Annotated in this window: 102 protein-coding genes and 2 pseudogenes (1 of these 104 only partly in view); 23 read left to right on the top strand and 81 right to left on the bottom strand. The window is 39.6% G+C overall.

Features of this window, described 5'->3' with window-relative positions:
* Window positions 1–246: 246 nt before the first annotated feature.
* The 11 genes and pseudogenes from PTQ27_RS07920 to PTQ27_RS07870 all read right to left on the bottom strand — a co-directional run bounded on the left by PTQ27_RS07920 (window position 247) and on the right by PTQ27_RS07870 (window position 11,065).
* Entirely contained in the window at window positions 247–723 is a 477-nt protein-coding gene (locus tag PTQ27_RS07920) for an enoyl-CoA hydratase (RefSeq protein WP_273749867.1), read from the bottom strand.
* Window positions 716–1,348, bottom strand: a complete 633-nt coding sequence (locus PTQ27_RS07915) for a DUF4376 domain-containing protein (RefSeq protein WP_273749868.1) — start codon at window positions 1,346–1,348, stop codon at window positions 716–718. The genes PTQ27_RS07920 and PTQ27_RS07915 overlap by 8 nt, the downstream gene beginning before the upstream one ends.
* Window positions 1,349–1,365: 17 nt before the next feature.
* Entirely contained in the window at window positions 1,366–3,429 is a 2,064-nt protein-coding gene (locus PTQ27_RS07910; RefSeq protein WP_273749869.1) for a tail fiber protein, read from the bottom strand.
* 9 nt (window positions 3,430–3,438) lie between these two features.
* On the bottom strand, window positions 3,439–4,005 hold the full coding sequence (locus tag PTQ27_RS07905) for a phage tail protein (RefSeq protein ID WP_273749870.1): 567 nt from the start codon (window positions 4,003–4,005) through the stop codon (window positions 3,439–3,441).
* A pseudogene (locus PTQ27_RS07900) lies at window positions 3,998–5,100 on the bottom strand (baseplate assembly protein). The gene PTQ27_RS07905 and the pseudogene PTQ27_RS07900 overlap by 8 nt, the downstream one beginning before the upstream one ends.
* Before the next feature lie 5 nt (window positions 5,101–5,105).
* Window positions 5,106–5,471: a GPW/gp25 family protein gene (locus PTQ27_RS07895; RefSeq protein WP_273749871.1), complete on the bottom strand. Its 366-nt coding sequence runs from the start codon at window positions 5,469–5,471 to the stop codon at window positions 5,106–5,108.
* A 57-nt stretch (window positions 5,472–5,528) separates the two neighbouring features.
* Window positions 5,529–6,083 carry a phage baseplate assembly protein V gene (locus tag PTQ27_RS07890; protein WP_273749872.1) on the bottom strand — a complete coding sequence of 185 codons (555 nt, stop codon included), beginning with the start codon at window positions 6,081–6,083 and terminating at the stop codon, window positions 5,529–5,531.
* Complete coding sequence (locus tag PTQ27_RS07885; RefSeq protein ID WP_273749873.1) at window positions 6,070–7,134, bottom strand: phage late control D family protein; 1,065 nt, start codon at window positions 7,132–7,134, stop codon at window positions 6,070–6,072. The genes PTQ27_RS07890 and PTQ27_RS07885 overlap by 14 nt, the downstream gene beginning before the upstream one ends.
* Window positions 7,127–7,357, bottom strand: a complete 231-nt coding sequence (locus PTQ27_RS07880; RefSeq protein WP_273749874.1) for a tail protein X — start codon at window positions 7,355–7,357, stop codon at window positions 7,127–7,129. Before PTQ27_RS07880 ends, PTQ27_RS07885 begins: the two co-directional genes overlap by 8 nt.
* Window positions 7,350–8,273 (bottom strand): phage tail protein, encoded by a 924-nt coding sequence (locus PTQ27_RS07875; RefSeq protein ID WP_273771124.1) that lies wholly within the window; start codon window positions 8,271–8,273, stop codon window positions 7,350–7,352. Before PTQ27_RS07875 ends, PTQ27_RS07880 begins: the two co-directional genes overlap by 8 nt.
* Entirely contained in the window at window positions 8,273–11,065 is a 2,793-nt protein-coding gene (locus tag PTQ27_RS07870; RefSeq protein WP_273749055.1) for a phage tail tape measure protein, read from the bottom strand. The genes PTQ27_RS07875 and PTQ27_RS07870 overlap by 1 nt, the downstream gene beginning before the upstream one ends.
* A 37-nt stretch (window positions 11,066–11,102) precedes the next feature.
* On the opposite strand from PTQ27_RS07870, the gene PTQ27_RS07865 reads away from it, so the two are divergent.
* A complete protein-coding gene (locus tag PTQ27_RS07865) occupies window positions 11,103–11,399 on the top strand; it encodes a hypothetical protein (RefSeq protein WP_273749056.1) in 297 nt (98 codons plus the stop codon).
* On the opposite strand, the gene PTQ27_RS07860 is transcribed toward PTQ27_RS07865, so the two are convergent.
* The 29 genes from PTQ27_RS07860 to PTQ27_RS07720 form a co-directional block, all read right to left on the bottom strand.
* Window positions 11,396–11,515, bottom strand: a complete 120-nt coding sequence (locus PTQ27_RS07860) for a GpE family phage tail protein (RefSeq protein ID WP_273749057.1) — start codon at window positions 11,513–11,515, stop codon at window positions 11,396–11,398. The genes PTQ27_RS07865 and PTQ27_RS07860 overlap by 4 nt on opposite strands.
* Before the next feature lie 29 nt (window positions 11,516–11,544).
* The gene (locus tag PTQ27_RS07855; RefSeq protein WP_273749058.1) at window positions 11,545–11,826 is read right to left on the bottom strand and encodes a phage tail assembly protein; all 282 of its coding nucleotides are present in this window, start codon (window positions 11,824–11,826) and stop codon (window positions 11,545–11,547) included.
* 91 nt (window positions 11,827–11,917) lie between these two features.
* The gene (locus tag PTQ27_RS07850) at window positions 11,918–12,436 is read right to left on the bottom strand and encodes a phage major tail tube protein (protein ID WP_273749059.1); all 519 of its coding nucleotides are present in this window, start codon (window positions 12,434–12,436) and stop codon (window positions 11,918–11,920) included.
* A gap of 12 nt (window positions 12,437–12,448) precedes the next feature.
* Window positions 12,449–13,840, bottom strand: a complete 1,392-nt coding sequence (locus tag PTQ27_RS07845; RefSeq protein WP_273749060.1) for a phage tail sheath family protein — start codon at window positions 13,838–13,840, stop codon at window positions 12,449–12,451.
* A 10-nt stretch (window positions 13,841–13,850) separates the two neighbouring features.
* Window positions 13,851–14,354 carry a Gp37 family protein gene (locus tag PTQ27_RS07840; RefSeq protein ID WP_273749061.1) on the bottom strand — a complete coding sequence of 168 codons (504 nt, stop codon included), beginning with the start codon at window positions 14,352–14,354 and terminating at the stop codon, window positions 13,851–13,853.
* Window positions 14,355–14,789 carry a gp436 family protein gene (locus PTQ27_RS07835; RefSeq protein ID WP_273749062.1) on the bottom strand — a complete coding sequence of 145 codons (435 nt, stop codon included), beginning with the start codon at window positions 14,787–14,789 and terminating at the stop codon, window positions 14,355–14,357. It lies immediately after the preceding gene.
* A complete protein-coding gene (locus PTQ27_RS07830; protein ID WP_273749063.1) occupies window positions 14,789–15,106 on the bottom strand; it encodes a hypothetical protein in 318 nt (105 codons plus the stop codon). Before PTQ27_RS07830 ends, PTQ27_RS07835 begins: the two co-directional genes overlap by 1 nt.
* A gap of 64 nt (window positions 15,107–15,170) precedes the next feature.
* Window positions 15,171–16,109 carry a hypothetical protein gene (locus PTQ27_RS07825; RefSeq protein ID WP_273749064.1) on the bottom strand — a complete coding sequence of 313 codons (939 nt, stop codon included), beginning with the start codon at window positions 16,107–16,109 and terminating at the stop codon, window positions 15,171–15,173.
* Window positions 16,110–16,118: 9 nt separating this feature from the next.
* Window positions 16,119–17,234 (bottom strand): peptidase, encoded by a 1,116-nt coding sequence (locus PTQ27_RS07820; protein WP_273749065.1) that lies wholly within the window; start codon window positions 17,232–17,234, stop codon window positions 16,119–16,121.
* Between the two features lie 225 nt (window positions 17,235–17,459).
* Window positions 17,460–17,924 (bottom strand): phage virion morphogenesis protein, encoded by a 465-nt coding sequence (locus PTQ27_RS07815; RefSeq protein ID WP_273749066.1) that lies wholly within the window; start codon window positions 17,922–17,924, stop codon window positions 17,460–17,462.
* A gap of 144 nt (window positions 17,925–18,068) precedes the next feature.
* The gene (locus PTQ27_RS07810) at window positions 18,069–19,346 is read right to left on the bottom strand and encodes a phage minor head protein (protein WP_273749067.1); all 1,278 of its coding nucleotides are present in this window, start codon (window positions 19,344–19,346) and stop codon (window positions 18,069–18,071) included.
* The gene (locus tag PTQ27_RS07805; RefSeq protein WP_273749068.1) at window positions 19,339–20,796 is read right to left on the bottom strand and encodes a DUF935 domain-containing protein; all 1,458 of its coding nucleotides are present in this window, start codon (window positions 20,794–20,796) and stop codon (window positions 19,339–19,341) included. The genes PTQ27_RS07810 and PTQ27_RS07805 overlap by 8 nt, the downstream gene beginning before the upstream one ends.
* 2 nt (window positions 20,797–20,798) lie before the next feature.
* Complete coding sequence (locus tag PTQ27_RS07800) at window positions 20,799–22,301, bottom strand: terminase large subunit domain-containing protein (protein WP_273749069.1); 1,503 nt, start codon at window positions 22,299–22,301, stop codon at window positions 20,799–20,801.
* The gene (locus PTQ27_RS07795) at window positions 22,301–22,873 is read right to left on the bottom strand and encodes a DUF3486 family protein (protein WP_273749070.1); all 573 of its coding nucleotides are present in this window, start codon (window positions 22,871–22,873) and stop codon (window positions 22,301–22,303) included. Before PTQ27_RS07795 ends, PTQ27_RS07800 begins: the two co-directional genes overlap by 1 nt.
* A 33-nt stretch (window positions 22,874–22,906) precedes the next feature.
* Window positions 22,907–23,203: a VpaChn25_0724 family phage protein gene (locus PTQ27_RS07790; RefSeq protein WP_273749071.1), complete on the bottom strand. Its 297-nt coding sequence runs from the start codon at window positions 23,201–23,203 to the stop codon at window positions 22,907–22,909.
* Between the two features lie 4 nt (window positions 23,204–23,207).
* Window positions 23,208–23,543, bottom strand: a complete 336-nt coding sequence (locus tag PTQ27_RS07785; protein ID WP_273749072.1) for a DUF2730 domain-containing protein — start codon at window positions 23,541–23,543, stop codon at window positions 23,208–23,210.
* Window positions 23,543–23,695, bottom strand: a complete 153-nt coding sequence (locus PTQ27_RS07780; RefSeq protein ID WP_273749073.1) for a hypothetical protein — start codon at window positions 23,693–23,695, stop codon at window positions 23,543–23,545. The genes PTQ27_RS07785 and PTQ27_RS07780 overlap by 1 nt, the downstream gene beginning before the upstream one ends.
* Before the next feature lie 39 nt (window positions 23,696–23,734).
* Window positions 23,735–24,007, bottom strand: coding sequence for a DUF2644 domain-containing protein (locus PTQ27_RS07775; protein WP_273749074.1), 273 nt, complete (start codon window positions 24,005–24,007; stop codon window positions 23,735–23,737).
* 2 nt (window positions 24,008–24,009) lie between these two features.
* On the bottom strand, window positions 24,010–24,519 hold the full coding sequence (locus PTQ27_RS07770) for a glycoside hydrolase family 108 protein (RefSeq protein ID WP_273749075.1): 510 nt from the start codon (window positions 24,517–24,519) through the stop codon (window positions 24,010–24,012).
* Window positions 24,520–24,615: 96 nt separating this feature from the next.
* Window positions 24,616–25,254, bottom strand: a complete 639-nt coding sequence (locus PTQ27_RS07765; RefSeq protein ID WP_273749076.1) for a hypothetical protein — start codon at window positions 25,252–25,254, stop codon at window positions 24,616–24,618.
* A gap of 76 nt (window positions 25,255–25,330) precedes the next feature.
* Complete coding sequence (locus PTQ27_RS07760; RefSeq protein ID WP_273749077.1) at window positions 25,331–25,690, bottom strand: Mor transcription activator family protein; 360 nt, start codon at window positions 25,688–25,690, stop codon at window positions 25,331–25,333.
* A 165-nt stretch (window positions 25,691–25,855) separates the two neighbouring features.
* Entirely contained in the window at window positions 25,856–26,398 is a 543-nt protein-coding gene (locus PTQ27_RS07755; RefSeq protein ID WP_273749078.1) for an HI_1489 N-terminal domain-containing protein, read from the bottom strand.
* Window positions 26,385–26,927 (bottom strand): gp16 family protein, encoded by a 543-nt coding sequence (locus PTQ27_RS07750; RefSeq protein ID WP_273749079.1) that lies wholly within the window; start codon window positions 26,925–26,927, stop codon window positions 26,385–26,387. Before PTQ27_RS07750 ends, PTQ27_RS07755 begins: the two co-directional genes overlap by 14 nt.
* A gap of 102 nt (window positions 26,928–27,029) precedes the next feature.
* On the bottom strand, window positions 27,030–27,974 hold the full coding sequence (locus tag PTQ27_RS07745; RefSeq protein ID WP_273749080.1) for a hypothetical protein: 945 nt from the start codon (window positions 27,972–27,974) through the stop codon (window positions 27,030–27,032).
* 21 nt (window positions 27,975–27,995) lie between these two features.
* Window positions 27,996–28,190: a hypothetical protein gene (locus PTQ27_RS07740; protein ID WP_273749081.1), complete on the bottom strand. Its 195-nt coding sequence runs from the start codon at window positions 28,188–28,190 to the stop codon at window positions 27,996–27,998.
* Window positions 28,187–28,402, bottom strand: coding sequence for an ANR family transcriptional regulator (locus tag PTQ27_RS07735; protein WP_273749082.1), 216 nt, complete (start codon window positions 28,400–28,402; stop codon window positions 28,187–28,189). Before PTQ27_RS07735 ends, PTQ27_RS07740 begins: the two co-directional genes overlap by 4 nt.
* Window positions 28,403–28,475: 73 nt before the next feature.
* The gene (locus PTQ27_RS07730) at window positions 28,476–29,000 is read right to left on the bottom strand and encodes a host-nuclease inhibitor Gam family protein (protein WP_273749083.1); all 525 of its coding nucleotides are present in this window, start codon (window positions 28,998–29,000) and stop codon (window positions 28,476–28,478) included.
* Window positions 29,001–29,013: 13 nt separating this feature from the next.
* Window positions 29,014–29,328, bottom strand: a complete 315-nt coding sequence (locus tag PTQ27_RS07725; RefSeq protein WP_273749084.1) for an HI_1482 family protein — start codon at window positions 29,326–29,328, stop codon at window positions 29,014–29,016.
* 2 nt (window positions 29,329–29,330) lie between these two features.
* Window positions 29,331–30,248 carry an AAA family ATPase gene (locus PTQ27_RS07720; protein WP_273749085.1) on the bottom strand — a complete coding sequence of 306 codons (918 nt, stop codon included), beginning with the start codon at window positions 30,246–30,248 and terminating at the stop codon, window positions 29,331–29,333.
* A 31-nt stretch (window positions 30,249–30,279) separates the two neighbouring features.
* Here PTQ27_RS07720 and PTQ27_RS07715 point away from each other — a divergent pair, with 31 nt between their 5' ends.
* Window positions 30,280–30,807, top strand: coding sequence for a hypothetical protein (locus PTQ27_RS07715; protein WP_273749086.1), 528 nt, complete (start codon window positions 30,280–30,282; stop codon window positions 30,805–30,807).
* Between the two features lie 60 nt (window positions 30,808–30,867).
* On the opposite strand, the gene PTQ27_RS07710 is transcribed toward PTQ27_RS07715, so the two are convergent.
* Complete coding sequence (locus tag PTQ27_RS07710) at window positions 30,868–32,919, bottom strand: transposase domain-containing protein (RefSeq protein WP_273749087.1); 2,052 nt, start codon at window positions 32,917–32,919, stop codon at window positions 30,868–30,870.
* A 33-nt stretch (window positions 32,920–32,952) separates the two neighbouring features.
* Window positions 32,953–33,231: a helix-turn-helix domain-containing protein gene (locus PTQ27_RS07705; RefSeq protein ID WP_273749088.1), complete on the bottom strand. Its 279-nt coding sequence runs from the start codon at window positions 33,229–33,231 to the stop codon at window positions 32,953–32,955.
* A gap of 176 nt (window positions 33,232–33,407) precedes the next feature.
* On the opposite strand from PTQ27_RS07705, the gene PTQ27_RS07700 reads away from it, so the two are divergent.
* Window positions 33,408–34,121, top strand: coding sequence for a LexA family transcriptional regulator (locus PTQ27_RS07700; RefSeq protein WP_273749089.1), 714 nt, complete (start codon window positions 33,408–33,410; stop codon window positions 34,119–34,121).
* 286 nt (window positions 34,122–34,407) lie between these two features.
* Here PTQ27_RS07700 and glyS read toward each other — a convergent pair whose 3' ends face one another.
* The 3 genes from glyS to glyQ all read right to left on the bottom strand — a co-directional run bounded on the left by glyS (window position 34,408) and on the right by glyQ (window position 38,094).
* Window positions 34,408–36,474: a glycine--tRNA ligase subunit beta gene (gene glyS, locus PTQ27_RS07695; protein ID WP_273749090.1), complete on the bottom strand. Its 2,067-nt coding sequence runs from the start codon at window positions 36,472–36,474 to the stop codon at window positions 34,408–34,410.
* 289 nt (window positions 36,475–36,763) lie between these two features.
* A complete protein-coding gene (locus tag PTQ27_RS07690) occupies window positions 36,764–37,153 on the bottom strand; it encodes an endonuclease domain-containing protein (RefSeq protein ID WP_273749091.1) in 390 nt (129 codons plus the stop codon).
* Between the two features lie 32 nt (window positions 37,154–37,185).
* The gene (gene glyQ / locus PTQ27_RS07685) at window positions 37,186–38,094 is read right to left on the bottom strand and encodes a glycine--tRNA ligase subunit alpha (protein WP_273749092.1); all 909 of its coding nucleotides are present in this window, start codon (window positions 38,092–38,094) and stop codon (window positions 37,186–37,188) included.
* A 205-nt stretch (window positions 38,095–38,299) separates the two neighbouring features.
* Here glyQ and PTQ27_RS07680 point away from each other — a divergent pair, with 205 nt between their 5' ends.
* Genes PTQ27_RS07680 through torD form a run of 3 tightly spaced genes read left to right on the top strand, consistent with a single transcriptional unit; the run spans window position 38,300 to window position 41,996 of the window.
* On the top strand, window positions 38,300–38,920 hold the full coding sequence (locus PTQ27_RS07680; protein ID WP_434802834.1) for a pentahemic C cytochrome: 621 nt from the start codon (window positions 38,300–38,302) through the stop codon (window positions 38,918–38,920).
* 11 nt (window positions 38,921–38,931) lie between these two features.
* Complete coding sequence (torA, locus tag PTQ27_RS07675; protein WP_273749093.1) at window positions 38,932–41,409, top strand: trimethylamine-N-oxide reductase TorA; 2,478 nt, start codon at window positions 38,932–38,934, stop codon at window positions 41,407–41,409.
* Window positions 41,406–41,996: a molecular chaperone TorD gene (torD, locus tag PTQ27_RS07670; RefSeq protein WP_273749094.1), complete on the top strand. Its 591-nt coding sequence runs from the start codon at window positions 41,406–41,408 to the stop codon at window positions 41,994–41,996. The genes torA and torD overlap by 4 nt, the downstream gene beginning before the upstream one ends.
* A gap of 95 nt (window positions 41,997–42,091) precedes the next feature.
* Here the strand turns inward: torD and rpoC are convergent, their stop codons facing one another.
* The 9 genes from rpoC to dprA form a co-directional block, all read right to left on the bottom strand.
* Window positions 42,092–46,375 (bottom strand): DNA-directed RNA polymerase subunit beta', encoded by a 4,284-nt coding sequence (gene rpoC, locus PTQ27_RS07665; protein ID WP_273749095.1) that lies wholly within the window; start codon window positions 46,373–46,375, stop codon window positions 42,092–42,094.
* Window positions 46,376–46,568: 193 nt separating this feature from the next.
* Window positions 46,569–50,594 (bottom strand): DNA-directed RNA polymerase subunit beta, encoded by a 4,026-nt coding sequence (rpoB, locus tag PTQ27_RS07660; RefSeq protein WP_273749096.1) that lies wholly within the window; start codon window positions 50,592–50,594, stop codon window positions 46,569–46,571.
* 376 nt (window positions 50,595–50,970) lie between these two features.
* Window positions 50,971–51,339: a 50S ribosomal protein L7/L12 gene (gene rplL, locus PTQ27_RS07655; protein WP_273749097.1), complete on the bottom strand. Its 369-nt coding sequence runs from the start codon at window positions 51,337–51,339 to the stop codon at window positions 50,971–50,973.
* A 58-nt stretch (window positions 51,340–51,397) separates the two neighbouring features.
* A complete protein-coding gene (gene rplJ / locus PTQ27_RS07650; RefSeq protein ID WP_273749098.1) occupies window positions 51,398–51,889 on the bottom strand; it encodes a 50S ribosomal protein L10 in 492 nt (163 codons plus the stop codon).
* Window positions 51,890–52,174: 285 nt separating this feature from the next.
* A complete protein-coding gene (gene rplA, locus PTQ27_RS07645; protein ID WP_273749099.1) occupies window positions 52,175–52,864 on the bottom strand; it encodes a 50S ribosomal protein L1 in 690 nt (229 codons plus the stop codon).
* A 4-nt stretch (window positions 52,865–52,868) separates the two neighbouring features.
* Entirely contained in the window at window positions 52,869–53,297 is a 429-nt protein-coding gene (rplK, locus tag PTQ27_RS07640; RefSeq protein ID WP_273749100.1) for a 50S ribosomal protein L11, read from the bottom strand.
* Between the two features lie 222 nt (window positions 53,298–53,519).
* Window positions 53,520–54,083, bottom strand: coding sequence for a transcription termination/antitermination protein NusG (nusG, locus tag PTQ27_RS07635; protein WP_273749101.1), 564 nt, complete (start codon window positions 54,081–54,083; stop codon window positions 53,520–53,522).
* Window position 54,084: 1 nt separating this feature from the next.
* Window positions 54,085–54,495 (bottom strand): preprotein translocase subunit SecE, encoded by a 411-nt coding sequence (gene secE, locus PTQ27_RS07630; RefSeq protein ID WP_273749102.1) that lies wholly within the window; start codon window positions 54,493–54,495, stop codon window positions 54,085–54,087.
* A gap of 122 nt (window positions 54,496–54,617) precedes the next feature.
* The gene (gene dprA, locus PTQ27_RS07625; protein ID WP_273749103.1) at window positions 54,618–55,757 is read right to left on the bottom strand and encodes a DNA-processing protein DprA; all 1,140 of its coding nucleotides are present in this window, start codon (window positions 55,755–55,757) and stop codon (window positions 54,618–54,620) included.
* Between the two features lie 87 nt (window positions 55,758–55,844).
* On the opposite strand from dprA, the gene def reads away from it, so the two are divergent.
* Together def and rfaD are read left to right on the top strand one after the other, a co-directional pair.
* Window positions 55,845–56,357, top strand: coding sequence for a peptide deformylase (gene def / locus PTQ27_RS07620; protein WP_273749104.1), 513 nt, complete (start codon window positions 55,845–55,847; stop codon window positions 56,355–56,357).
* Window positions 56,358–56,454: 97 nt separating this feature from the next.
* On the top strand, window positions 56,455–57,384 hold the full coding sequence (rfaD, locus tag PTQ27_RS07615) for an ADP-glyceromanno-heptose 6-epimerase (protein ID WP_273749105.1): 930 nt from the start codon (window positions 56,455–56,457) through the stop codon (window positions 57,382–57,384).
* A gap of 75 nt (window positions 57,385–57,459) precedes the next feature.
* Here the strand turns inward: rfaD and PTQ27_RS07610 are convergent, their stop codons facing one another.
* The 6 genes from PTQ27_RS07610 to xylF form a co-directional block, all read right to left on the bottom strand.
* On the bottom strand, window positions 57,460–58,620 hold the full coding sequence (locus tag PTQ27_RS07610) for a XylR family transcriptional regulator (RefSeq protein WP_273749106.1): 1,161 nt from the start codon (window positions 58,618–58,620) through the stop codon (window positions 57,460–57,462).
* A gap of 84 nt (window positions 58,621–58,704) precedes the next feature.
* Window positions 58,705–59,685, bottom strand: a complete 981-nt coding sequence (locus PTQ27_RS07605; protein ID WP_273749107.1) for an aldo/keto reductase — start codon at window positions 59,683–59,685, stop codon at window positions 58,705–58,707.
* A gap of 24 nt (window positions 59,686–59,709) precedes the next feature.
* Window positions 59,710–61,152 (bottom strand): D-xylose transporter XylE, encoded by a 1,443-nt coding sequence (gene xylE, locus PTQ27_RS07600; RefSeq protein WP_273749108.1) that lies wholly within the window; start codon window positions 61,150–61,152, stop codon window positions 59,710–59,712.
* Between the two features lie 254 nt (window positions 61,153–61,406).
* Window positions 61,407–62,534, bottom strand: a complete 1,128-nt coding sequence (locus PTQ27_RS07595) for a sugar ABC transporter permease (RefSeq protein ID WP_273749109.1) — start codon at window positions 62,532–62,534, stop codon at window positions 61,407–61,409.
* 3 nt (window positions 62,535–62,537) lie between these two features.
* Complete coding sequence (xylG, locus tag PTQ27_RS07590; RefSeq protein WP_273749110.1) at window positions 62,538–64,052, bottom strand: D-xylose ABC transporter ATP-binding protein; 1,515 nt, start codon at window positions 64,050–64,052, stop codon at window positions 62,538–62,540.
* Between the two features lie 72 nt (window positions 64,053–64,124).
* Window positions 64,125–65,126 (bottom strand): D-xylose ABC transporter substrate-binding protein, encoded by a 1,002-nt coding sequence (xylF, locus tag PTQ27_RS07585; RefSeq protein ID WP_273749111.1) that lies wholly within the window; start codon window positions 65,124–65,126, stop codon window positions 64,125–64,127.
* A gap of 248 nt (window positions 65,127–65,374) precedes the next feature.
* On the opposite strand from xylF, the gene xylA reads away from it, so the two are divergent.
* Window positions 65,375–66,694, top strand: a complete 1,320-nt coding sequence (gene xylA / locus PTQ27_RS07580) for a xylose isomerase (protein WP_273749112.1) — start codon at window positions 65,375–65,377, stop codon at window positions 66,692–66,694.
* Window positions 66,695–66,775: 81 nt separating this feature from the next.
* Window positions 66,776–68,221, top strand: a complete 1,446-nt coding sequence (gene xylB / locus PTQ27_RS07575) for a xylulokinase (protein WP_273749113.1) — start codon at window positions 66,776–66,778, stop codon at window positions 68,219–68,221.
* An 87-nt stretch (window positions 68,222–68,308) separates the two neighbouring features.
* Here xylB and PTQ27_RS07570 read toward each other — a convergent pair whose 3' ends face one another.
* Window positions 68,309–69,658 (bottom strand): GntP family permease, encoded by a 1,350-nt coding sequence (locus PTQ27_RS07570; RefSeq protein ID WP_273749114.1) that lies wholly within the window; start codon window positions 69,656–69,658, stop codon window positions 68,309–68,311.
* Between the two features lie 188 nt (window positions 69,659–69,846).
* Here PTQ27_RS07570 and PTQ27_RS07565 point away from each other — a divergent pair, with 188 nt between their 5' ends.
* Window positions 69,847–70,362, top strand: a complete 516-nt coding sequence (locus tag PTQ27_RS07565) for a gluconokinase (RefSeq protein ID WP_273749115.1) — start codon at window positions 69,847–69,849, stop codon at window positions 70,360–70,362.
* Window positions 70,363–70,393: 31 nt separating this feature from the next.
* Here the strand turns inward: PTQ27_RS07565 and gntR are convergent, their stop codons facing one another.
* The 11 genes from gntR to rsfS form a co-directional block, all read right to left on the bottom strand.
* Window positions 70,394–71,392, bottom strand: a complete 999-nt coding sequence (gntR, locus tag PTQ27_RS07560) for a gluconate operon transcriptional repressor GntR (protein WP_273749116.1) — start codon at window positions 71,390–71,392, stop codon at window positions 70,394–70,396.
* Window positions 71,393–71,484: 92 nt separating this feature from the next.
* A complete protein-coding gene (locus tag PTQ27_RS07555; RefSeq protein ID WP_273749117.1) occupies window positions 71,485–71,808 on the bottom strand; it encodes a DMT family transporter in 324 nt (107 codons plus the stop codon).
* A gap of 345 nt (window positions 71,809–72,153) precedes the next feature.
* Window positions 72,154–73,149, bottom strand: a complete 996-nt coding sequence (gene lipA / locus PTQ27_RS07550) for a lipoyl synthase (RefSeq protein WP_273749118.1) — start codon at window positions 73,147–73,149, stop codon at window positions 72,154–72,156.
* Between the two features lie 14 nt (window positions 73,150–73,163).
* Entirely contained in the window at window positions 73,164–73,817 is a 654-nt protein-coding gene (gene lipB / locus PTQ27_RS07545) for a lipoyl(octanoyl) transferase LipB (RefSeq protein WP_273749119.1), read from the bottom strand.
* A 55-nt stretch (window positions 73,818–73,872) separates the two neighbouring features.
* On the bottom strand, window positions 73,873–74,172 hold the full coding sequence (ybeD, locus tag PTQ27_RS07540; RefSeq protein WP_273749120.1) for a DUF493 family protein YbeD: 300 nt from the start codon (window positions 74,170–74,172) through the stop codon (window positions 73,873–73,875).
* Between the two features lie 113 nt (window positions 74,173–74,285).
* A complete protein-coding gene (locus tag PTQ27_RS07535) occupies window positions 74,286–75,464 on the bottom strand; it encodes a serine hydrolase (protein ID WP_273749121.1) in 1,179 nt (392 codons plus the stop codon).
* A gap of 22 nt (window positions 75,465–75,486) precedes the next feature.
* Window positions 75,487–76,068: a septal ring lytic transglycosylase RlpA family protein gene (locus PTQ27_RS07530; protein WP_273749122.1), complete on the bottom strand. Its 582-nt coding sequence runs from the start codon at window positions 76,066–76,068 to the stop codon at window positions 75,487–75,489.
* Window positions 76,069–76,157: 89 nt separating this feature from the next.
* Window positions 76,158–77,285 (bottom strand): rod shape-determining protein RodA, encoded by a 1,128-nt coding sequence (rodA, locus tag PTQ27_RS07525; protein WP_273749123.1) that lies wholly within the window; start codon window positions 77,283–77,285, stop codon window positions 76,158–76,160.
* Window positions 77,278–79,227 (bottom strand): penicillin-binding protein 2, encoded by a 1,950-nt coding sequence (gene mrdA / locus PTQ27_RS07520; RefSeq protein WP_273749124.1) that lies wholly within the window; start codon window positions 79,225–79,227, stop codon window positions 77,278–77,280. Before mrdA ends, rodA begins: the two co-directional genes overlap by 8 nt.
* 12 nt (window positions 79,228–79,239) lie before the next feature.
* Window positions 79,240–79,707: a 23S rRNA (pseudouridine(1915)-N(3))-methyltransferase RlmH gene (gene rlmH / locus PTQ27_RS07515; RefSeq protein WP_273749125.1), complete on the bottom strand. Its 468-nt coding sequence runs from the start codon at window positions 79,705–79,707 to the stop codon at window positions 79,240–79,242.
* Between the two features lie 92 nt (window positions 79,708–79,799).
* Complete coding sequence (rsfS, locus tag PTQ27_RS07510) at window positions 79,800–80,114, bottom strand: ribosome silencing factor (RefSeq protein ID WP_273749126.1); 315 nt, start codon at window positions 80,112–80,114, stop codon at window positions 79,800–79,802.
* 228 nt (window positions 80,115–80,342) lie between these two features.
* Between rsfS and PTQ27_RS07505 the strand changes: the two genes are divergently transcribed.
* Together PTQ27_RS07505 and PTQ27_RS07500 are read left to right on the top strand one after the other, a co-directional pair.
* Window positions 80,343–81,254, top strand: a complete 912-nt coding sequence (locus tag PTQ27_RS07505; RefSeq protein ID WP_273749127.1) for a transferrin-binding protein-like solute binding protein — start codon at window positions 80,343–80,345, stop codon at window positions 81,252–81,254.
* A gap of 73 nt (window positions 81,255–81,327) precedes the next feature.
* Window positions 81,328–82,779: a porin family protein gene (locus tag PTQ27_RS07500; RefSeq protein ID WP_273749128.1), complete on the top strand. Its 1,452-nt coding sequence runs from the start codon at window positions 81,328–81,330 to the stop codon at window positions 82,777–82,779.
* A gap of 53 nt (window positions 82,780–82,832) precedes the next feature.
* On the opposite strand, the gene mutS is transcribed toward PTQ27_RS07500, so the two are convergent.
* From mutS to PTQ27_RS07460, 8 genes are all read right to left on the bottom strand, one after another.
* A complete protein-coding gene (gene mutS / locus PTQ27_RS07495; RefSeq protein ID WP_273749129.1) occupies window positions 82,833–85,445 on the bottom strand; it encodes a DNA mismatch repair protein MutS in 2,613 nt (870 codons plus the stop codon).
* A 115-nt stretch (window positions 85,446–85,560) separates the two neighbouring features.
* Window positions 85,561–86,559, bottom strand: coding sequence for a YeiH family protein (locus PTQ27_RS07490; RefSeq protein ID WP_273749130.1), 999 nt, complete (start codon window positions 86,557–86,559; stop codon window positions 85,561–85,563).
* A gap of 107 nt (window positions 86,560–86,666) precedes the next feature.
* Complete coding sequence (locus PTQ27_RS07485) at window positions 86,667–87,710, bottom strand: Gfo/Idh/MocA family oxidoreductase (protein WP_273749131.1); 1,044 nt, start codon at window positions 87,708–87,710, stop codon at window positions 86,667–86,669.
* Between the two features lie 178 nt (window positions 87,711–87,888).
* Entirely contained in the window at window positions 87,889–88,899 is a 1,011-nt protein-coding gene (mglC, locus tag PTQ27_RS07480; protein ID WP_273749132.1) for a galactose/methyl galactoside ABC transporter permease MglC, read from the bottom strand.
* A gap of 14 nt (window positions 88,900–88,913) precedes the next feature.
* Window positions 88,914–90,413 (bottom strand): galactose/methyl galactoside ABC transporter ATP-binding protein MglA, encoded by a 1,500-nt coding sequence (gene mglA / locus PTQ27_RS07475; protein WP_273749133.1) that lies wholly within the window; start codon window positions 90,411–90,413, stop codon window positions 88,914–88,916.
* A 72-nt stretch (window positions 90,414–90,485) separates the two neighbouring features.
* Entirely contained in the window at window positions 90,486–91,475 is a 990-nt protein-coding gene (mglB, locus tag PTQ27_RS07470) for a galactose/glucose ABC transporter substrate-binding protein MglB (RefSeq protein ID WP_273749134.1), read from the bottom strand.
* A gap of 247 nt (window positions 91,476–91,722) precedes the next feature.
* Window positions 91,723–92,709: a substrate-binding domain-containing protein gene (locus PTQ27_RS07465; protein ID WP_273749135.1), complete on the bottom strand. Its 987-nt coding sequence runs from the start codon at window positions 92,707–92,709 to the stop codon at window positions 91,723–91,725.
* 123 nt (window positions 92,710–92,832) lie between these two features.
* Window positions 92,833–93,246: a PACE efflux transporter gene (locus PTQ27_RS07460; protein WP_273749136.1), complete on the bottom strand. Its 414-nt coding sequence runs from the start codon at window positions 93,244–93,246 to the stop codon at window positions 92,833–92,835.
* Window positions 93,247–93,382: 136 nt separating this feature from the next.
* On the opposite strand from PTQ27_RS07460, the gene PTQ27_RS07455 reads away from it, so the two are divergent.
* From PTQ27_RS07455 to menH, 3 genes are all read left to right on the top strand, one after another.
* Window positions 93,383–93,670: a YfcZ/YiiS family protein gene (locus PTQ27_RS07455; RefSeq protein WP_273749137.1), complete on the top strand. Its 288-nt coding sequence runs from the start codon at window positions 93,383–93,385 to the stop codon at window positions 93,668–93,670.
* Between the two features lie 311 nt (window positions 93,671–93,981).
* Window positions 93,982–95,688 carry a 2-succinyl-5-enolpyruvyl-6-hydroxy-3-cyclohexene-1-carboxylic-acid synthase gene (menD, locus tag PTQ27_RS07450; RefSeq protein WP_273749138.1) on the top strand — a complete coding sequence of 569 codons (1,707 nt, stop codon included), beginning with the start codon at window positions 93,982–93,984 and terminating at the stop codon, window positions 95,686–95,688.
* 52 nt (window positions 95,689–95,740) lie between these two features.
* Window positions 95,741–96,517 (top strand): 2-succinyl-6-hydroxy-2,4-cyclohexadiene-1-carboxylate synthase, encoded by a 777-nt coding sequence (menH, locus tag PTQ27_RS07445; RefSeq protein ID WP_273749248.1) that lies wholly within the window; start codon window positions 95,741–95,743, stop codon window positions 96,515–96,517.
* A gap of 124 nt (window positions 96,518–96,641) precedes the next feature.
* On the opposite strand, the pseudogene PTQ27_RS07440 reads toward menH, so the two are convergent.
* A pseudogene (locus PTQ27_RS07440) lies at window positions 96,642–97,325 on the bottom strand (ATP-binding protein); the annotation flags it as partial.
* 160 nt (window positions 97,326–97,485) lie between these two features.
* Between PTQ27_RS07440 and PTQ27_RS07435 the strand changes: the two are divergent.
* The 7 genes from PTQ27_RS07435 to PTQ27_RS07405 form a co-directional block, all read left to right on the top strand.
* Window positions 97,486–98,148, top strand: coding sequence for a TnsA endonuclease N-terminal domain-containing protein (locus PTQ27_RS07435; RefSeq protein ID WP_273749139.1), 663 nt, complete (start codon window positions 97,486–97,488; stop codon window positions 98,146–98,148).
* Entirely contained in the window at window positions 98,141–100,072 is a 1,932-nt protein-coding gene (locus tag PTQ27_RS07430) for a TnsB C-terminal domain-containing protein (protein WP_273749140.1), read from the top strand. Before PTQ27_RS07435 ends, PTQ27_RS07430 begins: the two co-directional genes overlap by 8 nt.
* Window positions 100,072–100,965, top strand: a complete 894-nt coding sequence (locus PTQ27_RS07425) for a TniB family NTP-binding protein (RefSeq protein ID WP_273749141.1) — start codon at window positions 100,072–100,074, stop codon at window positions 100,963–100,965. The genes PTQ27_RS07430 and PTQ27_RS07425 overlap by 1 nt, the downstream gene beginning before the upstream one ends.
* A complete protein-coding gene (locus tag PTQ27_RS07420; RefSeq protein ID WP_273749142.1) occupies window positions 100,923–102,041 on the top strand; it encodes a TniQ family protein in 1,119 nt (372 codons plus the stop codon). Before PTQ27_RS07425 ends, PTQ27_RS07420 begins: the two co-directional genes overlap by 43 nt.
* Entirely contained in the window at window positions 102,002–103,456 is a 1,455-nt protein-coding gene (locus tag PTQ27_RS07415; RefSeq protein WP_273749143.1) for a hypothetical protein, read from the top strand. Before PTQ27_RS07420 ends, PTQ27_RS07415 begins: the two co-directional genes overlap by 40 nt.
* A gap of 487 nt (window positions 103,457–103,943) precedes the next feature.
* The gene (locus PTQ27_RS07410; protein WP_273749144.1) at window positions 103,944–104,909 is read left to right on the top strand and encodes a carbamate kinase; all 966 of its coding nucleotides are present in this window, start codon (window positions 103,944–103,946) and stop codon (window positions 104,907–104,909) included.
* Between the two features lie 10 nt (window positions 104,910–104,919).
* Window positions 104,920–105,301: the 5' end (the start) of a LysR substrate-binding domain-containing protein gene (locus tag PTQ27_RS07405; RefSeq protein ID WP_273749145.1), read on the top strand. It continues 521 nt past the right edge of the window; only the first 382 of its 903 coding nucleotides appear in the window; its start codon is at window positions 104,920–104,922; the stop codon falls past the right edge of the window.

Below are 105,301 nucleotides of genomic sequence, written 5' to 3'. Positions count from 1 at the left end.
TGTAGCGAGCCAAAAAAACTACGAAATAAAACCACAAAAAAAGCGAAAGCTAAGCAGCATTATATTTTCTTAGTTTTTATGGTTAAACAAACGCCCTTTAAATCATCATTAAAGGGCGTTTAAATTTAGAACTTATAAACCATATTATCCTCATACTTGCCGTTATAGCTTGCAGAGGTTTGTACAACTATGCGTTGAGCCAACAGGTTGGGTGGCTCTAACACCCTCCCTGTCGCTATATTTTACCTATGTCATTGGCTTACCTCTCAATATTGCTGATAAGTCATTTGGGCTAAATCGCCAGCCCTCATTACTGTTTTTGATTAAGTTAAAACACCACTCAGAACAAAAATATTTATCCTGATTTTGTTTAATGCTTAGTACAATCCCCAGTACACCTCGCCAGTCGTAAGGCTTGCCATTTGTTGCAGAAAAATGGGCTTTAATTTGCTGCTCGTGGACATTTGGTAACTCAATTAAATCCCATTTGCCGTCATCAAGATTAATAACTGTTTGTCGCACACCACTATCACGAGGGCTTGAGGTATAGCACTCATACCATACCTCTCGGTGGTAATGGTCTTTAATCTCGCTTTTTTGTACAGCAATCTCGCAATGTGAGTATTTGCCTTTGGTCACTTTGCGGATAATCCAATCCGTTAGGCGGTCATACAGGCTACCACCGTAGCCCTTGTAGAGAGCAAGATAGACTTTATTACTCATTGCCTAGATCCTTGAGGTAGTCGTGATAACATTGTGTCCAACCTTTAGAGTAATCGTACTCTAAAGGGTTTGCCATTTGTTCAACCGCTGCCTTATGGCGTAATGCGTTAGCGTGATTGTCTGTCTTAGCTTGCATTAGGGCTTGCCAAATTACCATCAATTTAGCCTTGTCAATCATCAGGATTGAGTTATCTGCACAGGTCCACGCAATCTCCATATCGCCAAATAAATCATAGCTTGCTTTGACCGATAAGATATTACGTTCGGCGGTGGCATCGGTATCAATCCATTTACCCACTGCCTCAACATACACTCCACCATTGATTTTACTGTCACGCAAGGCGTTGATTGCCTCTCGAACCTTTGCAATATCTTCAGCTTTTTTGGCCGCTTGTAAAGTTGCTGATAATACCCATTGCCCATCTTGCCACTCATGATATGGGCTTGGAGCTTTGCCTGATGTTTTGATGCAGCCCCCCTCAACCCAAACCATACCACCACCAGTCACGCTCTCTGATATTGCATTAATCTCATCCTCGGAATTAATGGCATACCAACCATCAGGGGTAATACTATCACTTGGATGATCATCAAAAACCCCTTGCTCAATGTTGTACATTTTCATTTTTCACACCCTAAACTCTAAAAATCAACCCAGCCAATACATTGTATAGATGCTGTGGCATCTCTACCATCAACACCTATTACCGTAATCTGACTACCACTTGCTCTATTAGCGCTTAACACAATGCGCCCCCCACCAACATCATTAGCTACAACACTATAATTTGCAGCCTTAAACGACTCCGGCAGATTTAGCGTGGTACGCCCACAAACATCAGCTCTTAACGTTACAATCATTAACCCACCTGCATCAGACATAGGGATTTTGTACACCTCCGCGCCATGATAATGTCTTGGGTATGCGGTATATCTATATCTATTTTTATGATAGATATCCCCATCCAAGGCCATTGTCCCATTTTTGCGTGGGATATTTATTGCTGCCTCATTTTGATTGGTTGCTCCGCGGTAAACAATATTACCTATATTGGATGAGCTGTCAGGGGTTGCCTCAACAATTAATTGCTTGCCCGAGTTATTTAGCAATGCAATCTTTGACCAATCCCCGCTATTAACCACCAAATTGCCCAATAATGTACCACCTGTAATAGGCAGTTTATCCAACCCATCAATCCTTACCCAATCACTCCAACCCGACGTAGCTTGGTTACGCACAAACATATAGCGAGTATCATAAGTAATATAGGTCTGCATTACCCCATAAGCCGAGTTAATTACCTGCAATGCCCCCGCTTTGGTATCAGGATAATTACGTTGAGTTGTCGCATTTGCGTTTGCTCCTTGCCCATATAAACCCGGGGTGGTTATCAAATTAAGATTTTCGGTTGTTAATGCCTTGGTTAAAGCAGCATCAGTAATGCCGTAACCGGATAACGTCGTTGCCGGAGATTGCTTGGCATCAGCTGTGTGTTGAGCAGCGTCTGCTGCAGCTTTAGCCTCAGCACCTTTATCGTAAGCAGCTTTAACCGCAGCACTAGTCGCTACTGTATCTGTTCTAGTGCTATTCGTAGAGTTTGATCTTTTAGAGTTGAGAATGTAGTTACCAATAACACTATTCACCCAACTCTGATATGCTACAAACTCAGTAGTTCCAGATTTTGGAAAAAATGCACCATATTCCCGGTTGCCCGATGAATCGAAATAAGCAACCGCATAAAAATTCGTTGAGCCATCTGGAGAACCTTGTGTTAGAGTATATTTACCGGAGGTGTTGTAGTGCATAATACTATTGTAATCGCTACCACCTTGGATTGTTAGATTACCTAACAATGTCCCGCCTGTAATAGGCAATTTATCCAACCCATCAATCCTTACCCAATCACTCCAACCCGATGTAGCTTGGTTACGCACAAACATATAGCGAGTATCATAAGTAATATAGGTCTGCATTACCCCATAAGCCGAGTTAATTACCTGCAATGCCCCCGCTTTGGTATCAGGATAATTACGTTGAGTTGTCGCATTTGCGTTTGCTCCTTGCCCATATAAACCCGGGGTGGTTATCAAATTAAGATTTTCGGTTGTTAATGCCTTGGTTAAAGCAGCATCAGTAATACCATAACCTGATAACGTAGTTGCCGGTGATTGTTTAGCGTTAGCTGCACGTTGAGCTACGTCTGCTGCAGTCTTAGCCTCAACCCCTTTATCATATGCGGTTTTAACCGCTTGTGAGCTTGCTACAGTGGTTTGACTACTGGAGTTTACGGCATTACTAATATCTGTTTTATTGACCTTTTGATTCAGCCCACTTGTCATATCTAATCTTGTCTGAGCAAGAGATTGAGCAATTGCTTTACCAGCTTTAGCAGTAAGGGCAAGTGATTCGCTATCTAAACCAGTATCATTAGTCAGCTGTACTAAGCCCTTAGTCGTCAGGCTGGCAAGGTCAATCTCGTGGGTATGCCCGGTTAAATCATTACTATTACGAGTGGTTGCAGTGATCTTTTTCGGGTTAATGCGTTGCCCTGCCTCGGTGAGTAATTTACGCAAATAAAGCGTGCGGTTTGCCAAATGCTTAATCGGCTTATTGGTTACACCATTTTCTCCTCCGTGTACGGGGTCGTTTTCTTCAATTCGATAAACGTGGTTTTCCCACTGTGCGGTTTCTTGTACGCCTGCCATAATTTATCCTTAACTTGAGCCGTGGTTATATGTGCCGTTATAGGTTGCTTTGTTGTTGTATCGTATTGGTGCGGCTTTATAATCTAAAACGGCGAGAGAGCAACGTGCTGGAGCAAAATTGCGTAATACCTTACGGATATTACGAGCTTGTTCATTGGTAATCGGATTACTGAGTCGAATTGCATAATATGCCCAACGTTCATTTTGAGGGATAGCGGTTACTGTGGTATTTTCATACAGTCTGTTTTTCAGCCCTTCATCAATCTCAATTTCACCCAATCCTAACCGTCGTAATACCTCACGAATTGACCACGGAGTGCCTTTTAGTCGGTGTAGTTCGATCGCCCCTTTAATTAACGCCCGTTTCGAGTTTTCACTATCGGCAACCAACAAGCCATCGTAGCCGGTCACCGACCATTTTTCTGCCAATAGAGGGATACATTCATCGCCCAATAAATCCACCAGCGTGGTCATAATTTGCGAAGTATCCAGCAAATTTAACCTCTTGCTTAAGTCCGCTAATGCCTTATATTTAAGGTCTCGCACAATAATGTCAGCATATTGCAAATTAGCCATTACTGCGTTCCTCTTCAACTTCTACGCTGATTGCTGTACAGTTCGCCCATTCAGTTTCGTTGATAATGGTTTTGCCCGGCTGAATTAAATTCACATCGTAAACCCCTCGACTCTTAAGGCGGCAATGATGGCTGAAGGTACAATATCTAAGCCGAGTTTTTTGGTTTTATCAGATAAATAGAGTTGTAATGCCTCTCGGGCTTGGGTTTTCACCAAATCTTCGCGATACCCCTCTAACAATGTTAAACGAGCAGTAATTTGATAACGACGTTCTGTTGGCTTGATTACCTCAACCGTATCGCAAAGCGGACGTAACCGTTCGGCACTGACGTGTTTTTTTATATCCTCAAGCAATCGGGTATCGGGTAACCCGTTTTTAGCTAGCACCGCAATCCGCACTAATCCGCCACGAGGCGTAGAAATGTTCACATCAGCAATATCTTGCGAGACAGAGCGGACATGGTAATCATAAGCGGCAATAGAGCCACAGTTACTAAAGGCTTCCGGTGCAGCTAAAATTCGCTTACGGTAAGTTTCATCTTCTTCCCGCATTAACCCACCGCTTGGATGGTCTCGGTTTTCTACTATCACCTTGTAAATTGTTTCGAGAGGAGTTTTGAGCTTTTTGATTCGTCCAATCTCCCAGCCATTACCAACCGTGCCGATACGGTTACATTCCGCCTCAACTTCCACATAAGAGATAAGCGGTGTAATGACCTCATCATTTAAGGTACTGAAAAACAGCTCATCATCAACAGAGACTTGCGTGCCTTTCGGGATAACAATAGAGGTATGCTCGCCACTTACCGTAAACCGTAGTAACGTACGTGCAGGTTTAGCCTGTAACCGATAACAACCAAAAGTCTCACCACACAAATCCAAAGCAATCCCCGTTGCAAATTGCGGAAAAGTTTGTAAAAAGGCATGGTTAATACCTTTGCGTAATAACTGCTCACGGTAGGCATAAGTTTGAATAATGGAGCGTTCAATGTGTGCCGGTTGAAGCGTTTTGCCGGTGCGTTTTTCGTAATCGGCAATCGCTTCGGCAAGCACCGTTTTCACATCTTCGTCAATAATTTTGATTGGTTCGGTCATTATGTTTAGCCTACAGTTGTACGGTAGATTTCACGGTAAATATCATCGGTTAAGTGCCACATCACGGTAAAAGTAAAATGTGGAGCTTCTCCCTCTACAATCACCTCTTCAATCTCAATCCGCTTTTCCCATTTTTGCAGGGCGGTTGTGATTTCTCGCACAAAATTTGGTATAGCAACATCTTCCGGGTAGTCGATATATTGAAAATGGTCTGAGCCAAATTCAGGGCGTAAAATATCCGTGCCTTTTTGAATTGAAAGGATATTGGCAATACAGAGATGAATATCATCAATGCCTTGCACCACCTCAGCAGTATCGGTTGATGGGGCAAGTTGCCAGTGGGTTGATTGAATTGAGTGTTGTCTATTCATAGCCCTGATGATACAGGGCTATCTTTAAAATGGATTTTAAACAGGTTTAAAGATTATTTAACGAGGTGTGCCGGAGAATTTATTTCCACTTTCAACGCCACTGTGGGTATGTGTGCCGAGTTCAATGCTGCCTTGTTTTACTTTAGGAGCAGATACTTCAACATCTGAAGTGATTTTGCCCGTGGTGTGTAATGAGCCATTCACGGTTGTATCCGCATTAATCGTGGCTCCACCTTTGGCTGTTGCGGTTAAATGACCACTTGTACTCACCACCACATCGCCCGTCTTGCGATTGTGCGAAATTTCTGTACCATTGCTAAATTTCTTAACCCACAAATCACTATCAGCAACCGGTGTTGGGTCTTGCTCGTTGTAAATTGCCCCTAATACACAACCACCTTCGCCTTGATGGTCAAGTAATATTGCCACTAACTCGCCCTTATCCGGCAAGCAGTAAAACTGATTGCCACCGGCATTAGGGGTAAGGAACGAAAGCCAAGCGGTTTCCAAATCTTCAAGAGCAGGGATTTTACACCGTACCTTGTGAGTTTTCGGATCAACTGCTGACACAATCCCTTCCTGATAGGTCGCCCCGAAATTATGGGTCTGCATTGGTTGCCTCCATACCTAATGTGATTAAATCATCAGCGATAAATTCCAACATTCTGACCTCAATATGAGTAGTATAGCCACCATTACGGCTAATCGTATGGCGTGACGATTTAATCAGATACTTGCCACTAAACACGCCCAAGTTACGCAATAAAATCGTTGCTCCGGCAACTAATTTCGGGTTGCCGATTAACTCAATATCACCCGCAGACTGATCTTCATTTTGCTCGGCAAGAGCCGCTTCGCCCCGTGCTTCAATCTGTTCTTGGGACTCGCCTCGTGCTACGATTTTCAACGTATCTTCGCTTGCCGCTTTTGCTTGCTTGATATTCTCCCGCAACGCTTTTGCTTTTTTGCGTTTTTTCACTACTTTTTTACCGCTTGTATCATAGCCGCTGATTTCCACGGCTTTTGCGGTATCTTTGATACGGTCACGCAAACGCAGAGAGAGGGTATCTTGCTCTTCCAAAATCAACACCGGCTCACTTTGTCCCAATTCACTTTTATCAGTAAACACCAACTGATTACCGACAATTTTAAAGCTATGGTGATACTCCCGGGCAAGTCGTGCTAAAAATTCCACGTCTCGCTCTTGATATTGAGTAATGCGTTTAATTGGGATCGCTTTAATCTTACCGACTACCTTTAATTTCAGGTTATCAGCAACCTTTGCTACCACCTGAGCCAGAGTTGTGTTTTCATAGGCTTTGGGTTTTAAGGTGCGGTTAGCTTTGCTAATGCCGGTGCTAAGGGCTTTTAAGTTAATGGTTGAGGGTTTATAGCTATATTCCACCTCATCAATTTCAAATTCCCCAATATCCGTTAATACATTATCTTTATAGCCAATCGCTGCTCGTAATTTATCCCCTTGAGTGGGGAACCATTGACGAATCCATTTACCGCTAATATCTTCAAACTCCACCGTCAGCTCGTCTGATTGCCCTTCAAGATGGTCTGTGTAGATCAGCTGTACCAAATGCGGCTCAATATCAGCCGTAATGTTGGTTTTCTCATAAAACAGCGAGAAGTCGGGTTTTGGTACATTACTCATCAGCCCCCCTTAACCACGGTGGCATATTTTCATTATTGGTTGGCTTCACATTCAGCACAGGGATATAAATAACAGCTCCTGTCGGCAATACCTCACAAAAGCTAATATGCGGATTAGCATCTATAATACGTCCATATTCAAATGCATTACCGTAGTATTGATAACTCAAGTTATCCCAACGCTCACCTTGTTTCACAATGTGTTTAAGCAATGTTTCAGCCATTTTCCACCTCTGATGTTTCATCAGTTCGCAACACAATCCAAGCGGTCATTTCTGCTACCGGTTTTGCAAGGTTATCAAAACTCTCTGATACGCTTGATAAGGCATTATCTGCCGGTACAACCCAATTCGCCCAATCATTACCACTTTCGGCATTACTCAAACTATTTTTCATTGATTCAAGATCTGCATAAATCCCACCAACTTCTTGGCTAAATCTCACCGCAGCCGGTAACATTGCGTGCAAATCTCCCAACACGCTGGCAAACCCGGTAATCTCTCGAAAACTCCCTAACGCACCATCTAAATTACCCAATACACTGGGTAAATAAGCTAATGCTGTTGATGGGTCGTTTTTCAACTGACGAATTACTGCAACGGTGTTTTGTACTTCATCAATCAACCGCTTACCTCGGTTATAAAGCTCTACACCACGATTAATCGCCGTTTTTGCCTTAGAAAAGGCGGATACTGCACCGCTTGGCAAAATAGAGCCTAGTAATGAATTACTACCAAAATTTAATGCCTCTCCCAACAAACCACCGTCATTATCACAGACAAACTCTTTTAGGCTGATTTGCATCTCTCGGGCAAGGGCATTACCTTTACCATCGGTGAATAATGTGGTTGAGGAAATATCTACGATCACATAATTACCTTTATACTTACTGCCCCAAATTAAAGCCAACGCCTCCTGTTTAGCTTTTGCCGACAGCAAGGCTTGATAACGGCTTTCAACGCCCCCGATTTTATGATGCAGCCGAATAGCAAAACTCAACTCATTGAGTTTTTCGCCCATTGCCTGTAAACGAGGTTTACCTTTCAACACCGCGTGTTCGGCAAATTCAGCGGTATGTTGCTCGCTAAATTCGGTTAAATCCACCGGCTCAAAAGCAATATTCCCCAGCATAAAATACATCAGTAAGCCCTCCGTTGTCGTTGGTCAAGCACTCGGTCAAGCAAACGCTCGAATTCCACCAAACTCATATTTAATCCCTGCTGCACTTGCTCTGTTACGCTTTGAGCCGTGTTCCTCCCATTTACATTGATGGTCGGATTAAAGTTCACCACAATATGATGATTCTCTCTCGTGGCTTTGGCTTGCTGTTGCTCATAAACCTGTTGTAAAGAAACATATTCACTCGGTTGGCGTTTTGCATTGGGGTTAAAATCCGGTGTTTTTAGGCTTGGTTGATTTAAGCCAAGCAAATTACTAACAAAGTTCGCCCCAAATTTGACATCGTCCCAGAGTGAGCCTAACAAGCCTTTTTTCTCGTTTAATATTGGTTTAACGATAGTTTCAACCTTATTTAAAACAGGCTCAAATTTGACTGCATTCTGTAGCTTGTCTTGTGCCTGCATTCGAGCAATATATTTTAAGCGTTCATTTTTTGCTGACACTTGGTTTGGCACAGCTATTTGTGTTTTCGGTGTTAATATTTTCGATTCTTTATGGGGCGTTATTTTTGGTACTTTTGGCGCCTTGATTGGTTTTATTACAGGTGCATCAAGAGTTTTAGGTGCTGCTTTTTGCATTTGTTGCCCCATAGCCAATACAGAATTAGTTGCTTGCATAGCTGTTTGAGCAATACCAATCGCTAAGCCTTGACTTATATTATCGCCATACCCCATAAATACACGGCTCGGCGAGTGAATACCCAGCTTTTCGGCAAACCAATTTTTAATTCCAGAACCTAATTCAGTAACAACTTGTTTTGCACCCTCCCAAGCATTTCTAATACCATTTACCAAACCATCAATGATATTTTTACCAAAACCACTAAATGTAGTAGGTAAATCAATGCCGAACCAGTTCAGTACCGAATTAAAGGCTGTCATAAATAAGGCTAATGGGTTAAAACTAAGGATAATATTACCTAATGCAGAAATATTGCCACTAAATAAGCTCTTGAAACTATCCCATAAGCCAGAGAACCAGCCCTTAACACCTTCCCAAGCATCAGACCAAATACCTGTGATGTTATTCCAAAGCGTGCTGGCAAATTGATAAAAATTGTCAAAATAAGGTTTTATTGTTGCCCATAAGTTGAGAAAAAATCCCTTAATCGGCTCCCAATACTGGTACACTAATAGTGCAACAGTACCAATGGCAATTAATGCACCAATAGGACTCGCAAGCATTGCCCTCCCCAAAAATAGAAAGGCTTTACCAACTCCCACAATGGCTTTCAAAAATATGCCACCAAACATCTTTGCTAGGGAAAAAGCTGCTGCAAATGTTGCTTTGAGTATTACAACAAAACCTTTCATAATGCCAAGATTAATTTTGATAAATAGCTTGGCAAAAGATAAGCTCAGATCTAAAAATTTAAGGCTTAATAATCCTGCAACTCTCACTAATGCCCAGATGATATTGAAAAATCCAGTAAACCCTTTGTATACACCAAAAACGCCAAACGCAAGCCCAGATAACAAAGCCTTTAATGCAAAGAACCCTACTGAAACAGTTGCTAAACCAGCCCCAACTAATAAGAATTGATTAACCAGCTCTTGATTTTTCCCAATCCATTCAACTACGCCATATATAATAGGTTTAAGATCATTAACCACATTATTGATAAGTGGTAAGAATTTTGCCCCAATTGTTATACCAAGCTCGGAAAAACTGTTTTTTAATAGTTGTAAGTTATTTTCAGTCGTGGCACTACGGCTTTCAAACTCCCTTTGCATTGAACCTAAATACTTCAATTCTCCCTTTTCATCTGTTTCCTGAAGTAGCTGTAATTGTCGGTTATATTCGCCTGTGTTTTGTGCAAGTAACATCACATCATCAGCGTATTGTTTCCCAAACATTTTGGCTAATAATGGATATTGCTTATCTTTTGGTAGTTTTTTGACTTTCTCAATAAAGCTGGTAATCGCTCCTTGAGCGTCTTTATTCACTGCAGCAGCAAAGGATTTTGTGGTAAATCCAAGAGCTTTTAATTCCTCTTGATGTTTGCCCGCTTTAAGTTCAGCAAAAGCAGATGTCATACCTTTCATTGCTTGTGCAGCAAGTTCAGGGGCTTTACCCATTGATAAAAAAGTTGAACCCAATGCAGCCGCTTGATTTTCTGTTAAGCCTAGCATTCTGGTGTCTGAACCTGCCCGAGCAATTACATTGACAATATCAGAGGCTTTTGCATTGGCATTATCCGAAAGATAGTTAATAGCATCACCAAACTTAGCCATTTCTTGAATAGGTTTACCAAGGACATTCGCCATTGTTGCCATTGCAGTACCAGCATCGCCAGCAGCCATATCAAATGCCACGCCCATTTTTGCGGCATCTTCGGCATATCCCAATAGATTTTCACGAGCAATGCCAGCTTGCCCACCAGCTGCTACAATGGCTGCAATTTCTTCTCCTGCCATAGGGATAGTGCGAGTTAATTTAAGGATATCTTGTTCCATTTCCTTAAATTGCTCAGGTGTATCAAAATTCACCACCTTTTTAACATCAGCCATTGCACTTTCAAATTGCATTGCGGGCTGAGCAAGTCCAAAAATAGACGAGCCAATGGCTGTTGTTGTTGATATTGCACCACCAATACCTTTAATTACTCCTTTACCCAATGCGCCAAATTTGGCTTGAGTAGATAAGGAATTATCTCTTAATATGTTTAACTCATTCTTTAAACCTCTCAATGCACTTACTGCACCACCTACAGAGGCCCCAATAACTAAAGATATTGCTAAATTTGAAGACATAATTTATAGTTCCAGTAAATCGTTAAGAGGGAATGCTATGTTGAAATTTTTTGATACTGTTTTTCTGATTGTGGGAGCTATCGTTCTTGCATCATTAACGATGGGCTTAGCTTTTTATGGATTGATTGCATTTTCAAATATAGTTGGAATATTTATACTAGGTATAGTGATTACTATAAGCTTGTTATATCTAGTTAAACTGACCAAGAATTCTGCTCAATTCAATCAAACACCTTCAAAACTTTTACAAGCCAGCAACCCAACATTACGTAAAATGCAAAATAAGATTTGGGATAGTTTCCGTCTTGAATCTAATAAAGATAAAAGCCGCTAAACAGCGGCTTTTGTATATTGAGCATTAACTTGACGTTGAGCTTGTTTTAACCACCGTTCAATATCTTCTAAAGTCATTTCTTCAACTTCGCTTGGTTGCCAGCCATACCACCACATCAAATCTGCAAGTGCTTTATCTAGTTCCTCTAAGCTGACTTTCCCTTTTGCATCTCTTTCAATGCACTTTGGAGTTTATGATAATCAGCAATGTCTAGTTCGGCAATGTCTTCCATTACTAATCCTGTTAATATTGAGAGCAAATAAAACTCTTGGTCAGCCTCATTTTTCTGGTTTTGAGCATTACGTAAATCTTTCGCTTTAGCACGGCGTAATTTCAACTCTGTAATGGTCTTCCCATGACCATCTTGAATTGGATAATCTAATTCAATAGTTTTGAAAATTAATAGTTTATCTAATTTTTCAGACATAAAAAACTCCTTTGTGAGTGGTTGTTGTTTAACTTCACAAAGGAGTTTAATTAAATAGCGTTTAAATTGATTTTAAACTGCTTGAAAGAATTTACTGCCCGATATTGGTGCGGAATTTCTGCAATACATCCACACCATTTACACGGTAGATATTCGCCAACACATCAATAAATAATAGTTCACGTCCAGCCACTGTTTGTTTGATAGAGAATACATTTAAGGTGTCTGCAAATTCCGCATTTTCTTTATTTTTGTGTCCTGTACCACCAATTTTAGCGGCTGACACATTCATGATTGTAACCATTGGTTCTTCTGCAGCTAAGCCTTGAGAGTTAAACACTTGCAAGTTAGAGCGGATCATCAATTGAGTGTTTTTGTATGGATTAAGCAAGACAGCTCTGATTTCAGGATAAAAGCTATCCCAAGTAATTTCTGCTTCAATCGCATTCGTACCAGCAGGCAATTTAATCACACCATGTAATCCTAAGCCTTTGTGTTCAATTCCCTCAAACTCAATATCAGGGATTTTTACTTCGTTAGCTCGGCCCATTTGGCTGTTGCCATTGATATACACATTGGCGTTTACAATTTGGTTAATTGCAATACTCATTTATTTTTCTCCTTATCGTTGTGACACAAGGTTCGCCAAATATTTACGGGTCATTACCGATTTATTGCTGATTCGCTCACCCGGGATTTTCGGGGTATAGTCATAGACTAATGGGATTTGACCACGGCTAAAGGCATCAACCAAGTCATATTCGTAATCTAAGCCCACCGAATAACCAACCAACGATTTTTGCGTACGTAAGAAGGTATCAATGGTTTCAAGGAAGCTATCCAATAATGCATCATCAATCGGCAAATCAATGAATTGCAACTCGGCTTGACGAATAGACTCATCAATAATATCGCCAGTACGTGATGCAACTTCAAAATTGCTAATATGTGTATCAGTTGGGAAGTTTGATGAGCGGTTGCCCCATAAGCGGAAACCTGTACCGAAACTGTTAAAAATAGTCGTGATACCGACCGCATTTAAGCTATTCGTTTCCGATTGAATATCATCTACCCGAGCAGTAAGCGGCATTTCCATACCGATTACCCCTTTCAGCTCTTTGTTAGACGTACTGAACCAGTAACCCTTTTCCACATCAATCAACATACGCAAACCGGCGGCGTGGGTGGCAAGGCTTTCAAGCGAGTTACTAGACCCCAACGCATAAGGGAAAAAGTGGCGAACATTCTCGTTACTTGCTGAAGCATTGATAGTCCCCATTGGTCCACGCCCTTGAATGACTTTAGAAAGGCTTGTGCCTTTCGGCAGCTGAATATAGGCTTTAGCGTGCATTTGGTCGGCAAGGGTTGCCAACGCTGCTGCACAGCTCGCAGTTTTATCAAATTCAGGACAGATTAGAATTTTGGCATCTGCACCGTATAAGTTAAAGCCATCACGCAACAATTCAAAGCCTTTGCGTTTTCCGGTTAAGCTGTCCACGCCACCTTTAATATCGTCTTCGGTAACTTTAGTTGGGTCTGCGTAGATATAACTTGCGGTTAGTCCTTCTTCTCCAGCAAGAGTTGTTAAAGTAATAGTGCCATTTTGTAAATCAAGGCTGTATTCGCCCTCACTTAATGTTCGTCCACCGATTTTTACATCAATCAAGTTAATTAAACCTTTATGTTGCGTGGTCGCAATAAGCGTGTTAGAGTCTTGAGTTAAGACTTCATCGGTGATTTCTGTTCGGTGTTTTGCTGGGTCTAATACATTAACGACATACACCTTACCTGCCGCATAGCGGGCTAAAATATCAAAGGCATCCGGTAGGGTATAACCTTGTTCTAAAATAGTGCCGAATTTAGCAAAATCTTTTTTAGTTAAACAGACGGTCAATTCATTAACTGCACCGATTGGGGCTGTACCGACAATGCCGATAATAGCACTATCAACCACCGATACCGGCACAGAGCCACCGTTTACTCGTTCGGTTTCAGAACCGTGATGGAAAGTCATATTCTTTCTCCTATGATTTAAGTTTTAAGTCCGGACGAACCGGCTGGTCAGCTCGGCGAAGATGTGCCGTTGTAAATTTCGGCAGATTTTCGACCGCTTGGTGTTGTACTTGCTGGGTTTCAGTCTGCACAATCAACTGATATTGCCACACACCAGTTTCCTCGCTTGAGCCGTTAAAAAATTCATCAATCAGCCAGCACTCGCCGCAGTTTTGAGGCTTAAACCCCACCACAAATAACCGCAATTTATCCAATAAATCCAATGCTCCAACGTCATTGTGCAAATCACGGGTGAGTACCGTTAAAGCAATTTGCACGTGGCGAACCTGTAACACCGCTTGCGTGGTGCGAGGCTTCTCAAACTTACTGGCTAAATAGCTAATCAACACCGCACCGTTAATGTGCGAAAGGTGATAGGTGCTTGGGTCATTTGGGAAGAGTGCCACTTCCCATTCGGGTAAGGCTTGCCGTAAATGTTGGCAAATATCCTCTAAAATCGGTTGTGTGGCTGACATCTAGTAATGGCTCGTATCAATGCGTGCATTCGCACGGACTTCATATTCATTGTTATCAGGTAGCAAGTCGTCCGATTGTTCCGTCTTACTTTCGGCAATTCCCAAATGGAGTTTACCGTTTGCAATTTGTTCCAATTCTTTCACCGCTTGCTGATGGGTCTTTTCGACCGTATCTGGCATTTTAGTTTCGGGACGACGTGCATAAAGCCAATAGCGGGCAAGGGCTAATGCGTGCTGATTGATAAGCGTTGGCACTTCCGAAAGCGGTAAGGTGTAGCGAGAGCGTAACGCTGCATCGATACGTTCATTGGCAACTTTAACAGCCTTTTCAAGCACCTTTAAATTTGGCTCGGTTGCTGTCGGCTCATCATTACTGAGCTGCACAATAATCTTGCGACTAAAATCGGTCAGTAGCTCATCAATCCGGATATACATTATTTTTTCTTGCCTTTTGTTTTTTCTGCTTGTGCGATTTTTTCTTCAGCGAGTTTTACGTCATCTTCCGTTACCGCATCAGGCTCACTAGTTTCAGATTTATCATCTTCTTTAGGGGGTTCATCTGTAGTTGGTTCTGGCTCTTTAGGCGGTTCTGGCTCTTTAGGCGGTTCTGACTTTTTAGGTGCAGTTTCTACCGCTTTTAAGTTGATAGCATTGTTTTCGGCTTTCTCTGCTGTTAATTCAATTTCTGCACCAATTTCATAACGTTTGCAGTTGTGTAACATAGGGGTGTTAAGTACAGTATATTTAGGCATAGTATTTCCTTCTGTTTAGTTAGTTTTATAAGGGTGTAGCTATACACCCTTAAACATTACTTAATTAAGCAATACAATTTTTAATTAAATAACCAGCTGCTTTACCGACGATATAAGGCTTGTGAATATCGGTTGTACGCACAATTTCAACTTTTCCGCCATTTTCAGTATATAAATCAACATACAAACCTTTTTTACGGCGTACGGTATAACCGAAAGATGGTTCATAAATGTTTTGTTTTGATTCATTTGATGCTGGTGCTACATAAGCAAGTACAATTGCTTTTGACCAAATATCGGATAATTGCCCACCTGTTTCGTAAACAGCTTCACCCACAACTACTTTGTCAATCTTGATTAGTTTTGCAAAGTCTTCTGGCGCTAAAACCGCTGTGCTAACGTATTTAATTTTGTCTAATACTTTAGGGTGCTCGCTTAAAACTTCCCATACATCACCAGAAATAGCACAGACATTCGGCTTACGACCTGTAGAACGTTTCACGGCACGAATACCAGCTTTAATGGCTGCAATCGGGTCGCTTTCAGGGTCATTAAACTGAGATGTTCCAGATAATGTTACTTTATGATCTGTATCATAATTTGCTTCATTTAATGCAAGGTCGGCGCATTGTTTCTCACGGCCTAATGCAATAACGTCTTGAGTAACGTTCGTCGCATATTGACGTAATGGATAAACACCTTCAGCATCATTGATTTCACGTACATCAATCGGATATTCAATATCATTTTCTTCCAATACAACTGTTAATGAACCGATATCTTCAGGTGTTAAACGGTTTGATGCACCACGTAATTCGCGCTTAGTTGTTTGCAAACGGAATGCGAGGCGACCAAAAGTTGGGATTTTTCCACCTTCTTTTTCTGTTTCTGCTACCGGGAATAAAACTTCAGAAATCATATTAAGGTTGTAATAACCCTGTGCTAATTCAGTTAAAACAGGGTCAACAACACGATGTGCTTGTAATGTTGTTTGAGTTGTCATAAATATTCCTTATGAGTTGATTGCGTTAAATGCGGCAACATAGCCAACATTATGTTCTTTCATATAAGAGCGAATAGCTCTATCCATTTCAATCGCTTCTAGGGCAGTACCTTCAGCATATTGCACTACATCATTTTCTTGCGGATTAGCTTTATCAGCCGTTGCTTGCTCACCAAACTGAATAATCTGTGGCGATTGCGAAAGTGCAGACTTAAACTGTGAAAGTACATCTTCACCTTCGTTAAACTCAGGCTCACGGCCAGCTTTAAGTTCTGAAAGGTTATTTAAAGCCTGTACAAACGCCTCTTTTACCACTGGGGCGAGCTTGCCTTCTTTTACTAAGCCTTCGCAAAATTCAGCATTTTCAGCCTTTTCTTCAGCTAAATCTGCTTCTCGTTTTTCAGCTTCAGCTTGGGCTTTTTCGGCTTTTAACTTATCGTTTTCAGCTTTTAAACGTTCAAGCTCTGCTTTCTCTTCTGCACTCATTTCAGGTTCTCCTTCTGGTTGTGCGGGTTCGTTAAAAATCGGTTCAGGCGTTACCTGTTCGGCTTGCACCTGTTTAATAATTTGTTCACGCATTGCATCTTCTTTTAACCAGTCCACTTCGTGTGGCGGAAGGGCTTTATTTGCCTCATCAACACCAAATTTGCTGACTAGCCAATCACGCAAACGGCTAAATAGATTGGCTTGTCCCCATTCCGAAAACTCAACAAACTCATCGTCTTCGGCAAACTCCACCTGCTTTAAGCCTTTCACCGCCGGTGGCATCGCCCCTAGAAACCCAACGTGGCGAAGCGATAGCACGCCTTTATGTGGGTTATTAGGGCTATCAGGTAAATAAAACGCAGCCGACACTTTTTTGAATTTGCCAGTGGCGACCATTTCTGAAAATTCGGTGTCTAGTTGATCCACGTCAGCTTTCAACACATCGCCCTCAAGTGAGAGAGCTTTTACCCACCCCCAAGCAGGGTTGTTTGATTTCGGGTGTCCTATTACAAGCGGTGCTTCGTGAAATTCTGGATTATATGTAGCAACAGTCTGCTGTAACATTTCTGGGGTAATGTCCATTAAAACGCCATTGGCGTCATAACGTTTACCAGCTTTAAAAATTTCGATTTGGGTCATATTGCCTCCGTTATGGGGCAATAATAAGGAATGAACGGGGGAATAGCTTTTAAACTAATTTAAAGATTTTTTGAAAGGATTTTAAGAAAAGGAAATTTATCGCAATATGCAATACCGTTTAAATGCCGTTTAAATCGCTCTGCAAGCGTTTAAATTTTTCTAACCGAATAATCAGGCGAATAGAAAATAAAAACGCACAGAGGTATTTCTATGCGTTAAATTTGATTATTTCCCCATCCTACTAATAATTTGGCTCAAATGGTGTTCAGCTTTACGCAAAAGTAATTGTTCATCTTTGTTACCTGCACCCAACCATGGACGTTCCGGTATAGTCACCTTCTTACCTCGTCCTGCATTACCTCCGAATTGATGTAAACGGGCATAGATTTCAGCTGAACCAAATTCGATGCCATCATTTAACACATTGTAAGCGGTTTTATCAGCAAGATAGCCATCTTGTCGCAAAATCTTGGTAGATTTGCCCCGCTTGCGTTTTAAGGCAAGCGTGCTATCAGCTAACGGTTGCCAATGTTTTCCATCGGGTTCTTGTTCAGCCTTAAAGCGAGCAGTATGAATTTTCTTTAAGGTTTCCCCTAAAATCCCATACAGTCGCCGAGGTTGCTCAAGCTGACTGGCAATTTTTTGCAAAGCATTGACCACTTGTGTGTCATTAAGTGTGATTTTAATCATGGTTGCTAATTTATTTTGAATTTCTTATTGTTGATAAAAAAATAATTTAGGCGTATAGTAACTTTACTCACAGGGGGTTTCCTACTGGAAAGGTTACGCTGTAAAAGGGGTATTATCCTGTTCGAATCAGGCAAACCTGTGAGTTTAATCTAAACTTCCCCCTATCAATTCAAAATCGTACAACGCCGTTGTATCTTTAAATACACTGCCCGTTGCAATCATATTTAATTTATGGTTTGTTTTTTTACCACTAGCCATATCTTTTATCTTTACTTCGTAATCCATTTTTATAGCCACCTTACCTTTTTCAGTTTCATAGATAAACAATAAAGCATCAGAGGCATTTTTGTTTCGTTGTTGTTCTTTCGATTGCAACAGAATTGCCTGCGGGGTTCGTAGTTTTTCTGGCAGTTGCTCCCAGAACTCTACTGGCAAGCTAATTCCTTGATTCTGTTTGCTATCTCGTAAGGCGTGTAGAATATCGCTATCACGCACCGCAATTACTGCACTTTGGGGCGTTTTATCAAGGGCGGTTAATTTATCAATCACATCTTCCGATAGCACGCCCACATATTTCATTTGCCCACGGGCTATTTTTTCGCTTGCGACCGTATCCACCATTTCTTTCATTGCAGCATTTAACATTAGCACCGCTTGTGGCCGCTGTAGCACATTTTCCACTAATAAACTGGCAAATTTAGGTTCAGCACTGGCTAGCTTTTGCATTAACACACTATCAATGCTCGCATTTCGTCCAGCTTTAATATTATCAAAATTATGCGGAGTAAAGCCGACATCCACCCCTTTAGGGACAGTAACTACTCTTGGGTTGCCAGTTCGTACGCCTACCGTTTTTTGCTCAAATTCAATTTCCGGTGTCGGGCTGACTTTTTTGCCGTCGTGTTTAAGGTCAAAATCATCTAACGCTTGCACCGTGCAATGGCAACCGTAGGCTTTAATCGGGTAGTGATATTTCCAAAATGGGTTGTCATAACGCAACACTAAGCCGTCCCACGCAACGTGCTGTGGGCGTGGGTGGGCGTTGTCGTTGTGTTGATATTCCCAATAGGGCATATCTTCGGCAAGCTCTAAATGTTGTTGTAGTCGCCCACGGTTATAAGCACCATATACATTGGTATCGTAAATAATCCGTGTTCGCCAGTTTCGCCCACCGTTATATTCCCAACCTGTTTTCGCCACAATCTCATCAAAACGCTTGCGGAAATTTTCCAGTGTTTCGCCGTTGTGAATGGCATCATCAACCGCCTTACGGAATTCGCTCAATACTTCGTTACGATTAGCCCCAGCCACCACGAAAAAATAGTCGTGTTCTTCGCCTAAAATATCGAGATAGCTGTTGGTTTTAAGATTGAGTTTTTTCTCAAAATATTTGGCTTGTTCTTCAAAGCTAAATTTACTCATTGCGTTTAGCCTTTATTTCATCTTGCACGGATTGCTTACCTGCTAATTCAGAAACTGTTGATGCCATTGCCAATAAATCGGCATATTCAGCAAAACTTAACTCTGGGATAAGGCTGTCTAATTGGCTTTGAAAATCTTCAAGACTTTCAGCTTGAGCTAATTTATCTCGTACTGCTTGCAACCAATCGTCCACAATGCCTTCGCCTTCATTTTCCAGTTGTTCTAGAATCGATACCGGCATTGGCACTTTTACTCGCCTGTTTTGAGGCTCGCTGAATTGTGGCTCCCCTCTTTGAAAAAGAGGGGCGGGGGGAGATTCCATCTCAATATCGCCCTCTTCAAAGCCATATTCACGCTCAAAATACGCCTTAGAAAAACGCACTCCCATTTCATGCAGTTTTCTATCTCGTTCAACTTGTTCAGTATTGATTGCCTCTTGCTCGTAAAACTCAAAAGTCGGCAGCTGTTCCACGCTGAAATTGTATTTCACAATCCATTGCAAAAGCGTGTTAAAGGTTGCTTCAATAATGGCTTGGTCGTCCGAGCGAATATCTTCCATCACTTCCAATCCGGCTTGGGCAGATGCTCGGTTAGTTTCTTGCTCGGTGGTTTGGTTTTGTCCTAATAAGGCAATATTGATCTCCGCTTTGCAGAAATTCAGGAATTTTTCAAAGGCATCGGTGCTTGCCGATTTTCCGGCTGCCTCTTTAATATCGACCGTACTATCTTCCGGAATAACAGCGATTGCAGAGCCAATCATTGCCTCTAGGCTGTCAGCCAAGCGGTCTTTATCTGCTTGGTGTGCTTGGCGTGGATGTTTGCCAATCAGCCACGGCGAACCGTATTTTTCAGTAAATTCCAACCAGTATTTAAAACCGCCTTTTTTGAAAGTCGCCGCCCAAAAGCAGAGAGATAAATCGCCTAAACCGTAAGGATTATCCTGTGTTGCCTCTTGGGTGGTAATTAAGAACTTATCTTCCGGTAATAATTCTCCGTTTAACACATCCTCTTTGGTACGAAAGCGGAGTTGATTATCTTCATCAAACACAAACCATTCCGGCTTTTTGCCGATAATTTGGGTCGGCACAAATAAGCCGTCACGCTCGCCCCATACCACTTCACTGATTTGATAGCCGTACAAAGCCGCATTGAGCATTTCAGTGATGATATTATTCATCGGCAAGCACTCAAAAATGTGGTAAATCTGCTCGTCCACCTTTTCATTATTCGTGGTGGTAATTCGCCATTCTAAGCCCTTAATTGCAGCTTTACGACGGCGTACACCAGAGCGGACTTGCCCGTCTGAAAGCAATTCCCGATAAACTGAAATGTCTTTCCCCATTCGTTTTAAAATTGGGTCTGGGTTAGGCAGGTAATAGCCAAATGCCCAGTAATCAATACTTCTTGCTCGGGTGGCAATTTCCGTGATCAAGTTTTTCTTTTTCGCCATTGTTAATATCCTTCACTTAATTTTCGGCTACGTCGTGGTTTTCGGCTTACCGGTGCAACCGGCATTTGCACTAACTGACGGCTGGCGTAATGTGCCAACAGTAACGAGATTGCAGTATCGCCGTGGCGTTTGTTTTTGCCGTCTGCACTTTTGGTGCGTTTGTCCGGTATGCGTGGCACGCCTTTAACCACTTGAAATGATCGCAAATCAGCCAAAATATCCGCATCTTTCGGTATATCTTCCAACTCGCCGTCTTCCAATGCCGCCTTAAATGGTGCGGTGTGTTCCCGATACCATTTTTCGGAAAGCTGAACACAATCAATCAAGGTGCTAAATTCATCTCGTGCAGACTCGGCAAGGTAGCCGCCGTTCCCACGTGCATCAAATGCACCACCGGCAAAATGGGGCAAGCGTTTAAGAATAAACAGCACAATTTGCTCTTGTTGCTTGTAAGGCATATTGCCCAGCTCAACAATAAAAGCGACTTTTCGCACAAGGTTTTGTTGTTGAGCAAGCACCACAAGGGAGGTCATATCGCCACTTCGGGCAAAGTCTTCGCCCATAAAATGTAATAAATTCGGGTCAAGCCGGTTTAAAATCGGCTCAAGTTCTAATTCACACCATTCGGCGATTTCTGCATAACGGGTCGGTTCGGGGATTAGGCTAAATCCGTCTTTAGCGGTAAAACGGATAACAGGCGTATCTTCACTCATTTGTCGCTCAATCAAGGCACGAGAAAGCCATAAGCCTGAACCAAACTTCGGCACACAGAAGTATTCTTCCAAGGCATCTTCTTCGCTTGCGGTATCGTTGAGTAGGTTTTCAATCCATTCCTGTTCCTTTTCCGGTGACCACGATTGCTTGGAAACTTGGCAAATACGTTGATATAAGCCTTCAGCACAAGCATCATCAAGAGTAATAGTGTGGATTGAATACCGTTTTTTACCTGCTCGGCTATCCAAAATCAGCTCATTAAACAGGTTGTCCGAACCGTTATGGGTAGAGATAAGCCGTACTTTCGCCCCCCACATTGTGAGAGCTAACGCTGCTTTTAATACTTCGGCAAGATATTCGTGGAAAGCCGCCTCATCAATGACCACTACCCCCTGCATACCACGCAGATTTTTCGGGTTGCTGGAGAGAGCCTTGATTTTAAAACCGCTTGAGAAGTAGATCACATAGGTCAGAATATCTTTATCTTCATCATTGAAAATTTCTTCCTGAATTTGACCGCTTGCACGATTAAATTTACTTGCCCACATCGCACAGGCATCAATAAATTCCCGAGCCATCTCTTTATTTGAGCCAATATAAAACACATCAGAGCCACCGTCTGCTTTGGTGCGACTGGCAATCAACACATCATCTGCCGCTTCTGCCCACGTTAAACCGGTACGTCGGGATTTTTCCGCAATTTTGAGCTGACTGTTATCGGCAATCCAACGCTTTTGATAGCCAAGTAATAACTCATTCGGATCAAAGGGGATAAATTCAGGTAATGTCATTAGGCAATTCCCAGTATTTCAGCTTTCAGTTGTGCGACGGTACTTTGTGACAATCCGGCTTGCACCACCACTTTTTCAGCGGTTTCAGCCGCTTGTTGTGCCACCTCTTTGCGGATAGCCTGCTCACGTTTAAAACTCAAACTTTCCGCTTGTTCTAAACGTTGGATTGCCGACGAAAGCAAAGCAAGTTGTTTCGGCTCAATACCACCTTCTTGTTCGCCTAATTTCAACGAGGTTTCAAAGGCAATCTGCTTGACCATTTCCATCAAGGTTTTGCCAATATCCGTTTGTGGCATTTCGCCAAATTGTTTCGTCCAGATTTCAGCGACTTCACGGGCATTGCGGATTCTTGCACCCAGCGTTTCCATTCGGCTGGCATAGCGGTTTAAGCCTGTTTTGCTTAACAGCATTTCATCAGGTAAGCCACAATCACGGATTAGGTCATTGATTTCTTCCAGAATTTGCGATTGCGGGTACTGCTTATCACGCAACATCATTGCCAGTTGGGTTTTGATATTGGGTGGCAATAAATCCACTTTTGATGCTCGACCACGAGTATTTTTTTCGGTCATTTAAACGCTCCTTTTATATCGTTTAAACAGCGTTTAAATTTTAGGGCGTGGGCGTTTAACACCAGCTACCACAACACGTCCTTGAGCGACATCTAAGCCACGTTGGGTAATACTCGCCACCATATAACCATTACGCAAACGCTCTAAGGTAAGTAAACCTTGTTCTTCCAACCACGTTAAATGGGTGCGGATTAAATCACGGCTAATATCGTGCCCATACAAATCTAAACAATCACTAATAATGGATTCATTAGCGTCGTAACCGGCTTCAGCAAGGGAGCGTAAAATTACAAGCCGTTGGTCTTGGGTTAATAGCTCTTTTAATGCCATCTCATCATTCCTTTAATTTTGCTTCTAGCAGTAAACTCAACTGGTGGCTGATACTATCCACCTGTTTTGAGGTGGCTTTAGTATCGCCTTTTACATCAGTTACCAATGTTTTTATTCTTTCCACATCAACTGCACTAGGTAGATTTTCCACCTTGTTTTCTAGCATCGTAAGGCGGTTATCGTGGCTTTTTGCCACTTCCAGCAGTTGCCCTACATCGTTTTTCTTGGCGTATTTGCTATCCATTTTCAACCAGAACGCCCCGACAATAAGGGCGATAAAAGTCGAAATTACACCAAAGTTTGTGCGGATAAATTCCCAAAAAGAAGTCAGTAAATCCATTATGTTCGCCCCTTTCTTGCACGTCCGACTGGGTTTTCAATCCCTTGCTTAATTGCTTCTCTTAAAAGGTTATGCCGAGTTTTAAGTTCGGGTTGTTGGCGATAAAATTGCCATAACTGCCAACGTTTACGTACTTTCTTTAAATATTTCATTTACGTTTCCCTAATTTTCCTAACCACGCAAAAAAGCGTTTAATTAGCTTGACCAGTTTTAACAATGCCAGCAATGTGTTCATTTAAAGCCCCCTTAATTTTAGCTTGATAACTTGTTACCACTCCTTTAGCAGTAGTTGCACCGAAAAGATAAATTAAGACGTGATTTAATAGGCTCTCAGCGTAAGATTGTTGCGTTACTACGGCATAAATCATCAAACCAAACACGCATAATGTGCCGATAAACTGTACGGTGCTGGTGGTAGAAAGTGTGCCATTGGTTGAGAGTAGTTCTTTAAGTAGTTTTGTCATTTTTAAACCTCATTATCTTGTGCTGCATATTCCAAGTTGCCCGCTACACGATTTACCCAGCCTTTACCAAAGGTTGAGAAATTACGTAATTTCGTATAAAACTTCAGACGTTCGGCGTTAAACAACATTAAAAGATCACTTTCAGATTTGGAGTTAATAGCTTGTAGGGTAATGTTGCCGATAATGCCGTCATCAACCACACCTGCTGCACGCTGTAGCATACGACTAGCATTACCCAAGCCGTGATTAACCGCAGCATCAAAGAATTGATAGGCTAAAGATGGCGTAAATTGCTCACATTTATAGCGTTGCCAAAAGGCTTTTTGGTAGATATTGAAAGCCTGCTCACGGGTCATATTCTTCATTGCCGAAATGTAACCGTTAGCGACAGCAGTGCGTTTGGTAATCCCCCAGTTGGTTTCTCCACCCGGGTCTTGTGGGTGATTGACATAACCGCCCTCGTGTCCGATTAAGCGGTCAAAAATTTGGCGAAAGGTAAGATGTTGAGACATAAAAAACTCCGGTTATTAAGGATTACTTGATAACCGGAGTTTAGTAAAATAGGCGTTAAATTGATTTTAAACTGGTTTAAAGAATATGAAGTCTAGTTATTCATATTGTCTAAAATAGTCTAGATTAAATAATGGACACCAATCAACGTTATTTTCTACAGCAAGAGCCTGTATTTGTTCTTTCCAAGAACCAAAGTATTCTCCCCTCTCTATTGGATGGTTTTCGAGCTTTTTACACGGGATAACATAGCTTTTTTCTGGTTGCTCTTTAGGTCGATCGCTATCTGACAGCACTAAATAAATAGATTGAGTCCTATAATAGGCATCCTTAAATAATTTATTTGTTAAAGATAAGCAATGCGATTTTGCATTGAGGCATTGGCAAGCACTTTGATAGCACTCTAATATTGAACCTAAGCTATAATAACCTGAGCCTGTATATAATCGCCCAGCAATAAAAATTTGTTTAGTAGTCCATCCATCAACATAACGTAATAAAAGTAAGGCTCTTGCGGCTTGTTCAGGTGTTCTACCAAATACACTCGTATAAATAGTATCTTTATCTAACTCATATGATGAAAATTTTAGTGCTCCAGAAGCAATAGATAGTGCCATTTTAAAATAAGGGCTTTTTGTTTTTGCAAAAACAATAACCAGTAAATTTGACTTTGATAATTCAATAGGATCTTCATATTGGCTATTTTGATTGTTTAACTCAGTAATCTCTGCTTTCATAATCCCTTCCGACTATATTATTTGAGAGAATTATAAACAAAAAGCCCTGAAAAAGATCAGGGCGATGAAAAATAATTTACATTTCAAACATATTTATCTGCCTACGGGCAATTTCATCTTTATGGATACGTTTAACAATCTTATACACCCATTGCATTGACACGCTATACTTACGAGCCAGCTCTCTGTGGTTGTTGCCATTAAATTCATTATAAATTTTCATATCTCGCTCATTAAGAGCCATCAATAAATTGCGAGGGATATAAATTACCTCTCCACCCCAGTTTTGAGCAATCCGCTGTGCAATATCAATGCCTACCTGTTTTGCCTGTTCGGGGCTAAATTGATGTTTTTCTTCTAATTCCGTTTCAATATGCTTGGCTAAATCGGCTAACACTTCTGGGGCTTTTTCTTCAAAAATATCCACTAATTCCATTGTTTATTTCCTATCCAAAAACCATTTTCGATTATTGTATAAAAAACCATTTCTATTTTGTGAAATATTTTTTTAAACTCAATCTTAAAACCCGTTTAAAGCCTGTTTAAATCAGGTTTTATCGCACTTTCAAAAAGTTAAAAAGCCACCTTCCGGTGGCTTGTGTTATTTGGGGTTATGGGCTAACCAAATCTGATATTCAGGACTATCTTTTACAACTTCCTCTCGCCCTAAATCAATATACCGCTGCACATAAGCAATGGCGTTGCGGATTTTTTCTAATTTAGCTTGCTCGGCTTTTACGGTTTCATTTTCTGTTTTCCCTGTTCGCACGACGGCAAAATGCACTTTCTGAGTTTCATAAACCGATTTCAAATAGTTATGGCTATTAAGCGGTTCGATTTTTTGCCCTGTTTGCAAGGCTTGCTGCCGTTTTTTACGTATACTTGCAACAGTCTCCGATAAGGCTTGAGCCAATAATAGCGAGCAAGGGTATAGATCTAATACATCGTTTAAAATCTTCAACGCACGGGCGTTGTTAAGGTTGCTTTTTAGTGGCTTAAATAAGCCTAAGTAATTTACCAACGGTTGAGCTACACCGTGCGTTAATTGGCTGATTTTACCGAGTAATTCACGCCCTGCTTCATCTTCGACTAGAGATTCTAAATGTATATCACTATGGCAAACTGGGCATCTACATAGTTTCATTGTAAGCCACCACCATTAAATCGTAATCTTTTCCAACTGCCAGAAAACCTTTTTCTTCCAATGCCTTTTTCATCACCCGCATATGCCACTTTTTCAGAATTTCAAGTATTTTAACGGCATCATTACCGTCTAAAGCTCCTACATTTAGCACTAATATTGAGCGGTTTTTGTTAATTACTTTTCTTACATAAGCATTTAAGGCTTGCTCACTGCTATCACGTAAAAAGCCGTGTTTGCCCATCGTAATCCAAATAGCACGGATTTTATGCACGATCTCACTTTTCACTTTGGTTTCACCAGTGGCAGGGCTGTAAGCGGTCGGTTTTTTGCCACGTTTTACAAAATATTTTACTTTTGCTCCTTTACCCTGTAATTCGTGCAAAATCTTGTGTAATTCCACCACCGTGCATTTTGTTGAGCTGGTTTTATTTGTCAGCCGTTTGAGTAGCTCTCGGTAGCTCAAATCGTCCATTGCCAGCTGTGATTTGGCAATATGGATCAGCTGTATTAGTTTGGCTTTATCTGTCATTGTTTTCTCCTGTAAAACACATTATTCAACCCTTTCTTCTTCATTCCCCCTCTTTAATAAAGAGGGGGCTAGGGGGAGATTTAAAAGGGCTGTAAATGGGTTTTAAACAAAACTCTCCAATTTGGTTTCGTCCACAAATTCCAATACCGTATCACCTGCAATTTTTAACAATGCACTGAATTGGCTTTCCAAATACTCAGTAAAAGCAAGGGATTTACCGGCAAAATTTGGAGCGTTTAACTGTTTGCTTACATCACCATATTCAACAAAACGCATTGAACGGATTTTTAAATTACCGTCCAACTTAAAATGCACGGGAAAATTTCCTTCGTCATATCGCATTTTTGCGGATTGCACTCTAAAGCCGTTATTTAATGCTTCAAGTGCTTTATTTTTCCCTTTTTCGCTATCTAGGTGGCGACAAGTCAAAAATGTTTCATCACTTTCTTCACGATTACCTAACGTAGTCTCGTGTTCAAAATTTAAGAATTTAAACATCGGCTTACCTTCAGATAAGTAATCTTTTAGACGTGTGTTTAAACCGAGTTTTTCATCTGATACCACCACACTTCTAAATCCGGCTAAACCAAATAATTTAATCAAATGATGAAGTGCTAATTTGCTGTGTTTAGAGCGACTATTCGTTATCAATAGTTCTTTTTCGGGGCTATAAAAGATATTTACTAGCTCAGATGAAAACGGCACCATATGAAAGAGTTCCAATTCGGCTTGGATACGCCATTCTTTTTCATTGCTGGGTGGCACTAAATCAGGGCGAGCCTTGAACTCTTGTTTTAACTCATAAATTTTTGCGGTCAGCAACTCCTTGGTAACTTTCTTAAAAGTGGTTCTCATCGTAAAGAACAAGCCATTTTCAAGTTCTTGCACTTTATTACCGGTCATCGGATTTTTCACAATCTCCACTTGGGTATGGCTATCGCCCAAATCAATTTCTGCTTGTTCTAATACCTCTCTGATATTGTCAGTGGGGAACTTAATGCTGAAAATATGGCATTGGTTCATTTGGATAAAATCACTGTTTTTCATTTTTAACTCCTAGTTTGGTTGTTAATGTGTATGCAGTTTACGATTAGCCGTAAATAACTTTAAATGCACCTTTGGTAACATATCCTGCACTGTACTAAGATGCACACCGCTGCGAATAAAATCACGCTGGTTTAAATACTTTTGAGCCTGTATAAGTTGCATTACCGCCTCATTTAACTGACTGTTAAGCTCGCTTTTTTCTCTTTCGGTCATCATTTATCCTCCTCAAACGGTCTTTGGTGCATTCTTTTACAAAATTCAGCTCGTTGCTCCGCCCAATCACGGTTAGCGGTCTTTTTTGCTGATAGTTTTGCAACTTCCCAGTTGTCTTTTGCCTCCTCATAATTGCCCTTACGTTCAGCTTCTGCTGCTTTCTCGGCATAATGTTGATAGCGATTAAATTTCGCCTCTGTTGGTTTCAGTTTCATATTTTCTCCTGTCGGTTTAAAACACATTACTAAAGCCCCTCAAAGCGAGGTTTAAAGGGCTTTTAAATGGGCTTTAAATTTCCTGCTCAAACGGCTTGATAATAAATTCTTCTTCGCCAGATTTAATGTTAATGCCCTCAATCGCAGCTACCGCTTGTGGGTCGGTTAAAACTGCCTCTTTGTTTACCTCTTGCTTGGTGCGGATAAATTGGTGTAGTCCAAAGTTTTCTAATAATTCAATTACGCTTTCCGCATTTCGCACGCTTACTGACGGCGGTTTTACTCGCCATTGCACTTCGCCTGTAATAAATGAGCCTGTTTTGCATTTGCCGTTATCGGTTAATTCATTACGATGCACCTCACACCACATCTGTACACCTTTTTGCATTGGTTTTAGGTCATCTTTAATGGTTTCTAATAACGGGGCATAGCGTTCCGAAATAGCTGCCAGTTCATCATTCATTTCGGTGCTTAATCGCAATAGCTCTCGCTGTTTATCGCCGATTTCTTTAATTGCACTTTGCACTTCATCTCGGCTTTGATAAATCGCACTTTGCGTTGCTGATTTCATTCGGGTTTTAGTAGTTTGTTTTGCCATTGTTTTCTCCTAGTTAGTTAATTGCTGCTTGTCGCCACCACACCCTTATGCCTTCCAGCATTGTGTAATAGCCTTCCCATCTGCCTAAATCTTCGCTTTTGCCGAAGCTGTAGCGGTATGCTTTGCCTTCATAAATCAAGGTTTGTGCGATATGTTTGTTGTTACCGAGCTCAACCTCAATGCGTGGTTTAATGCGGGTAAAATCAATGTTTAGCACCGTAAAGCCAAGGCTATTTAGCTGAATAATCGCTTTTTGCGTCTGTTTTAAGAATTTGCACGCCACTTGGTTGGTGCGGTTAATGCTGTGTTTTGGTTTTAGGCGTTTCATTGTTACTCTCCTTTGCCAAGCAATTCTTGACGGGCTTTGATAATTAAATCAGCGGTAATTAGGGTTTCCGATCCTTTCGCCACCATTCCGGCAAGGCGTAGGGTTTGGGTTAAAATTCGCAAACCGCCACCAGTTTCGGTAATACTTTGCATTACTTTGAGTGCATCTTCGTCGCTATCTAATCCCCACGCTTTGGCAACCGCTTTGGTGTCTGCCTGTTTGGTTTTTTGGATACTGGTATTTTTTGCCACTCGGCTCCACAATCTGGCATATTCGTGGTGGGGGCTAATGCCGCCTTTCATTCGGGTGTACACTTTGTCGTTACCCACCAGCACTAAACCGATATTTGCTTCTTCTTGCATAATGCGGAGTTCTTCCAACGCCTCGTAAGGTAAGTGGTCGGCTTCATCAATAATCAGCAAGCCTTCTGTGCCTGTGATTTTGCGTGCAATTAAGCGTGATAATGTGCCTTTACGGCGTGGTGCATCAGATAAGCCAAGCTCTAGGGCAATTTCGTATAAAATCTCACTTAAACTTGCACGGCTTGGGCTTGCCGTAACCAGCCACACATTAGCCCGACCTTTTTTAAACTCCTGAATGGCTTTGGTTTTGCCTACGCCCGACATTCCATAAACGGTTGCCATACAGTTAGCGATTTGGGCAAATTCCAACGTTTTAAAAATTTGGCGAGCCGTTGCGGTTTCGATAAATGCCGGTGCTTCTACAAATTCACGAGCTTGCACTTCTTTTTTCTCAAAATAAGCGGTCAATTTTGCTTCTAAATTTGCAATATCGCCTTGGTAGTTACCGTTTAAATAGGCGGATAATGCCCCTGCGTTAATCCCACTTTCTTTGGCAAGTCTTGCCTGTGATATGCCGTTATCGGCGATATGTTGTTTGATTTGGTCGATTAGTGTCATAATAGTGTCCCGTCTTTTATTTGGAGGATGTATGTTTAACTTATTAAAATTGCCAACTGACTTTGATGCTCAAGAGTTAGAAGGTGCTGCTGAATATGCCTTTGATATTTGTTTTAAAGGCTGGCAGACCGAGGACTTTGAGAAACTTTCTGTTTTAATAAAATCAAAGATAGGCATTGATAAATATCTTGAACAGGAAGAAAGCACTTATCGCCCTTATTGGCTGTCTGTCTACGCTCTTCCAGAGAAAGAACGCAAAAAGATAAAAAGTGAGCTAAAAGATCATCGTTCATTGGTATTGGTTTACGCTTACTGGCGGTTGGTAACTGGCTCATTAGTGGTTCAAAATAGGCTACTAGAGCTTGAAACGCTTCGGACTTCGTCAGCTCAGAAAGTTGCTGATACTTCTCTGAGTTTTTTAAGTAATCTAAATCAGCTTTTAGACGATGTACCCGTTTGGTGCGATAAGATGCCTGTGCCTTCGCCATTTCTTGATGAGAATGGTAAAGAGATTCATCACATTTATGATTTACCTGAATATTCATTTGTAACTCCTTAAGAGGGGTTTAAACCCTGTTTAAATGTGGCTTTAAATGTTTAAATAACGTTTAAAGCCTCGTTATTTTGTCCGTTTTAGCATTGACACGCCTCGCATAAAGGCTTGGTCAAACTCGCTGATTTCTTCTGTTTCAACTACTGTTTCCGATTTACGGACGGCGTTGAAGTCGAATAAATGTTCTTCTACGATTTCCGCCTCGATTGGGGCTTTCGGCTCTTTGGCAAAATCATTTAGCACTTCCATAAACCGTTCTTCAAATTCCACATCAGGGTGGTAATTCGATAGCTCCATCTCTTCTGCTGCCATTCGGGCTTTAATCGCTTTCTCTTGATTGCGAACCCATTCACGCATTTTGCGGTTGTATTCACGCCCTGCTTGGCTATCGCCGAAACCAACTTTCTCCGTTGCCTGTGCCTCGCCTAGGTATTCGCCTGTCAGTGCATAAACCCACACTTTGTTATGGAGATCGGCTGGGTCATATCGCACCACCACTTTATGATGTTGCGAACCAATCAGCTCTACACACTCATAACGGTTTTTATTACTGCCAATCTTGCCGGCATTCAGTTTGAATGTGCCGTCTGGCTTTAATGTTGCCTCTTCGTGTAACGTGAGCAGAATACGCAGTTGTGATTGCGTAATAGGGCGTTTTTCAGCCTCTGCCCAATCTCGTTCAAAGGCTTGTTCATAGCTCATTTGCCCTGCACAGATTTCACTTAGGCGGTTTTCCACGTTGTTCCACTGTGCAATGCCTTGTTCTAACGCCATAATAAAAGTGGCATAATCGACAGGCTGCTCTGAACCGTTTTTGCCGTCATAATCAGGCTTTTCATAAGCATTTGCCCCAGCGTAAGCCCCTGCCAATAAAATATGCTTATCCACATAATCGCCTAAACCGCCGTGTGAAAAGGCACGCTCAACGGGCTTGGCTTGCCCTCGTCCTTTGCCAAATTGAATACTTGTCCAATGTAGCTGTATGCCGAGAGCTGGGATAATCCCTTGCACTTCATCTTCTTTAACGGTGTAGCGGTAACGGTTTTTAATGCCGCCTGTCATCTTCTTATTCGCTGCCGCACGAGTGTTATCAATGGTTAAATGTTTCGGTAAGCCGTAACGGCTGATAACATCTAACAAGGCAAGGCGAATAGTGTCGGTGTTCTCTGATTTATCCGTTCTTGCCGCCAAAATTTTACGGGTGCGGACATCTTGCCAGATCCAACTTTTTGGACGTTTGATTTCGCCGTCAGGAAAGCGTACCCATACATTGTGTTGATAGCCGTCGCCGTTAATCCATTCCATCGCTTGTAGCATTGCCACTGTTCGCACCTGTGATGGATAAAGTCGGCTCATTGCATAAGTGCCGCCTCTACGATAAGTTGCCTCAATTTGGCTGGCCTCTCGCTCCATTTTGCGTTTTAGGCTAGAGACGGCAGGAATAACCCAACCCTGTAAAGCAGCGGTTTCTTTTAAAATTTGATAGCAGTGGTTAAAGGTACGTTGCTCTCGGCTGTAGTAACTGTTTTTGAAAAACTTCCAAGCCTCTTCACTCATTTCCGCCACGTTTTTACTGGCTTTACCACTATTGCAGAGCATTAACGGCAACCAGTCTTGACGGGGAGCATCTTTCACCCGATACCACCAATTTTTTAAAGAGCCAACAGTCAGTGGTTTTTCGCCACGCTGTAATTCTGCATTTTGCTTACCTGCCACCATTTCAATCGCTTGCAGTAAGTTCGTGCCTGTTTCGACTAAACTCGCTATAGCAAACATTGCACCGAGCTTAGCTTTCGCTTTTTCTTGAGCCATTACTGAGGCTTCGTCCCACATCTGCCACAACTCATTGCTTGCAAGCGGTCGAATTTCTTCGATTTTTCGCACTTCCACTGCGGTTTGCTGTGGGGCAGTTTTCAGCAAAATTTCTTGTTGGATTTCTAGGGGGAGTGTGCTGAAAGCATACTCAACACCACCGCCACGTCCTTGCCGTTTTTGAGATTGCCAGTTTTCCCTAACGGCTTTTTCTAATACATTTTTATGAGCACTCGGCAAGCTAGATAACTTAAAACTTAATAATTCAGCCACCGAATAGTGCGTTTTTAAACTTAGTTTTTCCATAAATGTTCCTTTTTGTAACTTTTATGGGTAGAATTAAAACTTATTCGTTAAAGTTGGTCGTCGATTACGTTCAATTCGTTCTGCATTTCGCCTTGCCCAGATAATTTCTGGAGCAACGCCAATCGCATTAGCGATTAAACGTTCCATCTTTGGGTAAGGCTTATCTAAAGCCGATTTCAGCGTGTTATGACTAACATTGCCTGCTTTTGCCAAAGAACGAAGTGACCAACCTTTTTTACGAAGTTCCGCAAGAATATCGGCTCGATGCCAATCACTCTGTGCGGTTTTTTTAACGTCGCTAAATACACTCATTTGATACACTCCTTTTTATCTATTTGATGTGTGTATTAAAACGTAAAAGTTATTTAAAGTCAAACGTAAATGTTAAAAAATATTAAAATAATTGCGTAAATGTTTTTATTTTTAATTAAATCAAACAGTTACGTTTATGTTTTACAGGTAAAAGTTTTATAGAGGAAACGTAAAAGATGGCTAAACCAAACATTTACGATCAGGAATTCTCAAAAAGAATGCAAAGTTTGATTTCTCAATATGGGGGAAATGTATCGGCATTTGCTCAAAAACTTGAGGTTTCGCCACCAACAGTAACAAGATGGATAAAAGGAGAGGCTGATCCATCAAGAACCAACTTAATTAAAATTTCTGAAGTTTTAAATGTGAATTTAGAATGGCTTGCAACAGGAAAAGGAAATCAATCGAAAGCCACACAAAGCATTGCAGAAAAAGCATTTGAGAGAATGGAAAAGGCTGAAAACGAAATGATTTCAATGATTGATAGTTTTTTCTCTATCAATGTTTCAGCAGGTTTTGGTAGCTTTAACGAGGGCGTAACCCAACCGGACGGGCAAGAGCCTTACTCCAGCGAATTACTGCAAAAATTAGGCGTTCAGGCGGAATATTGCGGAGTATTCTGGGCTGGCGGGCGTTCAATGCACCCAACCATCGCAGATGGCGACCAGATGTTAGTTTCTTTTAAACATAAAGAAGTAAGAGGTAATAATATCTACCTTGTGCAGAATGGCGACAGCGTATGGGTGAAGCGTGTGAAAGTATTGTGGGATGGAGTAGAACTGATTTCAGATAACAAAGAAGAGTACGAGCCAATTAAAATCACAACAGACGAAGCCCAAAACCTACAAATCATCGGGCAAGTGGTACACAACGGGCATTCTTTAGTTTAAACGCCATTTAAACACTACTTAAAAAATAGTTTAAATTTCTTAGTTTTTATGGTTGATTTTGCAATTTCCCCACAATTCATTATTTTTTTCTTAGTTTTACTTTTCTTCAAATAAAACAAAGGGGCTTTCATTAAAAAGCCCCGTTTTTCAATACTTCCGCCCACTTACGTCCGCAAAATTCCGCCAAATTCCTATTATTCTTTTATTTCTTAGTTTTAATGGTTGTGTACACTTGATAAAAAATAGACCGCTTGCAAGCGGTCTATTTCTAAGCAAATTTTACAAATTATTGTAATAACGAAATATCCGCCACTTGTAGGAACAAGCCTTGTAGCGTATTTAAAATCGCTAAACGGTTTTGACGAAGTTTTTCATCTTCTGCGTTTACCATCACATTATCGAAGAAGTTATCCACAGGCTGACGCAGGCTTGCAAGCTCATCCAACACCACTGTGTATTCGCCTTTCTCAATAAATGGTTTCACTTTAGTTTGTAAGGCAATTACCGCCTCCGCCAATGCTTTTTCCGCAGGCTCAACACAAGCGGTCAAATTAACTTCACCGATTGCAATATCTGCTTTCGCTAAAATATTACTTACACGTTTATTCGCAGCGGCTAGTGCTTCAGCACTTTCAAGACTACGGAAGTGCGATACCGCACGCACACGAGCGTCAAAATCTGCTGGGCGAGTTGGACGACGTGCCAATACCGCTTGAATCACATCGACCGCAATTCCTTCATCTTGATACCACGCACGGAAACGACCGAGCATAAAGTCCACTACATCATCAACCACATTTGCGTTAGTTAATTTATCGCCAAACAATGCCGCGGATTTTTTCACTAAGTCAGCTAAATCTAATGACAGATTTTTCTCCACGATAATACGCAATGCCCCTAATGCCGCACGACGTAAAGCAAATGGATCGGCGCTGCCTTTCGGTGCTTGACCAATACCGAAAATACCAGTGAGCGTATCGAATTTATCTGCAAGTGCCACGCTACTGGCCACTAAGCTGTTCGGCAAATTATCGCCAGCAAAACGTGGCATATACTGCTCATTCAATGCGACTGCCACTTCTTCGTCTTCGCCATCGTGGCGGGCATAGTGCATACCCATTACGCCTTGGGTGTCGGTAAATTCGAATACCATATTGGTCATCAGGTCGCATTTCGATAATAAACCAGCACGCTCCGCCTTCGCTTTATCCGCCCCGATTTGGTCGGCAATTTCGCCTGCAAGGGATTGAATACGCTTGGTTTTATCCAATAATGTGCCTAATTGTTGCTGGAATAATACCGTTTCAAGGCGTGGTAATAGATCTTCTAAACGCTGTTTTTTATCGGTATTAAAGAAGAATTCCGCATCAGACAAACGTGGACGAACTACTTTTTCGTTACCTTCAATAATCGCTGTCGGGTCTTCTGGGTTGATATTAGACACGAAAATAAAGTGCGGTAACAATTTGCCGTCTTTATCGTAGATCGGGAAGTATTTTTGGTCGCCTTTCATCGTATACACCAAAGCCTCCGCCGGCACCGCCAAGAAACGCTCTTCAAATTTAGCGGTCAGCACATTTGGATATTCCACCAATGCAGTTACTTCGTCTAACAAGTCATCTTCGATATCCGCCACACCACCGAGAGCGGTCGCTTTTTCTTGCGATTTTGCAAGAATGGTCGCACGACGCTCGTTGAAGTCAGCAATTACCGAACCTTTTTCTTTTAACAGTTGCGGATATTGATCAGCGTGTTCGATTTGGAATTCCGGTTCGCCTAAGAAACGGTGCCCACGGATAGTACGACCGCTGGCAATGCCTAAAATCTCGCCTTCGATTAACTCGCCGCCTAATAGCAGGGTAACAGTATGCACCGGACGAACAAACTGCTCGGTTTTATCGCCCCAACGCATCGTTTTCGGAATTGGCAGACCTGCTAACGCTTTTGCCACCATTGGCACCAGCAGATTTTTTGTCGGCTGACCTTCAATCACTGCACGGTGCACCAACCATTCGCCTTTATCCGTTGCCAAACGCTCTGCTTGATCGACGCTGATTCCGCAACCACGAGCCCAGCCCTCGGCCGCTTTGGTCGGCTTACCTTCCGCATCAAACGCTGCCGACACCGCTGGCCCACGTTTTTCCACTTCTTTACTTGGCTGTGCCGTGGCTAAATCTAGCACTTTCACCGCCAAACGACGAGGGCTAGCAAACCATTCTACTTTCTCAAATGATAAACCTGCTTGGTTTAATTCATTTTCTACATTTTCTGCAAACGCAGTCGCTAATTTCTTGAGTGCCTTCGGCGGCAGCTCTTCTGTGCCGATCTCGGCAAGGAAGTTTTGTGTTGTCATTTCTAATTTCTCATTAAAATAATTATGTCTTTAAAATCTCTCATTTCATGTTTTACTTCTGCCAAATCTCCCCTAACCCCTCTTTGCTAAAGAGGGGAACCAGAACATCATAAATTTATCGTTCATCTTTCTTCTTCAAAATCGCAAATAGTCAGATGAATAAGAATTACTCACTGAACGATCACTCCTCTTTAGTAAAGAGGGAGACTTGATCATCATAAAATTTTTGTTCATCTTTCGTCTTCAAAATCGCAAATAGTCAGATGAACAAGAATTACTCACTGAATGATCACCCCTCTTTAGTAAAGAGGGGAGGGGGAGATTTGTCCGTCGATTGAAGATACAACCAAATTTCTTCTATCACGCTATCAATATCTGTCATCACTCGGTAGTTATCAAACCGTAAAACCGTTAATCCCAACGATGCCAGTTCAGCATCTCGAGTTTTATCATTAGCTTGATAGTCTGGCTCATAGTGTTGCCCGCCATCTAGTTCGATAACCAATTTTGCTTTTGCACAGTAGAAATCAACAATATAAGTTAGCAACGGTTTTTGTCGGTTAAATCTGAAGCCTAGCTGATCATTAGCAATTCTATACCAAAGTCGTTTTTCTGCCTCTGTTTGATTTTTTCGTAATTTCTGTGAGTTATCTTTAAGAGATTTCACATAAGGTTGCATTTTGCAAAATTCCCAGAAAATCTAACCGCTTGTTATTTCTTACACCCCGGGAACCCTAACGCTTCACGGCTTGCATAATAGGCATCGGCAACACCTTTGGTTAGGGTACGGATACGTAAAATATAGCGTTGGCGTTCCGTTACTGAAATCGCTTTGCGAGCATCTAGCATATTAAAGCTGTGAGCTGCTTTTAAAATGCGTTCGTATGCTGGTAATGGCAATGGTTTTTCAAGGTTTAATAATTCTTGAGCTTCTTTTTCGTGTTGTTCGAAGGCTTTGAATAAGAAATCTACATCAGCATATTCAAAATTATAGGTAGATTGTTCCACTTCGTTTTGGTGGAATACGTCGCCGTAGGTCGTTTTGCCGAGCGGGCCGTCAGACCATACTAAGTCGTACACGCTGTCCACACCTTGAATATACATCGCCAAACGCTCTAAGCCGTAGGTTACTTCACCGGTAACTGGTTTACATTCCAAACCGCCAACTTGTTGGAAATAGGTAAATTGAGTTACTTCCATACCGTTTAGCCACACTTCCCAACCTAAGCCCCAGGCACCGAGTGTCGGGTTTTCCCAGTTGTCTTCCACAAAACGGATATCGTGTTGAGTCGGATCAAAGCCTAGCATTTTCAGTGAACCTAAATAGAGTTCTTGAATATTATCCGGCGAAGGTTTGATCACCACTTGGAATTGATAATAGTGCTGTAAACGGTTTGGGTTTTCGCCATAGCGACCGTCGGTTGGGCGACGTGAAGGTTGCACATAAGCAAACGCCATCGGCTCTGGGCCTAATGCACGTAATGCGGTCATTGGGTGCGATGTGCCTGCACCAACTTCCACATCAAAAGGTTGAACAATCGCACAACCTTGTTGTGCCCAGTAATCTTGAAGTGCAAGGATCATTCCTTGGAAAGTTTTTACATCGAATTTCGCTGTCATTTTGCGTTCTCTTTAATTTATTACAAAAATATTCAAAAAATGCTGACTATTATAGCTTGTAAGCGGTCATTTTTTGGGATTTTTTTGCAAAAAATATATAAATAAGAATAAATCTTATTTTGTGATATAAATCAACGCACTTTTTAACAAATTTGTGTAAGATATAATCTATACTTGTTTATTTTTCTGTGGGGGATTTTTAAGAATGAAAAAGTTAGCACAAGCAATATTACTTCTGTTATCTGTTGGATTTTTATTTCCAAATATGAGCTTAGCACAGACTCGCTATACAGAGGAGATTATTCCTTTGTTTGCCGATGAAAATTTAAGCCAAGAAATCGGGCAATTAGAAGCTGGGGCAGAAATTAAATTAGTGCAAACCACCGTAAAAGCGGATCAAATTGAGCTGAATTTATGGCGAAAAACTAAAGGGTTCGGGCGAGTTTGGTATCATAGCTTTGCTAAAAATATTACCGATGCCGTTCTGAGCAGAGAATTTATGCAAAATAATCCACCTTTAGAAATTCTTGAACAAAAAGAAGATCCGAATACCGGCTTAATGTGGCAAAAAGTCAAAATGAATGTTTGGATCCAAAAATCTGATTTTAGCAATGATTTAACTGAGTTTTGGGCAAATGCTTCTGATACTTTTAAGAGTGAATGCAGTGTTTGCCATAAACAACGTGATCCAAAAATGCACGATGCCAATGAATGGGTTGCCGTGTTTAATGGAATGGTGGGCTTTACCGATATGGACAAAGAAACTCAAAAGCAGGTGCTTCGCTATCTTCAAATGAATGCCTCTGACGCAGACACTACCAAATAGAGGAAAGAATTATGCAACAATCTCGCCGTCAATTTTTAAAAAATATGTCTATTATGGCAAGCAGTTTTGCAATGCCAAGTTTCTTAATTCCTCGTGAAGCGAATGCTCAGCTCCCGACACCGGAATGGAAGGTAACAGGTTGCCAATGGGGAGCGGTACGAGCCAAGGTGGAAAATGGACGTGTAACTGAAATCAAGCCTTTTGAATTTGATAAACACCCAACCGAGATGATCAACGGCATTAAAGGTATTCTCTATGGCGAAGCTCGGGTGCGTTACCCAATGGTGCGGGTCGATTGGCTAAAGAATCGTCAAAATAGCGACCGTTCACGCCGTGGCGATAATCGTTTTGTGCGAGTTAGTTGGAAAGAAGCATTAGATATATTCTATGAAGAACTGGAGCGTATGCAGAAAGATTACGGCCCGTGGGCATTGCATACGGGTAACGTTGGCTGGCGTTCATCAGGGCAATTCCATAGTTGCGGTAATCATATGATTCGGGCAATTGCAATGCACGGAGCAAGTGTTGGCACGGTTGGAGATTATTCAACAGGTGCAGGGCAAACCATTATGCCTTATGTGTTGGGCAATACCGAAGTGTATTCGCAAGGGACTTCGTGGGAAATTATCTTAAAAGAAACGGAGAATTTAATTTTCTGGGCAAGCGATCCGGTTAAAAATCTGCAAGTCGGTTGGAACTGCGAAACGCACGAGGCTTACGCTTATTTAGAGCAATTAAAACAGAAGGTTGCAGAGAAAAAAATCAATGTGATTTCCGTTGATCCTGTTAAAAGCAAAACCCAGAATTTCTTAGGGTGCGAACAGCTTTATGTCAATCCGCAAGCGGATATGCCGTTTATGTTGGCGATTGCTCACACCCTATATAAAGAGAATTTATACGATAAAGACTTTCTTGATGTTTACACCCTTGGCTTTGAAAAATTTGTGCCATATTTGCTCGGGGAAACCGAAGACAAAATCGAAAAAACACCGGAATGGGCGGCACCAATTTGCGGTATTTCGGCGGAAAAAATTCGTGAATTTGCTCGTATGCTAGCAGGCAAACGTACTCAGTTAATTTTTGGTTGGGCAATTCAACGTCAGCAACACGGCGAACAGCCTTACTGGATGGGAGCGGTTCTGGCGGCAATGCTCGGGCAGATTGGTTTACCGGGCGGCGGCATTAGCTATGCTCATCATTATAGTTCTATCGGTGTGCCAACCTCTGGGGCGGCAACACCGGGATCATTCCCGTCAAATTTAGGCGAAGAACAAACTCCGAAATATACCAATAAAGATTATAAAGGTTATAGCGATGTGATTCCTGTTGCTCGTGTTACTGATTCACTTTTACAACCAGGGGAAAGCATTGATTACAACGGCAGAAAAATTGTCTATGCCCCTTATAAAATGGCGATCTTCACAGGTTGTAACCAATGGGGCAGACAGTCTGATCTGAATAAAATGAAAAAGGCATTCCAGCAGTTAGAAACTGTAGTAACGCTAAATTATAGCTGGACGGCAACCTGTCGTTTTGCCGATATTGTACTGCCTGCCTGCACTCCATTTGAACGCAATGATATTGATACCTACGGTTCTTACAGTAACCGTGGCGTACTAGCGATGCACAAGTTGGTTGAGCCAATGTATGAATCTCGTTCCGATTTTGAGATTTTCAAAGATTTATGCAGCCGTTATGGCGAAGGAAAAGCGGAAGAATATAGCCTAAACTTAGATGAAATGGGCTGGCTGAATCGATTATACACTGAATGTCGCCGTGCTAACCGTGGCAGATTTGAAATGCCGAGACAATTTGATGAGTTCTGGAAAACCGGCTATGTGCTATTCCCAGAAGGTAAACCTTGGGTTCGCCACGCAGATTTCCGTGAAGATCCGGAATTACACGCTTTAGGCACACCGTCTGGTTTTATCGAAATTTACAGCACCAAAATTGCGAACTATGGTTATGATAACTGCAAGGGTCATCCAATGTGGTTTGAAAAAGACGAACGCTCCCACGGCGGTCCAAAATCGGAGCAATTCCCGTTCTGGATGCAGTCGGTTCACCCTGACAAACGCTTGCATTCTCAACTTTGTGAGGCTAAAAACTTGCGTGAAACCTATAGTGTGCAAGGCAGAGAGCCGTTTTATATGAACCCGCAAGATGCGGAAAAACTGGGTATAAAAGACGGTGATTTAGTCCGAGTCTTTAATGATCGGGGGCAAGTGCTAGTCGGGGCGGTATTATCCGATGATTTCCCAAGCGGTGTAGTTCGCTTACAAGAAGGGGCGTGGTACTCGCCTGTTGATGAAAGCATTGGGGCATTAGATACCTACGGTTGCCCGAATACGCTAACCCTTGATATTGGGGCGTCAAAACTTTCACAAGCGACTTGTGTCAGTACCTGTTTAGTCAATGTTGAAAAATGGCAAGGCGATGCCCCAGCACCAAACGGCTTTAGCGGTCCTGTTGAGGTAGCTCGCCAATGATTGTGTTAGAAAAAGATGAAAAACTGCTTATTCTAAACTGGTTACGTAATCTGCTCGCTCGGGAACTCTCGGACGAGCAGTTACAAACCTTGCAAGCGGTCGAATTTTCTCAATTTTTTGCATTTTTAGTGGAAATCGGCTTTGAAAAGCAAAGTTCAGCTCTACAACAAGAACTCCAAAAAATCGCTTTATTCCAACACCCTCGCTTAGAATTGGCAGCCGATTTCACTCAATGTTTTCTGCTTGAGGGGAAGGTCAGTGCTTTACCTTATGCCTCCGCCTATTTAGATGAGCAAAGTCTCAAACAAAATCTGGCAAAAATGGATCATTACCTTGAACGTTTCCAACTGCAAATCAATCGCCAAACCAATGAGCCTAGTGATCATCTGGTTGTTTATTTAGAAGTTTTGATTAAGTTAATTGAACAAAACAATGCAACGGAAGCAAAAGCCTTTATTCAGCAGCAGCAGCTGCTCACGTGGCTTCCTCAATTTGCAAAGAAAACAGAAAAGACGAATATCCGCACACACTTCTATCCGATTTTAGTAAGGCTTCTTATCAGCGTGTTACAAAATAAATGTACTTAACTATCTACTTAAATGAATTATAACTAAAAACCCCTAGAACTTTCGCTCTAGGGGTTTATTTATTAAGTTGTATAAATCACTATACTTACAAGTGATTACTCTTCATCACCGGCATTTAACAATGCAGCTAAACTTTGAGTTGCGTCATCTGCAACAGTTTCAAATTCAGCTTCAATATCTGCATCCGTTACGAATGAATTCTCTTTCGCTGCTGGCACTTCAAACTCAGGAGCTACTGCAATACCTGCATCAAGCTGAGCACGTTTTTTCGCACGAGCTTGGTGGTAAGCAAAACCAGTACCTGCTGGGATTAAGCGACCAACAATTACGTTCTCTTTCAAGCCACGTAACTCATCTTGTTTACCTGCCACAGCGGCCTCAGTAAGCACACGAGTGGTTTCTTGGAACGATGCTGCTGAGATAAATGACTCAGTCGCCAATGATGCTTTGGTAATACCAAGCAATTCACGTTCAAATTCAACCAATGGTTTGCCTTCTTCCGCACGTTTACGGTTAGCAATTTTCACTCGAGCTACTTCAACCTGCTCTCCCTCAAGGAATTCAGAGTCATAAGCATTTGTGATGACTGCTTTACGCAACATTTGACGAACGATAACTTCGATGTGTTTATCGTTAATTTTTACCCCTTGTAAGCGGTAAACTTCTTGTACTTCATTAACGATATAGTCTGTTACTGCGTGAACACCACGTAAGCGTAAGATGTCGTGTGGTGTTTCTGCACCATCTGAGATCACATCGCCACGCTCTACCATCTCGCCTTCGAATACGTTTAATTGACGCCATTTCGGAATCATTTCTTCGTATGCTTCGCCTTCTGTCGGAGTAATTACCAAGCGACGTTTACCTTTGGTTTCTTTACCGAATGAAACGATACCTGAAATTTCTGCCAAGATTGCTGGCTCTTTTGGCTTACGCGCTTCAAATAAGTCTGCCACTCGTGGAAGACCACCGGTAATATCTTTTGTACCGACAGACTCTTGTGGAATACGAGCTAATGCTTCACCCACTGCAATTTCTGCACCAACATCAAGGGTTACAATCGCTTTACCTGGTAAGAAGTATTGTGCTGCAATATCTGTACCTGGAATTAAAATATCGTTACCATTGCTATCTACTAAACGTAATGCCGGACGTAGGTCTTTACCTGCAGTTGCGCGCTCACCCACATCTTGTACTACGATTGATGATAAACCTGTTAATTCATCCGTTTGACGAGTTACAGTTAAGCCATCAACGATATCGCTAAATTGGATACGACCTGATACTTCTGAGATAACCGGCATTGTATGCGGATCCCAGTTTGCAACGACTTCACCTACAGAAACTTCAGCACCATCATTTTTCGATAATACTGCACCGTAAGGTACTTTATAGTTTTCTTTAGTACGACCGAAAGTATCAACAACTGTTAATTCTGTATTACGAGAAGTTAAAACAATCTTACCGTCTTTATTAGTAACGAATTTTGCGTTAGCTAACTTAATCGTACCTGCATTTTTCACTTGAATGCTAGATTCTTTCGCTGCCGCAGATGCCGCACCACCAATATGGAACGTACGCATCGTTAACTGTGTACCAGGCTCACCGATTGATTGTGCTGCAATAACACCAACCGCTTCACCTTGATTGATTAAGTGACCACGTGCTAAATCACGGCCGTAACATTTCGCACACACACCGAAGTCAGTATCACAAGTTACCACAGAACGTACTTTGATTACATCGACAGATTCTTTATCAATCACATCACACCATTTTTCATCTAATAAGGTGTTACGTGGAATTAATACTTCGTCTGTACCTGGTTTTAACACATCTTCAGCCACCACACGACCTAATACACGATCACGTAATGCTTCTTTTACATCACCACCTTCGATTAACGGGGTCATAGTGTTCCCTTCGTGCGTACCACAGTCATCTTCAATGATAACTAAATCTTGTGCCACATCAACTAAACGACGAGTTAAGTAACCTGAGTTCGCTGTTTTTAATGCCGTATCCGCAAGACCTTTACGCGCACCGTGGGTTGAAATAAAGTACTGAAGAACGTTCAAGCCTTCACGGAAGTTTGCCGTGATTGGGGTTTCGATGATTGAGCCGTCCGGACGAGCCATTAGACCACGCATACCCGCTAACTGACGAATCTGTGCCGCAGAACCACGAGCACCAGAGTCAGCCATCATAAAGATGCTGTTAAATGAAGCTTGTTTTTCCGGATTACCTTCACGGTTTACTACTTCTTCCGTTGAAAGGTTTTCCATCATCGCTTTTGCAACACGTTCGTTTGCCGCCGCCCAAATATCGATTACTTTATTGTAACGCTCACCAGCTGTTACTAAACCGCCGTTGAACTGTTCTTGGATTTCTGCTACTTCAGCTTCAGCCGCTTCAATGATTGAGTATTTTTGTTCTGGAATAACCATATCATCAATACCCACCGATGCACCTGAACGAGCCGCATAAGCGAAACCTGTGTACATAATTTGGTCAGCTAATACTACTGATTCTTTCAAACCTAAACGACGGTAGCTCTCGTTAATCAATTTCGAGATCGCTTTTTTACCTAATGTTTGGTTGAAAAGTGAATATGGCATACCTTTTGGTGCGATCATCCATAAAATTGCACGACCGATTGTGGTATCCACTAATGAAGTTTTAGCGTCATATTCGCCTGCTTCATTTTTCTCATATTCAGTTACACGCACTTTTACACGAGAGTGTAATTCTACTTGACCGGTACGGTAAGCTTTTTCCGCTTCACGTGGGTCTAAGAAGTACATTCCTTCGCCTTTACCGTTTACTTTTTCACGAGTCATATAGTACAAGCCTAATACAACGTCTTGTGAAGGAACTATAATCGGATCACCACTTGCCGGTGAAAGTACGTTGTTGGTAGACATCATTAACGCACGTGCTTCTAATTGTGCTTCTAACGTTAATGGAACGTGTACCGCCATTTGGTCACCATCGAAGTCCGCGTTAAATGCCGCACAAACAAGCGGGTGTAACTGGATTGCTTTACCTTCGATTAGTAATGGTTCAAACGCTTGAATACCTAAACGGTGAAGCGTTGGTGCACGGTTAAGCAGAATCGGATGCTCACGGATAACTTCAGCAAGAATATCCCATACGATTGGCTCTTCACGCTCTACCATTTTCTTCGCGGCTTTGATTGTTGATGCAATGCCACGAGATTCTAATTTAGAGTAGATAAACGGACGGAATAATTCCAATGCCATTTTCTTCGGTAAACCACATTGGTGTAAGCGTAAGTATGGACCTACGGTAATTACCGAACGACCTGAATAGTCCACACGTTTACCTAATAGGTTCTGACGGAAACGACCTTGTTTACCTTTAATCATATCTGCTAAAGATTTTAATGGACGTTTGTTTGAACCTGTAATCGCACGACCACGACGACCGTTGTCTAATAACGCATCTACCGACTCTTGCAACATACGTTTTTCATTACGTACGATAATGTCTGGTGCAACTAAGTCTAATAAACGTTTTAAACGGTTGTTACGGTTGATCACACGACGATATAAATCATTCAGATCTGAAGTCGCAAAACGACCACCATCAAGTGGTACTAATGGACGTAAATCTGGTGGAAGCACTGGTAATACTGTCATTACCATCCACTCTGGTTTGTTGCCAGATTGTAAGAATGCTTCTAATGTTTTTAAACGCTTAGTGATTTTTTTACGTTTAGTTTCTGAGTTAGTTTCTTGTAACTCTTCACGCAATACTTCGCATTGGTGCTCTAGATCTAAATCACGAAGTAATGACTGGATACCTTCTGCACCCATTTTCGCTTCGAATTCATCGCCCCAACGCTCTTCTGCGTCCATAAATTGTTCTTCGGTTAATAACTGATTTTTCTCTAAATCAGTCATACCTGGTTCAGTAACGACATAGCTTTCAAAATAAAGCACACGTTCAATATCACGCAATGGCATATCTAAAATCAAACCGATACGGGACGGTAATGATTTTAAGAACCAAATATGTGCAACCGGGCAAGCTAATTCAATGTGACCCATACGCTCACGACGTACTTTAGTTTGCGTTACTTCAACGCCACATTTTTCACAAATTACACCACGGTGTTTTAAACGTTTATATTTACCACATAAACATTCGTAATCTTTTACTGGCCCGAAAATACGTGCACAGAATAAACCGTCTCGCTCTGGTTTGAAGGTACGGTAGTTAATCGTTTCAGGTTTTTTTACCTCACCGAATGACCAAGAACGGATCTTGTCTGGTGATGCTAAACCAATTTTAATCACATCGAAATCATCGCTTGATTTTGATTGTGCTTTTAAAAACTTCACTAAGTCTTTCACTTTTTTGCCCCTAGGGTGAGAAGTTTGATCCAACGTTTACACGCTGAACAGGAAATTCTTTCTTTGCAAGCGGTCGTTTTTTCTAAAAATCTTGCAAATTTTTTGGAAAATTTGACCGCTTGTTTGCGTTTGTTTTCTCCGAACTGTTCCCCTCTTTAGTAAAGAGGGGAGTTATTCGGAGGAAAATCAACTATTACGCTTCATCTAGCTCTAAATCGATCGCTAATGCACGGATCTCTTTCGTGATTACATTAAATGACTCTGGGATTCCCGGCTCCATATAATGTGTGCCATCGACGATGTTTTTATACATCTTCGTACGGCCATTCACGTCATCCGATTTCACAGTAAGCATTTCTTGAAGAGTATAAGCCGCACCGTATGCTTCTAATGCCCAAACCTCCATTTCACCGAAACGCTGACCACCGAACTGAGCTTTACCACCCAACGGCTGTTGAGTAACAAGGCTATAAGAACCTGTTGAACGAGCGTGCATTTTGTCATCAACTAAGTGGTTCAATTTGAGCATATACATATAACCTACGGTTACCGGACGCTCGAATTTCTCACCTGTACGACCGTCGAATAAGGTAATTTGACCAGAAGTCGGCAAACCGCCTAATTCTAATAAGCCTTTGATTTCAGTCTCGTGAGCACCGTCAAATACTGGTGTTGCAAGCGGTAAACCTTTACGTAAGTTTTGTGCTAAACGCATTACCTCTTCATCGGTAAACTTACTTAAATCAACCACTTGTGAACCGTGACCTAAATCGTATGCTTTTTGCATATATTCACGTAATTTAGCCACTTCTTGCTGTTCTTTGATCATCTTGTTGATTTGATCGCCGATACCGCGTGCCGCTAAACCTAAGTGCGTTTCTAAGATCTGACCGATGTTCATACGAGATGGTACGCCCAGCGGGTTTAACACGATCTCAACCGGCTGACCGTTTTCATCGTATGGCATATCTTCAACTGGGTTGATTTTCGAGATAACACCTTTGTTACCGTGACGACCAGCCATCTTATCACCCGGTTGGATTTGACGACGAACCGCAAGGTAAACTTTAACCACTTTTAATACGCCTGGTGCTAAATCGTCCCCTTGGATGATCTTATTGCGTTTGATTTCAAGTTTACGTTCAAACTCTTTGCGTAACTCTTCGTGTTGCTCCGCTAACTGCTCTAATTGATTTTGTTTTGCTTCGTCTTCAAGGGTTTGTTCTAACCATTTCTCACGAGCAACGCCATCTAATGCAGATTCGCTTACACCACCTTCAACTAAAAGATTGCGTACACGTGTGAATAAACCAGCTTCTAAGATTTCTAACTCTTCTGCTAAGTCTTTCTTCGCTTCACGAAGTTGCATTTCTTCGATTTCTTTCGCACGTTTATCTTTTTCTACACCATCACGGGTAAATACTTGAACGTCGATAACCGTACCTGATGTCCCGTTTGGTACACGTAATGATGAATCTTTAACGTCTGATGCTTTTTCACCGAAGATTGCACGTAATAGTTTTTCTTCCGGTGTTAATTGGGTTTCGCCTTTAGGGGTTACTTTACCCACTAAGATGTCGCCACCTTTTACTTCAGCACCGATGTAAACGATACCTGATTCATCTAATTTGCTTAATGCAGATTCACCTACGTTTGGAATATCTGCCGTGATCTCTTCCGAACCAAGTTTAGTATCACGAGCCACACAAGATAATTCTTGAATGTGAATAGTTGTGAAACGGTCTTCTTGTACAACACGCTCAGAAACTAACATTGAGTCTTCGAAGTTATAACCATTCCAAGGCATAAATGCCACTCGAATGTTTTGACCTAATGCTAATTCGCCTAAGTCTGTTGAAGGACCATCTGCTAAGATTTCGCCACGAGCAACTGGTTCGCCTAAATTCACACAAGGAATTTGGTTGATACAAGTATTTTGGTTTGAACGGGTATATTTGATTAAGTTATAAATATCAATACCTGCTTCGCCTGGGATTGTTTCATCTTCGTTTACTTTAACCACGATACGAGAAGCATCCACATACTGAATAGTACCACCACGTTTTGCTACAATCGCCACACCAGAGTCTAGTGCGATTGGTTTTTCCATACCTGTACCGACTAATGGTTTGTCTGCACGCAATGTTGGAACAGCCTGACGTTGCATGTTCGCACCCATTAACGCACGGTTCGCATCGTCGTGCTCAAGGAATGGAATTAACGCTGCCGCTACCGATACAACTTGTTGTGTTGAGATATCCATATACTGAACATCTTCTGGCTTAAATAAACCAGACTCGCCTTGCTGACGGCAAGTTACATAAGTATCAGTAAAGCGGAAGTTTTCATCTAAGTCTGAGTTTGCCTGTGCGATAATGTTGTTGCTTTCTTCAATCGCAGATAAGTACTCGATTTCTTCGGTTACTTGGCCATTTACTACTTTACGGAATGGCGTTTCTAAGAAACCGTAGTTATTAGTACGAGCATACACAGAAAGTGAGTTAATCAAACCGATGTTTGGACCTTCAGGGGTCTCGATTGGACATAAACGACCATAGTGCGTTGGGTGAACATCTCGAACCTCAAAGCCTGCACGTTCACGAGTTAAACCGCCCGGGCCTAATGCAGAAATACGACGTTTGTGCGTTACTTCTGAAAGCGGGTTGTTTTGGTCCATAAATTGCGAAAGTTGTGAAGAACCGAAGAACTCTTTCACTGCCGCAGAAATTGGTTTTGCATTGATTAAATCTTGTGGTGTTACACCATCTAAATCGCCTAATGATAAACGCTCACGTACTGCACGCTCAACACGCACTAAACCAATACGGAATTGGTTTTCTGCCATTTCGCCCACAGAACGGATACGACGGTTACCTAAGTGGTCAATGTCATCCACATCGCCACGGCCGTTACGAATATCAATAAGTTTTTTCATCACACCGATGATGTCATCGTTGCTTAAAATACCACTACCCACACCTTCAGCGATTTCTAAAGAGCGATTGAACTTCATACGACCAACAGCAGATAAATCATAACGCTCCGGCGAGAAGAACATATTGTCAAATAATGCTTCTGCCGCTTCTTTTGTTGGTGGCTCGCCCGGACGCATCATACGATAGATTTCCACTAACGCACTTAAACGGTCGTAAGTAGGATCCACTCGTAAAGTTTCAGAAATATATGAACCGTGATCTAAATCGTTAGTAAATAATACTTCGATCTCTTTGTAGCCCGCTTGTGATAGGTTCGCAAGCATCTCCATTGAGATTTCCATATTTGCAGGGCAAATTACTTCGCCTGAAGATAAATCAACATAATCTTGTGCCGCAACTTTACCTACGATGTACTCAACTGGTACTTCAATTTGGCTAATATTATCTTTTTCTAATGCACGGATGTGACGAGCAGTAATACGACGACCTACTTCCACATACACTTTGCCGTTTGCAGCAATATCAAATGCAGCTGTTTCGCCTCTTAAACGCTCAGGCACTAAAGTCATCAATAATTTGTTATCAATAACTTCAAATTTAATTTTTTCGAAGAATAGATTTAAGATTTCTTCCGTTGTATAACCTAATGCACGTAAGATAATAGTTGCCGGTAATTTACGACGGCGGTCGATACGGGCAAATAAGTTATCTTTCGGATCAAACTCGAAGTCTAACCAAGAACCACGGTAAGGAATAATACGTGCGTTATAAAGCACTTTGCCTGAAGAGTGGGTTTTACCTTTGTCAGAATCGAAGAACACACCCGGGCTACGATGTAATTGAGAAACAATAACACGCTCGGTACCGTTGATGACGAAAGTACCGTTATCGGTCATTAGTGGGATTTCGCCCATATACACGTTTTGCTCTTTAATATCTTTCACTGTGCCGGCAGCTGCTTCACGGTCATAAGATACTAAACGCAATTTCACACGTAATGGTGCAGCATAGGTTGTACCACGAATTTGGCATTCACGTACATCAAATGTCGGCTCGCCTAATTCGTAAGAAACGTATTGTAATTCAGTTGCACCATTGTTGCTCACAATAGGGAAAACTGAACGGAATGCCGCTTCTAAACCTTGTTGCCCTTCTGGATCTCTTTGGATAAATTTCTCGAAAGAATCAAGTTGGATAGTTAATAGATAAGGTACGTTCAGAACTTGAGCACGTTTGCCAAAGCTCTTACGGATACGCTTTTTCTCGGAATATGAATATGCCATTTTTTAAGATAGCCTCTGAAATATATTTTTGGTTGAGATTACACAATCCGACACGAAAGACTCGGTAGGAAGTGGCATTATAAAAAACTGTACGAGATGTCATTTTCCAATCGCCAATCAAGCAGTCAAAAATCACTACTGCAAGCGGTCAAATTGGGTAGGAAATTTGCAATTTTTGCTGATTAAAATGACAAAATCAGCCATTGCGTTCAAGCACAAAAGGCTGACCGGTCAAGCCGTCAGCCAACTTTTGCTAAAAATGGTTAGAAATTATAGCGATTTTTACCAAGTTTTACAACCTAAAAAATAAAACAAAACCCCGATATTTCCATCGGGGTCTGTTGAACTTGAAGTTCTAAAGAAGTTAAATCAAAAATTATTTGATTTCTACTTCTGCACCAGCTTCTGCTAATTCTTTTTGTAAAGCTTCAGCTTCTGCTTTAGAGATGCCTTCTTTTAAGTTAGCTGGAGCAGATTCAACTAAGTCTTTAGCTTCTTTTAAGCCTAAACCTGTTGCACCACGTACTGCTTTGATTACAGCTACTTTGTTAGCACCTGCTGATTTTAATACTACGTCAAATTCAGTTTTTTCTTCTGCTGCCGCTGCACCACCTGCTGGAGCTGCTGCTACTGCTGCCGCTGCTGAAACGCCGAATTTTTCTTCCATCGCTGCGATTAATTCAACGATTTCTGATACTGATTTAGAAGCAATCGCTTCAATGATTTGTTCGTTAGTTAATGACATAACAATCGATTCCTAAAGTAAAGTAAGTTGTTAAACGAATAAAGAAGAGTGCTTAAAATTAAGCTGCTGCTTCCATTTGGTCGCGTAATGCTGCAAGAGTGCGTACAAGTTTGCCTGCCGCAGCTTCTTTCATTGTGCCCATTAAACGTGCAATTGCTTCTTCGTAAGTTGGTAAGGTTGCTAAGAATGCAACATCTTGCGTTTTACCTTCAAAGGCTGCACCTTTAATTTCAAACTCTTTGTTTGCTTTCGCAAAATCTGTGAATAAACGTGCTGCTGCACCTGGGTGTTCATTCGAGAATGCGATAAGAGTTGGACCAGTAAACGTATCTGTTAAGCATTCGAACTCTGTGCCTTCTACTGCACGACGTAATAAAGTATTACGTACAACTTGCATAGTTACACCAGATTCACGAGCTGCTTTACGTAACTCAGTCATTTTATCAACTGTTACGCCACGAGAATCCGCAACTACAGCTGAAAGTGCACCTTTGGCAGCTTCGTTTACTTCAGCAACAATCGCTTGTTTGTCTTGAAGATTTAATGCCATTGGTTTTAGCTCCTGATACACTCTGCTCTTTCAAGCAGAATTTACAAAAAATCCCAAAAATATTACCGCTTGTTTTATGACAAACTGCAATCTTCTGAGCCTAAGGTGTCCAGAAGCAGAGAATTCTGTCTGTTCACCATCTATGTAGGATAATTAAGTTTTCACCCCTACAGTCTTAGACGGGGCTTAGATAGGCTAAGCACCATCAGCTTGCTCTCGCAAGTTAAGGTCGCAAATTATACAGATAACCTGCGACCCTGTAAAGTTTTAACTTCTATTTAGAAATTAAAGTGAAGCTTGATCAACAGCAACACCAGCACCCATTGTTGTAGAGATGCTTACTTTCTTAATGAAAACACCTTTTGCAGTTGTTGGTTTAGCTTTAGTTAAAGCTGCTAACAATGCTTGTAGGTTTTCTTTTAATTGCTCAGGTGCGAAGTCTGCTTTACCGATAGTTGTATGGATAATACCATTTTTGTCATTACGGTAGCGGATCTGACCTGATTTTGCATTTTTAACTGCTTCAGCAACGTTTGGTGTTACAGTACCAACTTTAGGGTTTGGCATTAAACCACGTGGGCCTAACACTTGGCCTAATTGACCAACAACACGCATTGCATCTGGAGAAGCGATAACAACATCAAAGTTCATTTCGCCTTTTTTGATTTGCTCTGCAAGATCTTCCATACCTACTAAATCAGCACCAGCTGCTTTAGCTGCTTCAGCGTTTGCACCTTGAGTAAACACAGCAACACGAGCTGTACGACCTGTACCGTGTGGTAATACTGTTGCACCACGTACGTTTTGGTCTGATTTACGAGGGTCGATACCTAAGTTTACTGCAACATCAACACTTTCAACGAATTTCGCTGTCGCAAATTGTTTTAACACTGCGATTGCTTCATTGATTTCATATGCTTTAGTAGAATCTACGCCAGCTTTGATTGCTTTCATTTTTTTAGTCAATTTAGCCATCGTATTATTCCTCCACCACTAAGCCCATTGAACGAGCAGTACCAGCGATTGATTTCATTTTATTTTCGATAGTTGAACCAGTCATATCTGCTGCTTTAGTTTCAGCGATTTGACGGATTTGATCTTGAGTTACTTTACCCACTTTATCTTTGTTTGGTTTACCAGAACCAGACTTGATACCTGCTGCTTTTTTCAATAATACTGCAGCTGGTGGAGTTTTAGTTACGAAAGTAAATGATTTATCTGCATATACAGTGATAACTACAGGAATTGGTAAGCCTTTTTCTAAGCTCTCAGTACGAGCGTTGAATGCTTTACAGAATTCCATAATATTAACACCTTGCTGACCTAATGCAGGACCAACTGGTGGTGATGGGTTAGCCATACCCGCTGCAACTTGCAGTTTAACGTAGGCTTGGACTTTTTTTGCCATTTTTAATTTCCTCTAAATGGGTAATAACGCTGAAAATCAGCTCCCCTGTTACATAAAAAATACGAGTCAGCAAACTGGCTCGTAATAGGTCGCAAATTCTAGCGAACCAACGACTATTTTTCAAGCAAAACTTAATGTTTTGTTGAATAAATTTAAAACAAGCGGGCTTTTTTATATTGATTTTTGCAAAAGATTCGTAAAAACACCCCGCTTGCTTAACAATTAACTCTGTTTTTCGACCTGACCAAATTCAAGCTCAACTGGCGTTGCACGACCAAAGATAGAAACAGATACTTTCAAACGACCTTTTTCGTAATCAACTTCTTCCACGGTTCCCGTAAAGTCAGCAAATGGACCTTCTGTAACACGTACGCTTTCGCCCGGTTGGAATTCTTTTCTATGACGAGGTTTCTCTGCCGTTTCTTGAACTCGGTTTAAGATACGATCTGCTTCACGTTTCGTGATTGGAGCAGGGCGATCCGCTGTGCCACCAATGAAACCCATTACACGAGGCACACTTTTTACTAAATGCCAAGTGTCATCGTTCATTTCCATTTCAACTAATACATAACCTGGGAAGAATTTACGTTCTGTTTTACGGCGTTTTCCGCCTACATTCTCTACAACTTCTTCAGTTGGTACTAATACTTCACCAAATTGATCTTCCATATTGTGAAGTTTGATGTATTCGCGTAACGTAACGGCTACACGATTTTCAAAACCTGAAAAAGCTTGTAATACATACCAACGTTTTGACGTGGTTTCTTTAACTTCTACTTCACTCATTTTAGAACCTTAAATTTGTTAAAAATGTAATTAGTGCCACAATAATTGAGTCGATACCCCATAACACTAATGCCACTACCACACACACCGCAAGCACAATCAATGTTGTTTGCGTTGCTTCTGGGCGAGTCGGCCAAATAATCTTACGCAACTCTGTACGAGAGTCTTTCATAAAATGAATTGCTTTTTGACCTTGGTTTGTCACAGCAGCCAATGCCACTGCACCAACGAGTAAAACCACTAATAAAAGCACTCGAACAATCAATGAAAAGTGTGATGAGAAATAAGCATTACCGACCGCAGCAACGGTTAATAATACAACAGCCATCACCCATAATGCTGTATTAACACCTTTACTTTTGCCCCCTTTTTCTACTTGCTCAAGGGTTTTTGTTTTAATCTCAGTAGCCATATATAACCTAAAAAATGAATAAAAAAATCGAACATTTATTTTTAAAGCGTTAAATTCTATCATTTTCTACAAAAGTTGCCACGATCTTTTGTCAATTTTCGCTAAATTTATTTTGTGGCACCTTAATTTAGCACATAACCACCACTGACTTGTTTAACAACGCCGGATAATTCCAAGCTAAGTAATTCGACTAAAAGCATCTCAACTGAAAGTTGGCTTGCCTTAGACAAATCATCTACCGAAATAGGTTCTAAACTGATTTTCTGATAAATTTGCAGCTGGCAAGCGGTTAAATTTGGCAAACTTTTTGCAACATTTTCTGTTTTTTTGGCCGCTTGTGTAGAATGGGGAATTTTCTCTTTCACATCATTAAACAATGCAATTTGCAGAGGCTGAGTTTGGTAGGCAATCGCCTCTAACATATCCTCCACTCGCTCAACCAATAAAGCCCCTTCTTTAATCAATTTATGGCAACCTTGAGCATAGGGGTTTTGTACCGCATTGGGTAATGCAAACACTTCTCGCCCTTGCTCTAACGCATAGCGAGCGGTAATAAGTGAGCCACTATTTACTGTCGCTTCAATGACTAAAGTGCCTAAAGACAAACCGCTAATAATACGGTTTCGGCGAGGGAAATTTTCAGCAACAGGCGGTTGGTTCGGCAAAAATTCAGACACCAACGCCCCACCGCAGGCAATAATTTGCTCAGCAAGTTTTTTATGTCGTGCAGGGTAAATTTGGTTTAGTCCACTGCCTAATACCGCAATAGTCTTTCCTTCCTCCGCAACAACTTTCTGATGAGCAAAACCGTCAATGCCTATCGCTAAACCACTGGTCACAGTGATATTGTGCCGAGTTAAATCGGCGGCAAACTGCCCCGCCCAATATTCGCCATAAGGGGAATAATCACGGCTCCCCACAATCGCAATTTGAGGTAACGACAGACTTTCTACGCTCCCTTTCACAAATAAAATAGGGGGAGCCGTTGAAATTTGGCGAAGTAAAAATGGATATTGCTCATCAAATAGACTCACAATCTGTTGATTAGGTTGCTCCGCCCAAGTGAGTGCCTGCTCAATCCATAATTTATTCGGACTAAACCAACGCTGAATCTGCTTTTCATTCCAGCCCATTTGCTTTAATTGCAATTTATCGTAATCACAAAACTGTGAAAAATCGACTTCCGATAATAATCGGCCAATACGTTGTGCCCCAAACTGTGGCACTTGCAATAGCCGTAATAAATTATAGTGATAATCCATTTTTTCCCCTCAACATTTCCCTAATAATAAGAAAACGTTTAGAATAGCCAAACGAATTTTTTAAACTTTTCGAGAGAGATCACAAAAATGGCAGTATTAGATGTTGTACTTTACCCAGATGAAGGGTTAGCAACAGTATGTTCGCCTGTTACGCAGGTTGATGAAGAATTAAATCGTTTTATCGATGATATGTTTGACACAATGTATGAACACGAAGGCATCGGGCTGGCTGCTCCTCAAGTGGCGGTGTTAAAACGTGTAATTACGATTGATATTGAGGGCGATAAAACCAACCAAGTAGTGTTAATTAACCCTGAAATTTTAGAAAGCAGTGGCGAAACTGGTATTGAAGAGGGTTGCTTATCTATTCCGGGGCATAGAGCATTAGTGCCACGCAAAGAGAAAGTGAAAGTCAAAGCCCTAAACCGCCAAGGCGAAGAGATTATTTTTGAAGCCGACGGCTTATTTGCAATCTGCATTCAACACGAAATTGACCACCTAAACGGTGTGCTTTTTGTGGATCATATTTCAGCTCTCAAACGCCAACGCATTAAAGAAAAAATGCAAAAGCTGAAAAAACAGATTGCGAGAGCAAAATAACATTTTAGTTGAGCCCCACTTTTCGTGGGGCTTTTTATTGCACTTCAAGCTATAAAAACCGATAATAAAGCTAATTTTTTTAAATGAGGAAACAGAGATGATTATCGTAACTGGCGGCGCTGGTATGATCGGAGCCAATATTGTAAAAGCATTAAATGAAATTGGCCGTAAAGATATTTTGGTGGTAGACAACCTAAAAAATGGGGAAAAATTCATCAACTTAGTGGATTTAGACATTGCAGATTACTGTGATAAAGAAGATTTCATCGCTTCTATTATTGCAGGCGATGATTTTGGCAAAATTGATGCCGTATTCCACGAAGGTGCTTGCTCTGCTACGACAGAATGGGATGGCAAATATTTAATGCAAAACAACTATGAATATTCAAAAGAGTTATTGCACTTCTGTTTAGATCGCCAAATTCCATTCTTCTATGCCTCAAGTGCTGCCACCTATGGCGGACGTTCTGACAACTTTATCGAAAAACGTGAATTTGAAGGCCCGCTTAATGCTTATGGTTATTCAAAATTCTTATTTGATGAATATGTGCGTCGTATTCTGCCAGAAGCAGATTCACCGGTATGTGGCTTTAAATATTTCAATGTTTACGGCCCACGTGAACAACACAAAGGCTCAATGGCAAGTGTGGCATTCCACCTAAACAATCAAATGTTAAAAGGCGAAAACCCAAAATTATTTGCAGGTTCAGAGCAATTCTTACGTGATTTTGTCTATGTGGAAGATGTGGCAAAAGTAAACTTATGGGCGTGGCAAAATGGGGTGTCAGGTATTTTCAATCTTGGAACAGGTAAAGCAGAATCGTTCCAAGAAGTGGCAAATGCGGTAATTAAATACCACGGAAGAGGTGAAATTGAAACGATTCCATTTCCAGATCATTTAAAATCTCGCTACCAAACCTTCACTCAAGCAGACTTAACTAACTTAAGAGCAGCTGGCTACACAGGCGAGTTTAAAACGGTAGCAGAAGGCACGGCGGAGTATATGGCGTGGTTAAATCGCAACTAAGACAATACGTTTCTTAATCAATACAAGCGGTCTAATTTTTGCAAAACTTTGCACGAAATAGACCGCTTGCTTTTACTACTCTTCCCTAAACTCTTTTGGTGTTTTACCAAACTCTTTTTTAAATACCGCATAGAAATATTGCAAAGAGGGATAACCACATACGCTTGCTATTTCTTGGGTTGGAATATCCGTAAATTTGAGCATATATTTTGCTCGAGCGAGTTTTTCTTCGTGGATGACCTGATGAATGGTTTTATTCATTTCATCTTTAAAACGTTGCTCTAAATTTGAGCGAGAAATGCGTAAATGGTCAAGCACTTGTTCTACCTTAATCCCTTGGCAGGCTCGGTGGCGAATAAAGTGCATCGCTTGAATAACGGCTGGGTCTTGTAGTGAACGGTAATCGGTTGATCGACGTTCTTCCACTTTGAGTGGTGGAATTAATATCGGCTTTTGCGAAACGGGCAAATTATTTAATTTACGATGTAGCAACTTGGCTGCGTGATAGCCGATTTGTGAGGTGCCTTGCGTTACAGAAGAAAGGGAAATTCGAGATAGATATTGAATAAGCTCTTCGTTATCAATACCAATCACGCAAAGTTGTTCAGGTACGGCAATTTTTAAATGCTCACAAGTTTGTAATAAATGTCTGGCTCGAGCATCGGTTACTGCAATTATCCCAGTATGAGGGGGTAATGTTTGTAGCCACTCACCTAATTTTGTTTGTAGTTCTACCCAGTTATCTGAATGAACTTTCTCACCAATATAGCAATTAGGTGTATGCTCATATTTTTCCATTAACTGAATAAAAGCGTTTTGCCGTTCTAGCGCCCAGTGCTTTTCTGTTTCAGCCGGGTAGCCATAAAATGCAAATTGATTAATGCCCTTTTTCTTTAGGTGTAAAAAGGCAGTTTCTACTAATGCGTAATTATCGGTAGCGACATAAGGAAGGTTTGGATAATAATCAGGATTTTGGTATGAACCACCGACAGCAACAGTAGGAACGTTAATATCTTTTAGCAATTCAACTGTTTCTGGATCATCAAAATCGGCAATCACACCATCAATAGAAAGGCTTTCAATCGTGTTTTTGTGATAGACGAAATCATCTTCAACAAAAATATCCCAAGAGCATTGAGAGGCTTGAATAAACTGCCCAATGCCTTGCATTACACCACGGTCATAAATTTTATTCGCATTAAAAAGTAGGGCGATTTTATAATATTGTTCTACCATTGCTCCCTCCATTGTTTGATACTATAAAACAAAACGAGAGAACAAGCAAAAGCCACGAAAACTCGTGGCTTTAAGATATTTACACTACCATAAATGGTGAACACTTGGGCGAATTAAGCGATTATAAATTTCTTCAACTTTCTGCATTTGTGCTTGCGTTAATTCAGGGAAAGTATCTACTGCAGCATTGCTCACCACTTGAGAAACTTTACTTGCCCCTGGAATCACTGTGCTGACAGCATCGTGCATCAACACCCAACGTAATGCATAAGGAATCAGATCTTCCGTACCAAACAGTGCTTTTAGCTCTTCTACAGCTTGAAGCCCAAGTTGGTAATCCACACCTGAGAAAGTTTCCCCTTTATCAAAAGCTTCGCCTTGGCGGTTAAAAGTACGATGATCATCTTTACCAAAAACAGTATTCGCATTGTATCTGCCCGTTAATAAACCACTTGCTAATGGCACTCGTGCGATAATGCCAACATCTTTTTGTTTAGCAGTTGGGAAAAGCTGATCTAAGGGTTTTAGGCGGAACATATTGAAGATAACTTCCATTGCAGCAATATCATATTCCATTGCCAAAAGCCCTTCCTCAACAGTTTCGATACTCACACCATAATCAATTAATTTGCCAGCCGTTTTGAGTTGCTCTAACTTGCTAAAAATTTCATCGTTACGATAAACGGAAGTTGGTGGGCAGTGTAATAAAATAAGATCTAGCTTTTCCGTATCAAGACGCTTTAAACTCCCTTCAACAAACTTCTCAATAGCCTGTGGCGTGTACATTTCCGCAGTATGAGGGTTTAATGCCCGCCCACATTTGGTTGTAACGTAAAAGAAGTCAGGGTATTTTTTCAAGATTTCGCCAATCGACTGCTCACTTTGACCATTGTTATAAACATCGGCAGTATCTAAAAAATTGATATCTTGCTCATATGCCATTTCTAAAATAGCCATTGCTTCTTGGTGATTAAATGGATCTCCCCATTTTGTACCAAGCTGCCAAGTGCCTAAACCTATTTCTGAAACCATTTTGTTGGTTTTACCAAATCGACGTTGTTTCATAGTTATCTCCGTTTAGAGTGAGGGTTATTTTTTCTTCCAAAGTAATTCAAGTTCTTCTAAAGATTTACCTTTAGTTTCTGGCACAAATTTCCACACAAATAGTGCTGCCAATACACTCATTATCCCATAAACCCAATAAGCAAAGCCGTGATTAAAATGTTCCAGTAAATAAGAGCTTTTATCCATCATTGGGAATGTCCAAGAAACAAGATAGTTTGCAATCCATTGTGCAGCAACTGCAATCGCTAATGCTTGGCTACGAATAGCATTTGGGAAGATTTCAGCTAATAATACCCAGCAGACTGGCCCCCAAGAAATAGCAAATGCAGCAATATAAAATAACATTCCTGTTAAGGCGATAGTACCAGAGAGCCTAGCATAAAATGCAGTACCTAGAATAAACATTCCGATAGCCATACCTAACGCGCCTAAGATTTGTAATGGTTTTCTGCCGTATTTATCTACAGTAAAAATCGCAATAGTGGTAAAAGAAAGATTAATCGCTCCCATAATAATGGTTTGTAATAATGCTGTTTCCGTGCTTGCACCTAATGATTTAAAAACTTCAGGTGCATAATAGAGTGCAACATTAATCCCAACAAACTGCTGGAAAACAGATAGCATTATCCCGATAACAATCACACCAACTCCAAAAGCAAATAGCGGTGCTTTAACTGTGCTTCTTTGGGCTAATGAAGATTTGATATTTTGTAATTCTAACTGACCTGATTCAGCCCCTAATAAGCGTTTTAATACGGCTTCTGCTTGTTGTAATTTATTTTTCAAGACTAACCAGCGAGGGCTTTCTGGAACAAATAAAAGTAAAACTAAAAATAGTGTAGCAGGTACTGTTTCTGACAAAAACATATAACGCCAACCGATTGTGTTTAGCCACGTATTATCACCACTTAATGCAATGAAATAGTTCACGAAATAAACTAATAATTGACCTGCAATAATTGCAAATTGGTTAAATGAAACCATTTTTCCACGTACATTTGCTGGTGCAATTTCAGCGATATACATTGGCGATACCATTGAGGCAATACCCACACCTATACCACCAATAATTCTATAAGTTACGAATTCAGTGATAAAGTTACTAAGGTAATATGGAATACTTTCTGAGTCTTCAACATCTTTTAAGCCCAATTCTGGGTAAGCAGAGCCAATAGCAGAAATTAAGAATAAAATAGCAGCAATAATAAGTGCATTTTTCCGTCCATAACGGCTACTTAGATAACCACCACAGAACCCACCGATAATACAACCAATTAATGCACTAGCGACAGTAAACCCGAGTAAAGAATTTGCCGAGATTTCTGGTAAACCTTTAGGTTGAATAAATACAACATCAAGAGAGGCAACTGTGCCAGAAATCACAGCCGTATCATATCCAAATAATAAACCACCTAATGTGGCTACTAATGTTACACAAATAACATATAAATTCATTTTTTGAGGCATCACAATTTCCTTTAATCATATAATTACAATGAAGTATTCTTCATAAAATGGAGTATTATTCAATTACCATAATTTTTTATGCTATTACGTTTTTTAGTTTTTGTGATCTATGCCACAAAATTATAAAAAAACAATAAAATCAAGTAGATAAAAAAAGCATACCTTTATAATTTAAAGGTATGCTTTCTATAAAAATAACAAGCGATCGTTTTTTGCAAAATTTTTACCAAAAACAACCGCTTGTAATTACCTAATTAAGCTTTCTTTTTACTGATAGTATCTACCCATACTGCTAGTAATAAAATGCTGCCTTTTACGATATATTGCCAGAATGTTGGTACATCTAGCATACTCATACCATTATCCAACAAGGCGATAATAAAGGCACCGATAACTACTCCATAGATACTACCGATACCGCCTGCTAAACTCGCACCGCCAATCACACAAGCTGCAATGGCATCTAATTCTGCGTTTTGCCCTGCTGATGGTGCACCTGCACCTAAACGAGAGCTTAGAATTAAGCCGGCTACCGCCACTAATAAACCGTTAATAGCAAAGATAGCTAATTTTACTTTTTCAACAGCAATACCCGATAAACGTGCTGCATCAATATTGCCACCGATTGCATAAATATGGCGACCAAAGGCAGTTTTTCTTGCAAGAAATGTACCTGCTACTGCTAATAGTGCAAGAATTAATACAGGAATCGGCACACCACGGTAGTCGTTAAGCAGATAAATTGCACCTAATACTAAGATTGCCACAATACCGTATTTGACTGTTTCTTTAGGAATTGCAGGAACTGTAAGATTAAGGTTTTGTCTTGCTTTGCGTTGGTAGCTACCCCACGCAATAAAACAGAATATGGCAATAGTACCTAAAATCATTCCAACAGTATCTGAAAGATAGCCTTGACCAATAACCGTCATATCATTACTGATAGGTGCAACAGTTGTACCATTTGTTAAGCCGATTAAAATTCCACGGAAGGCTAACATACCAGCAAGCGTTACAATAAAAGATGGCACTTTTTGGTAAGCAACCCACCAGCCACTCCAAGCACCAAGCATTAAGCCTAAAACAAGAGTAACCGCAATGGTTAAAGGCAGTGGCCAGCCCCACCAAACATTACTGATTGCTGCAAACCCGCCTAGTAATCCCATAAGCGATCCGACAGATAAATCAATTTCTGCAGAAATAATCACAAAAACCATACCAATGGCAAGAATACCGGTAATGGAAGTTTGGCGTAATAAATTAGAAATATTTCTTGCACTTAAATAGGCACCATCTGTTGCCAATGTGAAGAAGCTCATAATGACAACAATCGCAATAAGCATAATATAAACTTGTAAATTAATTGATTTTAACTTATTCATAGATTACTCCTTGAGTGCAGCTTCCATTACTTTTTCTTGTGTTAAACCATCGTTAATGAGGTCTGCTTTGATTTTACCTTGATGCATCACTAGCACTCGGTCACTAATACCTAAAACTTCGGGTAATTCTGAAGAAATAACAATAATCGCCATTCCTTCTTGAGCTAACTGGTTGATTAATTTATATATTTCATATTTTGCCCCCACATCAATACCACGTGTTGGCTCATCTAAAATCAGAATTTTAGGATTTAATAATAAACATTTAGCCAAAATAGCTTTTTGCTGATTACCACCACTTAACCGCCCAATAGCTAATTCTGGGGAAGAGGTTTTAACTTTAAGTTTAGCGATAGATTGATTAATAATGGTTTCTTCAAGTGGTTCATTAATCACTTTCTTACCAAAACAAAATTGCGGTAGTGAGGAAAGCGTAATATTTTTACCTACCCCCATAATTGGAATAATGCCGTGTTTTTTACGATCTTCCGGCACCATTACAATATTGTTATCAATCGCTTGGGCACAATTTTTGATTTTAATTTTTTGATTATTAAGAAAAATATCAGCCTGATATTTACCTTGATAAGATCCGAAAATACATTGTGCCATTTCAGTTCTACCCGAACCAACTAAGCCCGCAACCCCTAAAATTTCGCCTTTTCTTAACACGAAGTTAGCATTATCTACACGTTTAATATGGGTGTTGGTTGGGTGCCACGCAGTGATATTTTCTACTCGTAAAATCTCTTCGCCAATCTCGTGTGGTTCGTGTGGGTAAAGGGAGGTAATCTCACGCCCTACCATCATTGTGATAATATCGTCTTCGCTCATACCTTGGGCAGAACGAGTACCGATATGCTCGCCGTCTCGAATCACACAAATATTGTCAGAAATTGCTTTTACTTCGTTTAATTTATGAGAGATATAAACACAAGCAATATTGTGTGCCTGTAGGTCTTTAATTAACTCTAGCAAGATAGCGGTTTCTTTTTCCGTTAAAGATGCGGTTGGTTCATCTAAAATTAATAAACGAACTTGTTTATTTAAAGCTTTAGCAATTTCGACTAATTGTTGTTGCCCTAAGCCTAACTCGCCTACTTTTGTATTCGGATCGATATCTAACTGAACTTGTTCCAATAATGTTTTGCAACGGAGATACATTTCGTTGTCATCAGTAATTCCGCCACTTGTAATTTCATTACCTAAAAACATATTTTCTAAAACTGACATATTTTTTACTAATGTCAGCTCTTGGTGAATAATTGAAATACCTTTTTCTTCTGTATCTTTAATATTTTTAGCAATTAATTTCTCACCAGCAAAATAGATTTCCCCTTCATAATCGCCTGAAGGATAAATACCGCATAACACTTTCATTAATGTTGATTTGCCTGAGCCATTTTCGCCACATAGTGAAAGTATTTCGCCTGTTTCAAGGGAAATTGAAATATTATTCAATGCAACCACATCACCAAATTTTTTAGTGATATTTCTCATTTCTAATAATTTCGCCATAACCTAGACCCCTTATTTTCAAATATGGCAAGAGTGTAAAACTCTTGCCATTTTGAGAGATTGAATTAACTTTTATTTATAAACTGCATCTTTTGTATGGAAGCCGTCTTTGATTACTGTTTCATCAATATTGTCTTTTGTTACAACAACAGGCTCTAATAAGAATGATGGAACTTCTTTTAATCCATTATTTAACTGCGCATTCGGCTCTAATTTATCTTCTTTACCTAATGCAACCGCAATTTCAGCTGCTTTATCCGCTAAATTCGTAATTGGCTTATACACAGTCATTGTTTGTGTACCTTCAATAATACGTTTAATTGCCGCTAAGTCTGCATCTTGACCAGAAATTGCTACTTTGCCAGATAAACCTTGCGCACTTAATGCTTGAATTGCACCACCGGCTGTCGCATCATTTGAAGCCACCACCGCATCAATATTATTTTTATTTGCGGTTAAAGCATTTTCCATAATTTGTAATGCTTTTTCTGCTAACCAAGAATCAACCCATTGGTCACCCACCACTTTGATTTTTCCGCTATCAATTAAAGGTTGTAATACTTTCATTTGACCTTTACGGAATAGTTTTGCGTTGTTATCTACAGGTGAACCACCCATTAAGAAATAATTACCTTCAGGCTTTTGTTCAACAATGCTTTGAGCTTGCAGTTCACCTACTTTTTCATTATCGAATGAAACATAGAAATCTAGATCAGCATTATTAATTAGGCGGTCATAAGCTAATACTTTCACCCCTTCTTTTTTCGCTTCAGAAATTACATTAGAAAGCACTTCACCATTGAATGGAATAATCACCAACACATCAATGTCTTTATTTAACATATTTTCAATTTGCGAAATTTGTGCTGTTGCATCACCATTTGCAGATTGCACAAACACTTTTGCACCTAATGCTTCCGCTTTATTTACAAAAATATCTCTATCTTTTTGCCATCTTTCTAAACGTAAATCATCAATAGACATCCCAATTTTAAGATCTTTAGCTAAAGCAGAATGACTAAAAACCATTAATGTTGCCGCAGCAACTGCTAATAACTTCGATTTAAGTTTCATAAAACACCTCACGTGGTTAAGAAAATGATGTCGAGCAGTAATTGCTCTGGATGAAGTCTGCGGAGATTTTGAAATTAGTGCAATTATCAGATTTGGTAATGCCATTATGTTTTTTCACTTTTGTGATCTGCTCCACATTAACTAATAATCTAAATAAAAAAACGAAATATCGTAATTGCACCTATTTTTAAATTCCTTGATGATGAGCCTCGAACTTATTATTGTCTCAATTCATAGGAGAATTACGTATGTCTAACTATTTCGACAAAATTGCGAAAGTACAATATGAAGGTGCAAATTCAACTAACCCATTTGCATTTAAACACTATAATCCTAATGAAGTTATTTTAGGAAAAACAATGGCTGAGCATTTACGCTTAGCGGTATGTTACTGGCACACATTCTGCTGGACAGGGAATGATATGTTCGGTGTGGGATCGCTTGATAGAAGCTGGCAAAAAACAGGTGATTTACTACAAGGTGCAAAACAAAAAGCAGAGATTGCTTTTGAATTTTTCCAAAAACTAGGTGTGCCATATTACTGTTTCCACGATGTAGATATCGCACCTGAAGGCAACAATTTCAAAGAATATCTACATAACTTCCATACCATTGTAGATGTTTTAGAGCAAAAACAAGCAGAAACAGGCGTTAAATTATTATGGGGTACCGCAAACTGCTTTACTAACCCTCGTTATATGTCTGGTGCATCAACTAATCCAAACCCAGAAGTGTTTGCTTGGGCTGGAGCACAGGTGTTTAATGCAATGAATGCGACTAAACGCTTAGGGGGTGAAAACTACGTATTATGGGGCGGACGTGAAGGTTATGAAACCCTATTAAATACCGATTTAAAACGTGAGCGTGAGCAAATCGGTCGCTTTATGCAAATGGTTGTAGAACACAAATACAAAATTGGCTTTGAAGGTGCTCTACTTATTGAACCAAAACCACAAGAGCCGACAAAACACCAATATGACTATGATGTTGCAACGGTTTATGGCTTCTTAAAACAATTTGGTCTTGAAAAAGAGATTAAAATGAATATTGAAGCTAACCACGCAACACTTGCAGGCCATACGTTCCAACACGAAATTGCAACAGCAGCAGCATTAGATATCTTCGGTTCTATTGATGCTAACCGTGGCGACCCACAATTAGGTTGGGATACAGACCAATTCCCAAATAGTGTTGAAGAAAATACATTAGTAATGTACGAAATCTTAAAAGCGGGTGGCTTTACAACCGGTGGTTTCAACTTTGATGCGAAAATCCGCCGTCAAAGTACCGATCCTTACGATCTATTCCACGCTCATATCGGTGCGATGGATGTGTTAGCATTATCACTTAAACGTGCAGCGAAAATGATTGAAGATCAAACCTTACAAAATATTGTTGATACTCGCTATGCAGGTTGGAATGGCGAATTAGGCCAACAAATCTTAACAGGTAAGGCAAGCCTTGAAGATTTAGCGAAAGTGGTTGAAACTAAAGAGCTAGATCCAAAACCAGTATCAGGTCAGCAAGAATATTTAGAAAACTTGGTAAATAACTATATTTATCGCTAATTATAACAAGCGGTCGTTTTTTAGAAAGAATTTGCAAATTTCTCACTAAAAATGACCGCTTTTTTTCAATCAGGAGTATTTATGTATATAGGAATCGATCTTGGCACTTCTGGCGTGAAAGTGGTTCTACTTGATGAAAATCAACAGATTGTCGCCATCACACATAAATCAATCCCCATTTCTCGCCCTCAGCCACTATGGTCTGAACAAAATCCTCAGGATTGGTGGAATGCCACTAATGAAGCGATGTTAGAACTTGCTTCTCAACAAGATTTAACCACAGTTAAAGCCATCGGGCTTACTGGGCAAATGCACGGTGCAACCTTACTCGACAAAGCAGATAATATACTTTCCCCTGCCATTTTATGGAACGATGGACGCAGTTTTGCCGAATGTGAAGAACTCGAAAAATTAGTGCCGAACAGTCGTGAAATTACCGGTAACTTAATGATGCCAGGCTTTACCGCACCAAAACTTCGCTGGGTAGATAAACATCTTCCAAATATTGCCGAAAAAGTAAGTAAAGTTTTACTGCCAAAAGATTATTTACGTCTATTAATGACAGGCGAATATGCCTCTGATATGTCAGATGCCTCAGGCACAATGTGGCTAGATGTGGGCAAACGTGATTGGAATGCAAGCTTACTCAATGCTTGTGGATTAGATACTGAAAATATGCCAAAACTATTTGAAGGCAATCAAGTTACCGGCTATCTCCGTTCATCACTGGCTCAACAATGGAAGATGAAAGAAGTGCCTGTTATTGCCGGTGGTGGCGATAATGCTGCTGGGGCAATCGGCATCGGTTTATACCAACCAGGGCAAGCAATGTTATCGCTTGGTACATCGGGTGTTTATTTTGTGGTAAGCGATAAATTCCACGCTAATCCACAAAAAGCAGTACATAGTTTTTGCCACGCATTGCCCGACCGTTGGCATTTGATGTCGGTTATTTTAAGTGCGGCCTCTGCAGTTGATTGGGCAGCTAAATCATTAGGTTTTAAAGATGTACCAACACTATTCCAACAAGTAGAAGCAGATAAAACCGCCTCCGATGCAATATTCCTGCCCTATTTATCAGGCGAACGCACACCGCATAATGACCCTTATGCCAAAGGTGTATTTTGGGGCTTAGGTCATAATGATAATGCCGTAACAATGGCAAAAGCGGTGATTGAAGGGGTAAGTTTTGCGATGGCGCAGAGTATTGATGTATTGCACGAAACAGGTGTGAAAGCAGAAAATATCGCTTTAATTGGTGGCGGTGCGAAAAGTGCTTACTGGCGACAACTGCTTGCCAATATTAGCGGAAAAACCTTTGAATACCGCACAGGAGGCGATGTCGGCCCAGCTTTAGGGGCAGCCAAACTTGCTCAGATAGCACTTAACCCAGAGCAAGACATTGCTACTTTCTGCCAACCATTAGCATTGGAAGAAACCTATCAGCCAGACTCTGCTCGTTATGCTGAATATCAAGCAAAACGACAAAAATTCGATGAGCTTTATCAGCGATTAAAAGGGCTGTAAGGTTATTATCACGAAAACAAGCGGTCTAATTTTTGCAAAACTTTGCACAAAATAGACCGCTTGAATTTTTAATCGTTTTTTGTGAATTTAAAGTAGGATACTGCCGATTAATGCGAAGATAAAGCCCGTTACGCCAATCGAAGTTTCTAATAACGTCCAAGTTTTCAGAGTTGTTTTTTCATCCATTTCGAGGAAACGGCTGATTAACCAGAAACCTGAATCATTTACGTGAGAAAGCACAGTTGAACCAGATGCTATTGCAATTACAATAAAGCAAAGGTCAAATTGGCTTAGATCCGTTGCTGCTGCAACAGTCGGTGCTAGTAAAGCGGCGGTTGTTGTAAGAGCAACAGTTGCAGAACCTTGTGCAACACGGAATACGGCAGCAATCATAAAGGCAGCAACTACAATCGGCATTCCAGTATCTTGCATCATTTCTGAGAGTACATCACCAATACCACTAGCACGTAACACACCGCCGAACATTCCACCAGCCCCAGTTACTAAAACAATAGAACAAATTGGACCTAATGCGTTATTACAAATTTTTTCAATTTGATCCAAACTACGAGTATCTCGTAATAATAAGATAGCAACAATTAAGGTAATTAATAGTGCGACTGGTGTTTTACCAATTAAGCGTAAGCCTTCCACCCAAGGCTGTGATCCATCAATTACTTTAGCCACAGATAATGTGTTTAAGCCCGTATCAAATAAAATGAGTATAATTGGCAATACTAAAACAGTAAGTACTTTGCTAAAACTTGGTGGATTTTGTACTGCTGTTTCACTTGCTGGTTGAGCATTTAAAAACGTTTTTGGTAAATCTACGTGAATACGTTTGCTGATAAATTCACTAAATAAGTAAGTACCGATATACCAAGTTGGAATTGCACAAGCTAAACCAACTAAAACTAATAAACCAATATTTACTCCTAGTAAATCCCCAGAGGCAACAGGACCTGGGTGAGGAGGAAGAAATGCGTGCATTACCGCAAATGCCCCAGCTGAAGGGAAAGCATAACGTAATACCGAACCACCAAATTGTTTAGCGACACTAAAAATAATTGGTAGCATTACAACCAAACCGGCATCAAAGAAAATAGGGAAACCAAATAGCAATGAGGCTACTCCTAATGCTAGTGGTGCTTTTTCTTTACCAAACTTATTGATAAGCGTATCCGCTAATACCTTAGCTCCCCCTGTAATTTCTAGTAATCTGCCGATCATTGCTCCAAGACCAACTAATAATGCTACAGAAGCAAGAGTACCTCCAAAACCATTTAACATTGTTGGTAGAATTTTATCGACAGGAATACCTGCAGCAAGAGCTGTCAATAAACTAACAATAATCAGTGCCACAAAGGCGTGTACTTTGAATTTTATAATTAAGATCAACAACAATAAAATTGCTGCCCCCATAATAAACAGTAACATATGTATTCCTCTAATAGTTAATTGTTATCGGTAACATATCCATAAAAACCATCTTTGTAAATATTCAGTTAATTTTTATTTTAATTTTGTGATCAAGTTCAAATTTTATCGTTTTTCAACGTGATTTTTGTTCATAATATTGATAAATTCCTTTTATATTTAAGTTACCGATAACAAAAGGGAAAAATATGTCGCAAGGAAAAGCTTTTATCTTAATGGGTGTTTCCAGTACAGGGAAAACAACTGTTGGTACCGCTATTGCACAACAATTAGGATTAAAATTAATTGATGGGGATGATCTACACCCTCGAGCTAATATTATAAAAATGGGAAGTGGCACACCATTAAACGATGATGATCGTATGCCTTGGCTAGAACGTATTAACGATGCAGCATTTAGCCTTGAGCAAAAAAGTGAACAAGGAATTATTGTTTGCTCTGCTTTAAAGAAAAAATATCGAGATCAAATCCGCCAAGGTAATGCAGATGTACGATTTATTTTCTTACACGGTTCTTTTGAATTAGTTTTAGAACGAATGAAACAACGCAAAGGGCATTATATGAAAACCGAAATGCTTCAAAGCCAGTTCGATACATTAGAAATTCCGCAGGCAGATGAAGCCGATGTTATTTTTATTGATATTGATGGTAGTTTTAATGAAGTAGTAGATCGTTGCGTACAAGCAATTCAACCTTTACTCTAACAAGCGGTCAAAAAAGAGGGTATTTTGCAACTTAAACACTCTCGCCCAAATGAATTTTATAACCTAAATTGATAATTGGACTTTGTTGTGGCACGTCATTTAAACGATCTAACAATTCACTGGCGGCCACTCGTCCAATATCTAAACGAGGAGTAATAACACTTGCGAGTTGTGGAGTGAGCGATTGTCCAACATCGTGTCCGTGAAAACCTGCAATTTTAATCTGTTTGGGGACGGCAATACCTAAACGTTGGCATTCAAATAATGCTCCTATCGCCAAATCATCATTTGTACAAAAAATCCCATCAATTTGTGGAAATTTCACTAATGCTTGTTGTAATTGCTCTGCTCCAAGCGTAAATGAGGAATGTTTTTCCGTAGTAATACTATTCGGTGTTAAACCATTTTTCTGCATAGCATAGGTGTAACCTTGCATTTTGAGTTGCGAACGTTTATCCATTCTGGCTCCAAAATAAACAATGTGCTGACTACCACGAGCAATCATTGTTTCGACCATTGCTTGAGCTGCTGCGAAGTTATCAAAACCAATCGCTTGCTGAATACCAATTTCGCTGCTGTCCATAATTTCTATTACAGGAATATGAGCAACTTCTAGCATTTTGAGTGTACGGGGCGAATGATGATTCTCAGACAGAATAATGCCATCAATATGATAGGAAAGCAGCGACTCAATACGCTGCTCTTCTTTCTGCTCACTATAACCATAGTGGGCCAACATCGTCTGATAGCCTGCTTTATCGGTAACTTGTTCAATACCTTTAATCACATCTGCAAAAACTTGGTTAGTTAAAGAAGGGACTAAAACACCAATCGCTCGGCTTTTGGCATTAGACAAAATATCTGGTGTACGGTTAGGAATATACCCAAACTGCTCTATTGCTTGTGCGATTTTTGCACCAGTTTCTTTTGCCACTGAATCTGGGTTACGTAAGTAACGGCTTACCGTCATTTTAGTAATACCGAGATGGTTGGCTATATCTTGTAAGGTTGGGCGTTTATGTTTAATCATTGGAGTCGCTGGTTAATGAGTAAAAAAATTAATGTATCCGATTATATCTTAACTCAGAAAATGATGAACACTTTATTCATTATTAAAGCAAATCATACCTTTGAAAACAAATTAATAACCAGTACCCCAGCTAAAATTAACGCAATACCAATTAAACCAGCTAAATCTATTTTTTGCCCAAAAGCAAAGTAGGCAACAATCGCAGTAAGAACTATGCCAACACCAGACCAAATAGCATATACGATCCCAACAGGTAGGGTACGGAAAATAATTGATAGGAAGTAGAAAGAAAGAGCATATAGACATAGCGAGCTAACTGTAGGTGCCACCTTAGTAAAGCCATTACTTAATTTAAGTAAGTTAGTTGCTGCTATTTCTAAGCAAATGGAAATGGCAAGTAAGATCCAAATATTCATTTATTATCCTTTTTAATCTTTTTTATTACAGGCTTTAGCACCTAATACTTCTCCGCCTTTCTAGCTTATGTTGTCAGTGCCTTAGCCATTCATCTACAAACTGATTATATCCGCTTAAATCAAGATAGCGATTTTTAGATAGTGAAGGAATAACAGAATTAGGTAGTCTTAAAATTAGTAAAAAATTGTTATCGCTAGCGTATTTACCGAATACTTGAAGAGAAATATTGGAAACCTGAAACATCGCCCACATTTTTAGATTTATGCAAGCGGTTACTTTTTTCAAAAAATTGCAAATTATATCTGCAAAATAAAGGGCAAACCAATTTGGTTGCCCTCTTAAGATTACTTAACTAATTCACCTTTTGCTTGTAAATCAGCGTGGTAAGAAGAGCGGACAAATGGCCCGCAAGCTGCGTGTTCAAAGCCCATTTTCTCAGCTTCTTCACGGAACATATCAAATTCTGCAGGCGGTACATAACGTTCTACTTTTAGGTGATGACGGCTTGGTTGTAAGTATTGACCGATAGTCAGCATTGTTACACCGTGATCACGTAAATCTTGCATCACTTCTAAAATTTCTTCATTAGTTTCGCCAAGCCCTACCATTAAACCTGATTTGGTTGGAATATCTGGAAACTCTTGCTTAAAGATTTTAAGTAATTCTAAAGACCAGTTGTAATCGGCACCAGGACGAACCTCACGGTATAAACGTGGTACATTTTCAAGGTTGTGGTTAAACACATCTGGCGGATTTTCTCTTAAAATTGCAACCGCTTGTTCTACTCTTCCACGGAAATCTGGTACTAAAATTTCTACTTTGCAGTTTGGATTAAGTGCTTTAATTTCACGCACAGTTGCTGAGAAATGGGCTGCACCACGGTCTGGTAAATCATCACGATCGACAGAGGTAATAACCACATATTTTAACTTCATATCTTGCACGGTTTCCGCCACTTTACGTGGTTCATCTGGATCTAGTGGTAAAGGTTTACCGTGTGCGACATCACAGAATGGGCAACGGCGAGTACAAATTGCCCCCATAATCATAAAGGTTGCCGTACCGTGATTAAAACATTCGTGTAAATTAGGACACGAAGCTTCTTCACATACGGAATGCAATCCGTGACGACGCATTCCATTTTTAATACTATCGATTTTTGCCGAACTGGCTGGTAATTTAATTCGCATCCAGTCTGGTTTTTTTAATAACTCTTGGTCTGGATCAATGTTTCTTACTTGAATAATTGAGGTTTTAGCCGCATCACGATATTTCACCCCTTTTTCCATTTTAAAAGGAGCCATTTTTTTCGGATTTGACTGATTTGTAGCCGTAACCATTAAAATTTTGTATCCTATTTGTTAATAATTTGTTCGCTATTATAGCCTAAAATTGAGGTAAAGTGAGTGACTAATTTTGGGGAGATCTCATCACAACTTAGATCTTTTCGATGAATCAATTCACTGACTTGGCACATTTCAAGCCCCGCATAACCACAGGGGTTAATATATTTAAATGGGGTTAGATCCATATTTATATTAAGTGCTAAACCGTGGAAAGAACAACCTTTTCGAATACGTAGCCCAAGCGAGCAGATTTTCTTGCCTTCTACATAAACCCCTGGAGCATCTGCTTTTGGATATCCTTCAATGCCATATTCTGCAAGCGTTTTTACGACAGATTGCTCTAAGGCAGTTACTAGTTCTCGCACAGAGATCTCTTTTCCCTCAGCTTTTAAACGCTTAATATCAAGCAACACATACATAATTTGCTGCCCTTCTCCGTGATAGGTAATTTGTCCGCCACGATCACTTTGGACTACGGGAATATTTGTCGGATTAAGTAAATGCTCAGGCTTGCCTGCTGATCCTTGAGTAAAAACAGGTGAGTGTTGAACGAGCCAAATTTCATCATCTGTATGCTCATCACGTTTATCTGTAAAGGCTTGCATTTTATGCCAAATTTCTTCATAAGGCTGAATGCCGAGTTGGCGAATAATCAACTTCATTTCTCATACCTTCCGAAATAAGATTGCCCCGATTGGAGCAATAAATAATAAAAAATTATAACACCATTCTTACGCCTGAAATTTTTGCTAATTCGGTGTAAAGTGTTTCAACTTGATCGATATGCTCTGCAATAATATCGATAGAAACTGAATTATAAGTTCCTTTTGAACTACGTTGCTGGCGTGGGTTGTAGTCTCCTTTTGCATAAAGCTGGGTGACTGCTACAACATCATCAACTAAATCATCACGATGAGCACCAACCACTTTAAATGTGAAACTACACGGAAATGCTAATAAATCTTTTAATTTTGCTTGTGGTAAATCTTGTAAATTAACCGTTTTTGATTGAGACATTTTTAATCCTTATTTCTTAAATGGGGAAGCGGTGAAATTTTGCAAATTTTTTACAAAATCACACCGCTTGATCTTATCTACCCTAGATGGGGATAAAAAATTAAGTTGCAAGATTAATCAAATAAACCTTTTACTGTTAAAGCTATCCAATCCCAAGCTTTACCAAAAATACCCGCTTCTGGCACATCTTGTAAGGCTTGTAAATTAGTGCTAGCAATATCTTTGCCATCTAATTGGTAAATCATTTTTCCAACAACTTGACCTTTTACTAAAGGAGCTTCAAGATTTTTCTTTTCTAACTCATAACGTGCTTTTAGATCTGCAGCACGCCCTTTAGGAATAGTCACAAAACTATCGTTAATAGCACCTAATTGAACTTTATTGACTTCGCCATAATAAACACTTGGCTCTGCTACAGCTTGAGCCGCAGGAAGAGATTTGATTGTTTCAAAATTAGCAAAACCCCATTGAAGTAATTTTTTACTTTCAACTTCACGGCCTTTGTATGTTGGCACACCCATTACAACAGAAATTAAACGAGTATTGCTATTTGTTGCAGAGGCGACTAAGTTATAACCTGCTTTACTTGTATGACCGGTTTTGATTCCATCAACTTGCATTGTTTTATCCCACAATAAGCCATTACGGTTTGGTTGTGGTTTTTTAATGTTGTATTGGAACTCTTTTTCTGCATAAATATCATACTCTTCTGGCTGGTCACGAATAATATGTGCACCAATAATTGCCATATCACGAGCTGATGAATATTGTTCTGGATCGTCTAAACCGTGCACAGTGGTAAAATGGGTATTTCTTAAACCAAACTGTTGCACATATTTATTCATTTCATTAATAAAAGCAGCTTGAGAACCTGATACGTGCTCAGCCAATGCCACAGACGCATCATTTCCTGAAACAATGATTAAGCCTTTCATTAAATCAGCTACTGATACTTTTGAGTTAAGTTCTAAAAACATTAGTGAAGAACCCGGGAATTTTTGTGCCCACGAATTCTCAGTCACAGTAACCATATCTGTATTTTTAACTCTGCCTTCTTTTAAGGCCTCACCAACAACATAACCTGTCATCATTTTTGTTAATGATGCTGGGTATTGACGTTGATCAGCATTAAGGCTGGCTAATACTTCGCCAGAGTTATAATCCATTAAGATATAAGTCTGTGCATTTAATTGTGGGGCTTGTAAGTTAAAATTTGTATTTAAATCAGCATAAGCCATACTTGATATAGCGACGCTAATAAATCCCATTGCTTTCACAAATGTCTTTTTCATAAACTTGTTTCAATTCCTCTAATTAGTTTCGAGCATAAAGTTTTTTGGTTGAGCCAGCTTTTGCATTTTGATTTAAAATGTCAATTTTGACCCTTGCTATTCCTGAGTGGTGCATTCCAATTTTTTTAGCTGCAGCAGATGATAAATCTACCACTCGAGGGTGAATATAAGGCCCTCGGTCATTAATACGAACAATCACAGAACGACCATTACGTAAATTAGTTACTTCAATTAAAGTACCAAATGGTAATGTTCTGTGTGCAGCTGTCATTTTTGCATTACTAAAAATCTCACCATTTGCAGTACGACGACCGTTAAATTTATTTGCGTAATAACTCGCAATTCCTGTTTGAAAGTATTTACGAGTCGGGTTTTTATGCAGTTCTTTTGCCGATTTCTTCTTAACCGTCGAACTCTTTTTAACAACTTTTTTGGTTGCTTTTTTTGAGGTCTTAACTGCTTTTTTTGTTACTTTCGAAGTTGTTTGCTTCTTTGTTGAAATATTTGACTTCGTTTTTGCATCCTTTGTCGCCGCAAAGGAATTTAATGAACTAAAAGTCAGAAATCCAGCTAACAACAGGGTTACAATTTTACCTAATCTCATATAAGGTTTCCTCTATGTGGATGTCGTTATTGTTTGTAACGATGATAGTTTCACTGCTTTTTGATACCGCAAAAAAGCAAAAGTTTAATTTATTTCAGCTTATCGTAAGGATTATTACTACCTATTCGTTTACGATGCACATAAGTGGACATCATCAAACCAAATGCAGCCATAAGGGTAACATAAGATGTACCGCCATAGCTGAAAAGTGGCAATGGTACACCTACTACCGGCAAAATACCACTTACCATACCAATATTTACAAAAACATAAACAAAAAACAAAAGAGCCGTGCCACCAGATAAGATTCGACCAAAAGCAGAATCCGATTTAGTGCCAATCATCAGCCCTCGAGCAATAATAAATAGGTAAATTGCCAATAAAATCAAAACACCGATCATACCATGTTCTTCGCTTAAAACGGCAAAAATAAAGTCGGTATGCGGCTCCGGTAAGAACTCTAATTGTGATTGCGTGCCTTCCATCCAACCTTTACCATTCATTCCACCTGAACCAATCGCAATTTTAGATTGAATAATATGATAGCCTGCACCTAACGGATCTTTCTCAGGATTAAATAAGGTTAGTACTCGAGTTTTTTGGTAGTCGTGCATTAAAAAAAACCACATAATTGGAATAAATCCTGCCAAAAAAATAAAGCCTGCACTAATTAATTTCCAGCTTAACCCAGCTAAAAAGAGAACAAAAAGCCCTGCCGAGCAAACTAGAATAGATGTACCTAAATCGGGCTGAATAGCAACCAACAAGGTAGGCACTAAAATAATTGCAAGTGCAATAAAAGTATCCTTAAAGCTTGGTGGAAGAGCTCGTTTTCCTAAATAGGTTGCCACCATTAAAGGAACTGCAAGCTTGGCAATTTCTGAAGGCTGAAAACGGACAAAACCTAAATTCAACCAACGCTGAGCCCCTTTACTTGTCTCACCAATTAAATCAACTAAAATTAATAGTACTAAACAAAATACATATACATAAGGCGATATTTTTTGGTAAAAACGGGGAGGAATCATCGCCATAATAAGCATTAACCCAAACCCAAGTGATACCTGAATAATTCGGCTTGTAAACATTCGCTCATTTGCACCGCTCGCACTATATAAAACGAGTAATCCATAGCCTGTAATCGCTAATAATGCAACCAATAGGAAAATATCTAACGAAAAAATTTTCCAAAATAATTTTTTTATTCCATTATTCATTGTTTGCCTCTAAATCAAGCGGTCGATTTTGTTCTGCATTTTGCAAAGCAGGTTGCTCAGTTATTCCTTTTTTTAAAGCATAATCCATAATTTGACGAGCTACTGGAGCCGCTGCACTGCCGCCACCACCGGCATTTTCAAGAATTAATGCCACGACAACGCTCGGTTTTTCATAAGGTGCATAACCAATAAACCAAGCGTGATCGTGCAACTCTTTTCTAATTGCATTTTTATCGTAATTTCGACCATTTAAACTAAAAACTTGGGCGGTTCCTGTTTTGCCTGCAGAACGATAAGGGGCATTAGCAAATACCTTACGAGCTGTACCGTTTGAAGCGTGATTTACATTATACATTCCCAATTTTGCCAAATTCCAATAGGCTTCCGGCACCCCTTTAATATCTTCGTAAAGTAGTGGATCTTGATAAGGTGTAACCGAATTACTACTTTGCACTTCTAGCATCAAGTGAGGAGTATTCACTCTCCCGTTATTAATCAATATTGCTGTTGCCTTAGCTAGTTGCAATGGTGTTGAAATCCAATACCCCTGCCCAATACCAACGGGAATCGTATCGCCCTGCACCCACGGTTTTTTATGACGTCTTTGTTTCCATTCTCGAGTGGGCATTACACCAGCAGATTCTTCAAAAATATCAATTCCGGTTTTTACACCAAAACCAAATTTTTTCATCCATTCTGACATTTTATCAATCCCCATTTTATAGGCTAATTGATAAAAGAAGGTATCAGAAGACTCAGTAATCGCTTTATTCACATTGGTTGCCCCGTGTCCACTACGCTTCCAGTCACGGTAACGCTGAGTTGTGCCTGGCAATATCCAATATCCTGGGTCTGAAATTGTTGTACTTGCAGTAATAATTTGCTCTTCTAAGCCAGCTACTGCCATAAAAGGCTTAATTGTAGAAGCAGGGGGGTAAGTACCTTGTGTTGAACGGCTATAAAGCGGTCTATCAGGATCGTCTAATAAACCTTTATAGTCTTTACTTGAAATCCCTCCCACAAACAAATTGTTATCATAACTTGGGTTGGAAACCATTGCTAAAATGCTACTATCTCGAGGATCAAGCACAACAACTGCACCTTTATGCTTTGAAATCAAAGACATTACGTACTGTTGCAAGTCCACATCAATACTTAAGCGGATACTGCTACCAGCTACCCCTTCTTGATCTCGCAATTTACGAATCACTTTACCACGGTTGTTAATTTCAACTTCTTCAAAGCCCGTTTTACCGTGCAGCTGATCTTCATAAAATTTCTCGATACCGAGTTTCCCCATATCGTGAGAACCTGCATAATTCCCGAATTTTCCTTCCTCTTGTAGCTTTTTCTTATCACTTTCATTAATTTTAGCTACATAACCGATAATATGGGTTAATAACTCACCATAAGGATAATTACGTTTATAATAGGCTTGCACATCTAAACTCGGAAAACGGTATTGGTTCACTGCAAAACGAGCCATCTGCTCTTCTGTTAAATTACCCTTCAACATAATAGGAGTATAACGAGAGGTTCGCTTTTTCTCTTTATTATAATTCTCGATGTCTTCGTCGGTTAAACCAACCACCTCTTTTAATTCAAGTAAGGTTTGCTCTATGTTTTCCGTTTTTTCTGGCACAATAAATAAACCAAAAAAGGTTAAGTTTTCCGCTAAAACTTTACCATTACGATCATAAATTAACCCTCGTGCTGGTGGCACAGGCAATAATTTAATACGGTTACCATTTGAACGAGTCTGATAATCTTCATAATTCACTATCTGCAAATTATATAAATTTGCAAGCAAAATACCTGTTAATCCAAGCACCCCAAAAAATGCAATAAAAGCTCGACGAGCGAACAAGTTACTTTCAGCCTGCCCGTCTCGAACTTTTTCTCTTTGATTTGATGAAGTGAGTTTTCCTAATTTACCAAACATATAGCGTTCAAATTATTCTCGATGATATGGATGATTTGTGGTTAAAGACCACGCACGATATAAACTTTCCGCCACCACCACTCGCACAAGCGGATGTGGCAATGTTAATGGCGAAAGAGACCAACTTTGCTCTGCTGCTGCCTTACATTCCGGCGACAAACCTTCTGGCCCGCCGATTAACAATGCAACATCTCGCCCATCGTTTTTCCAAGCTTCTAATTGGGTTGCGAGTTGCTCTGTTGTCCAAAGCTTACCTGGAATATCTAAGGTAACTATCTTCGCTTTTCCTGCTGCGGCTAACATTGCTTTGCCTTCTTGCTCTAGAATACGTTTAATATCTGCATTCTTCCCACGTTTACCTGCAGGAATTTCAATAAGCTCAAAAGGCATATCTTTTGGAAAACGACGCTGATACTCCTCAAAACCAGTTGTTACCCAAGCTGGCATTTTAGTACCCACTGCAATTAATTGAATTTTCATATATTTTTACAAGCGGCTATTTTTCTCAAAAATATTGGATTTTGCAAAATTAATCCAAAATATGACCGCTTACCATCGAAAGAAAAAAGAAATTATGCCCAAAGTTTTTCTAATTGATACATATCACGGCTATCAGACTGAAGTAAGTGAACAATCGCTTGCCCGAAATCGACCACAATCCAATCGGCAACCGCTTTACCCTCATCACCAAATACTTCAAACCCTGCTTGTTTTGCTTCCGTGATTAAACGCTCAGCAGTTGAAGCGACGTGACGACTTGATGTCCCCGTTGCAACAATCATCGTATCTGTAATACTTGATTTGCCCTTCACATCAATAGCTAATACATCTTGAGCTTTTAAATCATCTAAGGTTTTTGTTAAAAATTCGACTAAATTTTGTTCCACGTTATTCTCTCTTTAATACTGTAAAAATGGTAAATTTTAGCACAGATTTAGGGGGGATAAAGGAGGAAAGCGGTTAAATACCGTTTTTTTCAAAAATAAGCGCTTGAAGGGGAGTGCTAAATAGGTTGTTTTAGGCTTGTAATTTTACAAAAAGTAATAAATATCAGATAATCTCTTTTTGATAGTGATAATGGTTACTATTATTATAATTTAAAAGGAGAATATACGATGAAGAAATTAACCACACTTAGCCTTTCGCTTATAACAATAGGCTTGCTTTCTGCCTGTAGTAGCTCTGGCGGTGGTAATCAAACATCATCAATAAACCAAGAGGGCAATAAAGCACCTACCACTATGACTCAAGGAAAAAATGATACATCGGTGGCGGTAAGTCCAAAAAGTAACGAAGTAGCGGCACCACTCGTGCAAGGAGCGAACAAAGTTTCAGCACCTGTAGTTCCAGTAAATGATGAAAATCCTTCTATTACAAAACAAACAGATAAGAAAGCTTCTATCAATCATAATACACCACCGTCGCAACCAAGTACGCTTAAAAATAATGTAATGGGGCAGGCATTTTATATTAAAGATGGTAAATCATTTGAAATTAAAAAAAATGACGATTATAAAACCACATTAATTATTGAGGGAAACAGACCAATACCCGTTATTACGAGTGATAGTGATTCTGGTAGTTTTACCTCATTTGTTGGTACTGAAATTGAAGGTATAAACTTTGATCAATTTTTTATAAGCGGATCAAAATTTGCTAATCTGAAATTCGGGCATTCTTATGGTTATGTATTTGCACAAGGTCAGGTAACTCCTGTTTCAGAAATGCCAACCACAAAAACTGCAATCTATTCTGTTGATAGTGTTTTTGTAGAAAAGGGGAAAAGTTCAACCTCAGAGCATAACTTATTAAATGTTGATTTTGCTAATAAAACTATCACAGGGCAAGTTGCAAAAGATGTGAATATTACTGGTAGCATTAATGGAAATGCCTTTGAAGGAAAAGCAATTTATCACAGAGATTCGGCATCACTAAAAGGCAATTTTTATGGTTCAGAAGCTACGGAGATTGGCGGAGCATACTACTCATCAAGCTTTGCGGGTGCATTTGGGGGTAAAAAGCAATAATTTTACTTGATCTATCTAAAAGGCTATTGAAAAATAGCCTTTTCTATCAAGCTTTACGACAATCTTCCCTATAATGAAAATAAAAATTTCTCTCTTATTCCTATTAATCTCTCAAGCTATCTACGCTGATGATAAGTCTATCCAAATTCAAGAGCGTATGAATGATCAGCATATACAAAAAGAGTACCAATTAGAACACCCGAAGCAAAATAACCATATAAACATTCCTGAAAACAATGCTAATAATCAGCAAATATCACTTACCCGCCAAGAGTTAATTCAACAGCCAAATTTGCTTAATTCAGCTATGCTATCGGCATTAGCAATGAACCATATCGAAAATATCCTTTTTCTTCTCCCTATTTATCAGCAGTTGCCGCAAACTCAACAAAATAGCGAAGTACTGCAATGGGCTAAAGCGATAGAGGCGAAAGCAGACCAAGATTATACCAAAGCCATTCAACTGTACCGCAATCTTATTGCGAGTTACCCTGAGCATCAAATCATTAGAATGCAATTAGCGGTTGCCTTATTTGAAAATCGTGAAACAGAAGCTGCTGAAGCTCAATTTCACAAGCTACAAGCGGATAAATTACCGCCACAAATTACACAAATCATCACCGGTTATTTAGAAGCTATCAGTAAACAAGATAAGTGGAATCTTCAAGGTGGGCTAACCTATTTAAACGATCCGAATATTAATAATGCTCCGGCTTCAGGCACACGATACGGCAATTGGATTGCACCGAAAAGAGAATCGGCACAAGGTATTGGCTTTTATTTTGAAGCGGATAAAAAATGGTCTTGGGGAAATGGTTTCTTTCACCAATTTCGTTTAAATACAAATGGCAAATATTACTGGAATAATAAAAAATATAATGAATATTCCTTGCGAGAAAGTATTGGTATTGGCTACCAAACTGCTAAGCAACGTGTCACTTTCTCACCTTTTTTAGAACAAGTGTGGTATAGCGGTGGCTCTAGACAAAGCGAAAGTGCAAAACGTTATTCCAACAGTGGCGGTATTAATAGCCATTGGCGATATTGGCTAACTCCACAATGGCAAGCTGCCATTACTTATGAATATGCCGAGCAGCGTTACACTCGCCGCCAGCACTTAGACGGTAATTACCATTTTGTTGCACCATCGCTTTATTTTTACCCAAACAGCCAGCAGTATTGGTTTTTAGGGGCAAACTTTAATCGAACCAGCACACGAGATTTAGATGATAGTTTTATTCGCCGAGGTATTTCTGTCGGTTGGGGGCAAGAGTGGAAAAACGGTTTATTAAGCCAACTGAGTTTAAGTTATGCTAAAAAACAATATCGTGCCGATATGCCTATTTTCGATCTTACTCAACGAAATAAAGAATATAGCGTGCAAACTAGCTTATGGCATCGAGGATTGCACTTCTGGGGCATTACACCTCGCTTAACTTGGCATTATACAAAAGTAAAAAGCAACCACTCGTTTTACAGTTATGATAAGAACAGAGTCTATCTTGAGTTCTCTCATACTTTCTAGTCTAAATGTAAATCGCCCCTGTTGATATGTAAATCGCTTCGGGGCGTTTTTATTTAGCTTTTTAACAACTTTTTCAAACGATACAGTTCGTCTAACGCTTGTCTTGGGGTTAGTTCATCTGGCTGAATAGCATTGAGTGCTTTCTCCACTTCGCTGATTTTAGGCTCTGCAAGCGGTGAAATTTTGTCATTATTTTGCAAATCGCTATCAAAAGAGGCATTAAATAATAGATCCGCTTGTGGATGTTCGTTTGCTTGTTTTGTTTGCTCAGAGATTTCTTCTAAGTGGGCTAAACGCTGTTTTGCCAGCTGAATGACTTGTTTCGGCACCCCAGCCAAAGCTGCTACTGCCAAACCGTAACTTTTACTTGCAGCCCCTTCTTGCACGCTGTGCATAAAGGCGATAGTGTCGTTATGTTCTCTGGCATCTAAATGCACATTTGCCACACCTTTAAGCTGATTCGGCAAGCCGGTTAATTCAAAGTAATGGGTCGCAAATAGCGTGAGGGACTGCGTCTTTTTCGCCAACCATTCTGCACACGCCCACGCAAGTGAAAGCCCGTCATAAGTTGAAGTTCCTCTCCCGATTTCATCAATCAGCACAAGGCTGTTTTCGGTGGCTTGGTGCAGAATATTCGCCATTTCGGTCATTTCCACCATAAAGGTTGAACGCCCAGAGGCGAGATCATCACTGGCTCCAATACGGGTAAAAATGCGATCAATCGGCCCGATTTCCGCACTTTCCGCTGGCACAAAACTGCCAATATATGCCATTAACGTAATCAGGGCAATTTGTCGCATATAGGTACTTTTACCGCCCATATTCGGTCCCGTTACGATCAATAAATGACGCTGAGCATTCAAAAATACAGGGTTAGCGATAAACGGCTCTTTTAACACTTGCTCTACCACTGGGTGTCTGCCACCTTTAATATTTACCCCTCTATTTGGGCTAAAAGTCGGGCAAACATAATTTAGGCTTTCAGCTCGCTCGGCAAGATTAGTTAAGACATCTAATTCCGAAAGTACCATTGCCGCCAGTTGTAGTTCACCCAAACGAGGCATCAAAATATCAAACAGCTCATCGTAGAGTTGCTTTTCTAATGCCAATGCTGCCCCTTTCGATTTCAGCACCTTATCTTCATAGGTTTTTAATTCAGGGATAATATAACGCTCTGCATTCTTTAACGTTTGACGGCGAACATAATGAATCGGTGCTTTATGGGCTTGCCCTTGGCTGATTTGAATATAGTAGCCGTGCACCGCATTAAAGCCGATTTTTAGGGTATCAATGCCCGTACTTTCACGCTCACGAATTTCTAGGTTTTCTAAATATTGCGTTGCCCCGTCTGAAAGTTGTCGCCATTCATCAAGTTCCGTATTGTAACCTTGGGCAATCACCCCACCATCACGAATTAGTTGCGGTGGATTTTCAATAATTGAACGTGCTAATAAATTGTGTAGCTCACTAAAATCAGCTAATTGTGAGAGTAATTTATCTAAACTAGCGGTCAGATTTTGCGAATTTTTTGCAATTTCGGGGATTTGTGCCAGAGCAGTACGTAAGCGAGTAAGATCTCGAGGGCGAGCCGAACGCAATGCCACTCGAGCGAGAATACGCTCCATATCGCCCACTTGTTGCAACAATGGTTGTAAATCGGCAATACGATCATTTTGCATTAACGCTGCAATGGTCTGCTGGCGGTTTTGTAGTTTGCCACAATCTCGAACTGGTTGATGAATCCAACGCTTTAATAAACGGCTCCCCATTGGGGTAACACATTTATCTAATACATCGGCAAGGGTATGTTCTGTACCGCCGGCAAGGTTTTGGGTCAGTTCAAGATTTCGGCGGGTAGCGGCATCAAGCAATACGGTATCGCTATGTTGAGCTAAATGAATGGCATTAATATGCGGTAATGCCGTGCGTTGAGTTTCTTGGGCATAATGTAGCACACAACCTGCGGCACAAAGGGCAACAACCGCTTTTTCCACCCCAAAGCCGGCTAAACTTTGCGTACCGAATTGGCGGTTTAGTAACTGAATTGCGGTTACCAACTCAAATTCCCATACTGGGCGACGACGTAAACCTTTGTAATTATTTAAAATGCCTGCCGCAGAAAAATCTTCTGGGTAGAGAATTTCCGCTGGTTGCAAGCGTTGTAATTCAGCCGTGAGTGCCTCTTTACTTGCTAATTCGCTGATTAAAAACCGTCCGGAAGTCATATCTAATGTGGCAATGGCAAAGGTACCTTTTTCTTCATAAATGGCTGCCACCAAATTATCCTGCCGTTCAGGCAAAAGAGCCTCATCACTAACCGTTCCAGGTGTTACAATCCGAACAACCTTACGTTCAACCGGGCCTTTTGAGGTAGCAGGGTCGCCAATTTGCTCACAAATTGCAACACTTTCCCCCAATGCCACCAATTTTGCCAAATAGCCTTCCACTGCATGATACGGCACCCCCGCCATTGGAATCGGCTCACCTGCAGATTGCCCACGCTTGGTTAATGAAATATCCAACAATGTAGCGGCTTTTTTGGCATCATCATAAAACAACTCATAAAAATCCCCCATTCGATAAAACAGCAGAATGTCTGGGTTTTGAGCTTTAAGTTGTAAGTATTGCACCATCATTGGCGTATGGTTGGATAGATCTTTTGTCATTTGAGATTTATGTAGTTAGATATAATTATAATTAGTGTAACAGATTCGCAATTTAGAAAAAACAAGGCTATTTTAGCCCTTGATTTTGCAGGTATTATTCATTACCTTCCTTTTGTTAATAAAATAGCATTTGCATCGCATAATTGAGTGCAAATCCACCAATAACTAACCAAAGAAAGCTCATTAATCCGAGTAATAAAGGTTGAAATCCAGCTTGTTTCAACGTTGAGAGTTGCGTTGTAATCCCCATTGCTGCCATCGCCATCATCAAAAGAACAGCCGATATTTGACTTAAGAAACGGACAATATCCGCAGGAATCCACCCAGTTGAATTAATCAGTGCCATCACAATAAATAAGAGGGCGAACCAAGGCATTTTGAATTGGTAGGTTCCCTGCTCGCTACGTTGTAAGTAAAAAGAGAGCAAAATCAAAAAAGGAGCAAGCATTAGCACTCGAATCATTTTACTGATCACTGCAACATCTGCTAATTCAGGGCTGATCATTTTGCCCGCACTATACACTTGGGCAACCTCGTGAATTGACGAACCAATATAAATGCCAAATTGTTTATCCGTTAAGCCAAGAGCAAGGGAATACAAGGTTGGGTAAAGAAACATTGCTATAGAACCAAAAATAACAATTAAGCCTATTGAAACAGAAACTTTATGCGAATCTGCTTTGACGACAGATTGAGCCCCTAAAATCGCAGCTGCTCCACAAATACTACATCCTGTTGCGGTTAAATAAACAATTTGTTTATCAATTTTGAGCAAATAAATACCAAGTAAGCAAGTTACAAAGAAAGTACTGATTAACATTATGGCATCGGTTACAATCGCATTAACACCGACTAATTGAATATCTTGCATTGTTAAATTAAATCCATACAAAATAATACCGAGACGTAATAAGATTCCCTTTGCAAAATTAACCCCGACAGCAATTTGACTTTCTAAACGGCGATAAACAATATTGCCAATAAGAAAGCCCGATAAAATAGCTAAAATTAATGCACTTAAATGCAAGGTTTGAGAAAAAGATGTTAAAGAGATTAATTTAGCAAATAATGTAACTGCACCTACAAGAGCTAAGCCAGGAAGATAATTTTTCATAATAATTTCAGAAAGGTAAAAAATAAGCGGTCAAATTTTAGCAGAACTTTGCAACTTTGTCTGATTAGGTGTGCATCGCTAGAAGCACACCTTTTAAAGTATATTGATTAGGATAGCGTGATTTTTTGCCCCGATTCTGCACTTTCAAACACCACTTCAATTATTTTAAGTACACAGATAACTTCATCAAGTTTTACTAATGGCTCAGCATTATTGGCAATCGTTTGATATAAATTTTCTACTAAGCATTGATAACTTGCTTTTGTATTTGGATAAGGCTGACGCACTACATTGCCATTGATTTCCGTATGCAAAATACCCCATTCACTTTCAGTTTCTGCATTCCAATCATCAACGGGAACAACACCATTTTTTAATAAATCTTCTTGATTATCGGCATTTTGTTTAACATAAGAACCTAGTTTACCGTGCAACACAAAAGTTGGACTAGGTTCACGAGCATATTTACTTGCTTTTAGTACCATTTTAAAACCATTAGCATAGTAAAGATGAATATCAAAATTATCGTCCACCAATGCTCCTTCGTGCTGATAACGCACATCAGCATAAACGGCTTGCGGCTTACCAAATAAATACAAGGCTTGGTCAATTAAATGCACACCTAAATCATAAACTAAGCCTGTGCCTTTATCGCCCGCCTCTTTCCATACTTTCGCATTTTTTTCTTTAGCATAACGATCAAAACGGATTTCACAATCTACTACATCGCCTAATAAATTCTGCTCCAAAATAGTTTTTGCTGTAGCAATATGGCTATCCCAGCGACGATTTTGATAAACATAAAGCACCTTGCCCTGCTCTTTCGCAAGCGTTGCAAGCTCTTTTGCCTCTGTAACTGTTGCCACCAACGGCTTTTCAACCAACACGTGCTTACCGGCTAATAAGGCATCTTTTACCATATCATAATGTGTTTGGTTTGGTGTAGTAATCACAATTAAATCAATCTCATCAGTTAAAAGTGAAGCAAAATCTCGCACTGTTTCCGCACTTGGTAACCACTGAGCCGCATTATTACTTGTACGCTCATACACTTTCTGCACACAAAAACGAGCATCTTGTTTAAAGAAAGGAAGATGAAAAACCCGGCTGGAAAAACCGGCTCCAGCAAGACCGATATTGACTATTTGCATAAAATCTCCTTAACGCTTTTTTGTTTATTGTACTCGGAAAGGAGCACAAGCGGTTAAATTTTAAGGAAATTTTGCAAAACATTTTGCTCCAAATATTTAGAGTGTAGTGATGTGGCAATGGAGGAAATTTAAAAAGCCAACTTCGTCAAAAGTTGGCTTTTATTGGTTCTATTATATTCTATTTTTTCTTCGCATATTTAAGCGAGTCAATCGCTACAGCTAAAATAATGATGCTACCTTTAATGATATATTGCCAGTAAGGGTTTACGCCGATATAGGTTAAACCGTAGTTAATTACGGTAAAGATTAATACCCCAGTTACAACACCAATAATGGTTCCGACACCACCAGCGAAAGATACACCACCTACTACACAAGCGGCAATGGCATCCATCTCATACATAAAACCTAAGTTATTTGTTGCACTACCGATACGACCTGCTTCTAACATACCACCAAAGGCATAGAAGATACCAGAAATCATATAGATACCCATTAGGTTTAAAGGTACATTTACCCCCGAAACACGAGCGGCTTCTGGGTTACCACCGATAGCAAAGACGTTTTTACCAAAGCGGGTTTTATTCCATAGCGTCCACATAATAATAGTGGCAATCACTGCATAAATGGTAATGTATGAGAGTTTAAAATCACCAAAACGGAAAAAACCCTGTGCAAAAGTTGAGAAATTATCGCTAAAACCAGCAATAGGAGAAGAACCTACCGCATCATAGTAAAGAGAGTTAATACCATATACGATAATCATTGTTCCCATTGTGGCAATAAACGGAGTTACGTTTAGGTATGCAATCACAATACCGTTAAATAAACCGATTAAACCACCAATCACACAGACCGTTAAAACAACCACTGGAATAGGAATTTCGCCGAGGTCAGGGAACACTTTGTTCATATTTTCCATTGATTGTAACAAGGTGGCAGAAATTACCGCCGCCAAGCCTACTTGTCGTCCTGCTGATAAGTCTGTACCTTGGGTAACAATTAAGCCTGCTACCCCAAGGGCAATGATTAAACGAACGGAAGATTGCGATAAAATATTACTGAAGTTTCGTAAACTTAAGAAACTTGGGTCTTGTACAATAATGACAATTAATAAAATTAAAAGTACAAAATAAATAGCATTTTGTTTAAAAAAATCGAGCGTTTTATTTTGTTGTAACGCGGACATAATTCACTCCTTGTTTATAAGTATTTTGCTGCGAGTTGCAAGATTTCTTCTTGCGAGGTTTTGGCGGTTTCAACAATACCTGCAACTTTACCGTTACTCATCACTAAAATTCGGTCTGTTACCCCTAGTAGTTCTGGCATTTCTGATGAGATCATAATAATCCCTTTATCTTTATTGGCTAATTCTAAAATCAGTTGGTAGATTTCAAATTTGGCACCAATATCAATGCCTCGAGTAGGTTCATCTAGCATTAAGATTTCAGGCTGGGTAAGTAACCAACGCCCAATAATTACCTTTTGCTGATTACCGCCAGATAACGAACCAATATTGGTTTGGTGTGAGGGAGTTTTGACGTTCATTGCATCAATCACCCATTGGGTATCACTTCTCATTTTTTTATTACTTAGCAAACCAAATTTCCCTAGGTAAGACTTCATATTCGAGATCAATGAATTGAATTCGATACTTAAGTTTGCATAAATACCCGTTGAGCGACGTTCTTCTGTAACTAACGCAAAACCATTATTAATGGCATCAAAAGCATTGCGGTTATTGATAACTTTATCGTGTAATTTGACCGTTCCCGCTGCTTTATCACGCACTCCAAAAATAGTTTCTACAATATCGGTGCGTTTTGCCCCAACTAAGCCAGCCACACCTAAAATTTCACCTTTACGTAGCGTGAAACTCACATCTTGAATAGACGGCTGGTTTTTAGCAGTCAGATTTTCGACTTCTAATACCACTTCTTTTGGTATATTTGTTTTTGCAGGGAAACGTTGTGTAAGTTCTCGCCCTACCATCATCGAAACGACTTGATCCATTGAAGTATCTTGGATTGCAACCGTATTGACCCATTTTCCATCTCGAAGAATGGTAATTTCATCGCAAATTTTGAAAATCTCATCCATTTTGTGAGAAATATAGATAATGCCACAGCCTCTATCTTTTAATTTTTGAATAATTTTAAAGAGATGCTCCACCTCTTTTTCTGAAAGAGAGGAAGTTGGCTCATCCATAATCACAATTTTTGCGTCATAAGAAAATGCTTTAGCAATTTCAATCATCTGCATTTGTGATACAGACAGTTTTGCAACTTTTTCTTTAGGATCAACATTAATATCTAATTCATCAAAAATCGCTTTGGTATCACGATACATTTTATCGTGATCAACAAAAGGCCCTCTTAATGGATAACGACCTAACCATAAATTATCCATTACCGTAACTTGTTTGACGAGATTCAACTCTTGGTGAACCATTGAGATCCCGTTTTCTAGTGCTTCTTTTGATGTTTTAAAATTCACAGGTTTGCCAAGAAAAAGAATTTCGCCTTCATCTTTAGCATAAATACCAAATAAACATTTGAGCAGTGTGGATTTACCTGCTCCATTTTCTCCCATTAAAGCGTGAACACTGTGGGATTTTACAGTTAAGTTAGCGTGATCTAAGGCTTTCACCCCCGGAAACGACTTACTTACATTTGTCATTGTAAGTAATACTTCGCCTGTCATATCTCACCCCTGATTACATCGAAAAATCGAAAAAAAGGCACGAATGCTGACACTCGTGCCATAAAGTACTGATTATTTTAAAAATTCTTCAAGATTATCTTGATCAACACCTACATAAGGAATACGTACAACACGGTTTTCTAATTTCCATTGTGTATCAGCCACTGCATCTTTACCATCTGCTAAGTTTGCTGAAAGCTGAACAACCGCTTTACCTTGGTTTACACCATCGTTTAACACAGTACCTGCAATTTCACCTTTTTTGATTAATTGAAGAACTTCAGGTAATGCATCTACACCAAAGATAGGTAATTTTCTGCCGTGTGCTTTTGTTGCTTCTAATGCACCTAGAGCCATACCATCATTGTTAGAAATGATCACTTCAATATCTTTTGCTTTACCGCTTGATAACCAAGCATCTACTTTATCTTTTGCTTGAGCTGCATCCCATAAAGCTGCATCCATAAAGATTTGCTCACTTTCAATGCCTTGTGCTTTTAAGCTTTCTACAACATATCTTGTACGAGCTTCTGCATCAGGGTGGCCAGGTTCACCTTTTAACAGTGCAAATTGGATTTTGCCATCTTTATTTAAGTCTAATTCTGGATTTGCTTTCCATTGTTTTGCAATTAATTCACCTTGAATAATACCTGACTCTTTAGGCTCTGTACCCACATAATAGGCTTTTGGATAGCTCTCAATCGCAGCTGAACCTGGGTCTTTGTTAAAGAAAACAATAGGTACATCTTCTGATTTTGCTTTTTGAATAATGGTTTTATACGCAGAAGGGTCCACTAAATTAATGGCTAATGCTTTAACACCTTTAGAAAGTAATACATCTACTTGGTCATTTTGGATAGATTGAGTATTTTGTGAGTCATTCATTAATAACTCAACTTTTTGTTCTTTACCTTCTTTCTCAATTTCTTTACGCATTAATGCCATAAAGTTATCGTCGTATTTATAGATGGTTACACCAATACGATTTTCAGCTTGAGCGGTGCTGATAGTTGCACCTAAAGCGACTGCTACTGCGACTGCACTTAATACTGCTTTCTTCATAGGATATTCCCTCTTTTTATATAGACATATTAATTGCTTACCATAAGCAACTTGCAGCAAAGAATAACGAATTTTTAGAAAATAATCCGTGATCGCTATCACAAATTTCACACAAAATGGAGAAAATTTTAATCCCAATAGTTATTTTTAAATATTTACTCCACAAATAATATAACAAAATATTATAAAAATATGGCCGCTTGTAAAAAATTAAGGCAGCTTAAAAGCTGCCCTAAAAATCAAATTACTACTTTAAAAATTGGGATAAGTTTTCTTGACTAACACCAATATGCGGAACATAAATTGTTCGCTCTTTTTGTGCTTCCCATTCGGTTCCCTGTGTTGCAGGCTTACCATCAGCTAAATTTGCCACTAATTTTACTACTACTTTGCTCTGAGCAAGGCTATCATTAAGTACCGAACCTGTCATTTCACCTGTTTTAATTAATGCTAATGCTTCAGGTAAGGCATCAAATAAAGGTAACTGTTTCTCGTGAGCTCGTAAGGCATCTAAAGCCCCTATTGCCATTTCATCGTTATTTGAAATAACAATCTCAATTTCATTCGCTCGGTTTGACACAAGCCACTCATTCATTTTATTACGAGCAACCGCTGCACGCCACATCGCAGTATCACTATAAACCTCTTCTGTTGCAATGCCTTGTCGATTCAACTCATCGATAACAGCTTGAGAGCGAATAGCACTTACATCACTTGGCTCACCTTTTAATAGAACATACTGTAACTTACCATCTTTATTAAGATCGAAACTCGGATTAGCCTTCCACGCATTAGCTATAAGTTCACCTTGGATTTTACCCGCTTCTTTAGGATCAGCACTCACAAAATAAGTTTTGTCATAACTTGCTAAAGCTGCAGGTTCAGGCGAGCGATTAAAAAAGACAACCGGTACGTTATGTACTTTTGCTTTTTCAACAATAGTTTTTGATTCATTTGCATTAACAATATTAACTGCCAATACTTTCATTTTATGGGCAAGCAATGTTTCAACTTGTTTTAATTGCTTAACTTGAGAGTTCTGAGCATCATTCATAAACCATTTTAGATGAGTTAAATTTTTTGCCTCATCGTTTATATCTTTACGCATCTGCTTCATAAAGTTATCATCATATTTATAAATAGTTACCCCGACTCGATGTTCAGGCTGAGCATAACTCACATTCGCAGTAAAGATCACAAATAATGCTAAAGCACTTAATACGATATGTTTCATAGAATGTCCCTCTTGCTATGTAAAAATATGATTAGACTAGAGAATAGCTAATTTTGCCAGAATCGTCCGTGATCTAGTTCACAGTTTAGGAAAGAAAAATAGAGCTTGCTAATTTACTATATGCTAAGAAGATTTAATAAACTTAAGACGCAGATGGTCGTAAACCCAATTAAAAATAACAGAATAAACCAAAATAAATAATGTCATTCCAATATCAAGCAGAAAAGCTTCCCACCAACCAATATTAAGCATATACATTACTAAAGGAATAGTAAAAATCAACAAACCACCTTCAAATAACAGTGAATGTATAATACGAATACCTAATCCTCTGGCAACTCGCTCACCCGTAATAACTTTATCGAATCCCCAGTTAAAGATAAAATTCCACACCATTGCAATAACTGAAATCAATATAATCACTCCTGTTAAAGCACCAGTGCTGTGGCTTGTAAATAATGATGTTAGAATAACCGTAAAAATTATTGCGAAAAGCTCAAATAATACTGCGTGTAAAACTCGCTCTCTAGCGGTCATTTTTCCTCCAAAATTTACAAATCACGAAAAAGCCAAAAGTATATTTTAAATCAAATTATTACAGATTTAGGATTGCGACAAAAGCCATTTCGTTTTAAAGTAATGTGATGATTTACTATTTTACAAGGATTATGCAATGAAAAATGATAAACCGACCGAATGTGAAAGCTGTAATACTTTTGATGTTGGCTCTATTTTAGACAACAGTGAAACTGTTGCGACGATTCAACGTATTTACGAAACAGAAGTTGAAGCTAAAGCGGCCCTTGAAAAACTCACTCAAAAAGCACGAGATGTTGAATCAGAGCCTTGCGAAATCAGCAGTGAGATTAAAGCTGTTGAAGGTGGTTTTGAACTTAATGCCCATTTCAAATTTAGTTGCCAAGCAGAAGTGGTAATTTTCCAATTAGGAACTCGCCATTAATTATTATTCAATTAAGCAAAGAATTGCTTAGTCCCTTCCAACAATTCTTTGCTTTATTTTCCAAAATATTCAGTTATTAACACTTCATTTAAAAACTCAACGCACTCAATATTTTTTAGATAAAACACACTTACAAAAACTTTTATATCTATCTCAGTTAAAGAAGCAGATAATCCATTTCCCAAAACAAAATAATTTCCTGTAAAACTTTGCAAAATGAACTCTATTTTGTTCTAATACTTCCCAAAGCAATTTAACTTTTTGCTACAATTCCAACTATTTATTGAATTTATAAATTAGCAGAGAAGAATATGAATACAAGTTCTTTTAACCGTACTTGGGCGAAAGTCATTTTAAGTGCGTTAATGCGTTATGGCGTAAAACATTTTTGTATTGCACCTGGTTCTCGTTCTACCCCTTTAACCCTTGAAGCAGTGCAATTACAACAAACACAATATGCACAGTGCCACACTCACTTTGATGAGCGAGGCTTAGGTTTTTATGCTTTAGGAATTGCAAAGGCGACAAACGATCCTGTTGCTATTATTGTGACTTCTGGCACGGCTGTTGCAAACCTCTATCCTGCTGTGATTGAGGCAAGCTTAACGCACCAAAAATTAATTATTCTCTCTGCTGATCGTCCAACTGAGCTAATTGGTTGTGGTGTTAATCAAGCTATTGCTCAACAAGGTATTTTTGCAGATTACCCTGTTGAAAGTGTCAATCTTCCAAAAGCAAATGAAGCCTATAATGCAAGCTGGCTTGTCTCAACCATTGAAAAAGCCTGCACAACACAAGCTCAGAAAGGTGGTGTTTTACATATTAACACGCCTTTTGAAGAGCCTCTTTATGATGCAGATATTAACGAAATATTAAACTCGCCTTGGCTTCGACCAGTTCAAGGATGGTTAAATAACACTCAGACTAAATGGATAGATCAACAAGCTATTCAAAGCGAAGTTTCGATGCACGAAAATTGGGATTATTGGCGAACTAAACGAGGTGTAATCATCGTTGGTAAATTACCGCCAGAACAAGGCACAGGTTTAAAAACCTGGGCGGAAACAATGGGCTGGTGCTTACTGAGTGATGTACAATCTTGCATTGAAGCAAGCCTTCCTTATGCGGATATTTGGCTTTCAAATGAAACTGTGAAGCAACGCTTATTACAAGCAGATATTGTCATTCAATTTGGTACACAACTTGTCAGCAAGCGTGTAAATGAGTTTTTAAAGGCTTTCCAAGGCGAATATTGGTTAGTTGATGAATCACAAGATTATATTAACCCTTATGCTCACCACCAAACACGTTTTATTGCTAAAGCTCATCACTTTTTACGTGTGCATCCGCCACTACGTCAAAAACCGTGGCTACTTGAACCGCTTGCATTATCGCAATTCTGTGCAACCTTTATTGAGCAACAAGTCGGAGGCAGTTTAAGTGAAGCTTCGCTTGCACATAATATTCAAGATGTATTAGCAGTAAATGGTAATTTATTTATTGGAAATAGCCTCTTTGTACGTTTAGTTGATGCTCTGTGCAGTTTACCTGAAGGCTACCCTGTTTATACTAATCGAGGAGCAAGTGGAATTGATGGTTTAATTGCAACAATGGCAGGGATTGCAAAAGGGAGCGATCGCCCAACAGTTGGTGTTGTCGGCGATATTTCCGCATTACACGATTTAAATTCTATCGCCTTATTAACCAAAATTACACAACCTACTATTTTATTTGTTGTGAATAATAGTGGTGGAGCAATTTTCGATATGCTACCTGTTGATACTCAAGCTAAGAACCAATATTATCGCTTAATGCATAACTTTGAATTTGCTCAAATTGCCACAATGTTTGGTATTGAATATATCCGCCCTTTTACTTGGGCAGATTTAAAAAGTAAATTAAAACACGCTTATGCTCGCAAAGGTGTTACGCTCGTCGAAATTAAAGTGAATGAGCACGATGGTAGCAATATGTATAAATCATTGCTAAAACAAATCTCCCAAGCAGAAATAGCTTAATTCTCAGAACGCACCAGCTCTGCTGGTGCTTTTATTAGCTAAAATGTCAAACATTCTTTCATCGCAATGGCACGCAGCAGAAGGTACTCCTGTTGTATTCTTACACGGTTTACTGGGTTCACAACAAGACTGGCACAAAGTGCTATCTCTTTTGCAAAATTTCCCTAAAATTCGACCGCTTACCCTCGATCTCCCTTTTCACGGCTTAAGTGAACAGGTAACTTGTAGAGATTTTGCAGAAATGCGTTCACTACTACACACAACGCTAACCCATTTAATTGGTTCACAACCCTTCTATTTAGTCGGCTACTCTTTAGGGGGAAGAACTGCATTAGACTATCTGCTCAATATAGATAATCCAAATTTAAAAGGAACAATATTAGAAGGTGCGAATATCGGCTTAAGTTCTGAAACAGAACGCCAAACTCGGCTGCAAAACGATCTGGCTTGGGCAAATCGTTTCCGCAATGAACCAATAGAAAATGTACTAAAAGATTGGTATCAACAACCTGTTTTTGCCGATTTAACCAGCCAACAACGCACAGCTTATATCGCAAGCCGAATAGATAACCAAGGCTACCACATCGCCCAAATGCTAGAAGCAACAAGCCTTGCCAAACAACCGAATTACGCAAAGCAACTCAAAACTTCGCAAAAAAACGTCATCTTTTTTATTGGCGAACACGATTTAAAATTCCGACAAATGGCAGAACAAAACCAACTGCCGACACAAATTATTCAAAATGCAGGCCATAATGCCCATAGAGGAAATGCAAAAGAGTTTGTAAAAAAACTAGGGGCGTTTATAGAAAGAAGTGAGGCGAGTTAGTTTATTTTAAGCCTATTACTTACTTCACACAGAAATCCCAAAACAAAAACCTAGAGTGGCAAAGCCACTCACTTATCACTAACCTAGTACGCATTTGCGTGCTAGGTTTAAAAACTATCGTTTCCTAGCCACTTCCCCCCTGCAACCTCTGCAACAATCTATCCATTGCCCTATACCCCAACGCTTCCGCCAAATGTGCTTGTTGAATGTTTTGCTCGCCGGCTAAATCAGCAATAGTGCGAGAGACTTTTAAAATACGATGATAAGCTCGTACCGATAATCCTAGCTTCGTTAAAGCATTTTCTAAAAAAAGAGCATCTTGGGCGGAAAGTTTACAATCTCGCTCAATTTCTCGGGTTGTGAGTTGAGCGTTAATTTTCCCCGCTCGCTGAAATTGCATTTCTCTGGCTAAAAACACCCGCTTGCGAACCTGTTCTGTGGTTTCGCCTCGATCTTCATTGCCACTTTGTAATGCACCTTGTGGCAATAACGGTACTTCAATCGACAAATCAAAACGATCTAAGAAGGGCCCTGAAAGCCGATTCAAATATCGCATAACCTGCTGTGGCGAGGCTCTATTATGCGAACCTTGATAATGCCCCGTAGGACTTGGGTTCATTGCCGCAATCAACTGAAAGCGAGCAGGGAATTGCACTTTCGCATTAGCTCTGGAAATAATAATTTCACCAGCCTCTAATGGCTGACGCAAGGCATCTAGTACCTTTCGCTCAAATTCGGGCAGTTCATCTAAGAAAAGCACACCGTTATGGGCGAGAGAAATTTCCCCCGGTTTTGGGATCGAACCGCCTGTCAAAGTTACAAATAAGTGACATAATAGGCAACACATGGAACGGTAGAATAAGGCTTAAGCCTATTTTTTTACCTTAAAAAGATACTATTTAATGGCATCATTTACACAAATAGCTATCAAAGCTTTTAAAAAGATACTAATAGAAGTCAAATTATCTATGAAAACAGAACAAACTTTTAAACAAGTTCGTAAGATTAAACCAACACGCCTTAGTGTATCAGGTTATCTTCCTTTCAAAGAGGGAATTAGTGTACCTTACGAATCTACACTTGAGCGCGATCTCTTACTCTATTTTACTTATATGCCTGCGGTAGAGGAAATCGTTTCTCAGCCTACTCGCATTTTGTTTGTAAAAAATGGACTAACCTATCCTTACACACCAGATTTTTTCATTCGTTTCAATGATGGGCGACCGTCCTTGTTAATTGAAGTGAAACCGAAATCAAAATGGAAAGAACATTGGCGGGATTGGAAAGAGAAATGGAAAGCGACAATGAAATTTGCGAAGAAGAATGATTGCATCTTTCATATTTATGATGAAGATAAAATTCGTCATCTTGCTTTATTCAATATTAACATCGTACAGCGATACAAGAGATTACAGTGCGATCCTGAAGATATTAAAGCGGTACTCTCTCAAGTGAAATTGCTTGGTGGCACCACAATAGATTATCTACTTTCTCGTTTCTTTACAGGTTCTTTGTATCGCACGAAAGGATTACAAATTATCTATCACTTGTTGGCAACCAAACAACTAACTTGTAATTGGTTTGAGCCACTTTCTGAATTTACTGAAGTTTGGGGATATTCAAATGACTAATTCAAATGAAAAAGGATTTATTCACCCACGTTATCATGGCAAGTTAGAGCGTGGTCGTATTATTCTTCAAAAGGGTAATATTTATGTAAATCGTGAAGATGGCGAACAATATGAGTTACTTGAATATCTTGATGAAGATGCTCAGGTCATGATTAGACATATTCATACTCGCCAAAGCAAGATTGCCAGTATTCATCAGTTAGATAATTTAAAAATCAATGAGCGTGAAGATATATCCGTTGATTTAAGTGCAATCAGTGATGATTATTGGGAAAAAGCACTAGAAAAATACGAAATGATCAAACCGTTGCTTAATTATGAACAACATAGTCCCGCATCGGTAAAATCTCGAGCTGAAGAAGTCGGTGTAAGTAAACGTAGTTTATATCGTTGGTTACAAGCCTATAACTCATTAGGTTCTATCGCTGGGTTAGTCAATCGTAAACGTGGTTGGGCTGAAGGTAATTCTCGTTTAACTAAAGAACAAGATGAATTAGTTACATTAGTCATTAATGAGTTTTACCTGCACAAGCAACGTCCTTCTATTGAGCAGACGATTCGTGAAATACAACGTGTAGCGAGTCAAAAAGGCATTGATAGCCCTAGCCGTAGAACTATTCGACAACGTATTTTACGTATTTCGGAAGAAGAAAGGTTACGTAAACGTGGACAAAAAGAAAAAGCGAAGAATAAATTTACACCTAAACCAAATAGTTTTCCAAATGCTGATTCTCCGCTAAGTGTGATTCAAATCGACCATACACCTGTTGATTTGATTATCGTAGATAATCAGTATCGCAAGCCGATTGGCAGACCATATTTAACGTTAGCAATGGATGTGTATAGCCGAATGATTACAGGTTATTACCTATCACTTGATGCACCGTCTGTTACTTCCGTTGCAATGTGTATTGCTCGCAGTATTTTACCCAAAGAGCGTTTATTACTCGATCACAATGTAAAAGGTGAATGGTCAGTATTTGGTTATCCAAATAAAATTCATGTGGATAATGGTGCAGATTTCCGTTCACTTGATTTATCAAAATCTTGTGAAGCACATGGTATTGCTTTGGAATTTCGCCCAGTCGGTCGTCCTGAATTTGGTGGGCATATTGAACGTGTGATTGGTACATTTATGAAAGAGGTTCATTGTTTGAATGGAACAACTTTCTCTAGTACAAAAGAAAAAGATACTTATCAATCCGAAGCTGAAGCTGTAATGACCTTAGATGAATTTGAAACATGGCTGATTAACTACATTGTAAATGTATATCACAAACGTGTTCACTCTGCTCTAGGTATGTCACCAGTTCAAAAATGGCGATTAGGGATTTTTGGAGATAAAGAGCATGTAGGTTGTGGTTATCCGCAAATGCCCGTTGATGAACAAACGCTATTACTTGATTTTTTACCAAGTGAAAAACGTACTATTCAGCACAATGGGGTAACGATTGATGGCTTGCGTTACTATGATGTCGCACTCAATATGTATATTAATGATTCGGATGAAAGTGGTAAGAGTAAAGAATTTTTATTCCGTCGTGACCCACGAAATATTGGAAAGATTTGGTTCTATGACCCAAGATTAAAACGTTATTTTCCAATTCCATTTGCAGACCAATCATTGCCTGATATGAGTATTTGGGAATACAAGCAGGTTCGCCAATACTTAAAAAATAAAAATGAAAAGTTAATTCATTCACAGCAAATTAATGAAGCATTAACTGAAATGCGTGAACTAGTGAAGCAATCCGTTCAACGTTCTAAGAAAGCTCGTAGGCAAGCACAGCGGCAGAAAGTTCATGAAAAAAGTGAGGTAGTTATTCCAATAGCTTTAAAGGAAAGTAAATCATTAGAAATGACTAAAGCACCTGTATCTAATTTACTTTCAGATAGCGAATTTACCTTTGGGGATATTGAATAATGGAAACGCAATATGAGTATATTCATGAGAAATTTCGTCATTTAGTAAGTGCAAGTAATCAAGAACGGATTGAGTTTTTAGATGAACCTCGTTGGATAGGTTATCCTGTTGCAAATCAAATCGTTGAAAATCTCGTTTCACTGATGAATAAACCGAAAAGACCAAGAATGTTTAATTTGCTAGTAGTAGGTGATTCTAATAACGGTAAAACAACCTTAATTCGCCATTTCTACGACTTATACGGACAAACTTACATCGATAGTCTATCGGATGGTGTTCGCCCTGTTATTTTGGCGGAAGCACCGCCAAGTGCAAATGAGAAAGAGCTTTATATTTCATTGTTAGAGCGTTTTTACGTTCCGTATCGTGCAACAGATAGTATAGCCAAATTACGTTATCAAACTATTCACTTATTTAGAGAATACAAAGTGAAGATGTTGATTATTGATGAGTTTCACTCTCTGCTTGTGGGGACGCCACGCTTACAAAGGCAAGTAATGAACGCAATTAAGATGCTATGTAATGAATTGCAAATTCCAATAGTTGGCGTAGGAACACGAGATGCTATTCGAGTGTTGCACACAGATCCACAACACGCAAGCCGTTTTGATGTGGCTGAATTACCAATATGGAAGTTAGATAAAGAGTTTCAAAAGTTGCTTTTCCAATTTCAAGGTATTTTGCCATTAAAGAAATGTTCAAACCTACATTTACCTGAATTAGCTACAAAAATTCATATTATTTCAGGTGGAAACTTAGGAAATGTACATCGTTTATTAATGGCTTGTGCTGTGGAAGCAATTACATCTGGCACAGAGCAAATCACATTAGAAATCATAGAGCGTAACTCATGGATAAGACCAACGCAGGGCTTTCGAAAAATTATCGGATAAGAAAAGGCGTAATTAAGACGCATTGTTATCCGAATGAAAGTATAAGTTCATGGTTAATTAGAGCTGCATTAGATTGCGGTACTGAGCCATTAACATTTACAGGGTTTTATTGGGATAAATTACGACTATGGACGTATGATTTAGACAGAGGGTTTGAGCTTATTCAACCTAGAATCTATTCTGATATTCGTGACTTATCTTTGAATGAAATAGTAAACCTAGAGGCTCACTCTCTTTATTCTGTATTAAAACGGATTAATGGAGAGAAAACCTTGATGAAAGGTCAAGCTAAATGGGTTATACCTAGAAGCTCTCGTAATCGTTCATATCGCATAGGTCAGCCTTATTGCCCTTGCTGTTTAGATGAAATACCGTACTTACGAAATGAATGGCGTTTTGCATGGTGTTTTGGTTGTCTGAAACATCAAACATTACTTGAAATAAAGTGCCATTGTTGTAATGAATTATATCAACCACATTTACTTTCTGCGGATAAAAGACATCTTAGCTATTGCCATTATTGCGGTGAGAAGTTAAATTATTACACTAATTCATTAAGTAAAACGGAAATTGAAACACTACAAATACTCAACACTGTTTTTACAACTGATTCAGGTGTGTGTTTTCAAAAACATATTAATTCTCAAAAGTATTTTGCTACTTTACGTTATTTTATAAATCTCCTTCGTCGTGGAGCAATAGTAAAATCTTCTCATTCTATTGCAAGATTTCTTGAGCAGTTAGGGGTATCACAAAGTAACCTATTCCAACCTAAAACAGCATTAGCATTTGAGTTACTACCGATAGATGAGCGTAAAAACCTTTTGGTGAATGCTGTAAAAATTCTTCAGTTATCTTCTGAAGCAATTATTTATGCAATTCAACAAAGTGAAATTACGCAAAAAGCCTTTGCTTTTGAAAACTACCCTTCTGAGCTTGATTCACTATTCAAACATGCTAGAGATGGTCGGACTGTTAATCGAAAAACAGTAGCAAGTAAGCCTAAAATTAATTCTATTTTAAGTCTTAATCGTCAATGGGAGCGATTAAAACGACAATTACAAATTGCAGTATGAAGATACCCCAAATTCGCCCGAAAAATAGTTGCTCTATTTGTGGCAACACACCAGTTAAACGCAAATTCCAAGAGGAATATTATTGTGCAAATTGTTACGCCCAATGGTTCAAACCGAAAATCTGTAGAGATTGCGGACATATTAAGCGTATTCATAAGCAAAGTGAGATTTGTTTGGAATGTGAGAGATTAACGAGCTGTGTACGTTGTGGTAAAACAGTTGGTACATTTGAAGTTGGTATGATTAGCCAATATGGTTCTGTTTGTAAAGTGTGTGTTCGCTATTTTCGAGAAGAAAAAGAATGCGATGAATGTGGCAAAATGACACGAGATAGATATCGTTCGCCAGTAACTAATGAATCTATCTGCCTTTCATGTTATCGCCGATATACTTTTGCAACGTGTAAGAATTGTCGTCGTTATCGTAAAGTGCATAATCAAGAAAAGCAATTATGTAAGAAATGTGATGAAAAGCTACTTTCAACCTGCCCTAAATGCAAAACAGAAATGCCCTCTGGTTATGGTAATATTTGCCCTGATTGTGCAAAGAGAACCTTGTTATTCAATATGATTCGCTTAAATGTGCATATATTCCGTAATAAAGCATTGAAAACCGCCTACAAGAAATTCATTTTTTGGTGTATGAGGAAATGCGGTATTAGCGTGGCATTGCATAAAGGCCCAGGCTTTATGCAGTTCTTTATTGATTGTGATGATATTTGGCAAAAAGTCCCTAATTATGCAGAATTAATTACTCACTTTAAACCAAATGGCTTACGAGCAAATTTAACAGTATTGCGTTGGCTACTAGATACTAATCAAGTTGTTGTTGATGAATCATTGAAAGCTGATTTAGCAGAGCTAGAACGCATACAAGCCTTATTCAATAAACTTAAAGAGTCTGCACCTTGTATTGCAACTTACTACCATAAATTACAAAGACGATATGATAATGGCAAAACTTCACTTAAATCAATACGATTAGCTTTACAACCAGCGATAGACTTAATTAGCTCTAATAACATAACGAATTATCCAACACAAGAACAGTTAAATCACTATCTTGTAATAAAATCAGGACAAATGGCTGCGATAACAGGTTTTATTAACCATTTGAAATCAGATTACAACTGTGAGCTGAATATTGACCGTAAACTAATTCAACAGATGAAATCTAAACAGCTTAAGAAGCATTGTTTTAAACGATTAGTTGAACTCTACAAAAAGTCAGACTTAACCGAAAATGAGAAAATGGAACTTGTTTATGTAGTGTTATACAGTTTATATGGTGTAGAGCTAAAAAAGCTAAAACGTGATGAAATCTTTTTATTCGATGATGTTGCTTACTATCATGATGAAGATAAGAATTATTTCCTACCTAAAGACATTTACCTGCGTTTAACCTCAACTTTTTAAGTAAAAATTCATTTTGCTATTTTGATCGAAAAAATGGATTTTTATCAAAAGCCTCCTATTGTCATCTTCTAAATAGTTATTTAAACAATAGATGAAATAATTGTAATGTAGATTCTATGTAAATTATGAGATGTTATGATCGTAAATAGGTAATTATTAAAGACAATCAGTTTGAGAAGTAGTATTTGAGTTAGTAATAGATATTCTTTCGTATAAATAAACTTCTAACTGAAAGTATTCTCTGCAGTGATAATTCACAATTGGTTAAATTGAATTCTCCATAATATTTAGATGTATGCTTAGGGTTTATTTATCAAATACTGATTCTCATTTAATTTGTTCTAATATCCTAATTTCTCACAGTAGTTAAATATATAGTATTTCTTAGTTCAAATTTTTTGAATAAATAAGTCAATTTTATTTGCTTTTATTTTCATAAATAATATTTAGAATGAAATAAATGAAACAAGAATGAGGTTGATATTATATGGATAAACTACTTGTAGTTGCTTTTGGCGGAAATGCTCTCATCTCAGATCCTCATAGGACAGATTTTAATCATCAGTATGAATGTTTAAGTCAGTCAGTTGACAATATTTTATCATTACAAGAATTAGGCTGGAAAATACTTATTGTTCATGGTAATGGACCTCAGGTCGGATTTTCTTTACAGCGTTCTGAAATTGCTAAAAAAGAAGTTAGTCCTATTTCTATAGATTATGCGGTGGCTGAATCTCAAGGCTCAATAGGTTTTATGTTTCAAAGAGCCATATACAACGAATTAAAAAAACGCAATTTGGATTTTCAGGTTGCAACCTTAATTACACAAACCTTAGTAGATAGAAACGATCCAGCTTTCTTAGTTCCATCAAAGCCAGTTGGTTGTTTCATGACGGAAAAGCAAGCTAAAGAAAAGGAGTTAGCTTTAGGGTGGAGTGTAATGGAGGATTCAGGGAGAGGATTTAGAAGAACTGTAGCTAGCCCTGAACCTAAAAAGGTATTAGAAACTTCAATAATTAAATCACTTTTAGAACGTCATTCAATAGTGATTGCAGGAGGAGGAGGGGGAATTGCTGTATGTGAAGATAGCCAAGGTTATTTGAGTGGTGTTGAAGCTGTTATAGATAAAGATCTTACGGCAGCTTTACTCGCTATTGAGCTAAATGCTAGATATTTATTAATTTCTACTGGAGTTCCCAAAGTTGCTATTAATTTTGGTAAGCCTAATCAGCAATGGTTAGATAAATTATCTAAAAGTGATGCGCAAGATCTAATAGATAAAGGGGAATTTGGTGAGGGATCGATGTTACCAAAAATAGAAGCATTGCTTAAATATATATCAGTTTGCCCAAAAGGATGTGGAATTATTACAACTCCAGCTTTAATGATGGATGCATTATTAAGTAAAAATGGGACTCGTATTGAGGGAACAAAATACGCACCTGACTTTTAGGTAGATTCAAATGACTTTTTCTTCTGAAGCTATATATATTTTGAGAATAATTGCTGAGGCGGGCAGTTTTTGTGAGGCAGCAAAAAAACTTCATAGAGTTCCATCCGCAGTAAGTTATATGGTCAAGAAACTTGAGGATGAGTTGGGGGTTTGTTTATTTAATAGAGATGGAAAACAAATAAGTCCAACTGCTGCTACTCAACATATTATTACTCAGGGAGAGTGGATTTTACAGGGAGTATATGATCTTAAGCGTCATGCTATTCAGTTAAGTACAGGAATAGAGCCTCACTTTACTATAGCTTTGAACTATATCATGAATCCTCACCCTATTACAGATTTGCTTAGAGAGCTAGCAATTAGATTTCCTGTAACAGAATTTTCGATAAGAA

The organism is Mannheimia cairinae (genome assembly GCF_028649535.1).
Taxonomy (GTDB): domain Bacteria; phylum Pseudomonadota; class Gammaproteobacteria; order Enterobacterales; family Pasteurellaceae; genus Mannheimia; species Mannheimia cairinae.
This window is presented reverse-complemented; position numbering and strand designations above follow the sequence as displayed.

Bases quoted from the DNA above. Each gene is read 5' to 3' on its own strand.
- PTQ27_RS07865 (WP_273749056.1), top strand. From the start codon at position 11,103: ATGTTGAAATTTTTTGATACTGTTTTTCTGATTGTGGGAGCTATCGTT.
- PTQ27_RS07810 (WP_273749067.1), bottom strand. From the start codon at position 19,346: ATGAGTAAATTTAGCTTTGAAGAACAAGCCAAATATTTTGAGAAAAAA.
- PTQ27_RS07855 (WP_273749058.1), bottom strand. From the start codon at position 11,826: ATGTCTGAAAAATTAGATAAACTATTAATTTTCAAAACTATTGAATTA.
- PTQ27_RS07715 (WP_273749086.1), top strand. From the start codon at position 30,280: ATGTTTAACTTATTAAAATTGCCAACTGACTTTGATGCTCAAGAGTTA.
- PTQ27_RS07705 (WP_273749088.1), bottom strand. From the start codon at position 33,231: ATGAGTGTATTTAGCGACGTTAAAAAAACCGCACAGAGTGATTGGCAT.
- PTQ27_RS07910 (WP_273749869.1), bottom strand. From the start codon at position 3,429: ATGGCAGGCGTACAAGAAACCGCACAGTGGGAAAACCACGTTTATCGA.
- PTQ27_RS07775 (WP_273749074.1), bottom strand. From the start codon at position 24,007: ATGACAAAACTACTTAAAGAACTACTCTCAACCAATGGCACACTTTCT.
- torA (WP_273749093.1), top strand. From the start codon at position 38,932: ATGCAACAATCTCGCCGTCAATTTTTAAAAAATATGTCTATTATGGCA.
- def (WP_273749104.1), top strand. From the start codon at position 55,845: ATGGCAGTATTAGATGTTGTACTTTACCCAGATGAAGGGTTAGCAACA.
- PTQ27_RS07920 (WP_273749867.1), bottom strand. From the start codon at position 723: ATGAGTAATAAAGTCTATCTTGCTCTCTACAAGGGCTACGGTGGTAGC.
- PTQ27_RS07750 (WP_273749079.1), bottom strand. From the start codon at position 26,927: ATGACAGATAAAGCCAAACTAATACAGCTGATCCATATTGCCAAATCA.
- PTQ27_RS07735 (WP_273749082.1), bottom strand. From the start codon at position 28,402: ATGAAACTGAAACCAACAGAGGCGAAATTTAATCGCTATCAACATTAT.
- PTQ27_RS07605 (WP_273749107.1), bottom strand. From the start codon at position 59,685: ATGAAACAACGTCGATTTGGTAAAACCAACAAAATGGTTTCAGAAATA.
- PTQ27_RS07595 (WP_273749109.1), bottom strand. From the start codon at position 62,534: ATGAATAAGTTAAAATCAATTAATTTACAAGTTTATATTATGCTTATT.
- PTQ27_RS07745 (WP_273749080.1), bottom strand. From the start codon at position 27,974: ATGAAAAACAGTGATTTTATCCAAATGAACCAATGCCATATTTTCAGC.
- PTQ27_RS07500 (WP_273749128.1), top strand. From the start codon at position 81,328: ATGAAAATAAAAATTTCTCTCTTATTCCTATTAATCTCTCAAGCTATC.
- mrdA (WP_273749124.1), bottom strand. From the start codon at position 79,227: ATGTTTGGTAAATTAGGAAAACTCACTTCATCAAATCAAAGAGAAAAA.
- PTQ27_RS07555 (WP_273749117.1), bottom strand. From the start codon at position 71,808: ATGAATATTTGGATCTTACTTGCCATTTCCATTTGCTTAGAAATAGCA.
- PTQ27_RS07895 (WP_273749871.1), bottom strand. From the start codon at position 5,471: ATGAATAGACAACACTCAATTCAATCAACCCACTGGCAACTTGCCCCA.
- xylF (WP_273749111.1), bottom strand. From the start codon at position 65,126: ATGAAACTTAAATCGAAGTTATTAGCAGTTGCTGCGGCAACATTAATG.
- lipB (WP_273749119.1), bottom strand. From the start codon at position 73,817: ATGAAGTTGATTATTCGCCAACTCGGCATTCAGCCTTATGAAGAAATT.
- mglB (WP_273749134.1), bottom strand. From the start codon at position 91,475: ATGAAGAAAGCAGTATTAAGTGCAGTCGCAGTAGCAGTCGCTTTAGGT.
- PTQ27_RS07915 (WP_273749868.1), bottom strand. From the start codon at position 1,348: ATGAAAATGTACAACATTGAGCAAGGGGTTTTTGATGATCATCCAAGT.
- PTQ27_RS07465 (WP_273749135.1), bottom strand. From the start codon at position 92,709: ATGAAACATATCGTATTAAGTGCTTTAGCATTATTTGTGATCTTTACT.
- mglA (WP_273749133.1), bottom strand. From the start codon at position 90,413: ATGACAGGCGAAGTATTACTTACAATGACAAATGTAAGTAAGTCGTTT.
- glyQ (WP_273749092.1), bottom strand. From the start codon at position 38,094: ATGACAGCGAAATTCGATGTAAAAACTTTCCAAGGAATGATCCTTGCA.
- PTQ27_RS07535 (WP_273749121.1), bottom strand. From the start codon at position 75,464: ATGAAAAAGACATTTGTGAAAGCAATGGGATTTATTAGCGTCGCTATA.
- PTQ27_RS07570 (WP_273749114.1), bottom strand. From the start codon at position 69,658: ATGTTACTGTTTATTATGGGGGCAGCAATTTTATTGTTGTTGATCTTA.
- PTQ27_RS07740 (WP_273749081.1), bottom strand. From the start codon at position 28,190: ATGATGACCGAAAGAGAAAAAAGCGAGCTTAACAGTCAGTTAAATGAG.
- PTQ27_RS07860 (WP_273749057.1), bottom strand. From the start codon at position 11,515: ATGTGGTGGTATGGCTGGCAACCAAGCGAAGTTGAAGAAATGACTTTA.
- mglC (WP_273749132.1), bottom strand. From the start codon at position 88,899: ATGTCCGCGTTACAACAAAATAAAACGCTCGATTTTTTTAAACAAAAT.
- PTQ27_RS07840 (WP_273749061.1), bottom strand. From the start codon at position 14,354: ATGTCAGCCACACAACCGATTTTAGAGGATATTTGCCAACATTTACGG.
- PTQ27_RS07880 (WP_273749874.1), bottom strand. From the start codon at position 7,357: ATGGCTGAAACATTGCTTAAACACATTGTGAAACAAGGTGAGCGTTGG.
- PTQ27_RS07720 (WP_273749085.1), bottom strand. From the start codon at position 30,248: ATGACACTAATCGACCAAATCAAACAACATATCGCCGATAACGGCATA.
- PTQ27_RS07490 (WP_273749130.1), bottom strand. From the start codon at position 86,559: ATGAAAAATTATCTTCCTGGCTTAGCTCTTGTAGGTGCAGTTACATTA.
- PTQ27_RS07425 (WP_273749141.1), top strand. From the start codon at position 100,072: ATGGAAACGCAATATGAGTATATTCATGAGAAATTTCGTCATTTAGTA.
- PTQ27_RS07530 (WP_273749122.1), bottom strand. From the start codon at position 76,068: ATGAGATTAGGTAAAATTGTAACCCTGTTGTTAGCTGGATTTCTGACT.
- PTQ27_RS07790 (WP_273749071.1), bottom strand. From the start codon at position 23,203: ATGGCATTAAAAGAGCTATTAACCCAAGACCAACGGCTTGTAATTTTA.
- PTQ27_RS07415 (WP_273749143.1), top strand. From the start codon at position 102,002: ATGGGAGCGATTAAAACGACAATTACAAATTGCAGTATGAAGATACCC.
- xylA (WP_273749112.1), top strand. From the start codon at position 65,375: ATGTCTAACTATTTCGACAAAATTGCGAAAGTACAATATGAAGGTGCA.
- PTQ27_RS07825 (WP_273749064.1), bottom strand. From the start codon at position 16,109: ATGACAACTCAAACAACATTACAAGCACATCGTGTTGTTGACCCTGTT.
- PTQ27_RS07795 (WP_273749070.1), bottom strand. From the start codon at position 22,873: ATGACCGAAAAAAATACTCGTGGTCGAGCATCAAAAGTGGATTTATTG.
- PTQ27_RS07485 (WP_273749131.1), bottom strand. From the start codon at position 87,710: ATGCAAATAGTCAATATCGGTCTTGCTGGAGCCGGTTTTTCCAGCCGG.
- xylB (WP_273749113.1), top strand. From the start codon at position 66,776: ATGTATATAGGAATCGATCTTGGCACTTCTGGCGTGAAAGTGGTTCTA.
- glyS (WP_273749090.1), bottom strand. From the start codon at position 36,474: ATGACAACACAAAACTTCCTTGCCGAGATCGGCACAGAAGAGCTGCCG.
- PTQ27_RS07870 (WP_273749055.1), bottom strand. From the start codon at position 11,065: ATGTCTTCAAATTTAGCAATATCTTTAGTTATTGGGGCCTCTGTAGGT.
- secE (WP_273749102.1), bottom strand. From the start codon at position 54,495: ATGGCTACTGAGATTAAAACAAAAACCCTTGAGCAAGTAGAAAAAGGG.
- PTQ27_RS07725 (WP_273749084.1), bottom strand. From the start codon at position 29,328: ATGAAACGCCTAAAACCAAAACACAGCATTAACCGCACCAACCAAGTG.
- gntR (WP_273749116.1), bottom strand. From the start codon at position 71,392: ATGATTAAACATAAACGCCCAACCTTACAAGATATAGCCAACCATCTC.
- PTQ27_RS07820 (WP_273749065.1), bottom strand. From the start codon at position 17,234: ATGACCCAAATCGAAATTTTTAAAGCTGGTAAACGTTATGACGCCAAT.
- PTQ27_RS07845 (WP_273749060.1), bottom strand. From the start codon at position 13,840: ATGACTTTCCATCACGGTTCTGAAACCGAACGAGTAAACGGTGGCTCT.
- xylE (WP_273749108.1), bottom strand. From the start codon at position 61,152: ATGCCTCAAAAAATGAATTTATATGTTATTTGTGTAACATTAGTAGCC.
- PTQ27_RS07710 (WP_273749087.1), bottom strand. From the start codon at position 32,919: ATGGAAAAACTAAGTTTAAAAACGCACTATTCGGTGGCTGAATTATTA.
- PTQ27_RS07730 (WP_273749083.1), bottom strand. From the start codon at position 29,000: ATGGCAAAACAAACTACTAAAACCCGAATGAAATCAGCAACGCAAAGT.
- rodA (WP_273749123.1), bottom strand. From the start codon at position 77,285: ATGAATAATGGAATAAAAAAATTATTTTGGAAAATTTTTTCGTTAGAT.
- PTQ27_RS07460 (WP_273749136.1), bottom strand. From the start codon at position 93,246: ATGACCGCTAGAGAGCGAGTTTTACACGCAGTATTATTTGAGCTTTTC.
- PTQ27_RS07610 (WP_273749106.1), bottom strand. From the start codon at position 58,620: ATGGTAGAACAATATTATAAAATCGCCCTACTTTTTAATGCGAATAAA.
- PTQ27_RS07835 (WP_273749062.1), bottom strand. From the start codon at position 14,789: ATGTATATCCGGATTGATGAGCTACTGACCGATTTTAGTCGCAAGATT.
- PTQ27_RS07770 (WP_273749075.1), bottom strand. From the start codon at position 24,519: ATGTCTCAACATCTTACCTTTCGCCAAATTTTTGACCGCTTAATCGGA.
- rlmH (WP_273749125.1), bottom strand. From the start codon at position 79,707: ATGAAAATTCAATTAATTGCAGTGGGTACTAAAATGCCAGCTTGGGTA.
- rplL (WP_273749097.1), bottom strand. From the start codon at position 51,339: ATGTCATTAACTAACGAACAAATCATTGAAGCGATTGCTTCTAAATCA.
- PTQ27_RS07700 (WP_273749089.1), top strand. From the start codon at position 33,408: ATGGCTAAACCAAACATTTACGATCAGGAATTCTCAAAAAGAATGCAA.
- PTQ27_RS07805 (WP_273749068.1), bottom strand. From the start codon at position 20,796: ATGGCGAAAAAGAAAAACTTGATCACGGAAATTGCCACCCGAGCAAGA.
- PTQ27_RS07890 (WP_273749872.1), bottom strand. From the start codon at position 6,083: ATGCAGACCCATAATTTCGGGGCGACCTATCAGGAAGGGATTGTGTCA.
- PTQ27_RS07755 (WP_273749078.1), bottom strand. From the start codon at position 26,398: ATGAAACTATGTAGATGCCCAGTTTGCCATAGTGATATACATTTAGAA.
- PTQ27_RS07780 (WP_273749073.1), bottom strand. From the start codon at position 23,695: ATGAAATATTTAAAGAAAGTACGTAAACGTTGGCAGTTATGGCAATTT.
- PTQ27_RS07850 (WP_273749059.1), bottom strand. From the start codon at position 12,436: ATGAGTATTGCAATTAACCAAATTGTAAACGCCAATGTGTATATCAAT.
- PTQ27_RS07565 (WP_273749115.1), top strand. From the start codon at position 69,847: ATGTCGCAAGGAAAAGCTTTTATCTTAATGGGTGTTTCCAGTACAGGG.
- PTQ27_RS07905 (WP_273749870.1), bottom strand. From the start codon at position 4,005: ATGGCTAATTTGCAATATGCTGACATTATTGTGCGAGACCTTAAATAT.
- ybeD (WP_273749120.1), bottom strand. From the start codon at position 74,172: ATGTCTCAATCAAAAACGGTTAATTTACAAGATTTACCACAAGCAAAA.
- rplK (WP_273749100.1), bottom strand. From the start codon at position 53,297: ATGGCAAAAAAAGTCCAAGCCTACGTTAAACTGCAAGTTGCAGCGGGT.
- dprA (WP_273749103.1), bottom strand. From the start codon at position 55,757: ATGGATTATCACTATAATTTATTACGGCTATTGCAAGTGCCACAGTTT.
- PTQ27_RS07455 (WP_273749137.1), top strand. From the start codon at position 93,383: ATGAAAAATGATAAACCGACCGAATGTGAAAGCTGTAATACTTTTGAT.
- rfaD (WP_273749105.1), top strand. From the start codon at position 56,455: ATGATTATCGTAACTGGCGGCGCTGGTATGATCGGAGCCAATATTGTA.
- PTQ27_RS07505 (WP_273749127.1), top strand. From the start codon at position 80,343: ATGAAGAAATTAACCACACTTAGCCTTTCGCTTATAACAATAGGCTTG.
- mutS (WP_273749129.1), bottom strand. From the start codon at position 85,445: ATGACAAAAGATCTATCCAACCATACGCCAATGATGGTGCAATACTTA.
- PTQ27_RS07430 (WP_273749140.1), top strand. From the start codon at position 98,141: ATGACTAATTCAAATGAAAAAGGATTTATTCACCCACGTTATCATGGC.
- rpoB (WP_273749096.1), bottom strand. From the start codon at position 50,594: ATGGCATATTCATATTCCGAGAAAAAGCGTATCCGTAAGAGCTTTGGC.
- rplA (WP_273749099.1), bottom strand. From the start codon at position 52,864: ATGGCTAAATTGACTAAAAAAATGAAAGCAATCAAAGCTGGCGTAGAT.
- PTQ27_RS07885 (WP_273749873.1), bottom strand. From the start codon at position 7,134: ATGAGTAATGTACCAAAACCCGACTTCTCGCTGTTTTATGAGAAAACC.
- PTQ27_RS07765 (WP_273749076.1), bottom strand. From the start codon at position 25,254: ATGAAAGCAGAGATTACTGAGTTAAACAATCAAAATAGCCAATATGAA.
- PTQ27_RS07410 (WP_273749144.1), top strand. From the start codon at position 103,944: ATGGATAAACTACTTGTAGTTGCTTTTGGCGGAAATGCTCTCATCTCA.
- PTQ27_RS07875 (WP_273771124.1), bottom strand. From the start codon at position 8,273: ATGTATTTTATGCTGGGGAATATTGCTTTTGAGCCGGTGGATTTAACC.
- PTQ27_RS07785 (WP_273749072.1), bottom strand. From the start codon at position 23,543: ATGGATTTACTGACTTCTTTTTGGGAATTTATCCGCACAAACTTTGGT.
- menD (WP_273749138.1), top strand. From the start codon at position 93,982: ATGAATACAAGTTCTTTTAACCGTACTTGGGCGAAAGTCATTTTAAGT.
- PTQ27_RS07800 (WP_273749069.1), bottom strand. From the start codon at position 22,301: ATGACATTACCTGAATTTATCCCCTTTGATCCGAATGAGTTATTACTT.
- PTQ27_RS07435 (WP_273749139.1), top strand. From the start codon at position 97,486: ATGAAAACAGAACAAACTTTTAAACAAGTTCGTAAGATTAAACCAACA.
- PTQ27_RS07420 (WP_273749142.1), top strand. From the start codon at position 100,923: ATGGATAAGACCAACGCAGGGCTTTCGAAAAATTATCGGATAAGAAAA.
- torD (WP_273749094.1), top strand. From the start codon at position 41,406: ATGATTGTGTTAGAAAAAGATGAAAAACTGCTTATTCTAAACTGGTTA.
- rplJ (WP_273749098.1), bottom strand. From the start codon at position 51,889: ATGGCATTAAATCTTCAAGACAAACAAGCGATTGTTGCTGAAGTAAAC.
- nusG (WP_273749101.1), bottom strand. From the start codon at position 54,083: ATGAGTGAAGTAGAAGTTAAAGAAACCACGTCAAAACGTTGGTATGTA.
- PTQ27_RS07690 (WP_273749091.1), bottom strand. From the start codon at position 37,153: ATGCAACCTTATGTGAAATCTCTTAAAGATAACTCACAGAAATTACGA.
- lipA (WP_273749118.1), bottom strand. From the start codon at position 73,149: ATGGTTACGGCTACAAATCAGTCAAATCCGAAAAAAATGGCTCCTTTT.
- PTQ27_RS07760 (WP_273749077.1), bottom strand. From the start codon at position 25,690: ATGGAATTAGTGGATATTTTTGAAGAAAAAGCCCCAGAAGTGTTAGCC.
- PTQ27_RS07815 (WP_273749066.1), bottom strand. From the start codon at position 17,924: ATGATTAAAATCACACTTAATGACACACAAGTGGTCAATGCTTTGCAA.
- xylG (WP_273749110.1), bottom strand. From the start codon at position 64,052: ATGGCGAAATTATTAGAAATGAGAAATATCACTAAAAAATTTGGTGAT.
- PTQ27_RS07830 (WP_273749063.1), bottom strand. From the start codon at position 15,106: ATGCCTAAATATACTGTACTTAACACCCCTATGTTACACAACTGCAAA.
- PTQ27_RS07680 (WP_434802834.1), top strand. From the start codon at position 38,300: ATGAAAAAGTTAGCACAAGCAATATTACTTCTGTTATCTGTTGGATTT.